This window comes from Streptomyces sp. NBC_00667 (genome assembly GCF_036226825.1).
Taxonomy (GTDB): domain Bacteria; phylum Actinomycetota; class Actinomycetes; order Streptomycetales; family Streptomycetaceae; genus Streptomyces.
Genome location: NZ_CP109022.1, coordinates 1575233 through 1682500, shown reverse-complemented (window position 1 = coordinate 1682500; position 107268 = coordinate 1575233). Strand labels below are relative to the sequence as shown.

At 73.0% G+C, this 107268-nt stretch carries 89 protein-coding genes, 2 rRNA genes and 2 pseudogenes (2 of these 93 only partly in view); 56 read left to right on the top strand and 37 right to left on the bottom strand.

Translation table 11 applies throughout. From position 1 onward, the window contains the following. The 4 genes and pseudogenes from OHA81_RS08040 to OHA81_RS08025 form a co-directional block, all read left to right on the top strand. Positions 1–992: ribosomal RNA gene (locus OHA81_RS08040) — 23S ribosomal RNA — on the top strand (it extends 2131 nt beyond the left edge of the window). A 106-nt stretch (positions 993–1098) separates the two neighbouring features. Then, positions 1099–1215: ribosomal RNA gene (gene rrf, locus OHA81_RS08035) — 5S ribosomal RNA — on the top strand. A gap of 168 nt (positions 1216–1383) precedes the next feature. Beyond that, positions 1384–2796: pseudogene (locus OHA81_RS34580) on the top strand (hypothetical protein); the annotation flags it as partial. 57 nt (positions 2797–2853) lie between these two features. After that, complete coding sequence (locus tag OHA81_RS08025) at positions 2854–3699, top strand: hypothetical protein (protein ID WP_329202089.1); 846 nt, start codon at positions 2854–2856, stop codon at positions 3697–3699. A gap of 123 nt (positions 3700–3822) precedes the next feature. Here the strand turns inward: OHA81_RS08025 and OHA81_RS08020 are convergent, their stop codons facing one another. Next, entirely contained in the window at positions 3823–5094 is a 1272-nt protein-coding gene (locus OHA81_RS08020; protein WP_329194099.1) for a DUF1015 domain-containing protein, read from the bottom strand. Positions 5095–5214: 120 nt separating this feature from the next. Here OHA81_RS08020 and OHA81_RS08015 point away from each other — a divergent pair, with 120 nt between their 5' ends. From OHA81_RS08015 to OHA81_RS08000, 4 genes are read left to right on the top strand one after another with little or no spacing between them, the layout of a single operon-like run. Beyond that, entirely contained in the window at positions 5215–6249 is a 1035-nt protein-coding gene (locus OHA81_RS08015; RefSeq protein ID WP_329194097.1) for an HAD-IIA family hydrolase, read from the top strand. 60 nt (positions 6250–6309) lie between these two features. Continuing rightward, positions 6310–7353, top strand: a complete 1044-nt coding sequence (locus OHA81_RS08010; RefSeq protein WP_443056469.1) for a FecCD family ABC transporter permease — start codon at positions 6310–6312, stop codon at positions 7351–7353. After that, complete coding sequence (locus OHA81_RS08005; RefSeq protein WP_329194095.1) at positions 7353–8426, top strand: FecCD family ABC transporter permease; 1074 nt, start codon at positions 7353–7355, stop codon at positions 8424–8426. The genes OHA81_RS08010 and OHA81_RS08005 overlap by 1 nt, the downstream gene beginning before the upstream one ends. Continuing rightward, entirely contained in the window at positions 8423–9253 is an 831-nt protein-coding gene (locus OHA81_RS08000) for an ABC transporter ATP-binding protein (protein ID WP_329194093.1), read from the top strand. Before OHA81_RS08005 ends, OHA81_RS08000 begins: the two co-directional genes overlap by 4 nt. A 79-nt stretch (positions 9254–9332) precedes the next feature. Here OHA81_RS08000 and OHA81_RS07995 read toward each other — a convergent pair whose 3' ends face one another. Then, positions 9333–9680, bottom strand: coding sequence for an SCP2 sterol-binding domain-containing protein (locus OHA81_RS07995; protein ID WP_329202084.1), 348 nt, complete (start codon positions 9678–9680; stop codon positions 9333–9335). A gap of 64 nt (positions 9681–9744) precedes the next feature. Here OHA81_RS07995 and OHA81_RS07990 point away from each other — a divergent pair, with 64 nt between their 5' ends. The 5 genes from OHA81_RS07990 (at position 9745) to OHA81_RS07970 (ending at position 14881) form a co-directional block, all read left to right on the top strand. Further along, on the top strand, positions 9745–10005 hold the full coding sequence (locus OHA81_RS07990) for a hypothetical protein (RefSeq protein ID WP_329194091.1): 261 nt from the start codon (positions 9745–9747) through the stop codon (positions 10003–10005). A 7-nt stretch (positions 10006–10012) separates the two neighbouring features. Then, positions 10013–10828, top strand: a complete 816-nt coding sequence (locus tag OHA81_RS07985) for a TlyA family RNA methyltransferase (protein ID WP_329194090.1) — start codon at positions 10013–10015, stop codon at positions 10826–10828. Next, positions 10825–11790, top strand: a complete 966-nt coding sequence (locus OHA81_RS07980) for an NAD kinase (RefSeq protein ID WP_329194089.1) — start codon at positions 10825–10827, stop codon at positions 11788–11790. Before OHA81_RS07985 ends, OHA81_RS07980 begins: the two co-directional genes overlap by 4 nt. Before the next feature lie 94 nt (positions 11791–11884). Continuing rightward, on the top strand, positions 11885–13603 hold the full coding sequence (recN, locus tag OHA81_RS07975) for a DNA repair protein RecN (protein ID WP_329202082.1): 1719 nt from the start codon (positions 11885–11887) through the stop codon (positions 13601–13603). Positions 13604–13750: 147 nt separating this feature from the next. Then, positions 13751–14881 (top strand): glycosyltransferase family 4 protein, encoded by a 1131-nt coding sequence (locus tag OHA81_RS07970; protein WP_329194088.1) that lies wholly within the window; start codon positions 13751–13753, stop codon positions 14879–14881. Between the two features lie 588 nt (positions 14882–15469). On the opposite strand, the gene OHA81_RS07965 is transcribed toward OHA81_RS07970, so the two are convergent. Beyond that, positions 15470–17101, bottom strand: a complete 1632-nt coding sequence (locus OHA81_RS07965; RefSeq protein WP_329194086.1) for a PucR family transcriptional regulator — start codon at positions 17099–17101, stop codon at positions 15470–15472. A gap of 183 nt (positions 17102–17284) precedes the next feature. Here OHA81_RS07965 and OHA81_RS07960 point away from each other — a divergent pair, with 183 nt between their 5' ends. Then, positions 17285–18823, top strand: coding sequence for an APC family permease (locus tag OHA81_RS07960; protein ID WP_329194084.1), 1539 nt, complete (start codon positions 17285–17287; stop codon positions 18821–18823). A 35-nt stretch (positions 18824–18858) separates the two neighbouring features. After that, positions 18859–20487: a flavin monoamine oxidase family protein gene (locus OHA81_RS07955; RefSeq protein ID WP_329194082.1), complete on the top strand. Its 1629-nt coding sequence runs from the start codon at positions 18859–18861 to the stop codon at positions 20485–20487. 3 nt (positions 20488–20490) lie between these two features. Here OHA81_RS07955 and OHA81_RS07950 read toward each other — a convergent pair whose 3' ends face one another. Further along, positions 20491–21873 (bottom strand): FAD-binding oxidoreductase, encoded by a 1383-nt coding sequence (locus OHA81_RS07950; protein ID WP_329194080.1) that lies wholly within the window; start codon positions 21871–21873, stop codon positions 20491–20493. Between the two features lie 91 nt (positions 21874–21964). Further along, positions 21965–23770 carry a glycoside hydrolase family 15 protein gene (locus OHA81_RS07945; protein WP_329194079.1) on the bottom strand — a complete coding sequence of 602 codons (1806 nt, stop codon included), beginning with the start codon at positions 23768–23770 and terminating at the stop codon, positions 21965–21967. A 473-nt stretch (positions 23771–24243) separates the two neighbouring features. Here OHA81_RS07945 and OHA81_RS07940 point away from each other — a divergent pair, with 473 nt between their 5' ends. The 13 genes from OHA81_RS07940 (at position 24244) to OHA81_RS07880 (ending at position 39764) form a co-directional block, all read left to right on the top strand. Then, on the top strand, positions 24244–25905 hold the full coding sequence (locus tag OHA81_RS07940) for a CTP synthase (protein ID WP_329194077.1): 1662 nt from the start codon (positions 24244–24246) through the stop codon (positions 25903–25905). A 78-nt stretch (positions 25906–25983) separates the two neighbouring features. Then, positions 25984–26655, top strand: coding sequence for an NUDIX hydrolase (locus OHA81_RS07935; protein WP_329194075.1), 672 nt, complete (start codon positions 25984–25986; stop codon positions 26653–26655). A gap of 150 nt (positions 26656–26805) precedes the next feature. Then, positions 26806–28770, top strand: coding sequence for an AAA family ATPase (locus tag OHA81_RS07930; RefSeq protein WP_329194074.1), 1965 nt, complete (start codon positions 26806–26808; stop codon positions 28768–28770). Positions 28771–28922: 152 nt separating this feature from the next. Continuing rightward, complete coding sequence (gene ald / locus OHA81_RS07925; RefSeq protein ID WP_329194073.1) at positions 28923–30038, top strand: alanine dehydrogenase; 1116 nt, start codon at positions 28923–28925, stop codon at positions 30036–30038. A gap of 326 nt (positions 30039–30364) precedes the next feature. Continuing rightward, positions 30365–31525, top strand: a complete 1161-nt coding sequence (locus tag OHA81_RS07920; protein WP_443056468.1) for a ParA family protein — start codon at positions 30365–30367, stop codon at positions 31523–31525. After that, the gene (locus OHA81_RS07915) at positions 31510–31974 is read left to right on the top strand and encodes a hypothetical protein (protein WP_329194071.1); all 465 of its coding nucleotides are present in this window, start codon (positions 31510–31512) and stop codon (positions 31972–31974) included. The genes OHA81_RS07920 and OHA81_RS07915 overlap by 16 nt, the downstream gene beginning before the upstream one ends. A gap of 1003 nt (positions 31975–32977) precedes the next feature. Next, the gene (locus tag OHA81_RS07910; RefSeq protein ID WP_329194069.1) at positions 32978–34093 is read left to right on the top strand and encodes a ScpA family protein; all 1116 of its coding nucleotides are present in this window, start codon (positions 32978–32980) and stop codon (positions 34091–34093) included. Then, positions 34090–34746 carry an SMC-Scp complex subunit ScpB gene (gene scpB / locus OHA81_RS07905; RefSeq protein ID WP_329194067.1) on the top strand — a complete coding sequence of 219 codons (657 nt, stop codon included), beginning with the start codon at positions 34090–34092 and terminating at the stop codon, positions 34744–34746. The genes OHA81_RS07910 and scpB overlap by 4 nt, the downstream gene beginning before the upstream one ends. Then, positions 34746–36086 (top strand): pseudouridine synthase, encoded by a 1341-nt coding sequence (locus OHA81_RS07900; RefSeq protein WP_329194065.1) that lies wholly within the window; start codon positions 34746–34748, stop codon positions 36084–36086. The genes scpB and OHA81_RS07900 overlap by 1 nt, the downstream gene beginning before the upstream one ends. Before the next feature lie 132 nt (positions 36087–36218). Further along, complete coding sequence (gene pnuC, locus OHA81_RS07895) at positions 36219–36827, top strand: nicotinamide riboside transporter PnuC (protein ID WP_329194063.1); 609 nt, start codon at positions 36219–36221, stop codon at positions 36825–36827. Between the two features lie 32 nt (positions 36828–36859). Then, on the top strand, positions 36860–37990 hold the full coding sequence (locus OHA81_RS07890; protein ID WP_329202080.1) for an AAA family ATPase: 1131 nt from the start codon (positions 36860–36862) through the stop codon (positions 37988–37990). Beyond that, a complete protein-coding gene (locus OHA81_RS07885) occupies positions 37987–38718 on the top strand; it encodes an NUDIX hydrolase (protein WP_329194061.1) in 732 nt (243 codons plus the stop codon). The genes OHA81_RS07890 and OHA81_RS07885 overlap by 4 nt, the downstream gene beginning before the upstream one ends. Next, on the top strand, positions 38715–39764 hold the full coding sequence (locus tag OHA81_RS07880; protein ID WP_329194059.1) for an ADP-ribosylglycohydrolase family protein: 1050 nt from the start codon (positions 38715–38717) through the stop codon (positions 39762–39764). Before OHA81_RS07885 ends, OHA81_RS07880 begins: the two co-directional genes overlap by 4 nt. A 45-nt stretch (positions 39765–39809) precedes the next feature. On the opposite strand, the gene OHA81_RS07875 is transcribed toward OHA81_RS07880, so the two are convergent. The 3 genes from OHA81_RS07875 to OHA81_RS07865 form a co-directional block, all read right to left on the bottom strand. Next, positions 39810–40514 carry a nucleotidyltransferase domain-containing protein gene (locus tag OHA81_RS07875; protein ID WP_329194057.1) on the bottom strand — a complete coding sequence of 235 codons (705 nt, stop codon included), beginning with the start codon at positions 40512–40514 and terminating at the stop codon, positions 39810–39812. A gap of 28 nt (positions 40515–40542) precedes the next feature. Beyond that, the gene (locus OHA81_RS07870; RefSeq protein ID WP_329194055.1) at positions 40543–41004 is read right to left on the bottom strand and encodes a Rieske (2Fe-2S) protein; all 462 of its coding nucleotides are present in this window, start codon (positions 41002–41004) and stop codon (positions 40543–40545) included. 96 nt (positions 41005–41100) lie between these two features. Then, the gene (locus tag OHA81_RS07865) at positions 41101–41442 is read right to left on the bottom strand and encodes a DUF952 domain-containing protein (RefSeq protein WP_329194053.1); all 342 of its coding nucleotides are present in this window, start codon (positions 41440–41442) and stop codon (positions 41101–41103) included. Positions 41443–41538: 96 nt separating this feature from the next. Between OHA81_RS07865 and OHA81_RS07860 the strand changes: the two genes are divergently transcribed. The 4 genes from OHA81_RS07860 to der all read left to right on the top strand — a co-directional run bounded on the left by OHA81_RS07860 (position 41539) and on the right by der (position 45668). Further along, the gene (locus OHA81_RS07860) at positions 41539–42627 is read left to right on the top strand and encodes a prephenate dehydrogenase (protein WP_329194051.1); all 1089 of its coding nucleotides are present in this window, start codon (positions 41539–41541) and stop codon (positions 42625–42627) included. Positions 42628–42777: 150 nt separating this feature from the next. After that, positions 42778–43485 (top strand): (d)CMP kinase, encoded by a 708-nt coding sequence (gene cmk, locus OHA81_RS07855; protein ID WP_329194049.1) that lies wholly within the window; start codon positions 42778–42780, stop codon positions 43483–43485. A 56-nt stretch (positions 43486–43541) separates the two neighbouring features. Continuing rightward, entirely contained in the window at positions 43542–44129 is a 588-nt protein-coding gene (locus OHA81_RS07850; protein WP_329202078.1) for a lysophospholipid acyltransferase family protein, read from the top strand. 75 nt (positions 44130–44204) lie between these two features. After that, positions 44205–45668 carry a ribosome biogenesis GTPase Der gene (gene der / locus OHA81_RS07845; protein ID WP_190185363.1) on the top strand — a complete coding sequence of 488 codons (1464 nt, stop codon included), beginning with the start codon at positions 44205–44207 and terminating at the stop codon, positions 45666–45668. Between the two features lie 26 nt (positions 45669–45694). Here the strand turns inward: der and OHA81_RS07840 are convergent, their stop codons facing one another. Both OHA81_RS07840 and OHA81_RS07835 read right to left on the bottom strand, forming a co-directional pair. Next, a complete protein-coding gene (locus tag OHA81_RS07840; protein WP_329194047.1) occupies positions 45695–46129 on the bottom strand; it encodes a hypothetical protein in 435 nt (144 codons plus the stop codon). Between the two features lie 202 nt (positions 46130–46331). Further along, positions 46332–47150 carry a hypothetical protein gene (locus OHA81_RS07835; RefSeq protein WP_329194045.1) on the bottom strand — a complete coding sequence of 273 codons (819 nt, stop codon included), beginning with the start codon at positions 47148–47150 and terminating at the stop codon, positions 46332–46334. 299 nt (positions 47151–47449) lie between these two features. Between OHA81_RS07835 and OHA81_RS07830 the strand changes: the two genes are divergently transcribed. Next, positions 47450–48121 (top strand): LysM peptidoglycan-binding domain-containing protein, encoded by a 672-nt coding sequence (locus OHA81_RS07830; RefSeq protein WP_329194043.1) that lies wholly within the window; start codon positions 47450–47452, stop codon positions 48119–48121. Between the two features lie 278 nt (positions 48122–48399). Beyond that, positions 48400–49365, top strand: coding sequence for a helix-turn-helix transcriptional regulator (locus OHA81_RS07825; RefSeq protein WP_329194042.1), 966 nt, complete (start codon positions 48400–48402; stop codon positions 49363–49365). A gap of 303 nt (positions 49366–49668) precedes the next feature. On the opposite strand, the gene OHA81_RS07820 is transcribed toward OHA81_RS07825, so the two are convergent. Continuing rightward, complete coding sequence (locus OHA81_RS07820) at positions 49669–50706, bottom strand: phosphatase PAP2 family protein (protein WP_329194040.1); 1038 nt, start codon at positions 50704–50706, stop codon at positions 49669–49671. A gap of 239 nt (positions 50707–50945) precedes the next feature. Beyond that, entirely contained in the window at positions 50946–52055 is a 1110-nt protein-coding gene (locus OHA81_RS07815; protein ID WP_329194037.1) for a hypothetical protein, read from the bottom strand. Between the two features lie 282 nt (positions 52056–52337). Between OHA81_RS07815 and OHA81_RS07810 the strand changes: the two genes are divergently transcribed. Together OHA81_RS07810 and OHA81_RS07805 are read left to right on the top strand one after the other, a co-directional pair. Then, on the top strand, positions 52338–54002 hold the full coding sequence (locus tag OHA81_RS07810) for an MFS transporter (protein WP_329194035.1): 1665 nt from the start codon (positions 52338–52340) through the stop codon (positions 54000–54002). A gap of 104 nt (positions 54003–54106) precedes the next feature. Continuing rightward, positions 54107–55276: an acyl-CoA dehydrogenase family protein gene (locus OHA81_RS07805; protein ID WP_329194033.1), complete on the top strand. Its 1170-nt coding sequence runs from the start codon at positions 54107–54109 to the stop codon at positions 55274–55276. Between the two features lie 9 nt (positions 55277–55285). Here OHA81_RS07805 and OHA81_RS07800 read toward each other — a convergent pair whose 3' ends face one another. Continuing rightward, positions 55286–55747, bottom strand: a complete 462-nt coding sequence (locus OHA81_RS07800; protein WP_136214944.1) for a cell division protein SepF — start codon at positions 55745–55747, stop codon at positions 55286–55288. A 284-nt stretch (positions 55748–56031) separates the two neighbouring features. Here OHA81_RS07800 and OHA81_RS07795 point away from each other — a divergent pair, with 284 nt between their 5' ends. The 4 genes from OHA81_RS07795 to OHA81_RS07780 all read left to right on the top strand — a co-directional run bounded on the left by OHA81_RS07795 (position 56032) and on the right by OHA81_RS07780 (position 59850). Next, positions 56032–57339, top strand: coding sequence for a DUF5685 family protein (locus tag OHA81_RS07795; RefSeq protein WP_329194030.1), 1308 nt, complete (start codon positions 56032–56034; stop codon positions 57337–57339). Between the two features lie 80 nt (positions 57340–57419). Further along, positions 57420–58253 (top strand): DUF1684 domain-containing protein, encoded by an 834-nt coding sequence (locus tag OHA81_RS07790; RefSeq protein WP_329194028.1) that lies wholly within the window; start codon positions 57420–57422, stop codon positions 58251–58253. A gap of 145 nt (positions 58254–58398) precedes the next feature. Continuing rightward, positions 58399–59280 (top strand): S1 family peptidase, encoded by an 882-nt coding sequence (locus OHA81_RS07785; protein ID WP_329194026.1) that lies wholly within the window; start codon positions 58399–58401, stop codon positions 59278–59280. Positions 59281–59370: 90 nt separating this feature from the next. Continuing rightward, positions 59371–59850, top strand: coding sequence for a hypothetical protein (locus OHA81_RS07780; RefSeq protein ID WP_329194024.1), 480 nt, complete (start codon positions 59371–59373; stop codon positions 59848–59850). Positions 59851–59874: 24 nt separating this feature from the next. On the opposite strand, the gene OHA81_RS07775 is transcribed toward OHA81_RS07780, so the two are convergent. The 6 genes from OHA81_RS07775 to fxsA form a co-directional block, all read right to left on the bottom strand. Continuing rightward, complete coding sequence (locus OHA81_RS07775; protein ID WP_329194023.1) at positions 59875–60771, bottom strand: DUF4231 domain-containing protein; 897 nt, start codon at positions 60769–60771, stop codon at positions 59875–59877. 76 nt (positions 60772–60847) lie between these two features. Continuing rightward, positions 60848–64825, bottom strand: coding sequence for an FxSxx-COOH system tetratricopeptide repeat protein (gene fxsT, locus OHA81_RS07770; RefSeq protein ID WP_329194021.1), 3978 nt, complete (start codon positions 64823–64825; stop codon positions 60848–60850). Further along, positions 64809–66221 (bottom strand): TIR-like protein FxsC, encoded by a 1413-nt coding sequence (locus OHA81_RS07765; RefSeq protein WP_329202075.1) that lies wholly within the window; start codon positions 66219–66221, stop codon positions 64809–64811. The genes fxsT and OHA81_RS07765 overlap by 17 nt, the downstream gene beginning before the upstream one ends. Positions 66222–66264: 43 nt before the next feature. Then, a complete protein-coding gene (locus tag OHA81_RS07760) occupies positions 66265–67062 on the bottom strand; it encodes an aminoglycoside N(3)-acetyltransferase (protein ID WP_329194020.1) in 798 nt (265 codons plus the stop codon). Continuing rightward, on the bottom strand, positions 67059–69335 hold the full coding sequence (fxsBH, locus tag OHA81_RS07755) for a radical SAM/SPASM protein FxsBH, inactivated beta-hydroxylase extension form (protein WP_329194019.1): 2277 nt from the start codon (positions 69333–69335) through the stop codon (positions 67059–67061). The genes OHA81_RS07760 and fxsBH overlap by 4 nt, the downstream gene beginning before the upstream one ends. A 29-nt stretch (positions 69336–69364) precedes the next feature. After that, entirely contained in the window at positions 69365–69529 is a 165-nt protein-coding gene (gene fxsA / locus OHA81_RS07750; protein ID WP_329194018.1) for an FxSxx-COOH cyclophane-containing RiPP peptide, read from the bottom strand. Positions 69530–69827: 298 nt separating this feature from the next. Between fxsA and OHA81_RS07745 the strand changes: the two genes are divergently transcribed. Further along, positions 69828–71012 (top strand): hypothetical protein, encoded by a 1185-nt coding sequence (locus OHA81_RS07745; protein WP_329194016.1) that lies wholly within the window; start codon positions 69828–69830, stop codon positions 71010–71012. A gap of 17 nt (positions 71013–71029) precedes the next feature. Here OHA81_RS07745 and OHA81_RS07740 read toward each other — a convergent pair whose 3' ends face one another. Then, positions 71030–71932, bottom strand: coding sequence for an alpha/beta fold hydrolase (locus OHA81_RS07740; protein WP_329194014.1), 903 nt, complete (start codon positions 71930–71932; stop codon positions 71030–71032). 164 nt (positions 71933–72096) lie between these two features. On the opposite strand from OHA81_RS07740, the gene OHA81_RS07735 reads away from it, so the two are divergent. Further along, positions 72097–72522, top strand: coding sequence for a VOC family protein (locus OHA81_RS07735; RefSeq protein WP_329194012.1), 426 nt, complete (start codon positions 72097–72099; stop codon positions 72520–72522). 18 nt (positions 72523–72540) lie between these two features. On the opposite strand, the gene OHA81_RS07730 is transcribed toward OHA81_RS07735, so the two are convergent. Next, positions 72541–73638 (bottom strand): DUF3533 domain-containing protein, encoded by a 1098-nt coding sequence (locus tag OHA81_RS07730; RefSeq protein WP_329194010.1) that lies wholly within the window; start codon positions 73636–73638, stop codon positions 72541–72543. Between the two features lie 177 nt (positions 73639–73815). On the opposite strand from OHA81_RS07730, the gene OHA81_RS07725 reads away from it, so the two are divergent. The 3 genes from OHA81_RS07725 to OHA81_RS07715 all read left to right on the top strand — a co-directional run bounded on the left by OHA81_RS07725 (position 73816) and on the right by OHA81_RS07715 (position 79366). After that, the gene (locus OHA81_RS07725; RefSeq protein ID WP_329194008.1) at positions 73816–77274 is read left to right on the top strand and encodes a DNA polymerase III subunit alpha; all 3459 of its coding nucleotides are present in this window, start codon (positions 73816–73818) and stop codon (positions 77272–77274) included. Beyond that, positions 77271–78254 (top strand): DNA polymerase Y family protein, encoded by a 984-nt coding sequence (locus OHA81_RS07720; protein ID WP_329194006.1) that lies wholly within the window; start codon positions 77271–77273, stop codon positions 78252–78254. Before OHA81_RS07725 ends, OHA81_RS07720 begins: the two co-directional genes overlap by 4 nt. A gap of 254 nt (positions 78255–78508) precedes the next feature. Further along, complete coding sequence (locus OHA81_RS07715) at positions 78509–79366, top strand: esterase/lipase family protein (RefSeq protein ID WP_329194005.1); 858 nt, start codon at positions 78509–78511, stop codon at positions 79364–79366. Positions 79367–79401: 35 nt separating this feature from the next. Here the strand turns inward: OHA81_RS07715 and OHA81_RS07710 are convergent, their stop codons facing one another. From OHA81_RS07710 to OHA81_RS07690, 5 genes are all read right to left on the bottom strand, one after another. Further along, a complete protein-coding gene (locus OHA81_RS07710; RefSeq protein WP_329194004.1) occupies positions 79402–80466 on the bottom strand; it encodes a lytic polysaccharide monooxygenase in 1065 nt (354 codons plus the stop codon). A 210-nt stretch (positions 80467–80676) separates the two neighbouring features. Further along, the gene (locus OHA81_RS07705; RefSeq protein ID WP_329202073.1) at positions 80677–82173 is read right to left on the bottom strand and encodes a M4 family metallopeptidase; all 1497 of its coding nucleotides are present in this window, start codon (positions 82171–82173) and stop codon (positions 80677–80679) included. 305 nt (positions 82174–82478) lie between these two features. Then, positions 82479–83531, bottom strand: coding sequence for a M4 family metallopeptidase (locus OHA81_RS07700; protein WP_329194003.1), 1053 nt, complete (start codon positions 83529–83531; stop codon positions 82479–82481). A 106-nt stretch (positions 83532–83637) separates the two neighbouring features. Continuing rightward, complete coding sequence (locus OHA81_RS07695) at positions 83638–84120, bottom strand: DUF402 domain-containing protein (RefSeq protein ID WP_329194002.1); 483 nt, start codon at positions 84118–84120, stop codon at positions 83638–83640. After that, positions 84117–85085 (bottom strand): GNAT family N-acetyltransferase, encoded by a 969-nt coding sequence (locus tag OHA81_RS07690; RefSeq protein WP_329194001.1) that lies wholly within the window; start codon positions 85083–85085, stop codon positions 84117–84119. Before OHA81_RS07690 ends, OHA81_RS07695 begins: the two co-directional genes overlap by 4 nt. Positions 85086–85155: 70 nt before the next feature. Between OHA81_RS07690 and OHA81_RS07685 the strand changes: the two genes are divergently transcribed. Next, positions 85156–85548, top strand: a complete 393-nt coding sequence (locus tag OHA81_RS07685; RefSeq protein ID WP_329194000.1) for a GntR family transcriptional regulator — start codon at positions 85156–85158, stop codon at positions 85546–85548. 76 nt (positions 85549–85624) lie between these two features. Here OHA81_RS07685 and OHA81_RS07680 read toward each other — a convergent pair whose 3' ends face one another. Together OHA81_RS07680 and OHA81_RS07675 are read right to left on the bottom strand one after the other, a co-directional pair. Beyond that, positions 85625–86170, bottom strand: a complete 546-nt coding sequence (locus OHA81_RS07680) for an FABP family protein (RefSeq protein WP_329193999.1) — start codon at positions 86168–86170, stop codon at positions 85625–85627. A gap of 95 nt (positions 86171–86265) precedes the next feature. Then, a complete protein-coding gene (locus tag OHA81_RS07675) occupies positions 86266–87375 on the bottom strand; it encodes a DUF5925 domain-containing protein (RefSeq protein ID WP_329193998.1) in 1110 nt (369 codons plus the stop codon). Between the two features lie 196 nt (positions 87376–87571). On the opposite strand from OHA81_RS07675, the gene OHA81_RS07670 reads away from it, so the two are divergent. Beyond that, entirely contained in the window at positions 87572–88378 is an 807-nt protein-coding gene (locus OHA81_RS07670; protein ID WP_329202071.1) for an SGNH/GDSL hydrolase family protein, read from the top strand. 14 nt (positions 88379–88392) lie between these two features. Here the strand turns inward: OHA81_RS07670 and OHA81_RS07665 are convergent, their stop codons facing one another. Continuing rightward, positions 88393–90036, bottom strand: a complete 1644-nt coding sequence (locus OHA81_RS07665; RefSeq protein WP_329193997.1) for a serine/threonine-protein kinase — start codon at positions 90034–90036, stop codon at positions 88393–88395. Between the two features lie 286 nt (positions 90037–90322). On the opposite strand from OHA81_RS07665, the gene OHA81_RS07660 reads away from it, so the two are divergent. After that, the gene (locus tag OHA81_RS07660) at positions 90323–90592 is read left to right on the top strand and encodes a hypothetical protein (protein ID WP_329193996.1); all 270 of its coding nucleotides are present in this window, start codon (positions 90323–90325) and stop codon (positions 90590–90592) included. Positions 90593–90765: 173 nt separating this feature from the next. On the opposite strand, the gene OHA81_RS07655 is transcribed toward OHA81_RS07660, so the two are convergent. The 3 genes from OHA81_RS07655 to OHA81_RS07645 form a co-directional block, all read right to left on the bottom strand. Continuing rightward, complete coding sequence (locus OHA81_RS07655; protein ID WP_329193994.1) at positions 90766–92025, bottom strand: CaiB/BaiF CoA transferase family protein; 1260 nt, start codon at positions 92023–92025, stop codon at positions 90766–90768. A gap of 161 nt (positions 92026–92186) precedes the next feature. Then, entirely contained in the window at positions 92187–92975 is a 789-nt protein-coding gene (locus tag OHA81_RS07650; RefSeq protein ID WP_329193993.1) for an ABC transporter permease, read from the bottom strand. Beyond that, the gene (locus tag OHA81_RS07645) at positions 92972–93955 is read right to left on the bottom strand and encodes an ATP-binding cassette domain-containing protein (RefSeq protein ID WP_329193991.1); all 984 of its coding nucleotides are present in this window, start codon (positions 93953–93955) and stop codon (positions 92972–92974) included. Before OHA81_RS07645 ends, OHA81_RS07650 begins: the two co-directional genes overlap by 4 nt. A gap of 78 nt (positions 93956–94033) precedes the next feature. Here OHA81_RS07645 and OHA81_RS07640 point away from each other — a divergent pair, with 78 nt between their 5' ends. Then, the gene (locus OHA81_RS07640) at positions 94034–94750 is read left to right on the top strand and encodes a TetR/AcrR family transcriptional regulator (protein WP_329193990.1); all 717 of its coding nucleotides are present in this window, start codon (positions 94034–94036) and stop codon (positions 94748–94750) included. A 19-nt stretch (positions 94751–94769) separates the two neighbouring features. Here OHA81_RS07640 and OHA81_RS07635 read toward each other — a convergent pair whose 3' ends face one another. Further along, positions 94770–95897 carry a type ISP restriction/modification enzyme gene (locus OHA81_RS07635; protein ID WP_329202068.1) on the bottom strand — a complete coding sequence of 376 codons (1128 nt, stop codon included), beginning with the start codon at positions 95895–95897 and terminating at the stop codon, positions 94770–94772. 148 nt (positions 95898–96045) lie between these two features. Between OHA81_RS07635 and OHA81_RS07630 the strand changes: the two genes are divergently transcribed. Next, complete coding sequence (locus OHA81_RS07630; RefSeq protein WP_329193988.1) at positions 96046–96213, top strand: hypothetical protein; 168 nt, start codon at positions 96046–96048, stop codon at positions 96211–96213. A 68-nt stretch (positions 96214–96281) separates the two neighbouring features. On the opposite strand, the gene OHA81_RS07625 is transcribed toward OHA81_RS07630, so the two are convergent. The 4 genes and pseudogenes from OHA81_RS07625 to OHA81_RS07615 all read right to left on the bottom strand — a co-directional run bounded on the left by OHA81_RS07625 (position 96282) and on the right by OHA81_RS07615 (position 98987). Then, on the bottom strand, positions 96282–97031 hold the full coding sequence (locus OHA81_RS07625; RefSeq protein ID WP_329193987.1) for a GntR family transcriptional regulator: 750 nt from the start codon (positions 97029–97031) through the stop codon (positions 96282–96284). A 128-nt stretch (positions 97032–97159) separates the two neighbouring features. Then, a complete protein-coding gene (gene hmgA / locus OHA81_RS07620; RefSeq protein ID WP_329193985.1) occupies positions 97160–98491 on the bottom strand; it encodes a homogentisate 1,2-dioxygenase in 1332 nt (443 codons plus the stop codon). Between the two features lie 220 nt (positions 98492–98711). Then, positions 98712–98816 (bottom strand): annotated as a pseudogene (locus tag OHA81_RS34575) (barstar family protein); the annotation flags it as partial. Then, a complete protein-coding gene (locus OHA81_RS07615) occupies positions 98817–98987 on the bottom strand; it encodes a hypothetical protein (RefSeq protein ID WP_329193983.1) in 171 nt (56 codons plus the stop codon). Between the two features lie 385 nt (positions 98988–99372). Between OHA81_RS07615 and OHA81_RS07610 the strand changes: the two genes are divergently transcribed. The 6 genes from OHA81_RS07610 to OHA81_RS07585 all read left to right on the top strand — a co-directional run. Continuing rightward, the gene (locus OHA81_RS07610; protein WP_329193982.1) at positions 99373–101517 is read left to right on the top strand and encodes a right-handed parallel beta-helix repeat-containing protein; all 2145 of its coding nucleotides are present in this window, start codon (positions 99373–99375) and stop codon (positions 101515–101517) included. A 107-nt stretch (positions 101518–101624) separates the two neighbouring features. Next, positions 101625–102464, top strand: a complete 840-nt coding sequence (locus tag OHA81_RS07605) for a hypothetical protein (RefSeq protein WP_329202066.1) — start codon at positions 101625–101627, stop codon at positions 102462–102464. Beyond that, a complete protein-coding gene (locus tag OHA81_RS07600) occupies positions 102461–103828 on the top strand; it encodes a hypothetical protein (protein WP_329193980.1) in 1368 nt (455 codons plus the stop codon). Before OHA81_RS07605 ends, OHA81_RS07600 begins: the two co-directional genes overlap by 4 nt. 36 nt (positions 103829–103864) lie before the next feature. Beyond that, on the top strand, positions 103865–104485 hold the full coding sequence (locus tag OHA81_RS07595; protein WP_329202064.1) for a TetR/AcrR family transcriptional regulator: 621 nt from the start codon (positions 103865–103867) through the stop codon (positions 104483–104485). Between the two features lie 153 nt (positions 104486–104638). Then, positions 104639–106930: a molybdopterin oxidoreductase family protein gene (locus OHA81_RS07590; protein ID WP_329193978.1), complete on the top strand. Its 2292-nt coding sequence runs from the start codon at positions 104639–104641 to the stop codon at positions 106928–106930. Positions 106931–107003: 73 nt separating this feature from the next. Then, positions 107004–107268: the 5' end (the start) of a CitMHS family transporter gene (locus tag OHA81_RS07585; RefSeq protein ID WP_329193977.1), read on the top strand. It continues 1220 nt past the right edge of the window; only the first 265 of its 1485 coding nucleotides appear in the window; it begins with the start codon at positions 107004–107006; its stop codon lies beyond the right edge, outside the window.

Here is a 107268-nt window from a genome sequence, read left to right as displayed (position 1 = left end):
TGGTAACTATAACCATCCTAAGGTAGCGAAATTCCTTGTCGGGTAAGTTCCGACCTGCACGAATGGCGTAACGACTTCTCGACTGTCTCAACCATAGGCCCGGTGAAATTGCACTACGAGTAAAGATGCTCGTTTCGCGCAGCAGGACGGAAAGACCCCGGGACCTTTACTACAGTTTGATATTGGTGTTCGGTTCGGCTTGTGTAGGATAGGTGGGAGACTTTGAAGCCGTGACGCCAGTCATGGTGGAGTCGCCGTTGAAATACCACTCTGGTCGTGCTGGATGTCTAACCTCGGTCCGTGATCCGGATCAGGGACAGTGTCTGATGGGTAGTTTAACTGGGGCGGTTGCCTCCCAAAGAGTAACGGAGGCGCCCAAAGGTTCCCTCAGCCTGGTTGGCAATCAGGTGTTGAGTGTAAGTGCACAAGGGAGCTTGACTGTGAGACCGACGGGTCGAGCAGGGACGAAAGTCGGGACTAGTGATCCGGCGGTGGCTTGTGGAAGCGCCGTCGCTCAACGGATAAAAGGTACCCCGGGGATAACAGGCTGATCTTCCCCAAGAGTCCATATCGACGGGATGGTTTGGCACCTCGATGTCGGCTCGTCGCATCCTGGGGCTGGAGTCGGTCCCAAGGGTTGGGCTGTTCGCCCATTAAAGCGGTACGCGAGCTGGGTTTAGAACGTCGTGAGACAGTTCGGTCCCTATCCGCTGTGCGCGTAGGAATATTGAGAAGGGCTGTCCCTAGTACGAGAGGACCGGGACGGACGAACCTCTGGTGTGCCAGTTGTCCTGCCAAGGGCATGGCTGGTTGGCTACGTTCGGGAGGGATAACCGCTGAAAGCATCTAAGCGGGAAGCCTGCTTCAAGATGAGTATTCCCACCTCCTTGAGAGGGTAAGGCTCCCAGTAGACGACTGGGTTGATAGGCCAGATGTGGAAGCCCGGTAACGGGTGGAGCTGACTGGTACTAATAGGCCGAGGGCTTGTCCTCAGTTGCTCGCGTCCACTGTGTTAGTTCTGAAGCAACGAACAGTTGCTGGTTTCTTGAGCTGGAACACAACTACAAAGTGTGCTTGTTCGCTCGAAACCGATAGGGTTTCGGTGGTCATAGCGTTAGGGAAACGCCCGGTTACATTCCGAACCCGGAAGCTAAGCCTTTCAGCGCCGATGGTACTGCAGGGGGGACCCTGTGGGAGAGTAGGACACCGCCGAACAATCTTTCAAAGGACCCTTGGTCCAGCGTTCAACGCTGGACCAAGGGTCTTTTTGTTTTTCTACCTCTTTACGCCGAAGCGCGGCCATGGGTTGGTTGCGCGAGAATGACTAGCGGTACCCCGAAGACAGGAGTCACACCCATGTCCAACTCTCCCGACGATCGTCCGGAGCGCGAGCCTCGTCGCAACGACGGCGGTGACAGGGGCGGCTACCGCGGGGGCCGTGACGACCGTGGCGGTGACCGTGGTGGTTTCCGTCGCGATGACCGCGGTGGCCGTCCGACCGGTGGTGGCGGCGGCTTCCGCCGCGACGACCGTGGCGGGCGTCCCGCCGCCGGCGGTGACCGGCCCAGCGGTGGTGGCTACCCGCGCCGCGATGACCGTGGTGGGGACCGTCCCTCGTTCCGTCGCGATGACCGTGGTGAGCGTCCGAGCTACCCGCGTCGTGATGACCGTGGTGACCGTCCGACCGGTGGTGGTTTCCAGCGCCGTGACGACCGCGGTGGCGACCGTCCCAGCTACCCGCGTCGTGACGACCGGGGTGACCGTCCCACCGGTGGTGGCTTCCAGCGTCGTGATGACCGTGGTGACCGTCCGACCGGTGGTGGTTTCCAGCGCCGCGATGACCGCGGCGGGGACCGTCCCAGCTACCCGCGTCGCGACGACCGTGGTGACCGTCCCACCGGTGGTGGCTTCCAGCGTCGTGATGACCGTGGTGACCGTCCGACCGGTGGTGGTTTCCAGCGCCGCGATGACCGCGGCGGGGACCGTCCCAGCTACCCCCGTCGTGACGACCGTGGTGACCGTCCCACCGGTGGTGGCTTCCAGCGTCGTGACGACGACCGTGGTGGGTTCCGCGGTGGTCGTGACGACCGCGGCGGGGACCGCCCGAGCTACCCGCGCCGCGATGACCGCGGTGGGGACCGTCCCTCGTTCCGTCGTGACGACCGTGGTGAGCGTCCCAGCTACCCGCGCCGTGACGACCGTGGTGACCGTCCGACCGGTGGTGGCTTCCAGCGCCGCGATGACCGCGGCGACCGCCCCAGCTACCCCCGTCGTGACGACCGTGGTGACCGTCCCACCGGTGGTGGCTTCCAGCGTCGTGACGACGACCGTGGTGGGTTCCGCGGTGGTCGTGACGACCGCGGCGGGGACCGCCCGAGCTACCCGCGCCGCGATGACCGCGGCGGGGACCGCCCCAGCTACCCCCGTCGTGACGACCGCGGCGACCGTCCCAGCTACCCGCGTCGTGATGACCGTGGTGACCGTCCGACCGGTGGTGGCTTCCAGCGTCGTGACGACCGCGGCGGGGACCGTCCCAGCTACCCCCGTCGTGATGACCGTGGTGAGCGTCCGAGCTACCCGCGTCGCGACGACCGTGGTGACCGCCCCACCGGTGGTGGCTTCCAGCGCCGTGACGACCGCGGTGGCGACCGCCCCAGCTACCCCCGTCGTGACGACCGCGGCGACCGCGGCGGCGACCGTGGTGGGTTCCGTGGTGGCCGCGATGACCGCGGTGGTTACCGTGGCCGCGACGACCGCGGCGGTGACCGCGACTTCCGCGCCGACCGCGACCGTGACCCGGTCAAGCGGCTTCCGATCGACGAGGACATCACCGGTCACGAGATCGACGCCGATGTGCGTCAGGAGCTCCTGAGCCTGCCCAAGGGCCTGGCCGAGGAGGTCTCGCGCAACCTGGTCATGGTGGCCCGGCTGATCGACGAGGACCCCGAGCAGGCGTACGCGTATGCCCGCATCGCCCTGCGGCTCGCCTCCCGCGTCGCCGCCGTCCGTGAGGCCGCCGGCTTCGCCGCGTACGCCACGCAGAAGTACAGCGAGGCGCTCGCGGAGTTCCGCGCCGCCAAGCGGATGACCGGTTCCGTCGAGCTGTGGCCCGTCATGGCCGACTGCGAGCGCGGCCTCGGCCGCCCGGAGCGGGCCCTCGCCATGGCCGGCGAGCCCGAGGTGCAGAAGCTGGACAAGGCCGGTCAGGTCGAGATGCGTCTCGTCGCCGCTGGTGCCCGCCGCGACATGGGCGAGCTGGACGCCGCGATCGTGACCCTGCAGAGCCCGGAGCTGGCGTCGAACTCCGTGCAGCCGTGGACCGCGCGTCTGCGGTACGCCTACGCCGACGCCCTGCTGGCGGCCGGCCGTGAGGACGAGGCCCGCGAGTGGTTCGCCAAGACCGCCGAGGCCGACAAGGACCAGGCGACCGACGCCTCCGACCGGCTCGCCGAGCTGGACGGGGTGGAGTTCGTGGACGCGTCCCTGCCGGACGACGAGGATGACGTCGAGGGCCTCGAAGCCGCCGACGACCTCGACCTCGACGAGGACGCGGACGAGGACGACGCCGAGGTGGCGGCCGCCGAGCGTGCCGCCGACCAGGCCGAGTACTACGACGAGGACGACGAGGAGTACGAACCCCTCGACGAAGCCGACGCCGCCGGCGACGGGGAGCGGACCGAGGGCCGCGACAAGGCCTGACGGCTGAACTGAAAGGGCGGTACCCCCTTCCCGGGTGTACCGCCCTTTCGCATGTCCGCAGCCTGTCGCAGCCGCTGTCCGCAGTCTGTCGCAGCCGCTCTTCCGCGGTGGCGCGGCGCGGGTTCAGTCCAGGCTGCGCAGTACCAGGCCGGTCGCCGGCTTGGGGCCGAAGGACGTGGACTTGCGGGGCATCGTGACGCCCTGGCGGGCCAGGTCCCGGACCACGTCCTCACGCACGGGGTGCAGCAGCACCGCCGTGCCGCCGTGGCGTTCGGCCATCTCCACGGTGGCGGCGGCGTCGTGGATGTAGGAGATGTGCTCCGGCTCGTCGGGGATCCGCCACAGGGTGTCGAGGAGGGCCGCGTGCAGGACCGTCGCGTCCAGTCGGCGCCAGGCCTCGGGGCGGTCGTGGCGGACGGTGCGCTCGATGAGGTCCGGGTCCGGGTCGGTGACCAGGTGGAAGGTGCCGTCGCCGGCGAGCAGGAAGGCGTTGCCGCGTTCCGACGCGTCGGTGAGGGCTTCCAGCGCGAGCGGGAGCGGGCCTTCCACCCCACGGATCCGGAACGATCCGCCGAGCGCGTCCAGCGCCTGCGCCTTCGGCAGCCGGCGCAGCATCCGGTGGATGGCACGGACCTGGAGCGGGTAGCGCGCGGTGTCCACGAGCAGGACCAGGCCGAAGTCCCAGGCGGTGGGCGAAGGGTGCTCCTGCTGGAGGCGCAGGTACGTCGCCCAGCGGTGGTGTCCGTCGGCGATCAGGGCCTGGCGGTGGCCGAGGTCGGCGGTGACGGCGGCCAGGTCGGCCGGGTCGGTGATGGCCCACAGGCTGTGCCGGAACCCGTCCTCGGTGACGGTGGAGAGCAGCGGCTCCCGCCGGGCGGTCCGTTCGATGACGGCGGCCGCGCCCGTGGCCGGGTCGCCGCCGCGGTACGTGAGGAGGAGGGGTTCGAGGTTGGCGGAGGTCGCGCGCATCAGGCCGGCGCGGTCGGTGACCACGTGCGGCATGACGTCCTCGTGCGGCAGGACGATCCCGTCGTCGGCGCTGGTCAGGGCCAGGGCGCCGATGACACCGCGCTGGAGGACCCCGGGCTTTCGCTGCTCGTAGACGTAAAGGGCGGGCTCGGGGTCGGCGCTGAGGACGCCTTCGGCGAGCCAGTGGCGCATGGTGCGCGCGGCCTGTTCGTTGCGGGCGGTGGGGGTGTCGGCCTGGGGCAGGATCAGGCGGACGATGTTGTGCGGGTCGGCGGATTCGAGGTAGTCGACTCCGTCGGGTCGTACGACCACGTCGTAGGGCGGTGAGGTGACGGCGGCCAGGCTGCCGACGCGCTCGGGGTCATAGCGCAGTCCGTGGAAGGGGATCAGGCGCAGCCCTCGGTCCGCGATACCAGGTGTGGTCATTGGTGCATGGTAAGACGCGTCTCACGGTGCGGGATGATCGGGGGAGCGACTGAGCAGGGCAGAGCAGGGCACGTAGGGACAGAACCGATCGAAGACCGAGCGGACGAGGGAGCGGACACGATGACCCGGCAGAGCAGGACCAGTCCCGCGGGCAGTGAGCGGAGTCTGCACCAGGCGTACGACACGGCCCTGCTGGACCTGGACGGGGTGGTGTACGCGGGCGGGAGGGCCATCGCGCACGCGGTGGAGTCGCTGGGGACCGCCCGGGCGCAGGGCATGCACCTCGCGTACGTCACCAACAACGCGCTGAGGACCCCGGACGCGGTGGCGGAGCACCTGTGCGAGCTGGGCATTCCGACGGAGGCGGGGGAAGTGATCACCTCGGCGCAGGCGGTGGCCCGGCTGATCGCCGATCAGGTGGCGCCGGGGTCGAAGGTGCTGGTGATCGGTGGCGAAGGACTGCGGGTCGCGCTGCGGGAGCGCGGGCTGGTGCCGGTGGAGTCGGCCGACGAGGAGGACCTGGCGGCGGTCGTGCAGGGGTACGGGGGCCCGGACCTGGCGTGGGGCCGGTTCGCGGAGGCTTCGTACGCCATCAACCGGGGGGTGCCCTGGTACGCGTCGAACACGGACCTGACGATCCCGGGGGCGCGCGGGATCGCGCCGGGCAACGGGGCCGCCGTGGAGGTGGTGCGGATCGCCACGGGCGCGGAGCCGCAGGTGGCGGGCAAGCCGCTGCCGCCGATGCACCGGGAGACGGTGCTGCGGACGGGGGCGGAGCGGCCGCTGGTGGTGGGGGACCGCCTGGACACCGACATCGAGGGCGCGTTCAACGGGGAGGTGGACTCGCTGCTGGTGCTCACCGGGGTGACGGACGCGGCGCAGCTGCTGCGGGCCGAGCCCAAGCACCGGCCGACGTACGTGGACCGGGACCTGCGCGGGCTGTTGACCGGGCAGCCGGAGGTCGTGGCGGCCGGCGACGGGTTCCGCTGCGGTGCGTGGACGGCGGTCGCGCTGGACGACGTACTCACTCTGCGGGGCGAGGACGGTGACCCGCTGGACGGGCTCCGGGCGCTGTGCGCGGCGGCCTGGACGGCGGCGGGGGACGGTTCTTCGGCACTGGACGCGCAGAAGGCGCTGGCGCGGCTGGGGTGGTAGACCGTTCCCGGGCCTGACCGCCGGGTTCCCGCTCGTGCAGGATAGGCTAACCTAACTTGCGTGTTGGTCGAGAGTCCCCCCGAAGTGAGCGCCGCGCCCGTCGCCACCCGCGCCCGCCAAGGCGCCCGTGCCGCCGGTCTGTTGGCCGCGCTCGTGGTGCTGGCCGTGGTCGCGGTGGCGAGCATCGCCGTAGGCGCCAAGCAGATGCCCCTCGACCAGGTCTGGCACGGCCTGTTCCACTACGCGGGCACCCCGGGCGATGTGGTGGTGCGCGACCTGAGGGTCCCGCGGACCCTGCTCGGTGTGCTCGTGGGCCTCGGTCTCGGGCTGTCGGGCGCGGTGATGCAGGCGCTGACCCGCAACCCGCTCGCCGAACCCGGCATCCTCGGCGTCAACGCGGGCGCCGCGGCCGCCGTCGTCTCGGCGATCAGCTTCTTCGGCGCCTCCTCGCTCGGCGAGTTCGTGTGGTGGGCCTTCCTCGGAGCGGCCGTCGTCTCGGTCGTGGTGTACGTGCTCGGCGGCAGCCGCAGCGCGACGCCGGTGCGCCTCGCGCTCGCCGGTACGGCGGCCAGCGCCGCCCTGGTCGGCTACATCAACGCCGTGCAGCTGATGGACAGCAAGGCCCTGGACAAGCTCCGCTTCTGGACGGTCGGTTCACTGGCGTCGGCCACCATGGACACCGTCCGGCAAGTCGCCCCCTTCCTGCTGGTCGGGGCGGTGATGGCGCTTACGCTCGGCCGGCCGCTCAACGCCATGGCCATGGGCGACGACACCGCTCGGGCGCTCGGCGCGAACCTGACGCGGACCCGGATCGCCGCGATGGCCGCCATCACCCTGCTGTGCGGGGCGGCGACCGCCGCATGCGGGCCGATCACCTTCATCGGGCTGATGATCCCGCACCTGGTGCGGCTCATCACCGGCCCGGACATGCGCTGGGTCCTCGCCTACTCCGCGGTGCTGTCCCCCGCACTGCTGCTGGGCGCCGACGTCATCGGACGGGTCGTCACCCGCCCCGCCGAGCTGCAGGTCGGCATCGTCACCGCGCTCGTCGGCGGCCCGGTCTTCATCTACCTCGTCCGGCGCAAGAGGATGGCCCAGCTGTGATGCGGACGGGCGACCCGAAGCCGCGCGAGGCCGCGAAGAGCCGGTCGCGGGTGCTGCGCGGACCCGGCAGGTCGGCGCTGCGGCTGGAGCCGCGCGCCCTGGCCGCCGGACTGCTGCTGGCGGCCGTCGCGCTGGTCATGGCGATCGTGCTGATCGGCACCGGCGACTTCGAGATCGCGCCCTGGGACGTGGTGCGGACCCTGCTGGGGGAGGGCAGCCCCGCAGACGACTTCATCGTCAACGACCTGCGGCTGCCGCGGGTTCTCGTCGCGGTGCTCGTCGGGGCGGCGCTCGGGACGGCCGGCGCCGTCTTCCAGTCCGTGTCCCGCAACCCGCTGGGTTCCCCGGACCTGCTGGGCTTCAGCTACGGGTCGGCGGTCGGCGCGCTCGCCGTCATCACCCTCTTCCAGGGCGGCTCCGCCGCGGTGGCGGCGGGGGCGGTGGCCGGCGGCCTGCTGACGGGCGCGGCCGTGTACCTGGTCGCCTACAAGCAGGGCGTCCACGGCTACCGGCTCGTGCTCGTCGGCATCGGGGCCAGCGCCATGCTCCTCGCCCTCATCCAGTACCTGCTGACCAAGGCGAAGCTCGTCGACGCCACCCGGGCGATGGTGTGGCTGACCGGCTCGCTGGCCGGCCGGGACTGGTCGCAGGTGTGGCCGCTGCTGGCGACCTGCGCGGTGGTGTTCCCGCTCGTCCTCGGGCAGGGCAGGGCGCTGCGGATGATGGAGATGGGCGACGACGCCGCGTACGCCCTCGGCGTCAGGGTCGAACGGACCCGCATGCTGCTGATGGCGGCGGCGATCGTCTTGACCACGGCGGCCTCCGCCGCGGCCGGCCCGATCAGCTTCGTCGCGCTGGCGGCGCCCCAACTGGCCCGGCGCCTGACCCGCTCCAGCGGGCCGAACCTGCTCGCCGGAGCGCTGATGGGCTCCGTGCTGCTGCTGGTGTCGGACTGGGCCTCGCAGCGGGCCTTCGGGGCGGACCAGCTGCCGGTGGGTGTGGTGACCGGTCTGGTCGGCGGGGTGTACCTGCTCTGGCTGCTCGTCAGCGAACGCAGAGCAGGACGTATATGAGCGACTCGAGGAGTGGGCAAGTGCAGCAGCGGCTGACCGCGCGGAACGTGACGCTCGGCTACGACCAGCGGGTCATCGCCGAGGACCTCTCGGTGGAGATCCCCGACAACTCCTTCACGGTGATCGTCGGACCCAACGCCTGCGGCAAGTCCACGCTGCTGCGCGCCCTGTCGCGGATGCTGAAACCGTCGGCCGGGCAGGTCCTGCTGGACGGCCAGGCCATCGCCTCGATGCCGGCGAAGAAGGTGGCCAAGACGCTGGGGCTGCTCCCGCAGTCCTCGATCGCGCCCGACGGGATCACCGTCGCCGACCTCGTCTCGCGCGGCCGCTACCCGCACCAGGGGCTGCTGCGGCAGTGGTCGCAGCAGGACGAGCAGGTCGTCGCCGAGTCGATGGCCGCGACCGGTGTCGCGGAGCTGGCCGGCCGGGCGGTGGACGAGCTGTCGGGCGGGCAGCGGCAGCGCGTGTGGATCGCGATGGCACTGGCCCAGCAGACCCCCCTGCTGTTGCTGGACGAGCCGACCACCTACCTGGACATCCAGCACCAGCTGGACGTCCTGGACCTGTGCGCCGAACTGCACGAGAACCAGGGGCGGACCCTGGTCGCGGTGCTGCACGACCTCAATCACGCCGCCCGCTACGCCACGCACCTGATCGCGCTGCGCGGAGGGGTCGTCGTGGCCGAGGGACCGCCCGCCGAGGTGGTCACCGCCGCGCTGGTGGAGGAGGTGTTCGGGCTGCGCTGCCAGATCATCGAAGACCCGCAGACCGGTACGCCGCTGGTGATCCCGGCGGCCCGGAAGGCCCGGGCGCGACTGGCAGCCTGAACCCGGCTCCCGGACCCCGGACCCGGCTCCGGGCCCCTGAACCGTGCTCCGGGCCTGCCCCTGAACCCTGCTCCGGGACTCAGAGCAGGCGCTTGAGGCGGATCAGGTCGCGGAAACCGGCCTCCAGCCTGACCCGGCCCGAGGCCCAGGCCCGGGCGAACCGCAGCTCGCCCGCGACCAGCGCGACCAGGTCGTCGCCCGTCATCGCGAGCCGGATCTCCGCCTTGGTGGCGGGCGGCCCGGGAGTGAGGGCGTCGACCCGGATCCGGCCCCCGTCGAGGCGACCGGTGAAGGTCTGGTCCAGGTCGGTGATGTGGCAGCTGAGGGAGCGGTCGAGCGCGACCGCGCCGCGCACGTCGCCCTCGGCGCCGGCCAGGTTGTCTGAGAGTCGGTCGAGTGCCTCGCGGCACTCCTCGGTGGTAGCCATCGTGACCACGACGCTACCGCAGAGCCGTACGTGGTCGCGGCGCGCTTCGCGGTAGCGTCGGAGCATGACCGACCAAGCACCGGAAGCCGCCGCGGAGGCACCCGAGGCCCCCGCCGAGCCCGCCGGTCCCGCGCCGCTGGGCGTCGTACGCACCCCCACCGGCCACTCGGGGGTGGACGGTCTGCTGGAGCGGCTGGCGGCCGTCGACCACCTCACGGCCGACGGACACGCCGGGGTGTACGAGGATGTGCACAGGGGGTTGCGCGACGCGCTGACCGCGCTGGACGCACCGCCCGTCCCCGGACCGTACGAAAACAGGAGCTGAACCGAACGTGGCAGGAGTGGCACGCCGCCGCCTGGACGCCGAACTGGTACGCCGCAGCATGGCCCGCTCGCGGGAGCACGCGGCCCAGCTGATCGCCGCGGGCCGGGTGACCGTGGGCGGCACCACCGCCACCAAGGCGGCCACCCAGGTCGAGACCAGCGCGGCCCTCGTCGTCCTCAAGGACGACAGCGACCCCGACTACGTCTCGCGGGGCGGCCACAAACTGGCCGGCGCCCTCGCGGCCTTCCAGCCGCGGGGCCTGGTGGTCGAGGGCCGCCGGGCGCTGGACGCCGGCGCCTCGACCGGCGGTTTCACCGACGTGCTGCTGCGCGCCGGAGTCGCCCACGTCATGGCGGTGGACGTCGGCTACGGGCAGCTCGCCTGGTCCCTGCAGAGCGACGACCGGGTCACCGTCAAGGACCGCACCAACGTCCGCGAGCTGACCGTCGAGCTGCTCGACGGGGTTCCGGTGGACCTGGTCGTCGGGGACCTGTCCTTCATCTCCATCGGCCTGGTGCTGCCCGCGCTCGTACGCTGCTGCGCGCCCGGCGCGGACCTGGTGCTGATGGTCAAGCCGCAGTTCGAGGTCGGCAAGGACCGGCTCGGCAGCGGCGGAGTGGTGCGCAGCCCCGAGCTGCGCGCGGAGGCCGTACGGGACGTCGCGGCGCAGGCCTGGAAGCTGGGGCTGGGGGTGCTCGGGGTGACCGCGAGCCCGCTGCCCGGGCCGTCGGGCAACGTCGAGTACTTTCTGTGGCTGCGGGCGGGCGCACCGGCACTCGACCCGGGGGATGTCGATCGTGCAGTGGCGGAGGGGCCGCAGTGACCGATGCAGCGGGAACATCAGGAGCGGGAACGTCAGGAGCGGACGGGGCGGAGGTCGCGGGTTCGACGGCGGGACGGACCGTTTTCCTCGTCGCGCACACCGGGCGGCCGGCGGCCATCCGCAGCGCCGAACTCGTCGTGCGGGGCCTGCTGAGGTCGGGGCTGGGCGTACGGGTCCTCGCCGACGAGGCGGTGGACCTGCCGCTGGCGCCCGGGGTGGAGCTGGTCGCCGAGGCCACGCCCGAGGCACTGGAGGGGTGCGAGCTGCTCATCGTGCTGGGCGGTGACGGGACCCTGCTGCGCGGCGCGGAGTTCGCCCGCGGCTCGGGGGTGCCGATGCTGGGGGTGAACCTGGGCCGGGTGGGCTTCCTCGCCGAGGCGGAGCGGGACGACCTGGACAAGGTCGTGGACCGGGTGGTGACGCGCGCGTACGAGGTCGAGGAGCGGATGACCCTCGACGTGCTCGTGCGGACCAACGGTGACGTGGTCCACCGCGACTGGGCGCTGAACGAGGCCGCCGTCCAGAAGGTGTCCCCGGAGCGGATGCTGGAGGTGGTCCTGGAGATCGACGGGCGCCCGGTGTCCGGCTTCGGCTGCGACGGGATCGTCTGCGCGACGCCGACGGGCTCGACCGCGTACGCCTTCTCGGCGGGCGGGCCGGTGGTCTGGCCGGAGGTGGAGGCGCTGCTGATGGTGCCGATCAGTGCGCACGCGCTGTTCGCGAAGCCGCTGGTGACCTCGCCGGACTCGGTGCTGGCGGTGGAGGTGCAGACCGGGACCCCGCACGGGGTCCTGTGGTGTGACGGACGGCGCACGCTGGAGCTGCCGTCCGGGGCGCGGGTGGAGGTCCGGCGCGGGACGGTGCCGGTGCGGCTCGCCCGGCTGCACCACGCGTCCTTCACCGACCGGCTCGTGGCGAAGTTCGCCCTGCCCGTTTCGGGCTGGCGCGGTGCGCCGCATTAGTGCCGCTATTAGCACATCCGTTCGGGAACCTCTCGAAGGGTGACGTCGCATGGCACCGCTGAAACCTCGGTATCGTCGTCCCGTGCTTGAGGAGATGCGGATACGGTCGCTCGGGGTTATCGACGACGCGGTGGTCGAGCTGTCGCCCGGTTTCACCGCGGTGACCGGCGAGACCGGCGCGGGCAAGACGATGGTCGTCACCAGCCTCGGGCTGCTGCTCGGCGGTCGCGCCGACCCGGCCCTGGTGCGGATCGGCTCCAAGGCCGCCGTGGTCGAGGGCCGCGTCGTGCTGCCGCCCGGCGCCTCCGCGGCCCTGCGCGCCGAGGAGGCCGGCGCCGAGCTCGACGACGGCGCCCTGCTGATCAGCCGGACCATCTCCGCCGAAGGGCGGTCCCGCGCCCACGTCGGCGGCCGCTCCGTACCCGTCGGGCTGCTCGCCGAACTCGCCGACGACCTCGTCGCCGTCCACGGACAGACCGACCAGCAAGGACTGCTGCGCCCGGCCCGCCAGCGGCAGGCGCTCGACCGGTACGCGGGGAACGCGGTCGCCGTCCCCCTGGAGAAGTACACCGGCGCCTACCGGCGGCTGCGCGCCGTCGCCGCCGAGCTGGAGGAGATCACCACCCGGGCCCGGGAACGCGCCCAGGAGGCGGACCTGCTGCGGTTCGGGCTGGACGAGATCGCGGCCGTCGAACCGCTGCCCGGCGAGGACACGGAACTGGCGGCCGAGGCCGAGCGGCTGGGCCACGCCGAATCCCTCGCCTCCGCCGCGCAGGCCGCGCACGCCGCCCTCGCGGGCAACCCGGAGGACCCGGAGGGCATCGACGCCAACACGCTCGTCGCGGGCGCGCACCGGGCGCTGGAGTCCGTACGGGCCCACGACCCGGCGCTGGGCGCGCTCGCGGAGCGCATCGGGGAGCTGGGCATCCTGCTGGCCGACGTGGCCGGGGAACTCGCCGGGTACGCCGACGACCTCGACGCCGACCCGCTGCGGCTGGCCGCGGTGGAGGAACGCCGGGCGGCCCTCACCCAGCTCACCCGCAAGTACGGGGACTCCATCGACTCCGTCCTCCAGTGGGCCCAGCAGGGATCCGCGCGACTGCTGGAACTGGACGGCGACGACGAGCGGATCGCGGAACTGACCGCCGAGCGGGACGGGCTGCGGTCCGAACTCTCGCAGCTGGCACAGGCGCTGACGGACGCCCGGGTGGAGGCGGCCTCGCGGTTCGCCTCCGACGTCACGGCCGAGCTGGCCTCGCTGGCGATGCCGCACGCCCGCGTCACCTTCGACATCCGCCAGACCGAGGACCCCGAGGGGGTGGAGGTCCACGGCAGGCCCGTCGCGTACGGTCCCGCGGGCGCGGACGAGGTGGAGCTGCTGCTGGCCCCGCACCCCGGCGCGCAGCCCAGGCCGATCGCCAAGGGTGCCTCGGGCGGTGAGCTGTCGCGGGTCATGCTGGCGGTGGAGGTCGTCTTCGCCGGGTCCGACCCGGTGCCGACGTACCTCTTCGACGAGGTCGACGCGGGCGTCGGCGGCAAGGCGGCCGTGGAGGTGGGGCGCCGGCTCGCGAAGCTGGCCCGCTCGGCGCAGGTCGTCGTCGTCACCCACCTGCCGCAGGTCGCGGCCTTCGCGGACCGGCAGCTGCTGGTGGAGAAGACGGTCGACGGATCGGTGACGCGCAGCGGGGTCACGGTGCTGGAGGGCGAGGACCGGGTCCGCGAACTGTCGCGGATGCTGGCCGGCCAGGAGGACTCCGAGACGGCGCGCGCGCACGCCGAGGAACTGCTGGCGGCGGCCCGCGCGGACGGCTGACGCCCGGCGCCGTAGCCCGTGTGGGTGAGGCCGGAGGGAGTTCGGCGCCATCTCCCGCGGGATACGCGCCCGTATGGGCCCGGAACGCGCGTGCGGACTGGCATCCTGGGCGACGTCTCTGACTCCCACACCCTGGAGCTTCGGCCCGTGAGCAGCTCCCCGGTCCCGCCGCCCGTGCCCGCGCAGCCGTACGGGCGCGAACCGCTGCGCACCGTCCAGGTCCTCGGCGGCGCCGGAGCGGGGAGCTGTGCGCACGTGCGCTCCCTCGCGACCGGGCTCGCCGCGCGGGGCGTACGGGTCACGGTGTGCGCCCCCGTCGAGGCGGAGGGCGCGTACGACTTCACCGGCGCCGGGGCCGAGTTCACCCCCGACGCGGCAGCCGCCCTGCGGGCCGCCTGCGCGGGGGCCGACCTGGTGCACGCCCACGGGGTACGGGCCGGGATGCGGGCCGCGCTGGCGCTGCGCGGGGACCGGCGCGGGCGGCGGGCGCCGCTGGTGGTGACCTGGCACGGCGGAGCCCCGGAAACGGCGGGCGCGCTCGGGCAGATGAGCCGGCTGCTGGAACGGCACGTGGCGCGGGCGGCGTCGGTGGTGCTGGGGGCCTCTTCCGACCAGGTCGACCTGGCACGGCTGCGCGGGGCGCGGGACGCCCGGCTGGCGGCGGTGGCCTTACCGGTGGCGGCGGGGCCGGAGCCGGCGGTGGAGCCGGAAAAGGTGCGGGCGGAACTGGGCGCGGTGGAACGGCCGTTGCTGATCACGGTGGGCAGTCTGGTGGCGCGGCGGGGGTACGGGCTGCTGCTGGAGGCGGCGCGGGAGTGGCGGGCGCTGGACCCCGTACCGCTGCTGGTGATCGCGGGGGAGGGGCCGCTACGGGCGGAGCTGACCCGGCGCATCGAGGCGGAGGGCCTGCCGGTACGGCTGCTGGGGCGGCGCCGGGACGCGTACCGGCTGTTGGCGGCGGCGGACGTGGCGGTGCTGCCGAGCCGCTGGGAGGGCCGGTCGCTGCTGGCGCAGGAGGCCCTGCGGGCCGGGGTGGCGCTGGTGGCCACGCGGGTGGGGGGCGTGCCGGAACTGGTGGGGGAGGCGGCGGTGCTGGTGCCGTACGGGGACGCGGGGGCGATGGCGGCCGCGGTGACTGCCCTGCTCGCGGACCCGGCCCGGCGGGCGGCGCTCGCCGCGGCGGGGCGCGCGCAGGCGGCGACGTGGCCGTCGGAGGACGACACGGTGGCGCAGGTCCTGTCGGTCTACGACGAACTGACGGCCCCCCGCCGCCTCTGAGCAACCGCCGCGCCCCGGGCTGCGCCCACCCTTACCCGAGCCGTCCCGGCCCCGGGCTCCTACCCGAGCCGTCCCGGCCCCCGGGAGCGGTGCCCGCCTCGCCGGCGGCTCGACGGCCCCCTGCGGGGCTGTTCCCCTACCCGCCCTTCCCCCGTTCCCCGGGCTCCGCCCGGACCCGCGCCTCAATCGCCGGGGCTGGAGGCACCCCGGGCTCCGCCCGGACCCGCGCCTCAATCGCCGGCGGGGCTGGAACAACCCTGGGCCTGCGCCGATCGTCGGCGGGGCGCTTTGGGGTGAGCCCCCGGGGGCTGGGGGGTCCGGGCCGGGGAAACTCAGCCCCGCCGGCGATTGAGGCGCGGGGTCTGGGGCGGAGCCCCAGGACGACGGCCCGTTCGTGTCCGTCGGCCGCACCCCGCCCCGGCTCCGCCGGACGGAGTCCGGCGCAGCGGCGCGAAGCCGACAAGGCCCGCCGGGGCCGGGCCGTGCGAGCGGCGCGTCGAGAAGGGCGTGGCCCGCCGGGGCCGAGCCGTGCGAGCGGTGCGTCGAGAAGGGCGTGCCCCGCCGGGGCCGGGCCGTGCGGGCGGCGCGTCAAGAAGGGGTAGGGCTCGGGACGTGGCGGCGGGCGCGCAGGGCGAGGCTGAGGGAGAGGACCGTTTCGGGGTCGTCCAGGTCCGTGCCCAGGAGCTCCGAGATGCGGGCCAGGCGGTTGTACAGCGTCTGGCGGTTCAGGTGGAGCTCACGGGCCGTCTCCGCCTTGCGGCCCGCGTGGGCCAGGTACGTCTCCAGCGTGGGCAGCAGAGGCGGACGGGACGCGGCGTCGTGTACGCGCAGCGCCCCGATCGCGCGGTCCACGAACGCCGCCAGGTCGGGGTGCTCACGCAGCCGCCACAGCAGCAGGTCGATGTCCAGGCGGCGCGCGTCGTACCAGGGCCGGGCCGGCAGACCATGGGCCGCCGTCGCCGTCTCCGCCGCGTGGCGCAGGCCCGCCGAGGCCGCCGCCCAGCTGCCGGAGACGCCGACGACCACCGCCGGCGGCGCCCCCGCCCGGTCCAGGCCCGCACGTTCCACCCCCGCCCGCAGCGCGGCCGCCACCCGGTCCGCCACCGTCGTGCGCTCCGATTCCGAGCGGAGGGAGACCAGGAGGGGGACCCTCCCCTCCACCGGGCGGACCCCCAGGAGGACCGGGACGCCCACCGCGCTCAGTTCCTCCAGCACCGCCCGGGCCAGCACCGCCCAGTTCCCCGACGGGCCCAGGTCGGAGGACAGCCGCATGACCACCGGCAGGAGCGGCCCCGCCCCGGGCTTGAAGCCGAGGACGCGCGCCTGCGCCGGGGCGTCCTCCGCCGAGATGCGCCCCTCGGCCAGGTCCGTGAGGAAGTCGCCCCGGCCGCGCGCGGCCAGCTCGTCCTCCTGGCGGGCCTGCATCAGCACCACCGCCAGCACGCCCGCCGTCCGCTCCGCCGCCATCCGGTGCACCGGCAGCAGCGGCGACGAGACGCCCAGCAGGACGACCCGCGCGCGGACCGAGCCCGTGCCGTGGCCGCCGCCCGGGACATCGATGACCACGGTGTTGGCGGACGGCTCGGCCTCCCGCTGGCCCCGCAGGCCCTCCCACACCTGGAGCGGGTCCGCCGCGGCGTCGCCGCCCGCGGGACCGGCCGCGTACAGCAGCTGCCCGTCGGGGGTCTCCAGGAAGACCGGGTTCGCCGCGAAGTCGGCCACGATGCGCAGCACCTGCGGGATCCCGCCACCGCCCAGCAGCGCCTCCGTGCACCGCCGGTGGACTTCCTCGGCGCGCTGGAGCAGCGCGTAGTGACCGTTGACGATCTCGGTGTGGACCTCCTCCGTGACCGTGACGAAGGGGACTTCACGGTGCAGCTGGACGAGCGGCAGCCCGGCGGCGCGGGCGGTCTCGACGATGGTCGCGGGCAGCCGGGTGAAGCGGGGCCCGAGCTCGACGACGAGCGCGGCGATCCCCCGGTCGGCGAGCCGCCGTACGAAGGCCCGCTGTTCGGCGGGGCGGGTGCCCAGACCCAGCCCGGTGGTCAGCAGCAGTTCCCCGCCCTTGAGCAGCGACGCGATGTTGGGCACCTCGCCCGCGTGCACCCAGCGCACCGTGCGGCCCAGGCGGTCGGCGCAGGCCACCACCTCCGGCAGCCCGCTGCGCAGTCCCGGCAGTTCCAGCGCCCGCTGAACCGTGATGCCGCCCTGATTGTCCATATCGCGGGACGGTACCGCCCGTCGTGTTCCCCACACGTCACCGGACGGTCGCGAAGCCCGAACTGTCCTCTTCCGGCCCGACAACTCGTATGACACGCAAGGAGATTATCGGACTGCCTGCCGATTGTGGTGTGCGTCACCCGCCGACAGAGTGGCGCCCCATCCGACAGGAACGAGGACGGCATGAGCACAGACGTCACCGGCACCCCGCCCACGGCGACCGGAGCACCCCAGGTCCAGCGACTCAAGGCCAATTCCGTCGGCCTGGTCGGGGTGGTCTTCATGGCGGTCGCCACCGCCGCGCCGATCACCGCGATGACCGGCAACCTCCCCATCGCGGTCGGTTTCGGCAACGGCGTCGGAGCCCCCGCCGGCTACCTCTTCGCGACCGCCGTGCTCACCGTCTTCGCCGTCGGCTACGTCGCCATGGCCAAGCGGATCACCGCCGCCGGCGCGTTCTACGGGTACATCTCGCACGGTCTCGGCCGGATCGCCGGCATGGCCTCCGGCATGCTCGCCGTCCTCGCCTACATCGTCTTCGAGGCCTCGATCGTCGGCGTGTTCTCCTACTTCGCCAAGACCACCGTCCACGACCAGCTCGGCGTCGACCTGCCCTGGGTCCTCTACGCCGCCGCGATGCTCGCCGTCACCGCCGTCCTCGCCCACTTCGACATCAACCTGACCGCCAAGGCCCTCGGGGTGATGCTCGTCGCCGAGATCGCCGTGCTCTTCGCCGTCGCCACCGCCGTCCTGATCGCGGGCGGCGGCCCCGACGGCATCCCCGTCGAGCCGGTCAACCCGAAGAACGCCTTCACCGGCGCCTCCGCGGGGCTCGGCCTCTTCTTCGCCTTCTGGTCCTGGGTGGGCTTCGAGTCCACCGCGATGTACGGGGAGGAGTCCCGCGACCCCAAGCGGGTGATCCCCAAGGCGACCCTGATCTCCGTCGTCGGCGTAGGCCTCTTCTACATCTACGTCTCCTGGATGACCATCGCCGGCAACGGCCTGGCCGAGTCGGTGGAACTCTCGGCCTCCGCGAACCCGCTCGACCTGTTCTTCGCGCCCACCGAGACCTTCATCGGCGGCTGGGCCGTGAACGCCTTCCAATGGCTGCTGCTCACCGGCTCCTTCGCCTGCGGCATGGCCTTCCACCAGTGCGCCGCCCGCTACCTGTACGCCATCGGCCGCGAGGGCTTCCTGCACCCCGCGCTCGGCCGCACCCACGTCAAGCACGGCTCGCCCTACGTCTCCTCGGTGGTGCAGACCGCCATCGCCACCGCCCTGGTCGCGCTGTTCTGGCTCACCGGCCAGGACCCGTACATCCACCTCTACACGCTGCTCGCGATCCTCGGCACGATGGCGATCCTCATCGTCCAGACCCTGTGCTCCTTCGCGGTGATCGGCTACTTCCGCAAGAACCACCCCGAGGACCGGCACTGGTTCAAGACGTTCACGGCCCCGCTGATCGGGGGGATCGCCATGGCCGCCGTGGTCGTCCTGCTGGTGGTCAACATGGAGACCGCAGCCGGTCTCGCCGCCGACTCCTTCTTCTTCACCCTCATCCCGTGGATCGTCGGCGTCGTCTTCTTCGGCGGCCTGGGCCTGGGCCTGTGGCTCAAGCTCAAGGCCCCCGAGCGCTACGAGATCATCGGCCGCGTCGTGCTGGAGGACGCCGCCGAACGCGCCGAGGAGCCCGTGCCGTCCGCCGCGTCCACCCTCCGCTGACCGACAGAGCCGCCCACCGACAAGGAGCCCCCGCCATGGCACGTACGCCCCAGATGCACGCGCTCCGCCGGCTCGCCGCCGAACACGCCGCGGCCCGCCGCCTCGGCCTGCCCGTCGACGAGGTCCGCGGCCTCGGCCGCCGCGAACTGCTCGGCCGCGCCGCCGCCCTCGGTCTCGGGACCGTCCTCGCCTCCTCCGCCGGCGCCTCCGCCGCCGAGTCCGCCCCCGCCCCCAAGCCGCCCGTCGCACCCGCCCGCGTCGCCGTCGTCGGAGCCGGGATATCGGGACTGACCGCCGCGCTCACCCTCAAGGACGCGGGCGTCGGCTGCACGCTCTACGAAGCCAACCCCAGCCGGGTCGGCGGCCGCATGTACAGCCAGCGCACGCACTGGGCGTACGGCCAGACCTCCGAGATCGGCGGCGAACTGATCGACACCAGCCACAAGAAGATCCTGGAGCTGTGCCGGCGCTTCAACCTCCCCGTCGAGGACTTCCTGGGCGGCGGACCGAACGGTGCCGAGGAAGTCCTCTGGTTCAACGGCGCCTACTACCCCCGCAGCCAGGCGGACGAGGACTTCAAGGCCGTCTACCAGGCGCTGCACCGCGATCTCCAGGACGCCGGCGAGGTCTCCTGGAACTCCACCACCCCCGCCGGCACCGCCCTCGACGAGATGACCCTGTACGAGTGGATCGAGACCCGCGTCCCCGGCGGCCACGGCTCGCGGCTCGGCAGCTTCATCGACGTCGCCTACAACGTCGAGTACGGGGCCGACACCGACCGGCAGTCCGCCCTCGCCCTGGTCCTGCTGATGGGCTACCAACCCAACCCCGGCAACTTCAACGTCTGGGGCCTGTCCAACGAGCGCTACCACGTCGTCGGCGGCAACGACCGGCTCCCCAACGCCATCGCCCAGGCCCTCCCGGCCGGTTCGCTGGTGATGGGCCGCGAGCTGACCGCCGTGCGCGTCTCCGCCGACGGCACCCAGACCCTGACCTTCAACGACTCGGGATCGGTGCGCACCGTCGTCGCCGACCACACCGTCCTGTGCCTGCCCCTGCCGATCCTCCAGCGGATCGACCTGTCGGGGGCCGGCTTCGACCCGCTGATGAAGAACCTGCTGCGCGACGCCCGCATGGGCTACTGCACCAAGCTCAACATGCAGTTCACCTCCCGGCCCTGGCGCGGCACCGGCCCCTGGCCGGGCGTCTCGGCCGGCGACTGCTTCACCGACTCGCCGGTCCAGCAGGTCTGGGACACCACCAAGGTCCAGCCGGGCACGGGCGGCATCCTGCTCCAGTACGGCGGCGGCAGCCTCGCCGGGGCGCTCACCCCCGGCTCGCCCTTCGCCACCGAGACCGACCCCTACGTGGGCGACCTCGCGCGCCGGGTCCTCACGGGCGTCGACGCCTTCTTCCCCGGCACCAAGGCCGCGTGGAACGGGCGGGCCCAGCTTTCGGCCTGGCACAAGAACCCGTACTCGCTGGGCGCGTACTCGTACTGGCCCACCGGCTACCTGCACCGGTACGCCAAGTACGAGGGCACCGCCCAGGGCCGGATCCACATCGGCGGCGAGCACTGCAGCTACGACTTCCAGGGGTTCATGGAAGGCGGCGCCACCGAGGGCGAGCGGGCGGCGCGGGAGGTGATCGCCGCCCTGACGTGACCCTCACAGCGGCTTGACGTTGTGGTTGAAGCGGAACACGTTGTCCGGGTCGTACCGGCGCTTGACCGTGCCCAGCCGCGCCAGGTTCTCGGCGCCGAGCCCCGCGGCCACCCGCTCGGCCCCCTCGTCGCCGGTGAAGTTCAGGTACACCGCGCCGGTGCTCCACGGCCGGGCGTCGGCGCGGACGTCCTTGACCCACTGCCGGCACCGCTCGTCGTCCGCCGGGTCCTCCCAGATGCCGAAGGGGTGCACCACCCAGGGCGCGTCGCGGTACGGCACCGGCCACTGCCGGGGACCGGCCGCGATCGCGCCGCCCTGGGGCATGACCAGGTGCTGGGTGCCCGTGGGTACCGGCATGGCCTCGCCCCGGGCGCAGAAGAGGTCCACGAACTCGTCCGGCAGCCCGGTCAGGTACTCGGCGGACCAGTAGTTCCGCATGTCGGGAGGGTCGTCGAGCATGCATTGGAGATCGGCGTAGGGGATGCCCGTCACCATCTCCACCTCGTGGGGGATCGCCAGGAGCGGCCCCGCGAGCTTGCGGACCTCGTCCTCGGGACCGGCGTAGGTCACCAGCGCGCCCGCCATCAGCTTCCCCACCAGGTGGGGCGGGACGAACTCCTCGGGCGGCCCGGTCAGGTAGAGCGAGGCGCCGCTCACCTCGGGCGGTCCGGCTTCCACGACCTCCCGGAACGCACGGATCACGTCGGGTCCGTGCTCGGGGAGGTAGAGCAGGAACGCGATGGACATGGCCGGCAGGTCGTGCAGGCGCAGGGTCAGCGAGGTGGCCACGCCGAAGTTGCCGCCGCCGCCGTGCAGGGCCCAGAACAGTTCCGGGTTCTCGTCGGCGGTGGCCTCCACCACGCTGCCGTCCGCGGTGACCAGTTCCGCGCCCAGCAGGTTGTCCACGGCCAGCCCGAACTTGCGGTCCAGCCAGCCGGTTCCGCCGCCGAGGACGAAGCCGCCCACACCCGTCGTGGAGGCCCGGCCGCCGGTGGTCGCCAAACCGTACGGCTGGCAGGCACGGTCCAGGTGGCTCATCGTGGCCCCGCCCTCGACCCGGACGGCCTTCGCCGCCGGATGGACGGTCACCTCGTGCATCCGGCGCAGGTCGATGACCAAGCCGCCGTCGTTGACGGACATCCCGGCGACGCTGTGGCCGCCGCCGCGCACCGCGACGTGCAGGTCCAGGTCCCGCGCGAAACGCACGGCGGTGACGACGTCGGAGACGCTCTCGCACCGGGCGATGACGGCCGGCCTGCGGTCGATCATCGCGTTGAAGACGGTGCGGGCCCCGTCGTAACCCGGGTCACCGGGTGCGAAGACCTCACCGGCCAGGTCCTCACGGAGCGCGGCGAGTGCGTCGGCCGCCTTGGAGAAGGGTGCCATGACCCACCCCTCCTTCCCTGGAGGGCGAAGAACCCCTCCAGCGTAGGCGGGGGCCACCTTCCCGGCGCGGCGGAGCGCGCCGGGAGCGGCGTCAGCCTCCGTAGGCCCCACTGGCCGTCAGCCGCAGCGCGGTGTCGATCAGCGGGACGTGGCTGAACGCCTGGGGGAAGTTGCCCACCTGCCGCTGGAGCTTGGGGTCCCACTCCTCGGCGAGCAGTCCCAGGTCGTTGCGCAGCGACAGCAGCTTCTCGAAGAGCCGGCGGGCCTCGTCGACGCGGCCGATCATCGCGAGGTCGTCGGCCATCCAGAACGAGCAGGCCAAGAAGGCCCCCTCGTCGCCCTCCAGGCCGTCGACACCGGCCTCCTCACCTGCCGTCGGGTAGCGCAGGATGAAGCCGTCGGGGGTGGACAGTTCGCGCTGGATCGCCTCGATGGTGCCGATGACCCGCTTGTCGTCCGGCGGCAGGAACCCCATCTGCGGGATCAGCAGCAGGGAGGCGTCCAGTTCCCTGGATCCGTAGGACTGGGTGAAGGTGTTGCGCTCCTTGTCGTAGCCCTTTTCGCAGACGTCGGCGTGGATCTCGTCGCGCAGCTCGCGCCAGCGCTCCAGCGGGCCGTCCACGTCCCCGCTCTCGATCAGCTTGACCGTGCGGTCCACCGCGACCCAGGCCATCACCTTCGAGTGCACGAAGTGGCGGCGCGGCCCGCGCACCTCCCAGATGCCCTCGTCGGGCTCGTTCCAGTGCGTCTCGAGGTAGCGGATCAGCTTGAGCTGGAGCACCGACGCGTAGTCGTTGCGGGCCAGGCCCGTCATGTGACCCAGGTGCAGGGCCTCGGTGACCTCGCCGTACACGTCGAGCTGGAGCTGGTGGGCGGCGCCGTTGCCGACGCGGACCGGGCGGGAGTTCTCGTAGCCCGGCAGCCAGTCCAGCTCGGTCTCGCCCAGCTCCCGTTCGCCCGCGATCCCGTACATGATCTGGAGGTTCTCCGGGTCGCCGGCGACCGCCCGCAGCAGCCAGTCCCGCCAGGCCGAGGCCTCGTCGCGGTAGCCGGTGCGCAGCAGCGACGACAGGGTGATCGCCGCGTCACGCAGCCAGGTGTAGCGGTAGTCCCAGTTCCGTACGCCGCCGATCTCCTCCGGCAGGGAGGTGGTCGGCGCGGCGACGATCCCGCCCGTGGGGCCGTACGTCAGCGCCTTGAGGGTGATCAGGGAGCGGACCACCGCCTCCCGGTAGGGGCCGTGGTACGTGCAGTGCTCGACCCAGTCCCGCCAGAAGTCGGTGGTGGCCTCCAGGGCCGCCTCGGCGTCCGGGTTGTCCGGGGCGCCCTTGTGGGAGGGCTGCCAGCTGATGGCGAAGGTCACGCGGTCGCCGGGCCCGACGGTGAAGTCGGAGTACGTCGTCAGGTCCTTGCCGTAGGTCTGCGCGTCGGTGTCCAGCCAGACCGAGTCCGGACCGGCGACGGCCACGGTGCGCCCGTCCACCTTGTGGACCCAGGGCACGATCCGCCCGTAGGAGAAGCGCATCCGCAGCGCGGAGCGCATGGGGACACGGCCGCTGACCCCCTCGACGATGCGGATCAGCTGCGGGGCGTGGTCCTCACGGGGAGGCATGAAGTCGATGACGCGCACGGTCCCCCGCGGCGTGTCCCACTCCGATTCCAGCACGAGCGAGTCACCGCGATAGCGCCGGCGGTCGGCCCGGGGGGCCGGGGTGCCGGACGGGACCGCGGGTGCCACCCGCCAGAACCCGTGTTCCTCGGTGCCGAGAATGCTCGCGAAGACAGCATGGGAGTCGAAGCGTGGAAGGCATGCCCAGTCCACGGCTCCGTCCCGGCAGACCAAAGCCGCGGTCTGCATGTCGCCGATCAGTGCGTAATCCTCGATGCGCCCGGACACGTTGCATCTCCAGTCGAACAGCCACGTCCGCCCCTGAGGGCGCTTGCAATGCGCGGATGCGCGGTCTCTTGTGTGTAGGGATCCCCGCGTCGAGCCTAGATTGCCGGACGTGGCGTGGTTACACCGTAGGCCGGGCTGCTCGGCGCGGTTGTGCAGCGATATTCGAGCAGGATATGACGGCACACTAGTGATCCCCTTAAGCCCCGGGACAATGTGACTCGTCCGAACGGGTGACCAGGACGGATACCCCGCGCGGACGGGCCCCAACCCGGTCCCGCGAGGTTCGGGGGAGCGTGGCCGGAGGCGGACGGGTCCGGGCGCTGATAGGCTGGTACCCCGTGGACCGGTGGTCTGCCTGTGCGAATCAGGAGCCCCGAAACCGCAGCTTCGGCGCCCCCAGAGACCCTTCCGGATCTCCGCGGAAGGGCGTCGGACGCACCTCACCTCGCGACCACGGGAGCCCCCTCTTGGCGATGCCGGCACGAAATTCGTCATCCTCGACGACCAAGCACATCTTCGTCACCGGGGGTGTCGCTTCGTCCCTCGGCAAGGGCCTGACGGCCTCCAGCCTGGGTGCGCTGCTCAAGGCGCGCGGTCTGCGGGTCACGATGCAGAAGCTCGACCCGTACCTGAACGTCGACCCGGGCACGATGAACCCCTTCCAGCACGGCGAGGTGTTCGTCACCAACGACGGCGCCGAGACCGACCTGGACATCGGTCACTACGAGCGTTTCCTCGACGTCGACCTCGACGGCTCGGCCAACGTCACCACCGGCCAGGTCTACTCGCAGGTCATCGCCAAGGAGCGGCGCGGCGAGTACCTCGGTGACACCGTGCAGGTCATCCCGCACATCACCAACGAGATCAAGCACCGCATCCGGCGGATGGCGACCGACGACGTCGACGTCGTCATCACCGAGGTCGGCGGCACCGTCGGCGACATCGAGTCGCTGCCGTTCCTGGAGACCGTGCGCCAGGTCCGCCACGAGGTCGGCCGCGACAACGTCTTCGTCGTGCACATCTCGCTGCTCCCCTACATCGGCCCGTCCGGTGAGCTCAAGACCAAGCCGACCCAGCACTCGGTCGCGGCGCTGCGCAACATCGGCATCCAGCCCGACGCGATCGTGCTGCGCGCCGACCGCGAGGTGCCGACCTCCATCAAGCGCAAGATCTCGCTGATGTGCGACGTCGACGAGGCCGCGGTCGTCGCCGCGATCGACGCCAAGTCGATCTACGACATCCCCAAGGTGCTGCACACCGAGGGCCTGGACGCCTACGTCGTCCGCAAGCTCGACCTGCCCTTCCGCGACGTCGACTGGACGGTGTGGGAGGACCTGCTGGACCGGGTCCACAACCCCGACCACGAGGTCAAGGTCGCGCTCGTCGGCAAGTACATCGACCTGCCCGACGCCTACCTGTCGGTGACCGAGGCGCTGCGCGCCGGCGGCTTCGCCAACAGGGCCCGGGTCCAGATCAAGTGGGTCACCTCCGACGACTGCAAGACGCCGGAGGACGCCGCCGCGCAGCTGGGCGACGTCGACGCGATCTGCGTGCCCGGCGGCTTCGGTGACCGCGGCGTCAACGGCAAGGTCGGCGCGATCACCTACGCCCGCGAGAACAAGATCCCGCTGCTGGGCCTGTGCCTGGGTCTGCAGTGCGTGGTCATCGAGGCCGCGCGCAACCTGGCGGGCATCGAGGAGGCGAACTCCACCGAGTTCGACGCCTCCACCCCGCACCCGGTCATCTCGACGATGGAGGAGCAGCTGGCCTTCGTCGAGGGCGCGGGCGACCTGGGCGGCACCATGCGCCTGGGCATGTACCCGGCGAAGCTCGCCGAGGGCTCCATCGTGCGCGAGGTCTACGGCGACCAGGCGTACGTGGACGAGCGCCACCGCCACCGCTACGAGGTGAACAACGCCTACCGCGGCGAGCTGGAGAAGAAGGCCGGCCTGGTCTTCTCGGGCACCTCCCCGGACAACAAGCTCGTCGAGTACGTCGAGTACCCGCGCGAGGTCCACCCCTACCTGGTGGCCACCCAGGCCCACCCGGAGCTCCGCTCCCGCCCGACCCGGCCGCACCCGCTCTTCGCGGGCCTGGTCAAGGCCGCCGTGGAGCGCCAGCAGTCGGCGAAGTGATCGCGTAAGCGCATAACGTAGGCAGCCGGGGCACGGATCGTGCCCCGGCTGCCTACGTTTCTCGGGAAGGTATTGGGCATGGGCAAGGACGAGGCCACCGACATCGCCACCGACATCGCCGCAGACATCGCGGACACCCCGGAGACCTGGGAGGTCGTCGCCTCCCGCACCCCGTTCCAGGGCGCGAAGACGGCGGTCCGCTCGGAGCAGGTACGGATGCCCGACCGGGCCGTGGTGCGCCGCGACTACCAGGTGCACCCCGGTTCCGTGTGCGTGCTCGCGCTCGACGGGGAACAGCGCGTCCTGGTCATCAACCAGTACCGGCACCCCGTGCGGCACAAGCTGTGGGAACTGCCCGCCGGCCTGCTGGACGTGCCCGGGGAGAACCCGCTGCACGCCGCGCAGCGGGAGCTGTACGAGGAGGCGCACGTCGAGGCCCGCGACTGGCGGGTGCTGGCCGACTTCTTCTCCACCCCCGGCGGCTCGGACGAAGCGGTCCGGATCTTCCTCGCGCGGGACCTCGCACCCGCGCCGGGGGAGCGCTTCGCGGTGTCCGAGGAGGAGGCCGACATGCTGCTGGCCCGGGTCCCGCTCCAGGAGCTGGTGCGCGGCGTACTCGCGGGTGAACTCGGCAACCCCGGCCTGGTGACCGGGGTCCTCGCACTGTCCGCGGCGCTCGCCCGCGAAGGCGGCGTGGACTGCCTGCGCCCGGCCCTCGCTCCCTGGCCGGCCCGCCCGTTCGAGGCGTAGCAGCCGCAGGAAGCGGCTGTGGGGCCGGATGGGCTGCTGATGTGACGATCGGCTGATCCGATCGGGCGACGCACCAGCCGCGCTCCACATGGACCGTCGCTCTGCGTGAACTACGCTCGGCAACCCTAAGGCAGGGAGAGGAGCGGATCCGTGACGGATTTCGTCGGGCGGCGGCGTGAGCTCAAGGAGCTGCGCGAGGACATCGCGCGGACCGGACTCGACACCCTCTCGGGCCGCAAGGCCAAGGCCCCCCGCGCGCGGGTGCTCCTCATCGCCGGACGTCCGGGATCGGGACGCACGGCGCTGGCCGAGGAACTCGTACGGGAAGTCCGCGAGGACTACCCCGACGCGCTTCTCCGCGTACGGCTCACCCACCCCGGCGGAGGGACAGTCGCCACCGAGCGGGCGGTGCGGACCCTGCTGGAGGGGCTGGGGCGGCCCACCCCTCCCGGCGCCGGCGAGGACGACCTCAGTTCGGCCCTGCGCGCCGCCCTCAAGGGCAAGCGCGCCGTCCTGCTCGTGGACGACGCCGCCGATCCGCACCAGGTCGACGCGCTGCTGCCCGACACCCCCGAATGCCTGGTCGTCGTCACCGCCGAGGGACCCCTCACCGGGATTCCGGATGTGCGTCCCTGCACCCTCGGCGGGCTCGACACCCCCTCGGCGGTCAAGATGCTCGCCGGGGGCATCCGGGACACCCGGATCACGGTCGACCCGCTCGCCGCCGAAGCCCTCGCGCAGGAGTGCGGGGGGCAGCCCGCCGCGCTCTGCCTGGCCGGAGGCTGGCTCGCCGCCCACCCCCAGGCTTCCGTCGCCGACCTGGCCAAGCAGCTCCACGACATGCCGCCCGGCACCGACGGACCGCTCGGGCGCGCCTTCCGGCTCGTCTACGAGTCCCTGCCGCAGCCCGCCCAGCGCACCCTGCGGCTGCTTCCGCTCGCGCCCGCCGGGATCGTCGACTCGCACACCGCGTCCGCCCTCGCCGGCTGCTCCGTCGCCGCCGCCCAGTCCGTCCTGGAGGACTTCGCCGGGCTCGGCCTCGTACGGCACGCGCAGGACGGGCTGTTCCTGTTGCCCGGCTGCCTCGCGCCACTGCTGCGGGCGCTGCTGGAGACCAAGGAACGGCCGGCCGAGGTGCAGCTGGCCCGGGCCCGGATGCTGGAGCGGACCGTACGGCTGCTGGGCTCCTGCCGCGCCATGGCCGCGGACGACGAGGAACACGTGCGGGAGCGGCTGGACGGGCTGCCGCGGGCGCTGCGCTTCCCCGACCGGCGCGCGGCGGCCACCTGGCTCGACACCCGGCTGCCCGCCCTGACCGCCTCGGCCTCCCTCGCGGTGGCGGACGGCGAGCTGGACACCCTCGCCCGCCGCCTGGTCGCCGCCCTCGTACGGGCCCTGGCCGAGCACCGCGGTACCAGCGCCGCCGCGCCCGAGCTGTACGGGCTGCACCGCCTGGTCCTCGACGTCGCCGAGCGCCGCGGCCTGCACCGGGAGCGGGCCGCGGCGCTGCTGAACCTGGCCGACCTGGACGCCGAGACGGGCCGTACGCACGAGGCACTGGAGCGCTACCGGGCCGCGCTGGACGCCGGAAAGGCGGCGAACGACCCGTACGCGACGGGCCGCGCGATGGAATCCGTAGGCGGTGCGTACCAGGAGCTGGCCGACTGGCACCGGGCCTGCGACTGGTTCGGCCGGGCCCTGTCCCAGGCACTCGCCCGGGGGGAGCGCGCGGACGAGGCGCGGCTGTACGGACGGCTGGGCAACGTGCACACGTACGCGGGCCGGTACGGGGACGCGCTGCGCAGCTGGCGCGCGGCCGCCGCGGGGTACCGGAAGCTGGCCGATGTCCCGGGTCAGGCAAAGGCGTTGAGCGAGATGGCGCGCATTCAGGAGTACGCCGGCAGGCCCGCGGAATCCCTGCACACCTGCCGCCAGGCCGTCGAGCTCGCGCGCAGGGCCGGGGACCTGCGACTTCAAGCCGCCCTCCAGGTGCGGCTGGCCGACACGCTCGACAGGCTGGGCGACCCGGCGGCGGCCCGACTGCACAGGTCGGCGGCCGACAGATTGCTGGGAGACGACCCCGCAGCCTGCGAAATCCGCAGTGATTCCGACTGAGATTATTTGTTTGCAAGGCTAGACAGCGCCTCATCCTTCATTAGACTGGCTTCACCACGTCATCTCGTGGTGCATCCCGTTGCGCGTTCTTGTGGGCGGGTATGTATGGAAGTGCCCCGTAATATCCCCTGAGCCAAGGACCGTGATCGACGATGAAGGTCGGCATCCCCCGCGAGGTCAAGAACAACGAGTTCCGGGTCGCCATCACGCCCGCCGGCGTGCATGAGCTGGTCCGTAACGGCCACCAGGTCTTCATCGAGCAGAACGCCGGTGTCGGCTCCTCGATCACGGACGCCGAGTACGTCGCCGCGGGCGGCGAGATCCTCGGTACGGCCGACGAGGTCTGGCAGACCGCCGACCTGCTGCTGAAGGTCAAGGAGCCGATCGCGGAGGAGTACCACCGTCTCCGCAAGGACCAGACCCTCTTCACCTACCTGCACCTGGCGGCCTCCCGCGAGTGCACGGACGCCCTGCTGGAGTCCGGCACCACCGCCATCGCGTACGAGACGGTCGAGCTCGCGGGCCGCGCGCTCCCGTTGCTCGCCCCGATGTCCGAGGTCGCGGGCCGTCTGGCCCCGCAGGTCGGCGCCTACCACCTGATGCGCTCGGCCGGCGGCCGCGGCGTGCTCCCCGGCGGCGTCCCCGGTACCCACGCCGGCGAGTGCGTGGTCATCGGCGGCGGCGTGTCCGGCTGGAACGCCGCGCAGATCGCCATCGGCATGGGCTTCCACGTGACCCTGCTCGACAAGGACATCAACAAGCTCCGCGAGGCCGACAAGGTCTTCGGCACGAAGATCAAGACGATCGTCTCCAACGCCTTCGAGCTGGAGAAGGCCGTCATCGAGGCCGACCTGGTCATCGGCGCGGTCCTCATCCCGGGTGCGAAGGCCCCCAAGCTGGTCACCAACGAGCTCGTCGCGAAGATGAAGCCCGGAAGTGTCCTTGTCGACATTGCGATCGACCAGGGCGGCTGCTTCGAGGACTCCCGTCCGACCACCCACGCCGAGCCGACCTTCCAGGTCCACAACTCGGTCTTCTACTGCGTCGCCAACATGCCGGGCGCCGTGCCGAACACCTCCACCTACGCCCTCACGAACGCGACCCTGCCGTACATCGTGCAGCTCGCGAACCTCGGCTGGGCCGAGGCGCTGCGCCGTGACCCGGCGCTCGCGCTGGGCCTCAACACCCATGACGGCAAGGTCGTTTACGGTCCGGTCGCCGAGGCCCACGGCCTCGAGGTCCTGCCGCTGAACACGCTGCTCGGCTGACCCGTCAACGACTGACGTCAATCTCACGTCTCCGGCCGGACCTTGCCCGCAAGGTCCGGCCGGACGTGTTTGCGCGGTGCGCCGGGAGCCCGCTCAACTCGCCTCGAACGTAACCCTTTAACCCTTTCGCACACCCGCGAAACTTCGTAGTGACAGCTCGTACGCCCTTGACAGAGTGGTGTTCGCTTGCCGACACAACGCGGCGGGTCCGGTGGATTGTGTTGCCGCTGAGTGGTGACACGCCATAGAGTCGCCAACCGTCGGCATGGTGCCACGCTGACCTATCGATAAGTGTCCTGGTCACGTCCGAGGAGGTAAGACGACTTGTGAATGAGTCGACATTTGCTCCTGGGGGTGGTCGAGCAGGAACGCCAGAGCGGGGCCGAGGTCCCGCCGGGGCCGAGGCTGTCGGCTCCGTCGCAGTCCGCACCTTCGCAAACCACCAGCACATGACGACGCCCCGAAAGAGCATGGACGGCCTAGACGTGAACTCCAGGGCCGGCGACCCGAGCGGCGAACAGCCCGTGGGATTCGCCGACTACGACCAGGTGCCCGAAGGGCACTTCTACGACCCCGACGCGGAGTACGAGCCCGACCCCGAGTACGCGGCCACTCTCGCCCCCGACGCTGCCCGGCAGCGCCGCGAGCGGATCGGCCCGACCGGACGGCCGCTGCCGTACTTCCCGATCCCGGGCCCGCTGACCGACCACGGTCCCGCGACGATCATCGCGATGTGCAACCAGAAGGGCGGCGTCGGCAAGACCACGTCGACCATCAACCTGGGCGCCGCGCTCGCCGAGTACGGGCGGCGCGTGCTGCTCGTGGACTTCGACCCGCAGGGCGCGCTGTCCGTGGGCCTCGGCGTCAACCCGATGGAACTCGACCTGACGGTCTACAACCTGCTCATGGAGCGGGGCATGTCGGCCGACGAGGTGCTGCTCAAGACGGCCGTCCCCAACATGGACCTGCTGCCGAGCAACATCGACCTGTCCGCCGCCGAAGTGCAGTTGGTCAGCGAGGTCGCGCGCGAGTCCACGCTCCAGCGGGCGCTCAAGCCGCTGATGCAGGACTACGACTACATCGTGATCGACTGTCAGCCCTCGCTCGGCCTGCTGACGGTGAACGCCCTGACGGCGGCTCACAAGGTCATCGTCCCGCTGGAGTGCGAGTTCTTCGCGCTGCGCGGGGTGGCGCTGCTGACCGAGACGATCGAGAAGGTGCAGGAGCGGCTCAACCCGGAGCTGGAGCTCGACGGCATCCTCGCGACGATGTACGACTCCCGTACCGTGCACAGCCGTGAGGTGCTGGCGCGCGTCGTCGAGGCGTTCGACGACCACGTGTACCACACGGTCATCGGCCGTACGGTGCGCTTCCCGGAGACCACGGTCGCCGGTGAGCCGATCACCACGTACGCCTCCAACTCCGTCGGCGCCGCCGCCTACCGCCAGTTGGCCAGGGAGGTGCTCGCCCGGTGTCCCGCCGAGTGAGTCTGCCCGGAGCCGACGAACTGTTCCGTACGACCGGGGGGATGGCGCTGCAGTCGTCCTCGCCGAGGCGGGGCGCGGAGGAGCCGCCTCCCGGCTCGGCTCCGGCCGTGCCCTCCTCCTCGCAGGAGCCCGCGGTGGGCGCGCAGCGGCGGCCGCAGGAAGGTTCTGCCTCCGCCGCCGGGGCGTCCTCGCCCCGGTCCGGCAAGGGGCAGGGCCGGGGCGCGAACCGGCGCCCCAGCGGGCGTGAGCGGCACGACGAGAAGATCACGGTCTACGTCTCCGCGGAGGAGCTCATGGACCTGGAGCACGCGCGGCTGGTGCTGCGCGGGGAGCACGGCCTGGCGGTCGACCGCGGCCGCATCGTCCGCGAGGCGGTGGCGGTGGTCCTGGCCGACCTGGAATCTCGCGGCGACGCCAGCATCCTGGTCCGCCGCCTCCGCGGTCGCTGACCCCGCGGGCCCTCGTACGGGGCCCCTTCCGTGCAGGCCCTTCCGCGCAGGCGCTTCCCGCGGACCCGGCCCCCGAGGGGCGCTCGGCGCGAGCCGCTCCGCGGCGCCGGCCCGGGCGGGCCCTTCCCCGACTCGGCCGGAACAGGGTTTCGCGGCCCGCCGCGCCGTCGGCCCCGCCCACCGCACCCCACCCCTCTCCGGCCCGCCCTGCCCTGCTGCGACACGCACCGTGCCCTCGGTGGCGTCCGGTCCGGCGATCCCTCTCGAGTGCCTGACCGGCGTGGCCGCGGGGGTGGGCAGCGGCCCGGCACGTGGCCGGTGCCGCCTGTGGACCTGGCGGCCGTCCGCCGGCCCCGTCTCCCGGACGCCCCTGCCGCCGGGCCGGTGGTGTCACCGGGGGGCGGACGTCGGCGCCGCGGAACGCGCCGTCGGCCACCCCGACGAGGGGCAGCGGGCCCTGTTCGGGCCCGCCCGGTTACCACCGGCCCGGCCGGCAGCGAGCCGCCTGGCCAGTGGCGCGCCCGGTGGGCTCGCAGTCGATCGCGGCGCCGTGGAAGGCGCCGTCGGCCACCCCGACGAGGGGTAGCGGGCCCTGTTCGGGCCATCCGGCTACCGGGCCGCCCGGCAGTGGCCCGGCCGCCTGAACGGCGTGCCGTCGCCGCATCGCGCGCGGGCCACCGGCCCACCACGTGGGCGGTGCTGTCGACGGACCCCGCTCCGGGGCAGGCGGTGTGCGCCACCGCTGCCCCGGGGTCTTGGTGCCCGAGCGTCTGTTGCCGGGCCGTCAGGCGGGTCCGAAGAGGTGGGCTCCCGGCAGCGAGCCGGCCGTCCGGACGGCGAGCGAGCGCCCCGCCCGGCGCCGGGGTGGGCGGGGCGCAGGGCCGGGCGGTAGACCGGCCACGCGGTCGCCGCTGTGTCGGTGGGGCGTGGTCGGCGGGAGTGGGCGGGGCGGTGGTTAGGCTGCTGGACGGTCGCCTCCGTACCACCACGAACCTGGATCCCGATGCCCTCTCCCGCCGAATCCGGCCGCCCGCCCCGTCGCCACCTGGGACGCGGCCCGGGCTCCGCTGCCCCGGCGACGCCGCAGGCGGGTAGCGCAGACGCGGCTGAGCCGGTGGTGGGTGGTCCGGGTTCCGGGGCCCCGCAGGCGGGCGGTCCGCAGGGCTCGGGAGCGGGCCCGTGGCCTGGGGCGCCGGAGGCGGGGGGCGGGGCTTCGGGGGCGGGTTCCTCGGGCTCGCAGGTACCGGTGGTGGTTTCCCCGGGCGGCTCCGCTGTCCCGGCGGCCCCGCAGGCGGCCGGCGATCCTCGTGGCGGCCAGCCCGGCGGCGGCCGGTTCACCTTGAGGCTGGCGAACTTCGAGGGGCCCTTCGATCTGCTGCTCCAGCTGATCTCCCGGCACCGGCTGGACGTCACGGAGGTCGCCCTCTCCCAGGTGACCGACGAGTTCATGACGTACATCCGGGCCATGGGCCCCGACTGGGACCTCGACCAGACCAGCGAGTTCCTCGTCGTCGCCGCGACCCTCCTCGACCTCAAGGCCGCCCGCCTGCTCCCCGCCGCCGAGGTCGAGGACGAGGCGGACCTCGCCCTCCTCGAAGCCCGTGACCTGCTCTTCGCACGGCTGCTCCAGTACCGGGCGTACAAGCAGGTCGCCGCGCTCTTCCAGGACTGGGCCCGCGACGAGGGCCGGCGGTACCCCCGTACCGTGGGACTGGAGCCCCACCATGCCGAGCTGCTGCCCGAGGTCGTCATCAGCATCGGCGCCGAGGGGTTCGCCCGGCTCGCCGTGCAGGCCATGCGCCCCCGCGCCGAGCCGCAGGTGTACGTCGACCACATCCACGCCCCGCTCGTCAGCGTGCGCGAGCAGGCAGGGCTGCTGGTCGCCCTGCTCAAGGCCCGCGGCGAGGCGACCTTCCAGGAGCTCACCGAGGACGCCCCAGACACCCTCACCGTCGTCGCGCGCTTCCTGGCCCTCCTGGAGCTCTACCGGGAGAAGGCGGTGGCCCTCGACCAGGAGCTCGCCCTCGGGGCGCTCACGGTGCGCTGGAGCGGCGGGGACGGCGACGGCATGCCTACGGTGACCGACGAGTTCGACCAGATCGTGGAGGCGAAGCAATGACCGAGGTGGCCGAGGTGGCCGAGGTGGCCGACCGGCCCGGGACGGCCGGGCTCGCGCTCAAGGGCGCCCTGGAGGCCGTCCTGATGGTCGTGGACGAGCCCGCGACCGAGGAGCACCTCGCGAAGGTGCTGGAGCGCAGCCCGCGGGAGGTGGCGGACGCCCTGCGCGAGCTCGCCGACGAGTACACCGTCCAGCGGCGCGGGTTCGAGCTGCGACCCGTCGCCGGCGGCTGGCGGTTCTACAGCCGCGCCGAGTACGCCCCGGCGGTCGAGGCCTTCGTACTGGACGGCCAGCAGGCCCGTCTCACCCAGGCGGCCCTGGAGACGCTGGCGATCGTCGCGTACCGCCAGCCGGTGAGCCGGTCGAGGGTCTCGGCGGTCCGCGGAGTCAACTGCGACGGGGTCATGCGGACCCTCCTCCAGCGCGGTCTGGTGGCCGAGGCGGGCACGGAACCCGAAACAGGTGCGATCCTGTACAGGACGACGAACTACTTTCTGGAGCGGATGGGCCTGCGCGGCCTGGACGAGCTCCCGGAGCTCGCGCCCTTCCTCCCCGAGGCGGACGCGATCGAAGCCGAGACGCAAGAGGGTGTTCCGTCGTTCGATCCGGATGCACCGGATACCGATGAAGACGACAAGACGACGGAACTTTGATGCGAAGCAGCGGTAACGGCAACGGCGGCGGCAACAGGAACAGCGGCGGCGGTGGTGGCGGGCGCGGGAACTCCCGCGGCGGCAGCTCCGGCGCGGGCGGTGGCTACCGCGGTAGCGGCTCCGGAGGCTCCGGCGGCGGTGGCTACCGTGGCGGCGGCTCCGGCGGCAGCGGCTCCGGCGGCAGCGGTGGCTACCGCGGCGGCGGCTCGGGATCGGGCGGGGGCGGCTTCCGTGACCGGGACCGCGACCGCGACCAGGCGCCCCAGCGTCCGCGCAACCCCCGCCCCGAGGAGCGGCGCTACGACGTCGGCCCCGAGGGCGAGCGGTCGGGCCGCAGCGGCCCCAAGGCGGGCGGCGGCGGTGCCCGTGGTGCCTCCGACGCCGGCCGGGGCGGTGCGGGCGGTGCGCGTGGCGCGGCCGCGCGCGGTGGCGCCAAGGGCGGACCGAAGACCTCCAAGACGCCCGGCATCGGCGGGGCCGGCGGCCCGCGCCGCGGTCCCGGCAGCCGCAGCGGCCAGTCGCGCCCCCGCGAGCTGGACGCGCGGATCGAGGAGCGCGTGCGCGACCGGTACGCCGACAAGCCCGTGATCAAGACCCCGAAGACCTTCCCGGGTGCCGAGGAGGAGGGGGAGCGCTTGCAGAAGGTGCTCGCCCGCGCCGGCATGGGCTCGCGCCGCGCCTGCGAGGAGCTGATCGAGCAGGCCCGCGTCGAGGTCAACGGCGAGATCGTGCTGGAGCAGGGCAAGCGCGTCCAGCCGAAGGACGAGATCAAGGTGGACGGCCTGACCGTCGCCACCCAGTCGTACCTGTTCTTCGCGCTGAACAAGCCCGCCGGTGTCGTCTCCACCATGGAGGACCCGGACGGCCGCCAGTGCCTCGGTGACTACGTCACCAACCGCGAGACGCGGCTGTTCCACGTCGGCCGGCTCGACACCGAGACCGAGGGCATCATCCTGCTCACCAACCACGGTGAGCTGGCCCACCGCCTCACGCACCCCAAGTACGGCGTGCAGAAGACGTACGTCGCGTCCATCACGGGCTCGCTGCCCCGGGACATCGGCAAGCGCCTCAAGGACGGCATCGAGCTGGAGGACGGCTACGCCCGCGCCGACAACTTCCGCGTGCTGGACCAGGTCGGCAAGAACTACCTCGTCGAGGTGACCCTGCACGAGGGCCGCAAGCACATCGTCCGCCGCATGCTGGCGGAGGCCGGGTTCCCGGTCGACAAGCTCGTGCGCACGTCCTTCGGGCCGATCGAGCTGGGCGACCAGAAGTCGGGCTGGCTGCGCCGCCTGACCAACACCGAGGTCGGCATGCTGATGCGCGAGGTCGGTCTGTAGTCCGCCCCGTTCTGCGGATCCTCGCGAGAGGGTCACGGGAAGAACCCGCGGTGCCTTCGGGCGCCGCGGGTTCTTCCGTTCCCGGCCTCCGTTGTTTATAGTCAGCATGACTATAAAAGGGGTGGGGCCGTCATGGGCTGGAACACGAGCTGGACCGAGGTCCTCGGATCCGCCACGGGCGCCTGGTGCGTGTGGCTGGTGGCCCGGCAGCACATCGCCAACTGGCCGATCGGCATCGCCAACAACATCTTCTTCATCGTGCTGTTCGCGCAGTCCGGCCTCTACGCGGACGCCGGACTGCAGATCGTCTTCATCGCCCTCGCCGCGTACGGCTGGTGGTCCTGGACCCACGGGGGTGGACCAGGAACCGCCACGGCCCTGCCGGTGCGCCGCACCACGCGCGCCGAATGGGCCGCGCTCGCCGCGGCGGGGGCGGTGGGGGTGCTCGGACTGACGCTGCTGCTCGGCAGGGTCACCGACTCCACCGTCCCGTTCTGGGACGCGCTGACCACCGCGCTGTCCCTCACGGCCACGTACGGGCAGTGCCGCAAGCTCCTGGAGTCCTGGTGGCTGTGGATCGCCGCCGACCTCGTCTACATCCCGCTGTACGTCTACAAGGGGCTGTACCTGACCTCGGTCCTCTACGGCGGCTTCCTCCTGCTGTGCGTGGCCGGGCTCGCGGGCTGGCGCCGGGAGCTGCCGGGCAGGGGCGCCCGTACGGCCGTGGAGGCGACGGCATGAGCGGCGCACGCGGCACGAGCGGCGCACGCGGCATGAGCGGCCCGCGCGGTGCGAGCGGCGGGAAGCGGTACGGGCACGGGCTGGTGCTGGGGAAGTTCTACCCGCCGCACGCCGGCCACCACCACCTGGTGCGCACCGCCCAGGACCAGTGCGAGCGGCTGACCGTCCTGGTCTGCGCGGCTTCCGTCGAGTCGGTCCCGCTGGCGGACCGGGTCGCCTGGATGCGCGAGGAGCACCCCGGGGCACACGTGGTCGGCGCGGTGGACGACATCCCGGTGGACCTGCACGACCCGGCGGTCTGGGAGGCCCACATGGCGATCTTCCGGGCCGCGGTGCCCCGGCGCGTGGACGCCGTCTTCACCTCGGAGGCCTACGGGGGCGAACTCGCGCGGCGGTTCGGCGCGCACGAGGTCCTCGTGGACCGGGAGCGGACCCTGTTCCCGGTGTCGGGTACGGCGGTACGCGCCGACCCGGCCGCCTGCTGGGAGTTCCTCGGCCCGGGCGTACGGGCCTCCCTGACCCGGCGGGTCGTCGTCCTGGGCGCCGAGTCCACGGGCACGACGACCCTGTCCCGCGACCTCGCGGCCCACTACCGGCGGCGCGGCGGGGTCTGGTCGAAGACGGGCTGGGTCGCCGAGTACGGGCGCCGGTACAGCGAGGAGAAGCTCGCGGTGGCGCGGGCCGCCGACCCGGACGCCTCCTGGGCGGACGTGTCCTTCGCCTCCCGGGAGTTCCCGGTGATCGCCCGGCGTCAGGACGCGGAGGAGGAACGCGCCGCCCGGCTGGGCTCGCCGGTGCTGTTCTGCGACACCGACTCCTTCGCCACCGGGATCTGGCACGAGCGGTACGTGGGGACCCGCAGCGCGGAGACCGAGAAGGTCGCCTCCCTGACGCGGCGCGACCTCTACCTGCTGACGGACGACGCGGACGTGCCGTTCGAGGACGACGGCCTGCGCGACGGCGAGCACCTGCGGCCCTGGATGACCGGCCGGTTCCGGGAGGAACTGGAGCGGACCGGCAGGCGTTTCCTCGTCATGCGCGGCGACCGCGGGACACGCCTGGCGGCGGCCGTGACGGCGGTGGACGAACTGCTGCAAGAGGGCTGGTACTTCGCGGACCCGCTGCCCGAGAACGTCCGGCAGCCCGGCACGGGGGACGTGTGAACACGGCCTACGATCCCCGCGCCTTCGAGCCGTTCGCCGTGACCGTCGACCTCGCCGTGTTCACCGTACGGGGCGGCGCCCTGCACGTGCTGCTGATCCGGCGCGGCCAGGAACCGTACGCCGGTGCCTGGGCGCTCCCCGGCGGCTTCATACTGCCCCGGGAGTCGGCGGAGGCGGCCGCACGCCGGGAACTCGCCGAGGAGACGGGCCTGGCGCCCGGCCTGGTGGCGGCCCTGCACCTCGAACAGCTGCGCACCTACAGCGAACCCGACCGGGACCCCCGGATGCGGGTGGTGTCGGTGGCGTTCACCGCGCTGGTCCCCGACATGCCCGAGCCCGCGGCGGAAGGCGGCGGTGACGCGGACCGGGCCCGGTGGGTGCCCGTGGACCGGGCGGCCGGCCTGGCGTTCGACCACGCGGTGATCCTTGCGGACGCCCGCTCCCGGGTCGGCTCGAAGCTGGAGTACACCTGCCTGGCCACCGCGTTCTGCCCGCCCGAGTTCACCCTCGGCGAGCTCCAGGCCGTCTACGAGACCGTCTGGGACACCGCCCTGGACCGCCCCAACTTCCGCCGCAAGGTCCTCGCCACGCCGGGCTTCGTCGAGGCCGTTCCCGGAGCCGCCCGGCTGACCGGCGGCCGCGGCAAACCGGCCGCGCTCTACCGTCCCGGGCCGGCGACGGTCCTGCACCCGCCCTTGCTCCGCCCCACGGAAGGACACCCGCGATGACGCAGACGACGACCACGACGCCGGCCAAGGCCCCCGCGACGAAGCGCGCCGCGACCGGCGCCATGATCGGCCTGGCCCTGGGCGACGCCCTGGGCTTCCCGACGGAGTTCAACGACGTGCCGTCGATCCTCGCGAAGACCGGACCCTGGCGGGAGATGGGGCTGCCCAGCCCGGCCCTCATCACGGACGACACCCAGATGACGCTGGCGCTGGCGCGCGGCATCCGGACGGCGACGGACCGCGGCCGGATCGGCCCGCTGCGGCTGACCCGTCCGGTCCGGGAGGAGTTCGTGGACTGGTACCACTCCCCGGAGAACGACCGGGCCCCCGGCAACACCTGTCTGCGCGCCTGCCGGCTGCTGAACGAGCCGCAGCGGGACTGGCGCGCGGCCAGCCAGACGGGCTCGAAGGGCTGCGGGGCGAACATGCGGGTGGCCCCGGTGGGCCTGGTCCCCGGCTGGACGCAGGAGGAGCGGGCGGGTGCGGCCCAGCTCCAGTCGGCCCTCACGCACGGCCACCCGACGGCGCTCGCCGCCGGCGACCTCACGGCGCACGCCGTCCACCTGCTGGCGCAGGGCACCGAGCCCACGGGACTGGTCGGCCTGCTCCGCTCCTACGCCCTGGACAACCGCACCCGCTACCACGAGCGCTGGCTCGGCGACCTGTGGATGCGCACGGGGGAGGACGCCACCGCGCAGTCCTTCATCGCGCGGGGCTGGGACGAATGCCTCGAGGTCCTGAACCGCCTCGCCGCCGCCCTGCGCGACCCGTCCCCGGAGACGGACCCCTGCCTCACCACGGGCGACGGCTGGATCGCGGAGGAGGCCCTCGCCACCGCCCTCCAGTGCTTCCTCCTCTTCCCCGAGGCCCCCCTGACGGCCCTGCGCCGCGCGGCCTGCACCCGGGGCGACTCCGACTCGATCGCCTGCCTCACCGGAGCCTTCGCCGGCGCCCACCTCGGCGCCTGCGCCTGGCCCGCCGACTGGCAGGAGCGGATCGAACACCGGGACGAGCTGCTGGAGTTCGGCGCGCTCTGGGACGCCTGAGCCCCGGCCGCTTGGGACCCGGCGCCCGGGCCCCGGCCGCCCCGGCTATCCGGCCGACGCGCGGCGGGCGCGGTGCAGGAAGTCCGCCACGCGGGCGGTGTCCGGAGCGGCCGGAAGCGGGCTGGCGGCGAGGGCGGAGTCGCAGTCCCGGGTGAGGCGGGACATCCAGGTGTCCGTTTCGGCCCAGGTCAGTTCGCCGCGCTTGACCGCGAGGAGGCGGTCGCGGTGCGGGGTCACGTCGATCGTCAGGCGGCCCGTGCGCAGCAGGTCGCGGCAGGACAGGAGCAGGCGCAGCAGGTGCATGGCGTGCTTCCAGCGCGGGGCGCCGTGGATGCGGACGTCCGCGAGGAGTTTGCGGTGCTGGCTGACGGCGTAGCGGGTGAAGCTGGTGTGGGCCTGGCGGGAGAGGAAGGCCGGGCGCAGGGAGAGGAGTTCCTCGCCCACCGGGGTGAGCCGCTCCACCAGCGGGGAGTGCAGGCACTCCAGGACGTTCGGATTGGCGCGCAGGGCGAGTTCGCAGAAACGTTCCAGCTCCCAGGAGAACTCCTCCTCCCGGGGCCCCTCCACATGGGTGGGCGGCTTCTCGAAGCGCCAGAACAGCGGCGTCGGGGCGAGGTAGACACCGCGCCGGTCGGTGTCGCTCGCCTCCGTCGCCAGGCCGAACGCCCGGGAGCCCATCACGCACGCGTAGACGGTGTGGTCGCGTACGAGGGCGAGAGGGGTCTCCTCGGGTGTGGTCCGTTCGTTCATCCCCGGAGCGTAGGCGGGGGCGCGCCGCTCACGCGAGCGAGATATTGCCGTCCGGGGCGACGGTGATCTGCTGCTCCGGCAGCGGCCGGGTCGCCGGGCCGTGGGCCACCGCCCCGTCGGCGACCTTGAACTTGCTGCCGTGGCAGGGGCAGTCGATGGTGCCGTTCGCCACGGTCCCCACCAGGCAGCCCTGGTGCGTGCACACCGCGGAGAAGCAGCGGAAGGAGCCCGCCGTGGGCTGGGTGACCACCAGCTTCTCGGCCTTGAGGATCTTCCCGCCGCCGACGGGGACGTCCGAGGACTTGAGCAGTGGCTTGGCGCCGCCCGGGGCAGAGGGCGTGACGGCGGCGGCGCCGTCCGTGGCCGGGGCACTGGGGGTCCCCTTCGCGGGCTCGTCGTCGCTGCCGCAGGCGGCCAGCGCGCCGCCGGCCAGGGCCACCGCCCCGGCCGCCAGTACGGTGCGCCGGGCGGTGGGATTGGGGTCGCTCATGAACGTTCTCCTCGCTTCGTGGCCGCTGGCGAGCAGCATCCTGGCGGGCAACGGGCCCCGGGGAAAGCCCGCCGCGCCATGCTGCCCCGCCCTGCCTCAGGTTCCCGGCCGCCATGGGGCCAGTGAGGCGGGACGGCCTGGTGTGCGTACGACCTCCCACACGTGGCTCACGGCGTCCCGGTTCAGCGGGCCGTGGACGTGCGGGTACCGGCCGCCGGATTCACCCGCACGGCGGACCTCCGGGAGCAGCGCGCCCTCGTCGAGTTCCACCGCCAGCAGGGTGCCGGGAGCCTCCCGGTAGTGGGACTCGACGATCGCCAGCGCGGTCTCACGGTCGGCGGAGCAGTGCACGAAGCCCTCCGACGCGAGCGAGGGAGGCGCGTACGGCAGATCGGGGTCGGCGGTCCAGTCGGCGAGCGGGACGATGTGGAAGATCATGCGCCCGTTCTACCGCAGCGGGCGAGGGGCTCCGGCCCGCCGGGGCTGGCTACCCTGAGTCAGGCCCACAGTCACGCGATCACCCTGGAGCGCCCCGTGAGAACCGCCGTCGTCATCGGAACCGGACTGATCGGCACCTCCGCGGCGCTCGCCCTGACCGCCCGGGGGATCACCGTCCACCTCGTCGACCACGACCCGGTCCAGGCCCGTACGGCCGCCGCCCTCGGCGCGGGCACCGACGAGCCCCTCGAAGGCACGGTCGACCTCGCGATCGTGGCCGTGCCCCCCGCCCACGTGGCGGCGGCGCTGGCCGACGCGATCGGGCGCGGCCTCGCCCGGGCCTACGTGGACGTCGCGAGCGTCAAGGGCGGCCCCCGGCGGGAGCTGGCGGCACTCGGCGCGGACGTGTCGGCGTACATCGGCACGCACCCGATGGCCGGCAAGGAGCGCTCGGGTCCCCTCGCGGCGACGGCGGACCTGTTCGAGGGCCGGCCGTGGGTGCTCACGCCCGCCCGGGACACCGACCACGAGGTGCTGAACCTGGCCCTGGAACTGGTGGCCCTGTGCCGGGCCGTCCCGGTGGTGATGGACGCGGACGCCCACGACCGGGCGGTGGCGCTGGTCTCGCACACCCCGCAGCTGGTGTCGAGCATGGTGGCGGCCCGGCTGGAGGAGGCGGACGAGACGGCGGTCCGGCTGTGCGGGCAGGGGATCCGGGACGTGACGCGCATCGCGGCCTCCGACCCGCGGATGTGGGTGGAGATCCTGTCCGCCAACCCCGGGCCGGTGGCCGACGTACTGGCCGGGATCGCCGCCGACCTGGAGGAGACGGTGGAGGCCCTGCGCGGACTCCAGTCCGGCGACGAGGCCAAGCGGCGGGGCGGGGCGGCCGGCATCGAGGACGTGCTGAGGAGGGGCAACGCCGGCCGGGTCCGGGTCCCGGGCAAGCACGGCGCGGCGCCCATGGCGTACGAGACGGTCGGGGTGTTCATCAGCGACCGCCCCGGCGAGCTGGCACGGATCTTCGCGGACGCCGGCCGGGCCGGGGTCAACATCGAGGACGTCCGGATCGAGCACGCGACCGGCCAGCAGGCGGGCCTCGTACAGCTCATGGTGGAGCCGCGGGCGGTGGCCGCGCTGGAGGCCGAGCTGCGCGAGCGCGGCTGGGCGCTGCGCCAGCAGTAGCGCACGGGCCGCCCGGGGGCCCTGGGGCGCCGCCGGGGAGGCCCGGGCTCCGCCGGGGCGGTGGGGGCGCGGGAAATGCCCGGTAACCTGGGGGAGGGGCGCTCTTGGCGCGCCCGGACACGTACGCGCAACCAGGAAGGTGCCCGCACCGTGGAAACCGCAGCTCCGGCCGCCGTGATCGTCGCCATCGACGGTCCCTCCGGCACGGGCAAGTCCAGCACGTCCAAGGCCGTGGCCGCGAAGCTCGGGCTGCGCTACCTGGACACCGGTGCCCAGTACCGGGCCATCACCTGGTGGATGATCACCAACGGTGTCGACACCGACGACCCGCAGGCGATCGCACTCGCGGCCGGCAAGCCCGCCATCGTGTCCGGCACGGACCCGGGCGCGCCCACCATCACCGTCGACGGCCTCGACGCCTCCGGACCGATCCGCACCCAGGAGGTCACCTCCAAGGTCAGCGCGGTCAGCGCCGTCCCCGAGGTGCGCGCCCTGATCACCGACCTCCAGCGCTCCATAGCGGCGGAGGCCGCCCAGGAGGCCGAGGGCATCGTCGTCGAGGGCCGGGACATCGGGACCACCGTCCTGCCCGACGCCGACCTCAAGGTGTTCCTCACCGCCTCCGCCGAGGCCCGCGCCGCCCGCCGCAACGGCGAGCTGCGGGGCAAGGAGGCCACGGACCTCGCGGCGACCAGGGAAGCCCTGATCAAGCGGGACGCGGCCGACTCCGGGCGCAAGACCTCCCCGCTGGCCAAGGCCGGCGACGCCGTCGAGGTGGACACCACCGAGCTGACGCTGGAGCAGGTCATCGAGTGCGTGGTCACCCTGGTGGAAGAGAAGCGGGCGGTACGCAGGTGAGCGATACGCCCTCCCTCAAGGGTGCGGCGGTCGGGCGGCGGATCGGCATCGGCCTGATGTACGGGCTGTGGAAGCCGCGCGTACTGGGCGCCTGGCGGGTCCCCGCCACGGGCCCCGTGATCCTCGCCGTGAATCACTCCCACAACATAGACGGGCCCATGGTCATGGGCACCGCGCCGCGGCCGCTCCACTTCCTGATCAAGAAGGAAGCCTACGTGGGCCCCCTCGGCCCCTTCCTGGAAGGGATCGGGCAGGTGAAGGTGGACCGGAGCGGAACGGACCGGACCGCCGTCGGCCGCGCCCTCGGGGTCCTGGAGAACGGCGGCGCCCTCGGGATCTTCCCCGAGGGCACCCGCGGCAACGGCGACTTCGCCTCGCTGCGCGCCGGCCTCGCGTACTTCGCCGTGCGCAGCGGCGCGCCCATCGTGCCCGTCGCCGTCCTCGGCAGCACCGAGAGCCGCGGCAGGCTGGTGAAGGGGCTGCCGGCGTTCAAGAGCCGGGTGGACGTCGTCTTCGGCTCCGCCTTCGACGCCGGGGACGGCACCGGCCGCCGCACGCGCACCGCGCTGGACGGGGCCACCGTACGCATCCAGGACCGGCTGACCGCCCACCTGGCCGACGCCAAGCGCCTCACCGGGCGCTGAGCGAGACTTGACCTAGTAGTGGAACCGCGCTGCGCGGTTGCCACCGATCACCACGGACGACGAGGAACGGACTTCATGAACGACCAGCACGACCACGGAGCACTTGGCGACGCCGAGTACGCGGAGTTCATGGAGCTCGCCGCGGAGGAAGGCTTCGACCTCGAAGACGTCGAAGGCGCGATCGAGGAGGCCGGCCACGGCCCGCTCCCCGTCCTCGCCGTCGTCGGCCGTCCCAACGTCGGCAAGTCGACCCTGGTGAACCGCATCATCGGCCGCCGGGAGGCGGTCGTCGAGGACAAGCCCGGCGTCACCCGCGACCGCGTCACCTACGAGGCCGAGTGGGCCGGCCGCCGGTTCAAGGTCGTCGACACCGGCGGCTGGGAGCAGGACGTCCTCGGCATCGACGCGGCCGTCGCCGCCCAGGCCGAGTACGCCATCGAGACCGCCGACGCGGTCGTCTTCGTCGTGGACGCCAAGGTCGGCGCCACCGACAGCGACGAGGCCGTCGTCAAGCTGCTGCGCCGGGCCGGCAAGCCCGTCGTGCTGTGCGCCAACAAGGTCGACGGCCTCAGCGGCGAATCCGACGCCGCCTCCCTGTGGTCCCTCGGCCTCGGCCTGCCGCACCCGGTGTCCTCCCTCCACGGCCGCGGCACCGGCGACATGCTCGACGCGGTGCTCGACGCGCTGCCCGAGGCGCCCGCCCAGACCTTCGGCAACGCGCCCCTCGGCGGGCCGCGACGCATCGCGCTGATCGGCCGCCCCAACGTCGGCAAGTCCTCGCTGCTGAACAAGGTCGCGAAGGAGGACCGCGTCGTCGTCAACGAGCTGGCCGGCACCACCCGCGACCCGGTCGACGAGCTGATCCAGCTCGGCGGCGTCACCTGGAAGTTCGTCGACACCGCGGGCATCCGCAAGAAGGTCCACCTCCAGCAGGGCGCCGACTACTACGCCTCCCTGCGCACGGCCGCCGCCGTCGAGAAGGCGGAGGTCGCGGTCATCCTGATCGACTCGACCGAGACCATCAGCGTCCAGGACCAGCGCATCATCACGATGGCCGTCGAGGCGGGCCGTGCCATCGTGATCGCGTACAACAAGTGGGACGAGCTCGACGAGGAGCGCCGCTACTACCTCGAGCGCGAGATCGAGACCGAGATGCAGCAGGTCTCCTGGGCGCCCCGGGTGAACGTCTCCGCGCTCACCGGCCGCCACATGGAGAAGCTGGTCCCGGCGATCGAGACCGCCCTCGCCGGCTGGGAGACCCGCGTCCCCACGGGCCGGCTGAACGCCTTCCTCGGCGAGGTCGTCGCCGCGCACCCGCACCCGATCCGGGGTGGAAAGCAGCCCCGCATCCTGTTCGGTACCCAGGCGGGGAGCAAGCCGCCGCGGTTCGTCCTCTTCGCCTCCGGCTTCCTGGAGCACGGCTACCGGCGCTTCATCGAGCGCCGCCTGCGCGAGGAGTTCGGCTTCGAGGGCACCCCGATCCACATCTCGGTGCGGGTCCGCGAGAAGCGCGGCGCGCAGTACAAGAAGAAGAAGTAGGCGTACGCGGTGACGTGCCGCCGGGGTCAGTAGCCCCGGCGCGGAGCGGGCGGCAGGGCCGCCGGGATGTGGTGCATCCCGGTCTGGTGCTGCCGCCCGCTGCCGTTGGCCTCGTAGCCGCCACCGCCCGCGCTCCCCGCGTACGCGAACGCGTGCTGCGGCAGCTGCTGGGGGGCCGGGGCGTACGCGGGCTGCCAGCCGTCCGACGGCTGCCAGGAGGAACGGGCCCAGCCGCTGCCGTACGAGCTGCCGGTGCCGGCGACGCCGGTGGACGAGAGGCCGGAAGCGGCGACGCCGGCGGAGGTGGCGCCGTAGGAGAACGAGGTGAAGCCCAGGTGCTCCTCGCCGGTACGGTCGCCGGGGAGCGCCCGGAACGCGCGCAGGTACTCGGTGTACAGCAGGTCGTAGATCGGGGTGTGCGAGGCGGCCGGAGCGGTGTCCCGGTCCCGGGAGGTGCGCATCGGGGGGACGCTGCTCGGGTAGGACGGGGCGCGGGAGGGGTCGTATGAATGCACGTATCAGCCAACGAACCCGAAGCCCTGCGGATGCGGCCTGACCGGGGCGAAAACGCAGCTCGCCGGTGGGGCACCGGCACGACGCACGGCTGCCCGGCCCCTCTCCGGAGGGGCCGGGCAGCCGTCGCGACCGGGAGGGACGCGGGCGTCAGGCGCCCGGCGTACCGGCCAGGGGCATCGACGCGGCGACCAGCTGACCGTCGGCCGCCGCCTTGTCGAGGGCGTCGCGGAGCAGGTCCTCGCGGGGCTGCTGGCCGATGGAACCGACCGGGGCGGCGTAGACGAGGACGCGCTGGGTCTTGTTGACGGCGGCCCTCCAGCCGTCGGTGACGGAGAGCGCCTGGTGCGCCTGCCACCAGTGGATGGGGCTGCCGCCCTGCGGGCCGGGCTGGAGCACCGCGTGCAGCTGACCGGCGGCGAGCAGCACCGACCAGCCGTGCAGCGGGGAGGGCAGCTCACTGGTGTCGGTGACGGGGATGAAGCCCTGCTCGATGAGGAGCGGCAGGAAGTCGTCGCCGGGGCCGGTCGAGCCGGGACGGGCGATCGGCGCGGTCGGCTCGACCACCAGCGCGGGGTGCAGCTCGCCGCCGATCAGGACCAGACCGCTGGTGATGCCGAGGACTGCCTGGCCGCCGGGCGCGGTCTGCGGCGCCCCACCGGGTGCGGGCACGGAGGGGGACGGCGCCGGGCTGTCGCCCGTGATGGAGCGGACGGCGCCCTGGAGCTGCTCCTCGGAGACCGAAACCACCTGCGAGGGGATGCAGTTGGCGTGCGCGAAGGCGAGTACGGCGGTCTCCTCGCCGACGAACAGCACCGTACTGGTGGGTTCGCGCTCGGGGTCCCCGGGGGTGCGGCAGGAGGTGCAGTCGTAACTGCCCGGCGCGTCGTCGCCGACGAGCAGCCTGTCGGCTTCTTCGTCACCGATCTCGGCACGTACCTCATCACTGACGTCGAGCATGCGCGGCACGGGGTGGCTCCTCGGACTAGGCGAGCGGGCGCCGGGTGGTTCCCGGCTCGCCGGGCACAACGCCGGAGCGGTGTGCGGGGTCACGCCGTTTGAGGGAACGGAATCGAACCGGCCACCCGGGAGGGTGAACGACCTCGTGCGTGCTTCTGCTTTGTGGCAACTGTGGGTCGGTTGCGTCCAGTTGATGGTCGAAGCTGCCCGTTTCGCGGGGTGGGAGGTGGTCGGCCGTCCGGGTGGGGTGCGCAGGTGCGCCGCGTGGCGGTGCGGGGCGGTGGAGGGGGCGTGCGTAGCGTGACCCGATGCCCAACCTCCGGACCTGGTGGGCCGCGTCGGCGGCCGTGACCGCTGCCGCGCTGGTGTTCGTACTCCCCTCCGGCGCGGCCGCGGTCCCGCCGCCGGCGCCGGGAGCCGCGGGGGCGGCGGCGCGTCCCGGAGCGTCCGGGGTGATCGGGCGGGGACCGGCGGACTGCGGGCCGGGCGGCACGTGGCCCTGGGACTGCGTGGCCGACTGCGAGAGCAGCGGGCGGTGGTCGGTCAACACGGGCAACGGGTTCTACGGGGGGCTGCAGTTCCGGCAGTCGACCTGGGAGGCGTACGGGGGGCTCGTCTTCGCGCCGCGGGCCGATCTGGCGCGGCGGGAGCAGCAGATCAGGGTGGGGGAGGAGGTGCTGGCCACACAGGGGTGGGAGGCGTGGCCGGTGTGCGCGAAGCGGTACGGGCTGGCGGGGCGGATGCACGTGGTGCGGGAGGGGGAGTCGCTGGACTCGATCGCGCGGCGGCGGGGGGTGGCGGGGGGCTGGAGGGCGTTGTACGAGGCGAACCGGGGGGTGATCGGGGAGAGACCGGAGGTGGTGGGGGTGGGGGTGATGCTGGTGTTGCCGGTTGCTCCGCCGGGTGCTCCGCCGGTGCCGGTGCCGGTGCCGGGGGCTTCGGCGAGCGGGGCGGCTTCGGCGGGGCCGGCTCCGCGCTGACGCACCCACCCGGGCCCGGGCCCGGACCCACGCCTCAATCGCCGGCGGGGCTGGGAGTGCGGGGCTCCGCCCCGGGCCCCGCGCCTCAAACGCCGGCGGGGCTGGAGAGGGGCGGCGGGGCTGGAAGGGAATGCGGGGCGGGAGGGACAGCGGCGCTGGACTGGAGGGGCGGGGGGCTGGAGGAGGGTGGCGGGGCTGGAGGGGGGCGGCGGGGCGGGAAGGGGCCGCGGGGCGGGAGGGGGCGTGTGAGGGGGTGGGGGTGGCGGGAGAATGTGGGGATGCTGGATACCTCCGCGCGGTTGTTGCGTTTGTTGTCGCTGTTGCAGGCCCATCGGGAGTGGACCGGGGCCGCGTTGGGTGAGCGGCTCGGGGTGACGCCGAGGACCGTGCGGCGGGACGTGGAGCGGTTGCGGGAGCTCGGCTACCCCGTCAACGCGAGCCCCGGCACCGGTGGCGGGTACCAGCTCGGGGCAGGGGCGGAGTTGCCGCCCCTGTTGCTCGAGGACGACGAGGCAGTCGCGGTGGCCGTCGGCCTGCGCACCGCCGCCGGGAACGGCGTCGAGGGGATCGGGGAGGCCTCCGTACGGGCCCTCGCCAAGCTGGAGCAGGTGCTGCCGTCCCGGCTGCGCCGAAGGGTCTGCGCGCTCAACGAGTTCACCGTGCCCATGCTGCGGGGGCCCCAGGGCCCCACCATCGACCCCGCCGTACTGACCGGGCTCGCCGCGGTCTGCCGGGACAGCGAGCGGCTGCGCTTCGGCTACCGCGACCACGACGGCACCGCCACCCGCCGCACGGTGGAGCCGCACCGGCTGGTCTGCACCGAGCGGCGCTGGTACCTCGTCGCCTGGGACCTCGACCGGGAGGACTGGCGGACCTTCCGGGCCGACCGGATCGACCCCCGGCCGCCGCACGGCCCCCGCTTCACCCCCCGCCCGCCCCCGGCCGAGGACCTCGCCGCGTACGTCTCCCGTGGCGTGTCCCAGCGCGCGTACGCCGCCCGGGCGCTGGTACGGCTCAAGGTGTCGGCGGAGGAAGCCGCCCTGACCGTCGGGCCGAGCGACGGAACCCTGGAGCCGGTCGATGCGGGGAGCTGCCTGCTGCGCACCGGGGCGGTGAACCTCGACGCCGTGGTGGTGCACCTCATGATGCTCGGCTGTGAGTTCGAGGTGATCGAGCCCGTGGAGCTGACCGAACGGATCCGGGGACTGCGGGACCTCCTCGACCGGTCGGTGAAGGAGAAGTGAGGGGAAGCGAGGAGAAGTGAGGAAACTGAGGGGGGTTCAGTTCAGTGGCCGGTCCGGGCGCGAGGTGGAATTGCCGCGGTAATTCCGAAGGCCCCGGGCGGGCATGAGGGAATCGCCTATTTCTCCGGGGGAACTGTCGACAATCCGTGACACAAGCGTGACCCGGTACGGAGGAACGTCCTGGCGTCGGGGTGACGGGCTGGGCATATCAACGACAACGGCGGGCCGGTTCGGTGAACCGGCCCGCCGTCGCGGCGTCGTGGTGCGGGGTGGTCGTGCGTACCGTCCGCGGGGTGGAGCGGCTCAGCCGCCCGTGACCGGGCGGGCCGCCGTGCCCCGGGCTCCCGCCCGTTCCGTGTGCGCCGGGCGGCGGCTGCCGACCGGGGTGACCGGCGTGCGCTCGGACCGGATGACGTGCGGCCGGGCGGCGCCGTGCGGGACCGTCCGCGGCGCGGGGGCGTGGCCGCCGGACGCACCGGTCGCGGCGGGCGTGTCGGCGGTGCGCCGCAGCCGCCACTTGCCGCCCGCGGAGACCAGCGGGACGAGCGCGGCGGCGACCGGCTCGGAGACCTGCCCCTCCTCCAGGCGGCTGCGCAGCCGCTCCCGCACCTCGAAGACGTAGGCCTCGGACCGGGCGATCAGCGGCTCGAACCAGGGCAGGGCGAGCAGCACCAGCAGGCCCGCGGACCAGCCGAGCAGTACGTCGCTGACCCAGTGGGTGCCGAGGTAGACGGTGGTGGCGCCGACGCTCAGCGAGACGATCGCCGACACCAGTGACAGCACCCGCCGGGTCACCACGGTGGAGGCCAGGTAGGCCAGGATCCCCCAGGTGACGACGGCGTTGGCGGTGTGGCCCGAAGGGAATATATCGCCGCCCGCGAAGAGCTCGGCGGAGCCGATCTGGGTGGCGTAGTGCGGACCCAGCCGCCCGAGGCCGAGCTTCACGGAGCCCACGGTGATGTTCAGCAGCAGCAGCGCCACGCCCAGCGTGATCAGCGGGCGGAGCGTGTGCTGGCGCCAGGAGCGCCAGCCCAGCCAGGCCGCGACCATGACGGCGGTGGGTCCGCGCTGGCCCAGGACCACGAGGTAGTCCAGGAAGGCGTGCAGCTGCGGCCACTGCTCGTAGGGCCGGAAGAACATGATCTGCCAGTCCAGCCGGACCAGCCAGGACGTGGTGAGTACCGCCACCACGATCGCGATGTAGAAGGCGAGGGTCGATGCCAGGAGCACGACGCGGTGCCGGCTCATCCGCGGGGTTTGCAGATGGGCCGGTCGCTCTGGTTCCCGGTCCAGCCGGGCGAAGACCCGCTCCAGACGGGTCAGGATTTGGTCGGTACGCACTCAATCGACGTTACCGCGCGGCGAAGCGCGGCCCGGGCGAATCGCGGGCTTTGTGATGACCATGTGATGTGGAGTTGGTCTCACGCGGGACTTAATTCCCGTTATTCCGACACGGGTTGGAACTTCCGCGCGGCAATTATCCGCACACTTACTCGCCGTTTATTGGCGCCGCCCAATCACTTTGCTCAAACATGGATCGGAATGATCCATTCCGTGATCACCCCTTCGTCCGGCGGTTCTTACGGGGGCCCCGACCCGTTCAGCCAGAAGGCCCCGTACACCGCCGACACCACGGCCAGCGCCCCCAGCGCGGCGGCCGCCCGGCCCGTCCGCCACTTCGCCAGCGCCGCCGCGACCGGCAGCAGCAGGGGGAAGGCGGGCAGCAGCAACCGGGGCTTGGAGCCGAAGTACCCGGACGCGCACAGTGCCAGCGCCACCACGATCCCGCAGTACACCAGCAGGGCCGCGGGCTGGCGCTGCCGGACGCACAGCCCGTACAGCCACAGCACCAGGAGCACCCCGGCGATCAGCCCCACCCCGGCGGCGAACGCCGGCGAGGCCAGACGGGCCCCGATGAACCGGGCGAAGGCCCAGCCGCCGTCGAAGCCGTTGCCCCAGCCGGCCTGCACGTCGAGGTAGCCGAGCAGCCCGGTCCCCGTGCGCGCGCCGACCCACAGGACGTACGCCGCCGCGCCCATCGGCGCCAGCAGCACCCCGGCCCCCATCCGCCAGGACCGCTCGCCGCGCCGCCAGGCCAGTACGGCAGCCACCCACACCGCCGCGACCACCGCGGCTCCGACCGGGCGGGTCAGTCCCGCCCCGGCGGCGAGCAGGCCCGCCGGCGGCCACCGGCCGCGCAGCACCGCGTACAGCGCCCAGGCGGCCAGCGCCGTGAACAGCGACTCGCTGTACGCCATGGACTGCACCACGGCGACGGGCAGCGCCGCCCAGAGCGCCACCGCCGCCACCCCGGCCCGGCGGCCGTAGAGGAGGGAGGTGACGGCGAAGATTCCCCAGGCGGCGGCGAAGCCCGCCACCGCCGACACCACCAGGCCCGCGGAGCCGTACGACAGCCCGGTGGGCGCGGCGACGAGCCGCTCCAGCCAGGGCAGCAGCGGGAAGAACGCGAGGTTGGAATGCACCCCGCCGTTCGGCAGGACCACCTCGTACCCGTAGCCCTCGGCGGCGATGCGCGCGTACCAGAGCGAATCCCAGCGCGCCGAGAGCAAGGTGTGCGGGCTGCTGCCGGCCGCCGCGCACCACACGGCGAGCACGGCCAGCCCGAGCAGCCGTATCGCCGCGAACGCGGTCAGCGCGGGTGCGGCCCGACGCAGTACGAGATCTTTCACGGGGACGATTATCGACGCCGCCGGTCGGGGGCTGCGGACCGCAACCGCCGACGGCGGCCGTGCGTGCAAGGAAAGGGGAGAAGCGGAGTGGCACACACCACACGGAGGCCGTCAGGGCGATGAGAGCTTGACCACGTGTCGGGCGGACGAACTCGCGTACGCTGACCCTTCACTCGCGCGAGTCGATGCCGGACCCCGCAGGACGCCGCACACGCACCACCCCCCGCGGCTCCACAAGACGCTGGTCCGCCGAGTGCGAGGGATCATCTGGGAGGTACATGCATGTCGGGGACGAACACGACCGGCGACGGTGAGCGCCCTGCGGTGTCCCCCGCGTCTTCCTGGCAGCGGATCAGCGCCGTCTCCGGCGGGACCAACCGCTGGCTGGTGCTCGGCGTGCTGTGCGTGAGCCTCGTGCTGGTCGCGCTCGACGCGACGATCCTGCACGTCGCCGTCCCCTCCGTCACCGAGGACCTGCGCCCCGGCGCCATGGAACTCCTGTGGATCGTCGACGCCTACCCGCTGGTGTGCGCGGCGCTGCTGATCCTCTTCGGCACCCTCGGCGACCGGGTCGGGCGCCGGCGCATACTCCTGTTCGGCTACGGGCTCTTCGGCGTCGCCTCCGCGATCGCCGCCCTCGCCGAGACCGCGCAGGTCCTGATCGCCGCGCGCGCCCTGCTCGGTGTCGGCGGCGCGATGATCATGCCGGCCACCCTGTCGATCCTGCGCCAGGTCTTCCCCGACCGGCGCGAGCGGGCGCTCGCCATCGGTATATGGACCGGCGTCGCCGCGATCGGGGCGGCGAGCGGACCGGTGCTCGGCGGGTTCCTCGTCCAGCACTTCTGGTGGGGTTCGGTCTTCCTGATCAACATCCCGCTGATGGCGCTGATCCTCCCGGTGGGCCGCTGGCTGCTGCCCGAGTCGAAGGGCTCCTGCGACGGGCCCTGGGACGTGCTCGGCGCGCTGATGGCGGCGGCGGGCGTGCTCGGCGCGGTGCTCGGGGTCAAGCGGCTCGGCGCGGAGCGCGAGCTCGCCGACCCGCAGGCGCTGCTGCCGCTGGCGCTGGGCGTGGCGCTGCTCGTGCTGTTCGTCCGGCGCCAGAGGCGGCGGCCGCACCCGCTGATCGACATGCGGATGTTCTCCCGCGCGGCCTTCTCCACCTCCGTCGGCTGCATCGTGCTGGCCATGCTGGCGCTGGTGGGCCTGGAGCTGATCGCCGTCCAGTACCTCCAGCTGGTGCTGCACCTGAGCCCGCTCCGGACGGGCCTGCGGCTGCTGCCGCTGACCTTCGCCGCCATGGCCGCGGGCGCGACCGGCTCGTACACCCTTCAGCGGATCGGGCCGCGCACGATGGTCTCGCTGGGCTTCGTGCTGACCGCCTGTTCGGTGCTGCTGCTGACGCTCATGGGTCAGCAGGACCGGCCGGTGCTGTTGACCGTCGGGTTCGTGCTGCTCGGCTTCGGACTCCAGACGACGTTGTTCGCGGCGTACGAGTCCATGCTGAGCGAGGTGCCGGCGGCCAAGGCGGGCGGTGCGGCCTCGATAGGCGAGACCTCGTACCAGCTCGGCGCGGGCATGGGCATCGCGCTGCTGGGGAGCGTGATGAACGCGGCGTACGCGCCGGGGCTGGCGCACGTACCCGGCGTGCCGGCCGCCGACTCGGGCAAGGCCGCACACTCGCTGGGCGAGGCCTACCAGATCGCGGCGCGGCTGGGCGGCGCGGCGGGGGAGTCGCTGTACGGTGCGGCGCGGCACTCGTTCGTGCACGGGCTGCACGTGACGCTGGTGGTGAGCGCGGGACTGCTGTTCGCGGGGGCGGTGATGGCGTTGAAGCTGCCGAGGGTGATGGAGTGCGGGGAGCCGTCGGGCGAGGCGGCGCGGGTGCCGGCGCAGGGCCGGCCGGCCGGAGCGCAGGCCGAGTGCGACGCGGCGGGGCGCCGGGCCTGACCGCGGCCGGCGCGACGCTGCGGGGAGGAGGGGCTGGACCGGCGGGTCGCGCGGGGAGAAACTTGCGGCGCTAGGTTTCCGTCCCACGGCCGCCGGGAGGCCACGTGTCCTTCGTACCCACCGATCCGCTCGGGCTCGACGAGTTGCTGAGCCCCGAGGACCTCGCCATCCGCGACACCGTGCGCGGCTGGGCGGCCGACCGGGTGCTGCCGCAGATTGCCGACTGGTACGAGCGCGGGGAACTGCCCGGGATCCGGGAGCTGGCCCGGGAGCTCGGCGGCATCGGGGCGCTCGGGATGTCCCTCCAGGGCTACGGGTGCGCCGGGGCCAGCGCCGTGCAGTACGGGCTGGCCTGTCTGGAGCTGGAGGCCGCCGACTCCGGGATCCGCTCCCTGGTCTCCGTGCAGGGCTCGCTCGCGATGTACGCCATCCACCGCTACGGCTCCGAGGAGCAGAAGCAGCGCTGGCTCCCCGGCATGGCGGTCGGCGAGCTGATCGGCTGCTTCGGGCTGACCGAGCCCGACGTGGGCTCCGACCCGGCCGCGATGCGCACCTACGCCAAGCGCGACGGCACCGACTGGGTGCTGAACGGCCGCAAGATGTGGATCACCAACGGCAGCGTCGCGGCCGTCGCCGTGGTGTGGGCGCAGACCGACGAGGGGATCCGCGGCTTCGCCGTCCCCACCGACAGCGCCGGCTTCGCCGCGCCGGAGATCAAGCACAAGTGGTCGCTGCGCGCGTCGGTGACCAGCGAACTGGTGATGGACGACGTACGGCTGCCCGCGGACGCGGTGCTTCCCGGCGTCACCGGGCTCAAGGGACCGCTGGGCTGCCTCAGCCACGCGCGGTACGGGATCATCTGGGGTTCCATGGGCGCCGCGCGCGCCAGTTTCGAGGCCGCGCTCGACTACGCGAAGACGCGCGAGCAGTTCGGCAAGCCGATCGGGGGCTTCCAGCTCACCCAGGCCAAGCTCGCGGACATGGCACTGGAACTGCACAAGGGCATCCTGCTCGCCCACCACCTGGGCCGCCGCATGGACGCGGGCACCCTGCGCCCGGAGCAGATCAGTTTCGGAAAGCTCAACAACGTCCGCGAGGCCATCGACATCTGCCGCACCGCGCGGACCATCCTGGGTGCCAACGGGATCTCGCTCGAATACCCCGTCATGCGGCACGCCACCAACCTCGAATCGGTCCTCACCTACGAGGGCACCGTGGAGATGCACCAGTTGGTGCTGGGCAAGGCGCTCACCGGGCTCGACGCCTTCCGGTAAGGGCCCTGCTCAGCTCTGGTTGAAGAAGTCGCGGGCGCGGCCGCCCGCTTCGCCGCTGACGATCTGGGTGTCGGCCGGGGTCAGCAGGAAGACCCTGGTCGCCACCCGCTCGATGGAGCCGCGGAGCCCGAAGGTCAGACCGGCGGCGAAGTCGACCACGCGCTTCGCGTCGGCCGGTTCCATGGACGACAGGTTCACGATCACCGGGACGCCCTCGCGGAACAGCTCGCCGATTCCACGCGCGTCACGGAAGCCGTCGGGGGTCACGGTCGCGATCCGCCGGCCCTGCTCGACCGCGGACTCCGACGCCACCTTGACGCGCGGGTCGGTGACCCACTGGTCCCCGGGGCCGGACACCGAACCGCCGTGCTGACGCTCCACGGCCTCCGCGTAGTCGTCGTCGTAGTACCGCTCGTCGTCGTTGTCCTCCACGAGACCCAACCAGGCACTCGCCTTGCGCACCGAACCCATGGACGCCTCCTTTCACCGCGGTCAGTTGTCTTCTCTTCCGCTGCCCCTATGGTCGTCCATGATGCTGACAACGCGCCAAGTGGATAGTCGGCGCGCACGGGTTTCGTGACGGTACTGGTGCAGAACATCCGTTGCACCGTCAAGGTCCCGAGCGCCTGCCGCTGCTGACTGAGTGAAAATACGACTGCGGACGCCGTCCGGGTGAGGCCTGCGGGCGTACGGGTGAACGGCCGGGCTCGGTACCATGCCCCCCGGCACGCGTATGACACACGGGGGAAGCGCAATTGTTCGGCATAGTCAGACCTTGCACGCACCGGCTGGGCGAGCGGTTCAAAGCCGAGTGGATGGCCCATCTCTGCGGACTGTGCCTGGCACTTCGCGGGGACCACGGCCAGTTCGCGCGGGTCGTCACCAACTACGACGGGCTGCTGGTCTCCGTTCTGACGGAGGCTCAGTCGGCTCCCGCCGCCGGCTCCCGGCGCACCGCCGGGCCGTGTCCGCTGCGCGGGATGCGCAGGGCTCCGGTGGCCGACGGGCAGGGCGCCCGGCTCGCCGCCGCCGTCTCCCTGGTGCTGGCCTCCGCGAAGGTACGGGACCACGTGGCCGACCGGGACGGGCTGTTGGCGAGGGCCCCGATCGCGGCCGCCGCCCGCAAGGTAGCCCGGGGCTGGGACCGGGCCGGCGCCCGTACCGGGGCCTTGCTCGGCTTCGACACGGCGGTGCTCGTCGACGCCGTCGACCGGCAGGGCGGCATCGAGACCCTGGCCGGGCCCGGGACGCCGGTCCTGGTGGTCACCGAGCCGACGGAGACGGCCACCGCGGCCGCCTTCGCGCATACCGCGGTCCTCGCCGGGCGTCCAGGCAACACGGCCGCGCTCGCCGAGGCGGGCCGCTACTTCGGGCGGCTCGCGCACCTGCTGGACGCCGTGGAGGACCAGGCCGCCGACGCCGCGGCGGGCGCCTGGAACCCCCTCACGGCCACCGGGACCTCCCGTGCCGAGGCCCGGCGGCTGTGCGACGACGCCCTGCACGGCATCCGGCTCGCCCTGCGCGAGGCGGAGTTCACCGACGCGGGCCTCGCCCACCGGCTGCTGGTGCACGAACTGCGCACCTCCGTGGACCGTGCCTTCGGCACCGGCCGCTGCGCCCACACCGGCGTGAACGCCGCGGGGCAGGGCTTCGGGGCCCCGCCGCAGGGGTACGGACCGCCGCAGGGGTACGGGGGCCAGGGGTACGGGGCTCAGGGCGGGGCGCCGTACGGGAGCGGCGGGCCGTACGCCCCGTACCCGCCGGCCGGGCCCGGAACGCCCCCGCCGCCGAGCGGCCCAGGCGGCCCCGGCTGGGGCGGGAGCGGTGGGGGCGGGCTGCCGCCGCAGAAGCCGCGCCGCGGGCTGCTCGCGGGCTGCGCGGTCGCCGTGGGGCTGTTCTGCACGTGCCGGCTGTGCTGCACCGAACACGAGGGCCCCTGGTCGCGCAAGAAGCGGGACGCGTGGTGCGACGACTGCGACTGCGGCAACTGCGACTGCGGCGGCTGTGACGGCTGCGGCTGTGACGGGTGCGAGTGCTGCTGCTGTCCCTGCGACGGCTGCTGACCGCCTGTCAGGTGACCCGCAGGCCCCGGACGGAGTACCGGGCGGTTCCCCTCCCGGCCCGTGTGGAAGGGCTGAGGGCCATGAGCGATCACGAAGCGGGCGGTCCGGCGGAGGACGACCCGGACACCGCCTGGAAGCAGTGGCACGAACGTCGTCTGGCTGCCGTCTCCGCCCCTTACGGACCACTCGCCCTCACCGGTACGCACTGGCTCGCCGACTACCCGGAGGGTCGAATTCCGGCCGTTCCGGGGCGCTGGCGCGCCACCGCGGGCGGGGTGGCCCTGAGTGCCGGCCCCGGGGACGGCCTCAGCCTCGACGGTGAGCCCTTCACGGGGGACGCCGTGCTCGCCGCCGACGACGGCCCGGCCTCCGGGGCGCGGGTCTCGGCCGGGGACGTACGGCTCGTGGTGCTCCTGCGTGAGGGGGAGTGGGCGGTGCGCGTCTACGACCCGGCCGCCGGGGCCCGGCACACCTTCGGGGGCATCGAGGCGGGCCCCTACGATCCCGGCTTCGTGCTCGCGGGCCACTTCCGGCCATACGGCGAGGACCAGACCGTCCAGGTCGAGAACGTCGACGGACGGACCCGGGGGCTCGGCCTCGGCGGCGAGCTGAGCTTCGTGCACGGGGGCGTGGAACACACCCTCCAGGTCGCGGTGGGCCACGGGGACGGCAGTCTCTGGGCGGTGTTCGCCGACGCCACGAGCGGCACGTCCAGTTACCGCTTCCGTTTCCTGAGGCCCGGCGTCCCCGCGGCGGACCGCTCGATCACCGTCGACTTCAACCGGGCGCTGCTGCCTCCCTGCGCCTTCGCCGACCACTTCATCTGCCCCTTCCCGCCGCCGGGCAACACCTTGCCGTTCGCGGTCGAGGCGGGGGAGCGGAGGCTGAAACGCGCCCTTGCCGCCGCAATCTGACGCCAGGACACTCCCGTCAGCGTCTCTCAAGGGACTTGTCAGGGGCACGGCGAACGCGAAGGCGTTTCCCGTGCCCCCGGCCGTCCCTCACAGGCACCGGCACCCCCACAGCGGCCGGGCCCCGATCCCTTACCGGGAGGACGAAGTGAGGACCAAGATCACCCGTACCAGGCTGCTCGCGGCCGCCGTCGGCGCGGCTGCCGTCGCCGCGCTCGCGCTGCCCACCGCCGCCAGCGCGGACACCAAGGACAGCGGCTTCAGCGCCGCCCGGCTGGCCTCGGCCGAAGCCTCGGTCCTGCGTGCCGACGTCGCCGGCACCGCCTGGAACACCGACCCCGCCACCGGGACCCTGGTGGTCACCGCCGACTCCACCGTCACGGCCGCCGACATCGCCAGGATCCGACGCGAGGCCGGGGCCGACGCGGCGGCCCTGAGGATCGAGCGCACCTCCGGCAAACTGCGCAAGCTGCTCTCCGGCGGCGACGCCATCTACGCGTCGAGCTGGCGCTGCTCGCTCGGCTTCAACGTCAGGAGCGGGAGCAACTACTACATCCTCACCGCCGGGCACTGCACCGACGGCGCCGGCACCTGGTGGACCAGCACCTCCCACACCACCACCATCGGAACCACCGTCGGTTCGAGTTTCCCCACCAATGACTACGGCCTGATCAAATACGCCAGCAACTCGCCGGTGCCGCCCGGCACCGTCGGCAGCCAGGACATCACCAGCGCCGTCAACGCCACCACCGGCATGTCCGTCACCCGCCGCGGCTCCACCACCGGCATCCACGGCGGCACGGTGACCGGCCTCAACGCCACCGTCAACTACGGCAACGGCGACATCGTCTACGGCATGATCAAGACCAACGTCTGCGCGGAGCCCGGCGACAGCGGCGGCCCGCTGTACTCCGGAACCCGCGCGGTCGGCCTCACCTCCGGCGGCAGCGGCAACTGCTCCTCGGGCGGGACCACCTTCTTCCAGCCCGTCGTCGAAGCCCTCAACGCCTACGGCGTCAGCGTGTACTGAGCCACCCGCCCCGGTACCCCTGGACGTCCTCCCGCCTTCTGGGAGGATGTCCAGGGCGTCCGTGTCCCCGGGGGGAGGCAGGTCTTTCGTATGAAACGCATCGGGGTGACCGGACACCGGTCGATTCCCGTCGAGGCGCTCGCCCACGTCAGGCAGAGCCTGCGGGGCGTACTGTGCGGCGGACAGGGGCCGTTGGAGGTGCTCTCCAGCCTCGCGGAGGGCGCGGACCAGCTCTTCGCCGGCATCGCCCTGGAATGCGGCGCCGACCTCACCGTGGTGATCCCCAGCGAGGACTACGAGGGCGACTTCGCGGACGCCCGAGCCCTGGCCCGCTACCGGCAGCTCAGGCACCGGGCCGCCCAGGAAGTACGGATGGGCTTCGCCCGCTCCACCGACGAGGCGTACTACGCCGCCGGAACCTACATCGCCGAATCCTGCGACCGCCTGGTCGCCGTCTGGGACGGTCTGCCGGCCCGCGGGCACGGCGGCACCGCCGAGATCGTGGCCTACGCGCGGGCGCTCGGCAAACCCGTCACCGTCATCTGGCGCGAGGGCGTGACCCGCCAGTGAGCCACGCCCCGCCCGCGACCGGGATCAACTGCTGTGCCGCGCCAGCCAGTCCGTGTGCTGAGGAGAGACGTACCGCTCCGTCTCGTACACGGCGGACGGCCACTGCGACTCGGTGATCGTCGTCTGCATCACCACCATCATCGCCGACAGGTCCTGCTCGATCAGTGTGTGCGCCTCGATCAGCGGATGGTGGCGCCGGACCTCGTTCCAGGCGATCGCCGCCGCCGCGGCCGCACTCAGCAGCGCCGTCAGCGACGGGCCCGGCCCCGAACCGAACGCGCCGAACAGTGCGAACAGCAGCGCCAGGCACGTCAGCAGCACGATCGTCCACGACCACAGCGCCGTCGCCCGCCGGGACACCTCCGTCTTGCGCTGGTACCAGTTGCGCTGCTCGATCAGCCGGTCCCGTACGTAGGTCTCCCTGCGCACCTGGTACCCCAGCCCGCGCAGCCGCTGCATCGCCCCGGTGATCTCCCCGCCCTCCGGCAGCAGGCCCGCGGCCCGGGGATCCTCCCAGCCCATCTTGCGCAGCTCGTCCAGCCCGGCCTCCAGCCGGGTCCGGTACGTCGCCTCCGGGGCGCCGACGTCACTGCCGAACGGCGCCCCGTGCACCGCGTACCGCCAGGCCAGGGACTTGATGAACTCCGCGGCGCTCCGGTTGAGCTGCCACTGCGGCCGGGCCCGGCGCCGGGTCGCCCGTACGCCCACCGCCAGCACCCCGGCGTAGGCCAGCGCGCTCAGCGCGCCGAACAGGTGCAGCGAGCCCGCGGCGGGCCCGGACGGCAGCGCGGCGGCCGCCGCGGCCGTGACCAGCAGCACCAGCTGCCTGCGCGTGGCCCGGGTGGACTCCCGCTGCCGGGAGATCGCCGCCTGATCGGTGTGGTGGAAGAGGGCCGGCAGGTCCTCGTTCCGGAAAGTCATGCTGTCGCTCACGGCGACCCCCCAGGTCTGCTGTAGGGGCGGGAGGCGGCCCGTGCGGGGGCCGCCCTCCGTCCGATCACACGGCGAGCGGCTCCAGGTCGCGGTGGACCCGGCGCTCGTCGCGGGCGTAACGGGTCAGACCGTGGTCCTCGCCGAGCAGGCGCGTCAGCTCGGCCACCGTCTCCGTCCGTACCCGGGCCGCTTCCTCCTTGCGGCCCATCATGTCCAGGCTCACCGCCATGTTCGACGCGGCCGCCAGGGTCTCCGGGTGGTGCGTCCCGAGCGCCTCGCGCAGCCGCAGCACCACCAGCCGCTCCAGCTCCAACGCGCCCTCCGGGTCCCCGAGGTCGGCGAGGGCGTTGGCCAGGTTCAGGTTGCCGAAGATGGTGTGCGGGTGGTTGTCGCCCAGCACCTCGCGCATGTGCCGGATCGTCTGGCGCAGCATCGGCTCCGCCGTGTCCGCGGAGCCCGTGCCCCAGTGGAAGACCGCCAGGTTGTTGACGGCGGCCAGGGTGTACGGGTGCCGCTCGCCCGGCACCTTCACGTACTCGTCCACCACCTCCTGCGCCAGGTCCCGCGCCGCGCCCGCGTCCCCCGTCGCGAACAGGTCGGCCGCCAGGTTCAGTTCACAGGCCAGCAGGTCCGGGTTGACCGAGGTGTACTTGGCGCGGTAGCGGTTGCGGGTCGCCGTCGTCAGCCGCAGCGCGTCCTCCAGGTCGCCCGCCCTGCGCAGCGACACCGCCAGGTTCTTCGCCGCGGACAGGGTGCCCGGGAAGGCCCGGCCGAGCGTCCGCTTGTAGATGTCGTACGTCCGGCCCAGCAACTGCACCGAATCGTCGTACCGGCCCACCTCGCGCAGGTCCCGGGCCAGGTTCTGCGCCGAGGACAGGGTGTACGGGTGGTCCGGGCCCAGTACCTCGGTGCGCCGGTCGAACACCTCCTGGTCGATCTCCCGGGCCCGGGAGTACTGCCCGACCATGCGCAGGTTCAGCGCCAGGTTGTTCGCGGCGGCCAGGGTGCGCGGGTGCGCCTCGTGGAATATCTGCCCGAAGCCCTCGTGCGCGGCCGTCGCCAGCTCCATCGCCTCGCCGTAGCGGCCGAGCGCCCCCAGGTCCATCGCCAGGCCGCTGGTGGTCATGTACGTGTGCGGATGCGAGGGACCGAGCGCGGTCCGCTGCCGTTCCAGGGTGACTTCGTCCAGCTCCTTCGCCTCCACGAACCGGCCCTGGGAGCGCAGGATGTTCGACAGGTGGAACCGCAGGTAGAGGTACTGCAGGTCGCTGTCGCCCAGCATCTCCTTCCACACCTCGCGCAGCTCCTCGCCGAGCTGGTACGCGGCCTTGAAGTCGCCGCGCTTCCACAGGTAGCGCACCCGGTCGATCAGCAGCCGGCGGGTCTCCGGCTCCTTGCAGAACCGGGCCTCGGAGGGCGTCAGGTGCGGCCAGATGGTGTTGAAGCGGGGCCAGGTGGCCGGGTTGTCTATGGGCTCGTCGTCATCGGGCCGGGCACCCGCCAGGATCCGGTGCACGGCGTGCCGGGCCTCGCGCTGCTCCTCTTCCGACAACTGCGCGCGGATCACGGCCTGGACGAGGCGGTGCACCTGGATGCTGTTGCCGACCTGGTCGACCTTGGCCATCGCGAACCGGCCGATCTCCCTGATCACCCGGCCCAGCATCAGCTTCTCCTGGAGCGAGGAGTCGTACGGCTTGAGGGCGTTGATCATCTCCTTGCTGTAGAGGAGGTTCGCGGATATCGGCTCCGGCGCGAAGAAGGCGCACAGCTGCAACAGCCGCACGGCGGCCGGGGAGCGGGACTGGAGCCGCTCGATGGACACGTTCCAGGTCGCGGCGACGGGCTCCGGATAGCCGGCCGGCTGGTTCAGCCCCAGTACGCTGGCGGCCTGCTGCGCCAGCTGTTCCAGGTACGCGGACACGGGCGTGGCGGTCTCCGCGATCCAGGCACCCGCCTGCTCGACGGCCAGCGGCAGGTCGCCCACCGCCACGGCCACCTGCTCGGCGTCCTCGTGCGAGAGGCCGGGAGCCCGCCGCTGGAGGTGCTCGATGGACTCCTCGCGCAGGAACACGTCCACCGGCAGCGCGTCGCCGTACTGCGACCAGGACTGGTTGCGGGAGGTGACCAGGACGTGCCCCGGTCCGCCCGGCGGGAAGAACCGCTTGAGCGTCTCGGGGTCGTCCGCGTTGTCGAAGACCAGCAGCCAGCGCGAGGTGGGCACGCCCCGCCGCAGCAGGTCGATCGCCTCCTGGGACGCGGCGGCCATGTCCTCGCCGGCCTGGGCGCCCAGCCGTACGGCCAGCTCCGCGAGGGCCGCGACCACGTCGTCGGTCTGCTCCGAGGAGATCCACCAGACCAGGTCGTAGTCCGCCATGAACCGGTGGACGTACTCCAGGGCCACCTGCGTCTTGCCGACACCGCCGAGCCCGTACAGGGTCTGCGGCTGCGGGAGCACCACCGCCATGCCGCCGCCGAGCTGGTTGCGCATCCGCTCCAGCACGATGCTGCGCCCGGTGAAACCGGTGTTGCGGGGCGGCGCGTTCCAGATCTTGGGCACGGTCCCCGGGAAGCGGGGGCCCGGCTGGGAGGCACTGTTGACCGTGTCGTTCAGGGCCATGGGCCGCTCCACCGCACGCAGCAGGGCCGTGGTGGCGTGCACCTCGTCCAGGCGGAAGAGGTCCACCGGATTGCGGTCGATGTAGGGGGTCGCGAGCCGTACGTCGCCCACCCGCAGCGGCACCAGCTGGCGCCGGCCCCCCGTCGGGTCCTCGGCGGCGGCCCGGTTCCACACGTCGACGGCGCGGCCGGACTTGAGGAAGGCGGTGGAGAGCAGCACGACCGTACGGGCGGCGCCGTCGACGCTGATGCCCGATCCGCCGAGGGTGTCCCCGGGCGACGGGGCGGGGGCCACTTCCGCCGAGACGTCCTTGGGCACCACGCGGAAGCCGGCCCGGGTGAGCACCGACTCGATCCAGTCGGCCCACATCCGGTTCTCCGCGACGTAGCAGAGGAACAGGTCGGCCGGAAGGGCCGGGCGGCGCCGGGTGAAGGCGTCCCGGATCCGCATCCGGACGTCCTCGGCGATGGCCGGCATGGAGGTGATCTCGCCCTCGGTGACCACGGCGGTGAGCCGCTCGAACGCCGAGAGCAGGGAGTTGGTGAGCCCGGCCTCGTCGCCGAAGGTGGCCAGGGTCTCCTCGTAGGCGTAGTAGGGCCGGTACGGGATCTCCACCGCGCCCCAGTACGACGTCAGGTCGTCCCCGACGAGGCCGCCCGGGAAACGGTCGAACTTGATCCGGGCCAGTGCCCGCCCGGCGTCGGCCTTCTCCTTCTCGCCCTCGTCGATGCGCATCGGCACGGGGTAGATCTTGATGCCGCGGTCGTTGAACCGCTCGTCGATCTGCCGGGCCACGGAGGCGGCGCCGTCGATGGACTGGTCGGACAGGGTGAAGCAGTCGACCAGGACGTCCGGCAGGTGCACGGTACAGATGTCGGCGATGTCGGACAGGCCGGTGCGGCTGTCGATCAGCACGTAGTCGTAGTTCTTCTTCATGTCGGCGCGCAGCGCGTCGAAGAAGAGGCCGCCGCCGAGGCGGTCGTAGAAGTTGTCCCAGTCGAAGGTGGACACCGTCGCCGAGTACTCGCGGTTCTGCCGGCCCGCCGAGACGAAGTCGAGCGTGCCCCCGTCGGGGAACTCCCAGCCCAGCGTCTCCGGGGTGAGGGAGACCGCGTGCGGCTGTATCCGCGCGTAGTCCTTGTGCCAGTCGTCGGCGCGCTGCACCGGGCTGGTCGCGGCCCAGGCGTACTCGCTGATCAGGTCGATGACCCCGGTGGTGGCCCCGAGGGTGGAGGGGTCCAGGAAGGGGTGGAAGAAGCGGTGCAGACCCGGCGCCTCCAGGTCCCAGTCCACGGCCAGCACCCGCTTGCCGTTGGCCGCCAGGATCCAGGCGGTGTTCGCGAGCGCCATGGTGCGGCCCGTACCGCCCTTGTAGGAATAGAAGGTGACGATGCGTCCGCCATGGCTGTCACGACCGGCTGTCATCCGTGTCCCCCCGCTCTGTGTCGCTGACGTCGTTGGTGTCGGTCCCGCGCGGCGGACCACCGCCCGCTTCGGTGTCGGGTGGGAAGGGGGCGCGCGGCGGCAGTGGCGGGGGCGGCTCATCCATCCCCATCGGCCCGACCAGCCGCGGCCGTTCGGTGTGCGTGCCGCCTGCCGGCGGGTACACCTGGGCGTGTCTGAGGAACTGCTGGGCGGCGGCTTCGACCACCTGGGGCAGGATCTGCCCGAGCATCTCCATGTTGGCCACGCCGTTCGCGGCGGCCCGGCAGGCGGCCCGGCCCTGGCTCATCTTGACGGGCATCGTCCCCTCCAGCCGGTCCGCGAGCTCGCTCTCCTTGGCCCGGCCCTGGTGGTCGTACCGGTTCCAGGGCACGACCACGTTGATCCACGGCCGGTGTTCCTGGTCGAAGGCGGCCAGCCGCTGGCGGCGCTGCTCGTCCTCCACCGCCCAGCGGTCGACGATCAGGATCTCCGGACGCGTCGGCGGCTGCTTGCTGTCGAAGTGCCCCGCCTCGTCGTCGAACGAGCCGAGGCTGGTCTGGTAGTTGAGGTTGCGGATCACGTCCTCGGCCACGTACGCGATGGGCCGCTGCGCCACCGGGTGGTAAGGGTTCCATTCCAGGGCGTTGTCCCCGTAGTACTCGGGACTGCGGCCCTCCGGGAGGTCGTGCCGGGAGGCGGCCGCCACCGTGATGTGCAGGGTGCGGGCGGGGTTGCCGCCGTTGCTGCCGAAGGCGCTCGGCACCACCCGGTAGTCCAGCGGCTTGATCGGGTCGATGCGTACGGTCTCGGCGACGTGCACGATCCGTTTGGCGAGTTCGTACACGGCCGCCTCGTACTGCTCGGCGTAGCTGCGGAGTTTGATCAGCCCGTACAGGCCGTCGGTGACGTAGCGCTCGCCGAAGGTGTTGTGGTTGAACTGCAACCGGGAGGCGGGGCCCGGCATGTGGGTGGCCGGCACCGGGACCCACAGGGCCGGCACGATGGCCTCGGGCGGCGGCTCGTTGTGGCGCGCGCCGTGCTGGATGGCGCGCTGCGCGAAGGCGAACCACTCCTTCCCGCACATCTCACTGGCGAAGTAGCGCGGCGAGAACAGGGGGACGAAGACCCGGCAGGTGGCGAGCGCCGCCGCGAGCCGTTCCGACCAGCCCTCGCCGCTGCGTATCTCGCGGTCCATGAAGCCGGCCTCCGAACCGGCGGGCAGGTCCGTCAGCGCCATGACGTGGTTGCAGAGATCACGGAAGAGCCGCTCGACCCACATGTCGGGGTCGGGCCCCCCGGCCCCGAATCTCGGCGTATGCGCATAACTGAGAAAGAAGTACGGCTGCACTGATGCGGGCACACGACCCCCGTCCCGAAGATGCGAGCGAAGAAACATCATTCCGGAGCTGCTTCGCCACATCCCCTCATCGTTCAGTCAATCAGCGTCTGTTTTCGGTCATCCAGTCGAGTGCGTGACCAACGGCATCGGGAATCGAGAAGAGCACGGCCCCAGCCCCGCCCAGCCGGCCCCTGCGCAACCGCGAATCCGGGAACGCGTCGCCGATCTGTGCGAAATCACTGTCGTCCAGCGCGACGTCCTCGTACGTCGTCCACCCCTCCCCCCGCCGTCCCCCCGGAAGGTTCACCTTCACCACACAGTCGTACATGCGCAAGGGGGGCTCGGGAATTCGGTACTCCGCCAGATGGAAAGCGGTGCAGGAGGAAAAGCCCACATTGATCATGAGTACCTGGCCGCCCTCCCCGCACATTCTCCCCAGGGGTGACTCCTCGCCCAGGTGGCATTCGAGGCGGTGACCGGCGCAGAGCCGCCGGGCGTCCTTTCCCAGCGCCGCGAAGGAGGTCTGCGGATGGGTGCTGCGCGCGGCGCCCGGGGAGGTACGGACGGTCTCGGCGAAACGCCCCACGCCCTGGCTCGGGGTCAGCCGCGGGTCGAACGCGGGCATCCGCGCCCGGAACCTGCGCACCTGCGGCTCCGAGAGGCCCGCGATCCGCTCCAGGTGCGCCGCGGAGGTGCGGGAGTTCTCCGAGGTGAACGCGGGGACCACCAAGGTGCCGTGCGGCCCCAGCACGTCCGTCAGGGCATCGCGCAGCGGCTCGGCCCGCAGACCGGTGCCGCGGAGCGCGGCGTGCACCAGCAGCCGGGTCCCCGGGCGCACCCCGATCCGGCGTAACTCCCCGGCCAGGGCGAGCGCACCCGGAGCCCGGGGGGACGTCACGCGTCGACCGCCTTCGACTCCCAGCGCAGCTCCTCCACCAGCCGCTTGCCGGTGCTGGTCAGCTCGGCCGCACCCGCCAGCCGGTCCAGGGCCCGCTGGATCCGGTCCGCCGCCCCCGGTTCGGGGGCCGCCGTCGCCCGCCGGTACGCCTCCACCGCCACCCGCTCGTGCACGTCGGCCAGCAGCCGGGACACCGGGACCGGGCGCTCGCGCCACGGCGAGGGGTGCTGCCACTGCCCGTCGAGCGCGTACAGGTCGGCCACCTCGGTCAGTGCCCGCAGCCGGGCCCGGCGCCGCCCGGTCAGCAGTGCGAGGGCCGTCTCGCGGACCCCGGCGCCGTACGGGACGCCGAGCGCCCCGGGGCCGTGCCGCCCCGCCTCGCCCCAGCCGTGCGCCCGCGGACCGCCCGCGAGCGGGGTCAGCGTCGTCAGCCCGGCCGCGGCCGCCCGGGCGAACTCCGGGACGGCGGTGTGCAGCAGCGTCCAGGCCGCGTCGAGGCGGACCCGCCACTGCCCGGCCTCCCCGGCCCCCAGCCGGAGCCTCGGCGGGCGGGCGAAGCAGTTGCGGTGCGGGTCGAGGTCCTCCAGCGCCACCGGGGCGGTGTCCTGCCCGGGCGGCGACCAGCTCCGTACGGGCAGCCAGCGCGCGTCCCCCGCCGCCGGACCGAAGCGGTGCTCGGCGCGGCCGTCGCGGACCGCGTACCCCGTACCGGTGGACCGCAGTGCGGCCCGGCCCCGCGTGCCCGGCCGGCCCAGGCGCAGCAGCCCCAGGGTCGGGAGGTACACCTCACCGTCCCGGTAGGGGACCTCGGCCGGCAGGTCGAGCCCGCCGCGCAGCACGGCGGCGGCGGCCAGCGCGGCCAGCCTGCGCGCCGTCTCGGGGGCGCCGGGGCCGGAGGGGCGCCCGTCCCGCCCGGCGTCCAGGGCCTCCAGGACCCAGGTGCGGGTGAACGGGTGGTCCAGTACGGCCTCCAGGGCGTGCGCGCCGGCGTCCCCGGCCCGCTCCACGCGGGCCAGCAGCTCCCAGGCCCGCGCCCATTCGGGATCACCCGTACGGTCGGCGTTCAGCCGGGCGAGCAGGACCCGGGTCAGCTGCTCCTGGGAGCGGGCCAGTTCGGCCGGGTCGGTGAGCTCCGGCGCCGTCTGCCGGGACGCGGTGCGGCCCTCGACCCCGTCCACCAGCTCGCGCAGGTCCGTGCAGTACACCGAAGGGTGGTCGAAGCCGCCCCCGCCGTCCGGGTCTGCCCGGTAGCGGTGGGTGTAGAGACCGCCGCCGCACGAACGTACGACGGGGCAGCGGCGGCACGTGTCACTGACACCGTCCAGACCCAGCTGCCGGGCCCGCACCCCGGGGTGGGCCGCCACCTCGTCGAAGGAGTGGGCGAAGACGTCGAAACCGGTGGCTGCGGCGCCCTCGTAGGCGCTCTTGAGGGAGTCGACCTGCTCCAGGGTCCCGTCCGTCTCCACGACGACGAGGTCGGTCGGCGCGAGCCCCAGGGACTCGGTCAGGCTCGGCCCTCCGCGCAGGGTGGACAGCAGGGACTCGAAGAGCCGTACGGAGACGGGCCGCCCGAGCCGCTCCCAGTGGTCGAAGACCCGCAGCAGCCAGCGCGCGTACGCGTCGGGGGCGCCGTCGGGGCGGACCGGCGGGGCCTCCCAGGTGGCGTGGGGGAGCAGGAAGTCCACCCGGGGCGGGCGCAGCTCGACGAGGGCGTCCAGCACGGCGACGGGGTCGTTGGCGACGTCCACGGTGCAGAGCAGGCCCTGGTAGAGGTGGCGGTAGGGCGCCGAACGGAGCAGTGCGACGGCGGCCAGGACCAGGGGGTGGCTGGTGCGCCCGTCGGCGAAGCGGCGGTGGCGGTCGTTCGCGGCCCGGTCCCCGTCGAGCGAGATGCCCACGCGGACGCCGAACTCGGCGAAGAGGTCGAGGTAACGGCGGCTGAGCTGGAGCCCGTTGGTGTGGATCCGCAGGTCGAGGTCGGCGGTCCCGGCGAGTGCGCGGGTGAACTCCTCGCACACGAGGCGTAGTCGGGCGGTGCCCGCCAACAGGGGTTCCCCTCCGTGGAGAATCACCGTGACGGAGGGGAGTGCATGGTCACGGGCATGTTCGGCGAGCCGCGACGCGGTGTGCGAAATGACCTCGGGGGAGATCACTTTCGGCCGGGCTCGCCAGCTCTGATCAGCGTGTTCATAGACATAGCAATGATCACAAGCGAGATCGCATCTGCTGTGAACCTTGAGGACGATCTCGCGAAAAGCGATCAGGCCGGTCATTCCACCAGTCTAGAGCGCGGGCTCCGGTGTCAGAGTGCGGAGTTGAAGATCGGTGCCTGAACGTGACGGCCGTTCTCCGAAGGCAGGACGCGTCCGAGCGCCTCGGCCGCCGAGGTGCTGTGGACGTCGATCCGGTCGAGCGGGACCAGGGGGGTCTTGACCGTGCTGGTCGCGGGGGTTGCGGAAGTGTTCACGACACCGTCCTCGGGGAGGCCATGCGAAATGGGCAGGGGAGCGACACCAGCGGTCCCGCTGGTGTCAAGCGTGGACTTTACTCGTCCACACCTTATTGGCAACCGAGACATGACGCCTGGTCAAGCGTTCTATGGAAAGGCTCCGGCAATTCTCCGGGTGCGGTAATCGGCCGTTTGCCGTACAGCAAGATCCTTTATCCCTGATGCCGGGTCACCACGGGTGCCGAGCGCCCGACGGGCGGGGTTTAGCATGTTCACGCCACCCCCCTGACCTGCCGTTCGGCCGAAAGCACCCCTCATGCGCCTCCAGCGGACCCTCGCTGCTACCGCCGTCCTCACCGCCCTCCCCGCACTCGCCGCCTGCCAGGGCGACCCTGCGCCGCCAGCCGGCCGTGCGGGCGCGAGCCCCTCCCCGTCCGCCGCGCGGCCGTCCGCCGGCGGCTCGCTCCTCGATGCACAGCAGTACGTACGGCAGTTCACCTCCTGCGAGGACATCAGCGGCGAACCGGACGACCCCCGGCTGCCGTTGACCGAGTTCACCCGCGTCGGACAGTGGTCCGTGACCCAGCGGGGGGTGTGCAGCGACCGGCCCGTGCACGGCGAGATCGTCTTCTACGTCGCCTCCGACATGAAGGAGTTCCAGGAGCGCTACAAGCAGAAGGTGATGGACGCGATCAAGGGCGGTGACGGGGCCTACGGCCTGAACAGCCGGGTCTTCATCGGCAAGGGCTACGCGGTCACACCGACGCAGACGAAGTCGGCCCTCGCACTCGCCCGGTCCAGCCTGCGGATCTTGACCTGCAATCCGACCTTCGCCGTACCCAAGGGCTACAAGAAGGAGAAGGCGCTGGTCGAGGGCTGCGTCCTCAGCGACTTCGTCAACAGCTCGGACGGCTCCGGCAGTCCGAACCTGGAGACCCCGCAGGACCCGGGCGGCGAGAAGCCGGGCCAGCCGGCCCAGGGCAGTCTCGGGCTCGCGCACGCCGGGAGCATCTCCGAGCTGAGGAAGCTGGTGCAGTACAGCGTGGACTGCTCGCACTTCTCCACCGACCCCGCCACCGTGGCGATCCGATCGATCGACTACGCGCCCGTCGTCGACGGCAACCCCCTCGACTGGGGCGTGGACGGCCGGGCCCTGTGCGGGGAGCCGGGGGGAGCCCAGCGCGCCCACAACCTCAACTGGCTCGACACCGTCGGCGACATGAAGAGGCTGCAGACCAAGGCCAAGGCCGCCCAGCTCGCCGACCTCAAGGACGACGGCGAGCTCAAGCACACCGCCAGTCTGCTGCTCGTCGGTGACGGCATCGCGGTCGAGAGCAACGACCCGAGCGTCCGGTTCGGCCTGTACCAGTCGCAGTTCCTCTACCTGAACTGCACGCCCGGCTTCTCCGCCCCGACCGGGTACCGGCTGGAACGGGCCCAGGTGGAGGGGTGCGTCCTGACCAACTACGAGCCCGAGCACCCGGTCGAGGGCGGTCGCTGAACGGTGTCCGGCCCCGCTCAGGCGGGCAGCTGCTCGCCCAGCGGGGGCACCGGCAGGTCGCGCAGCAGCCAGGTCAGTACGCCGGGCAGCGCGCGCAGGGCCGCGAAGTGGGCGGCCGCCGGATCGAAGGTGGCGGCGGCGCCCGGAATGCGGCGGGCCAGCCAGCGGGAGTGGCCCACGGGCGAGAACACGTCCAACTCGCCGTGCCAGATCAGCACCGGGCAGCGGATGTCGGCGGGGTCGAAGCCCCACGGACCGCTGAACGCGATCGCGTCGTCGATCCACCCGTAAGCCGAAATGCGCACCCCTTCCCGGTAGTTGCGCAGCAGCATCGCCCGCAGGCCCGCGTCGGCGACGATCATCCGGTCGTTCTCCGTCAGTTCCTTGCGCAGCTCCTCCAGCAGCCGGCGGGGGTCCTTGCGGATCCCCTCGGCGCGCGGGATCAGCCGGGCGGCGAACTCCTCGGGGTCGTCGTAGGCCCTGGTGTACTCCTCGACGTTCGAGGCGGCCATGCCGTCGAACCAGTCGAGGTCCTGCGCGTCCCGGGGGGCGAGCGGGACCAGCGCCGCCGTGCGGGTGACCCGGTCCGGCAGCAGGGCGGCGCACGCCAGCGCACCGGGCCCGCCGCCGGAACGGCCGGCGACGGCGAAGCTGTCCAGGCCCAGGGCGTCGGCGATCGTGGCCACCTCCTGGGCCACATCGGCGACGGTGCGGCCCGGGTGGCGGTCGGAGCCGCCGTAGCCGGGACGGTCGTAGGCGATGAGCTGTACCCGCCGCTGGTAGAGGACCATGCCGCGCGGGGCCGGCCCCAGGCGGCTGCCCGGGGTGCCGTGGAGCAGGAAGACGGGCTTGCCGTCCGGATCCCCCCAGCGCTCCACCATCAGAGCGCGGCCGTCGGCGGTGCGCACCTGATCGCGCACGCGCTCCCCCCTCACGTTCGACGCGGGCAGTCAGGGTGATTGTGCGCTTCGGCGCAGGGGTGCGGTAGAGCGCACCCGGTGGCAATTTCCCGGCGCGCCCGGGGCGCCGTCCCCGACCCTGGCGCCTGCGCCCCTGCGGGCGGCGCTCACGGCACAGTGGGCACATGAACGCAGACGACGAGAACGTGCTGGCCCGGGGACGCGTGGCGACCAGGCTGCCGGCCGCGGACCTGGACCGTGCGCGGCGCTTCTACTCCGAGCGGCTCGGCCTCGAGCCCGTGGACGAACGGCCCGGTGGGCTGCTGTACCGGTGCGGCAGTACGGAGTTCGCGGTGTTCCGGTCGACGGGGTCCTCGCCCGGCACCTTCACCCAGATGGGGTGGGAGGTCGACGACCTGGAGACGGCCGTGGCGCAGCTCAAGGGGCGCGGAGTGGTGTTCGAAGAGGTCGACGTGCCGGGGCTCCGCACGAGGGACGGGATCGCCGAGATCGAGGGCAACTACCCGAGCAAGGGCGCCCGGGGCGAACGCGGCGCCTGGTTCCGCGACAGCGAGGGGAACCTGCTGGGCATCGGCGAGCCGGTCGCCTGAGGCCCGGCGGCGCCCCGGTCACGGCCCCGGCGTCCGGGCGGCGGCGGGGTCCGGGGTGCCGCTGCCCACCGCAGGGCCGCCCCGGCCGCGGTGGAAGACCGCGCAGACCACGGTGACGGCCGCGCCGAGGACCGCCCAGGCCGCCAGCACCAGCATCGCCGGGCCCGCGTCGTTGCCCCGGAAGTACGTGATCGAGCGGGCGGCGTACGTACCGGCGCCCGGCGGCAGGGCCGGCCCGATGGCCCTCCAGAACGGCGGGAGCAGCGGATACGGGTAGGCGCCGCCCGCGCTCGGGTTGCCGAGGACCACCACCAGCAGGATCGCCAGCCCGATGCCGACCACCCCCGCCACGCCCTGGAACGCCAGCGTGATCGCGCCGACGGCGAAGACGACCAGCGTGCCCAGCCCCCACAGGGCCATGACGTTGCCGGGCAGCGCGCCCAGGACCGGCCCCGCGATGACCGTGCCGAGCAGCCCGGCGGCGATCGCGTACAGCAGCAGCGCGCCGAGCCGGATGACGGCGCGGGCGGAGTTCGCGGGCCGTGCGCCGGCGCTGATCGCGAGGATCGCGGCGCACAGGTAGCCGCCGACGCACCAGCCGACGACCAGGTAGAAGGAGCTCAGGCCGCGGGCGTCCCCGGCGGCGGCCGGGGCCACGTCGACGATCCGCACGCTGCGCCCCTGCGCCGTCTCGGCGCGGGTCACGATCGCTTCGAGCGCCTGGGAGAGCGAGGCCCCGGCGCCGCTCGCGACCAGCAGCCGGTCGGTCTTGCCGGCCGGCTCGATGAGCAGTGCCCCGGCCACGCTCCGGTCCTGGATCCGTGCTCGCGCCGCCGCCTCGTCGGGGACGGTGCGGGTGTCGAGCGGGTCGCCGGGCAGGGCGCCGAGGCTCTGGGCGGAGCGCGTGGCGACGGCTTCGGCGGGTGCGGTCACCACGAGGGGGATCCGGCTCGGTTGGGGGTGGTGGAAGGCCCCGATGTAGGAGGTGATGAAGGCGAGCTGGAGCGCCAGTACCCCGAGGACCAGCAGGAAGGCCCGGGTGCTGACGGCGTCCTTGATCTCGGCGAGGAAACCGCCGGAGGAACCCGCGGGTGCGGCGGTGGTGGGCTGGGTCATGTCTCACACGCTCGGCGGAGCGGGGGCCGGGCGCAGCAGGGGTGGGCCGAACGGAGGGCGGAACCGGCGGGCGGACCGCGAAATGGATGATCGAACAAGTGTTTCGCACGGGTATTCGAATTGCTCTATGGTGGAGACGGGGGAGGTGTTCAGTCGAGGGAAAGCAGGAGGCCGCGGGTGCCCGGTTTTACGCATCTGCACACCGTTTCGGGGTTCTCCATGCGCTACGGAGGCTCCCACCCGGAACGGCTGGCGGAACGCGCCGCCGAGCGGGGCATGGACGCCCTCGCCCTCACCGACCGCGACACCCTCGCCGGCGCGGTGCGCTTCGCCCGGGCGGCGGCGGAAGCCGGGATCCGGCCCCTGTTCGGGGTCGACCTCGCAGTGGCCGGGAGCCCCGCGGCCACCACCATCCGTACCGACTCCGCCGAAGCCTCCTCCCGGCGGCGCAACCCCGTCAGGGGCGGCGCCTTCGTCGACGAGTCCGCGGCCCGGGCCGTCTTCCTCGCCCGCGACGGCGCCACCGGCTGGGCCGAGCTGTGCCGCATGGTCACCGCCGCCCACGCCGGCGCACCCGGCGTCCCGCTCCTGCCCTGGGAGGAGCTGCGCGGCGCGAGCGGCGTGTACGTCCTGCTCGGCCCCGGCTCCGAAGTGGGCCGGGCCCTCGCCGCGGGCCGCCCGGACCGGGCCGCGCGCCTGCTCGCGCCCTGGCGGGAGGTCTACGGGGACGACCTGCGCCTGGAGGCCGTCCACCACGGCCGCACCGGCACCGGGCCCGGCTCGCTGCGCCTGGCCGCCCGGACGGTCGGCTTCGCCGCCGAGCAGGGCGTCCCGGCCGTGCTGACCAACGCCGTCCGGTACGCCGACCCCGGCCAGGGGCCCGTCGCCGACGTCCTCGACGCGGCCCGCCGTCTGGTCCCCATCGACCCCCGCAAACCCCTCGACAGCGGCGAACGCTGGATCAAGGACCCCGCCGCCATGGCCGAGAACGCCGACCTGATCGCCCGGGCGGCCGGGCTGCGCCCCGCCGACGCGCGCCGGCTGCTCGCCGAGACCCGGCGGACAGCCGAGGCCTGTGCGGTGGACCCCGAGGACGACCTGGGGATCGGGTCCGTCCACTTCCCCGAGGCCCGGCTCGTCGGCGCCGCCCACCGCACCGCCCAGCGGGTCCTCGCCTCCCGGGCGGCCGCGGGCATGGTGCTGCGCGGCTACGCCGGCGAGCGCCGGTACTGGGAGCGGATGCACGAGGAACTCGACGTCATCGCCTACCACGGCTTCGCCTCGTACTTCCTGACGGTCGCCCAAGTGGTGGACGACGTACGGGAGATGGGCATCCGGGTGGCGGCCCGCGGCTCCGGCGCGGGTTCCCTCGTCAACCACCTCCTCGGCATCGCGCACGCCGACCCCCTCGCCCACGGGCTGCTGATGGAGCGCTTCCTGTCCAAGCGCCGCCGGGTGCTGCCCGACATCGACATCGACGTGGAGTCCGCCCGCCGGCTGGAGGTCTACCGGCGGATCATCGACCGGTTCGGCGCCGAACGCGTCGCCACCGTCTCCATGCCCGAGACCTACCGGGTCCGGCACGCCATCCGTGACGTGGGCGCCGCCCTGTCCATGGATCCGGCCACCGTCGACCGGCTCGCCAAGGCCTTCCCGCACATCCGGGCCCGCGACGCCCGCGCGGCCCTCGCCGAACTCCCCGAACTCCGGGGCGTGCGGGGAGAGTCGCACGGGCGGCTGTGGGAGCTGGTCGAAGCGCTGGACGGCCTGCCGCGGGGCATCGCCATGCACCCGTGCGGGGTGCTGCTCTCGGACGCCTCGCTCCTCGCCCGCACCCCGGTCGTACCGAGCAGCGGCGAGGGCTTGCCCATGTCCCAGTTCGACAAGGACGACGTGGAGGAACTCGGCCTGCTCAAACTCGACGTGCTGGGCGTACGGATGCAGTCCGCGATGGCGCACGCCGTCGCCGAGCTGCGCCGCGCCACGGGGCAGGAGCTCGACCTGGACGACCCGGCGCAGGTGCCGCCGGGCGACGGGGCCACGTACGAGCTGATCCGTTCGGCCGAGACGCTGGGCTGCTTCCAGATCGAGTCCCCGGGCCAGCGCGACCTGGTGGGGCGGCTCCAGCCCGCCACCTTCCACGACCTGGTCGTGGACATCTCGCTGTTCCGGCCCGGCCCGGTGGCCGCCGACATGGTGCGCCCGTTCATCGAGGCCCGGCACGGGCGGGCCCCGGCCCGTTTCCCGCACCCGGACCTGGCGGACGCGCTGGCGGAGACCTACGGGGTGGTGGTCTTCCACGAGCAGATCATCGAGATCGTGCACGTCATGACCGGCTGCGGCCGCGACGAGGCGGACCGGGTGCGGCGCGGGCTGTCCGACCCCGACTCGCAGGGCCGGATCAAGGTCTGGTTCGCGGCGACGGCGCGGGACCGCGGCTATTCGCCCGAAGTGATCGCCCGGACCTGGGAGATCGTGGAGGCCTTCGGCTCGTACGGGTTCTGCAAGGCGCACGCGGTGGCCTTCGCCGTCCCCACGTACCAGTCCGCCTGGCTCAAGGCCCACCACCCGGCCGCCTTCTACGCCGGGCTGCTCACCCACGACCCCGGCATGTACCCCAAGCGGCTGCTGCTGGCGGACGCGCGGCGCCGGGGCGTCCCCGTGCTGCCGCTGGACGTGAACCGGTCCTCGGTCCACCACCGCATCGAACTGGTGTCCGAGGTGCCGCCGCTGTGGGGGCTCCGGCTCGCGCTGGCCGACGTCCACGGCATCAGCGAGACCGAGGCCGCCAGGATCGAGGCCGGCCGGCCCTACGCCTCCCTGCGCGACTTCTGGGACCGGGCCCACCCCGGCCGGCCCGTGGCCGAACGGCTTGCCCAGGTAGGGGCGCTGGACGCGTTCGGCGCCAACCGGCGCGACCTGCTGCTGCACCTGAGCGAACTGCACGGCGCCCAGCGCGCGGCCGACGCCCGGGGCAGCGCCCAGCTCCCCCTCGGCGGCGGCCGGTCCACCGCCGCCGTCGGGCTGCCCGACCTCAGTGAGGCCGAGCGGCTCAGCGCCGAACTCGGCGTCCTCGGCATGGACACCTCACGCCACCTGATGGCGGACCACCACGCCTTCCTGGCCGAACTGGGCGTGGTCCCGGCCCGGCGGCTGCGCGACACCGAACACGGCCGGACCGTGCTGGTCGCCGGCGCCAAGGCGGCCACCCAGACCCCGCCCATCCGCTCCGGCCGCCGGGTCATCTTCACCACCCTCGACGACGGGACCGGCCTGGTCGACCTGGCATTCTTCGACGACAGCCACGAGGCCTGCGCCCACACCGTCTTCCACTCCTTCCTGCTGCTGGTGCGCGGAGTGGTGCAGCGGCGCGGACCGCAGAGCCTGAGCATCGTCGGAGCGGCGGCCTGGAACCTCGCCGAACTGGTCGAACTGCGGGAGCAGAGCGGCCTGGAGGCGGTCACCGCCCGGCTGTCCGAACCGGTGCGCGAAGGCTCCGGGCCCTCCGCCCCCGGCCGCCGGATCCACCTGCCGACCGGCTACGAGATGAACCCGTGGGCCGACCTCCAGCCGCCCGGGACGGGCCCGGCGACCGGACGCAAGCTGTGGCACTCCAGCCCGGGGAGCGCGGGATGAACAGCGCGATCCTGCACGTGAGGTGCGCCCCGGCGCTGACCGGCGAGGGCTACCGGGAGGTCCTGGAGCTGCTGCGGGAGTTCTCCCCGGTGGTGCAGGCCCTGCCGCCGCGCGCCGCGCTGGTCCAAGTCGGCGGCGCGCAGCGCTACTTCGGCGCGGACGCCGCCCGTATCGCCGAGGTGGTACGGCTGCGCGCGGTGGCCCGGCTGGGCACCGACGTCCGGATCGGGGTCGCCGCCACCTGGGCCGTGGCCGCGACGGCCTCCGCACGGGTCCCCGGACCCGGCGGGATCCTGGCCGTCCCCGAGGAGGCGGTGCCCGGATTCCTCGGGCCGCTGCCGGTGGAGGCGCTGTACGGGCTCGGCTCCCGCCAGGCCGAGGCGCTGCGCGGCTACGGACTGCATACGATCGGGGCGCTCACCGAGGTGTCACCCGGGGTCGTCGAGCGGATCCTCGGCAAGCGGGCGGGACGCCTGGTCGTGGAGCGCGCCCACGGCGCCGACCCGCGGCCGGTCACCCCGAGGGACCTGCCGTCCTCGGCCGCCGTCCGCGCCGGGTTCCCGCGGGAGGAGCTGGACGGCCCGCACGCCCGGGCCGCGCTGCTCGCCCTGGTCGTCCGACTCGGCGCCACCCTGCGCGGGCGCCGCCAGGCCGCGCGGGCGCTGACCTTGACCCTCCAGTTCGCCGGCGGGACCCGGTGGGAGAAGACGCGGCGGCTGACGGAGCCCTCCGCCCACGACGAAGACATGCGGGCCATGGCGTACCGCCTGATGGACGCGGCCGGCCTGCAACGGGCCCGGCTGACCGGCATGGTGCTCCGGGCCGAGGACCTCACCGGCGCCGCGGGCGTGGCGCGCCAGCTCACCCTGGACCCCGTCCGCGAGTCCCGGCTGACGGTCGAGGCGGCCATCGACCGTGCCAACGCCCGCTTCGGCCCGGGCACGGTCCGCCCGGCGGCCACTTTCGGCAAGGCCTCGTAGGCCGTCTCTTTCGTACGTCCGCCGCCGGCGTCTCTTTCGTACGTTCGCCGTCGGCCTCGCGCCGGTCCGTCGGCCTCGCGCCGGTCCGTCGGCCTCGCGCAGGACCGGAGAGCAGCTCGACACCCGAGTTTTTACCGACGCGTAACTTCCAAGTCCTGCTACTCGCCCGTAATTTAGCGGCAGCAGCTCCCCTTGTGATCCGGATCACGGGACAAACCCCCCGCACCATCCCCATGACGCAAGGAGATCACTCGATGCTGCCCTGGCGCCGCCTGCTCCGCCCGCTGGCCGTCCTGACCCTCGCAGCCGCCGCGCTCGTCGCCCCCACCGGCACCGCGCAAGCCGCCTCCGCCCCCAGCAGCGGCTGGAACGACTGGACCTGCAAGCCGTCCGCCGCGCACCCGCGCCCCGTCGTGCTCGTACACGGCACCCTCGGGAACTCCGTCGACAACTGGCTCGGCTTCGCGCCCTACCTCGTCCACCGCGGCTACTGCGTCTACTCCCTCGACTACGGCCAGATCCCCGGCCAGTCCTTCTTCAACGGCCTCGGGCCCATCGACAAGTCCGCCGTGCAGCTCGGCACCTTCGTCGACCGGGTGCTGGCCTCCACCGGCGCCGCCAAGACCGACATCGTCGGCCACTCCCAGGGCGGTATGATGCCCCGCCAGTACCTCAAGTCCGGCGGCGCGGCCAAGGTGAACGCCCTCGTCGGACTCGCCCCCGACAACCACGGAACCACCCTGTCCGGCCTGACCCAGCTGCTGCCGTACTTCCCCGGAGCCGAAGACCTGATCAGCTCCGCGACCCCGGGCCTGGCCGACCAGATCGTCGGATCCTCCTTCGTCACCCACCTCAACGCGGGCGGGGACACCGTCCCGGGAGTCGCCTACACGGTGATCACCACCAAGTACGACGAGGTGGTGACCCCGTACACCAGCGGCTTCCTCAGCGGGCCGAACGTACGCAACGTCGTGGTCCAGGACCTGTGCGCCCTCGACTTCTCCGAGCACGTGGCCATCGGCCTGACCGACCGCATCGCCTGGCACGAGGCGGCCAACGCCCTCGACCCGGCCCACGCCGAACGGACCACCTGCGCCTCGGTCTTCCAGTGACGGGCCTTGAGCGGCGCCGGCGGCCCTAGCGCGTCCTAGCGGCCGTGGCGGCCCGTCGTGGCGCGGCGGCGGGCCACGGCGAAGAGCACGGCCGAGCCGACGGCAAGGGTGCCCGCCCCGGCGATCGCGATCATCGGGGCGGAGCCGTCGCCGCCGGTCTGGGCGAGGTCACCCGTCTTGGCCGCAGCCGCGGACGGCGCGGCGAGGGGGGATTCGGCGCTCGTGCCGTTCGTCTTCGGGTCGTCGTCGCCGTGGCCGCCGTGCTCCACGGTCGACTTGGCCGCGCCCTCGGAGATCTGCTCGTCCGTCGGCGGCTTGGCGACGGGTCCGTCCGACGGCTTGGCGCCGGGGGCGGCGCTGCCGGCGCTGCTCGGCTTCGATCCGGGCTTGCCGTCGGCGGTCCCGGTGCCGGTGCCGGACCCCGTGCCGGTCCCGGTCCCGGTGCCCGCCCCGCTGCCGGTGTCCTTGCCGAAGACCACGTCCGAGCAGCTGTAGAAGGCCTCCGGGCTGTCCGAGCGCTGCCAGATGCCGTAGATCAGGTGCCGGCCGCTCTTCTTCGGGACCGTGCCGGAGAAGACGTAGTCACCGCCGCGCATCGCCGGGTCGGTGACCTTCACGAACGGCTCCGGCTCCAGGTCGGACCACCTCAGCGGCTTCGCCGGGTCGTAGCCGTCCTTCGTCACGTACAGCTCGAACGTGCCCTTGTGCGGGGCGGTGCCCTTGTAGCGGAAGGTGTGCGTGCCGGAGGTCATCGCGCCGGCCGGCCAGTCCGCGCGGGCCAGGTCCAGGCCCCGGTACTTGTCGTTCCCCGCGGAGCACAGCTGCCCGTTCGGGATCAGGGCCCGGTGGTTGCCCGCCGCGTTGGCGATGTTCACCGCGTTCCAGTCGTAGAACGGCTGCGTGCCGCCCGCCGCGACCGCCGCCTTGCAGGCCGCCGACCGCGGGGACTCGGGACCCTCCGCGTAGCAGGCGGCCACCCGGCTGACCGGGTCCGTCATCGAACCGTGCGCGGCCGCGGGGGCGGCGGCGTACGCGGCCACCGCGAGCGGGGCGAGGCCGGCGGCGAGGATGCGGCCGGCGGTGCGGGTGACGGTGCGCATGGTGGATCTCCTCCGGGCGGTGGCGTCGTGGTGCGCCAGGGGGGCCGGGCGGCGCGTCCCCGGACACGAGGTGTCTCCGACGCCGTCCCGGCCCTCCCTGGCCACGCCAACCTAACCGCCCCGACCTGCGCTTCCGCGCGGATCGGGGCGGTCGGGGCGATCCTTAGGCCCCGCTTAAGGCGGAGGTAAGCAGCCCCTGAGGAAGGGGGCTCACTTCACGTTGACCGCGGTCCAGGCGGCGGCGACCGCCTGGTACTCGGTGCCACCCGTTCCGTACAGGTCCGCGGCGGCCTTGAGGGTCGCCACCCGCGCCCCCGCGTAGTCCGTCGAGGAGGTCATGTACACGGACAGCGCCTTGTACCAGATCTTGTACGCCTTGGTCCGGCCGATGCCGGCCACGGTGGAGCCGTTGGCGGTCGGGGAGTCGTAGCTGACGCCGTTGACCGTCTTGGCGCCGCTCCCCTCGGACAGCAGGTAGAAGAAGTGGTTGGCGACGCCGGAGGAGTTGTGGACGTCGAGGCGGCCGACGTTCTTGTCCCAGTAGTCGGCGGAGGCGCCGTCGCGGCTCGGCTTGTCCATGTACCGCAGCGGCGTGCCGTTGCCGCGGATGTCGATCTTCTCGCCGATCAGGTAGTCGCCGGGGTCGGAGGCGTTCGCGGCGTAGAACTCCACCGACGTGCCGAAGATGTCGGAGGTGGCCTCGTTGAGGCCGCCGGACTCCCGGGTGTAGCGCAGCCCCGCCGTCGAGGCGGTCAGACCGTGCGACATCTCGTGGCCGGCCACGTCCAGCGCGGTCAGCGGCTTGGTGTTGTTCGTGCCGTCGCCGTAGGTCATGCAGAAGCAGCTGTCGTCCCAGAAGGCGTTGACGTAGGCGTTGCCGTAGTGGACGCGGGAGTACGCCGCGCCGCCGTCACCGCGGATGCCCAGCCGGCCCAGTTCGTTCTTGTAGAAGTCCCACGTCACGGCGGCGCCGTAGTGGGCGTCGACGGCGGCGGTCTGCCGGTTGGCGGGGGTGCCGTCACCCCAGGTGTCGTCGGCGTCGGTGAACAGGGAACCGGTCCCGTTGGTGCCGCCGGCCAGGTCGTAGGTCTTGTGGCCGCCGCGCGCGGCGTCGTTCAGCTCGAACTGCGAGCCGTTGGCCTTCGTGCCGAGGGTGACCGAGCCGCTGTACTCGCTGGCGCCGATGCCGGTCTCGATGGCGTCGTAGGAGTAGAGCACCTTGCCGCTGCGGGCGTCGGTGATGGTGTGCACCTTGCTCGGCGTGCCGTCGTCGCCGACGCCTTCGGTGACGCTCTCCCAGGCCAGCACCGGCGCTCCGCCGACGGCCCAGACGACCTTGCGGGCGCCCTTGGGGGCCGCGAGGGAAGCGGACTTGGTGTCCACCGATATCCGGGCGCCGTAAGCCTTGGTGGTGGAGCGCGCGCCGTTCTTGGCGTGCACGACCAGGTCGCCGCCGAGAACCGGGAGCCCGGCGTAGGTGCGCTCGTAACGGGTGTGGACGGTGCCGTCCGCGTCCTTGACGACGTCCCGGGCCACGAGCCCTTCCTGGTCACCGAGGCCGATGGCCTTGGCGGTGGACGGGGCGTCGGACTGCGCCTGGGCGATGGCGGAGGCGCGCGCCGTCCCGGTCAGCGAGACGGCCGTGGCGCCGGCCTCGCGCTCCGCGGCGGCGTTGGCGGGTCCGCTCTGCACGGCGAGGGCGACCATCGCGGCCGAGGCGACGAGCGCGGCGGCGCGGAGGACGTGAACACGGCTGCGGGAGGTGGGGGTTGAGGACGACGTGGGGTGAGTCACTCGTTGCTCCTTGTTGCCAGTGGGGGGCAGTGGTGGAAACAGTGCCAGGAAGTCACCCCGGATTGGCAGGTGCGCAACAAGAATTTGACCTTCCCGTTGTCCGGAGAACGCATTCCGCTGTCCGCTCGGCGGTGAATGCGCCCGGTTTCGGAAGGAGTTCGTCCGCTACTGCCCCGGGCCCAGGCCCGGGGCGGCAGCGGTGGGACACGAGCCGCAGATCACCCGATCCCGGGGATCTGCCGCGCCGCGAACGCGGCGCGCACGGCATCCGCCGCGGACTTGCCGTACATGCGCTGCGCCGTCGCCATCGTCGTGCGCGCCGCGTCGGCGAAGTCGGTGTCGGCGCGGAAGCCGAACTGGGCGTTGACGATGATCCGGTCGGCCGTCCGCGCCCCCAGCGCGCCCCGGATGTCGAAGAGCGCGCGCGACCAGATCTCCCCGTCCGCGTGCACCTCCCCGACCCGGTCGGCGTACACCTTCGAGCCGTCGGTCCGCCGCAGGCAGTGCGGGGCCGCGCTGTAGCCGGTCGAGTCCCAGTCGCCGACGCACGCCAGGTCCGTCTTGCGCGGCCACCCGTACGCCTCGTCCGCGTGCGCGCCGACCTCGACCGCGAGGTAGTCGCCGAAGGCCTCGCCGATCGCACCCGCCTCCGGGGAGGTGCCGAAGCCCGGGACCTGCGCGTTGTGTACGGCGTGGCCGTACTCGTGCACGATCACCTCGGCGTCCTCGGCGTCGTCCACGCCGCCCTTGCCGAAGCGGATCTCGGCCTTCTTGTCGGAGAAGAAGGAGTTGTCCGCGCCCCACTGGTTGATCCGCACCGGCTGGGCGCGGTCGTTGGCCCCCGGCAGCTCGCTGCCGAAACCGAGGCCCTGGAGGTACTCCTGTGCCTCGTTCACCCAGAAGTACGCCATGACCTGCTCGAACCGGTCGTCGTCACGGCTGTAGCCGACGGCGTCCGAGGTCTTCGCGGAGGCGCCGGTGTCCGAACGGACGTAAGCCCACTTCCCGGACAGTGATCCGCTGCCGTCCAGATTGCGCAGCGCGGCGACGGCGTAGGCGGAGGCGGGCACGGCGTCGGCGCCGTCCTTGCCGTCGGTCAGCGTCTGATCGCCCGAGGACTGGACGGGGTTGACCATGAAGACACGGGCCGGGGGGAGCTGCGTCGCTGCGGGGCCTGCCGAGGGCAGGGCCGAGACCGGACCGGGCTGGGCGAACAGCGCCGCGGTGGCGGCGGCAGCGCAGAGGAGACCGCGGGATGTGCGGCGGGTCATGGACGTCCTCCTGCAAGGAAGTGGTGGCGGTGGGTGAGGCCGTGATCCTCGCCCACGCCGACTCCCTTGCGCCAGAGGCGGGACGGACGTGAGGGGGCGGTGTGGACTACGCGAGCAGTGCGGGCAGCCCGGCAGGGGTCCTGGCCTGCGCTTCGAGGGCGTCCAGGGCCGATGCGGCCCGGGCGGCGGCCTCCGGGTCGTGCGCGGCGAGGCCGCTCGCCGCGAACTCGTCCTCGTCCAGGCGCAGGACGCTCGACCCGTCCCCCGAGACCCACAGGTCGAGGTCCAGGTCCTCCACCACGACCTCGCCGTCGCGGACCACGGCCGGCCGGGTCACGTCGCAGTACCAGCCCTTGAGGCGGCCGTCACCCGTCCGCACCTCCTTGACCGCGTACCAGCGGCTGCGCCAGAAGTGCTCGGTGAACACGTCACCCGGCTCGAAGCGCACGAAGCCGAAGTCCCGTACGTCCTCCGCCGCCCAGGGAGCGCGCACGGAGAGGCGGTCGCCCGTGTCGGCGAGCAGCTCGGCCGGATAGCGGATCTTGGTCCGGCCGGCCTTGACGAGGACGATGGTGAGCAGGCCGGTCACGCTGTCACTTCCTTCGGGTCCGTACTGGAGGGGGCGAGCCGCTTCGCGAAGCGGGTCTCGGTGGCGCGGATCTCGTACCCGAACCACTCGTTGACGGCGAGCATCGGCGCGTTGCCCGCGTCGTTGCCGGTCAGCGCCTCGGTGCAGCCGGCCGCGAGGGCCCGGTGCAGGGAGACGGTCTTGGCGAGCCTGGCCAGCCCGTGGCCGCGGTGGGCGCGGCGGGTGCCGGTCATCGCCGAGCCGTAGCGGCCCGCCCCGTCGGTCCGTGCGGCGCAGAAGGCGGCCACCGTGCCGTCGACGAGGACGACCGTCGTCAGGTCGTGGTCGAACGAGGGCTCGTGCCACACCTCGGCGAGCCAGTTGTCGAAGTCGTCCAGTTCCACCGGTACGTCGCCCGGCTCGTCGGACGAGACCTCGGCGTCGGCCTCGTACAGCGGGCGCGGATCGTCCGCGAACGCGGAGGCGGGGCGCAGTTCGACGCCGGGGGGCAGCACGGACGGGTACGGGGGCAGGGTCCGCTCCGACAGTTCCAGGCGCAGGAAGTGGGCCGAGCGGCCGGGGCGGTAGCCGTGCCGGGCGGCGAAGGCGTGGTCGGACGGCCCGTCCAGAGCCCAGGCGTACGAGTCCACGGCCCCGGCGGCGAGCAGGTGCTCCTCGGCCGCCCGCAGCAGGGTGCTTCCCACGCCGAGGCCGCGGTGGGCGGGGTCCACCTGGAGGTTGACGAAGCCGACGCCCGGTTCGGGGCTCTCGTGCGCGATGCCGACCTGGGCGGTGGCGACGGCCAGGCCGTCCGCGCGCTCGGCGAGGAGGATCCGGTACCGCTTGTCAGGGTGGGCGGAGGCGATCTCGTGGGCCACACCGGCCGCGGTGGTGATCATGAACGGGAGGACGGTCCGGCGCAGGTGTACGACGGCTTCCACGTCCCCCGGGTCGCCGGGGCGCAGGTCGCGGATCGAAACGGTCATGGGGGCGACGTTAGGCGCCGGCCGTCGTCGGCGCCTGCGAATTACCGGGCGGTGGGGGACAATCGGCGCCGTGACCTCGACTTCGCCCCACCTCAAGATCAAGATCGACGGCTCGGCCGGTTCCGCCGCCCCCTACGAGCAGCTGCGCGCGCAGATCGCGGACGCGGCCCGGTCCGGGCGCCTGCCGGTGGGGTTCAAACTGCCGACCGTGCGGGGGCTGGCGGAGGAGCTGGGGCTCGCGGCGAACACGGTCGCCAAGGCCTACCGCGCCCTTGAGGGCGACGGCGTGATCGAGACGCGGGGGCGGGCCGGGACGTTCGTCGCCGCCGCCGGGGACTCCGCCGCGCGGGAGGCGGCCGCCGCGGCGCAGGCGTTCGCCGAGCGCGCCCACCGGCTGGGCCTGTCCCGGGAGGAGGCCACGGCCGCGGCGGGGGAGGCCCTGCGGGCGCGGTACGGCAAGTGACGTTCAGCTTCCGCCCGGGTCGGTGCGGGAGCTGAGCCGGGCCATCAGGTGGTGCTCCTTCGGCTGAGCCGGGCCATCAGGTGGTGCTGCACTTTCCGAGCCGGGCCATCAGGTGGTGCTGCATCGGCTGGCCCACGGCCTCCATCTCCTGCACCACGACCAGCTCCCCGCCCTCCAGGGTGTACCGGCGGCGCATCGCGGTCACCTCCTTCGCCCGGGGCGTCACCGACACGCTCCGGGTGGCCATCTCGATCGTGGTGCCGGACACCTGGCCGACGTACGTCTCGACGATCCCGGTCGGGTGGGCCAGCACCACCTCCAGCGAGGCGTCCGGCATCACCCGCCACCAGCCGACCTCCCGCCCCGACGGGCGCAGGGCCGCACCGGACGCGTCGATCAGCCAGGCGCGGGACTCGTAGCGCAGGAAGGGCCGGCCGTCATGGCTGAAGGTGACTTCCTGCTCGTAGCGGAACCCGTGCTCCAGGGTCGGGTACTCGCCGCTGCCCCGGCCGTGCCAGCGCCCGATGAGCGACAGCACGGGCCCAAGCTGCGGGTGCGGTTCCGGGCCCTCGCCGAGGACGAGGCTGTCGGGGTAGGGGTTCTCCTGCGCCGGTTCGGGCACCTGGACTCCTGTTCGGTGTGCCCGGGGGACGCCGGGCACGACGGGGCGTGGCCTTCGGGGCCATTGTGGTCGCACCCGGCCCGCCGGGCCGGGACCTACAGGTAGAGCCCCGGCTCCGCGCCGTGCCCCTGCGGCGGGAGGAGGGCCGACGTCGGACCCGCGCCGCGCCGCAGGGCGAAGAGCTCGGCCAGGGTGGCCCCCTCCCGGGTGACGCCCTCGTCGCTACCGAGCCAGTCCGTCGCCTCACGGTGCGTCAGCCGGCCGACTTCGATCCGGGCCAGGCAGCGGCCCGGCCGGACCACCGCCGGGTGCAGGCGCTCCAGGTCCTCGTTGGTCGTCACCCCGACCAGGACGTTGCGGCCCTGGCCCAGCAGTCCGTCCGTCAGGTTCAGCAGCCGCGACAGCGCCTGCCCGGCCTGGTGGCGGGCCTCGCCGCGGATCAGCTCGTCGCAGTCCTCCAGCAGCAGCAGTCGCCAGCGGCCCTTGGCGCTGCCCTCGTCCTCCCCGATCGCGATGTCCATCAGGTAGCCCACGTCGTTGAACAGCCGCTCCGGGTCCAGGACGCAGTCCACCTGGCACCATTCCCGCCACGACCGGGCCAGCGTCCGCAGCGCGGAGGTCTTCCCCGTCCCGGGCGGCCCGTGCAGCAGGAGCAGCCGGCCCGCGATGTCGTCCGGGGTCACCTTCATCAGCCGGTCCATCGCCTCGGCCACCGGTGCGGTGTAGTTGGGCCGCACCTCCGCCCAGGTGCCCGCCGCGATCTGCCGGGTCGTGCGGTAGGGGCCGCGGCGCGGGGAGACGTACCAGAACCCCATCGTGACGCTCGAAGGCTGCGGTTCGGGCTCGTCCCGCGCCCCTTCCGTGGCCTTGCCCAACACCCCGGCGGCGAGTTCGTCGCTGACGGCCGTCACCGTCACGTCCGCGCCCCGGCTCCAGCGCGAGACGAGCATCGTCCAGCCGTCGCCCTCGGCGAGCGTGGCGCTGCGGTCGGTGTCGCGCGCCGAGCGCAGCACGGTCGCGCCCGGCGGCAGCAAGGTGGCCTCGGCCTTGACCCGTTCGATGGAGACGCTGTGCGAGTACGGCTGCTCGCCGGACGCGAACCGGCCGAGGAACAGGGCGTCGACGACATCCGACGGCGAGTCGCTGTCGTCGAGGGTGAGCCGGATCGGCAGCGCGTCGTGCGGGTTGGCTGACATGGCGCCCATGATCCGGCACGAACTGCCCTCCCGCACCCGTGTTTCGCCGGATCGGGTGTCCGGGTTCCTCCTTCAAACCCCTCGCTCGTGAAGATTCGGAGCCGGTTCCGCTCCGAACATTCTTGGCATGAACACTTCCAGCCAGGCCGTGCTCCCTGTACCAACGACTCAGGAGTAACCCCCACTAGGAGCCGCACACATGAGCATGAGACTGTCGCGCTTCGCCACCCTCACCTCCGCCCTCTTACTCGCCGCGGGCACCGCCCTGTTCGGCGCCGGCCAGGCGGCCGCCTCCGCCCAGGCCGACTTCGGCTACGTAGCCCTCGGAGACTCGTACTCCTCCGGCGTGGGCTCCGGCAACTACGACAGCGCGAGCGGGAACTGCAAGCGCACCTCCCGGGCCTATCCGGCCCTGTGGGCCGCCGCCCACTCCCCCCAGACCTTCTCGTTCACCGCCTGCTCGGGCGCCCGGACGGGTGACGTCCTCTCCGGCCAGCTCGGCCCGCTGAACTCCGGCACGGACCTCGTCAGCATCACCATCGGCGGCAACGACGCCGGTTTCTCCGACGTCATGACGACCTGTGTGCTCCAGTCGGAGTCCACCTGCGTCAACCGCGTCAACCAGGCCAAGGCGTACGTGGACTCCACCCTCCCCGGTCAGCTCGACAAGGTCTACGACGCCATCTCCGCCCGCGCCTCGGCCGCCCACGTGGTGGTCCTCGGCTATCCCCGCTTCTACCAGCTGAACGGTTCCTGCATCGCGGGACTGTCCGAGGGTGAACGCAGCGCCATCAACGGCGCCGCCGACTACCTCAACGCCGCCATCGCCAAACGCGCCGCCGACCACGGCTTCACCTTCGCCTCGGTGACCGGCGCCTTCACCGGCCACGAGATCTGCTCCGGCAGCGCGTGGCTGCACAGCCTCAACTGGGCCGACATCGGCGAGTCATACCACCCGACCGCCACCGGGCAGTCGAGCGGCTACCTGCCCGTCTTCGCCGGCAAGGCATAGGTCCGGACCGGCCCCTACGGCGTTTCCCCCGGGTCCGGCGTCGGGCCCGGGGAGCCGGAAGGAGCCGGTGGAGCGGAGGAGGAGGCCCCGGCCGTCGGGGTCTCCTCCTCGCACGTCACGGAGAAGTCCATCCACGCCGAGACCGCCCGGGCGGGCATGCGCACCTCCAGCCGGACCGCGTCGTCGAAGCTGCCGCCGGTGCCGGGCTCCGTGTGGTGGAACTGCCGGGTCTTCGCGCCGCCCGCCTCGTACGTGACGCTCTGCCAGCCCGCGTCGGGGGCCGCCGTCCCGCCGCGCGTCACCCAGCGGTACTCCACCACGGCGGGAACGGCGTCCACCGCGATCGTCCCGGTGAAGGCGGGCGCGCCGGCCGGGGGCGGCGGGCAGGTGCCGCGGTAGGAGCCGTACAGGGTGTGGACGTACAGCGTCACCTGCCGCCCGGGCGTCGGGCTGCCGCTCGCCGGCGGGGAGTCGGAGGGGGCCGGCGGCGGGCTCGCGGAGGCGGGCGCCGACCCCGTCGGGCCGCTCCCGCCGCTCCCGCCGCTCCCGGTGCTGCCGTTGCTGCCGTCCGGCCGGCCGCGCTCGTCGAACAGCAGCCAGCCCAGCGCCACCACCGCCAGGAGCAGCACCACGACCCCGGCGGCCAGCACCAGCCCGGCCCGCCTGCGCCCGGACTCCGCGGCGGCAACGCGCGTGGCGAGTGGCGTGGCGAGGGGGGTGGTGGGCGCCTGGCCGGAGGGGTTGCGCTCGGGCAGCGGGGTCGTCGGCGCCTGCGGCCCCGACGCCGGACCGGCTGGGGCCCGTACGGTTCCTCCCGCGCCCTGTGGGGCCCGTACGGTTCCTCCCGCGCCGATGACGCGCAGCATCCGGGCCGCCTCCGCCGCGGGCAGCCGCTCGTCCGGGTCCTTGCGCAGCAGCCCCTCCAGCACGGGCGCCAGCGGCCCGGCCCGGCGCGGCGGCGGCGGTTCCCCCTCCACCACCGCCCGCAGCGTGGCCAGCGGGGTGTCCCGGCGGAACGGCGAAGCCCCCTCGACGGCCGCGTACAGCAGCACCCCGAGCGACCACAGGTCCGACGCGGGCCCCGGCTCACGGCCCAGCGCCCGCTCCGGCGCGAGGAACTCGGGGGACCCGACCACCTCTCCCGTCCTCGTGATCGCGGAGGAGCCCTCCAGGCTCGCGATCCCGAAGTCCCCGAGGAGGACCCGGCCGTCATTGGCGATCAGTACGTTGGCGGGCTTGACGTCGCGGTGCACCACCCCCGACTCGTGCGCGGAGCGCAGCGCGGCCAGCACCTGTTCGCCGATGTGCGCGGCCCGTTGCGGGGTCATCGGCCCCTCGCCCTCCAGCACGTCCGCCAGCGAGAGCCCGCGCACCAGCTCCATCACGATCCAGGGGCGGCCGCCCTCGGTGGCCACGTCGTAGACGGTCACCACCCCGCGGTGCGAGACCCGCGCCGCCGCCCAGGCCTCCCGCTCCAGCCGCCGGTACATCCGCTCCACCTCGGCCGGGTCCAGTCCGGCGGGCGCCCGGACCTCCTTCACCGCGACCTCGCGGCCGAGCACCTCGTCACGGGCCCGCCACACGATGCCCATGCCGCCGCGGCCCAGCGGACCCAGCAGCCGGTAGCGGCCGGCGATGACACGCCCGTCCTCATCCATGTTCCCGCTCACACGAGCCCCCCACGGCCGTCACCGGATGATCACTCCAAGTTAGCGCAGCGGGGGTGTCCTGACCCCTGTCGTGACGGGACTGCCGCAAAGGAGCCCCCGATGCGGTCCGGAAGGCGGCCGACCTGTGCGGAGAGTGATCGCCGACTGCACTGAGTAACCGTCAACTCCCCGTAGGTATAGGGGTAATTCACACCACCGGGATACCCGGGGGCGACGCCGGGGCGATAGGGTTAACCTGCCCGGGCCGGGTGCCCTCGTACGGGTGGGGAGAGACATGGAACAGATAGCAATGCGCAGCAGGCCGCCTCGCGTGCCTGCCATCACTTGCGGCAGCAGTGCGACCAGCTCGCGCCTCGACCGCCACCTCGCCGTGCTGGGCGGTCCCGCCGTCCCGCACCACGAGACCGCGGAGGCGACGCTGCTGATGCGCGAACTCACCTCCCGCGACCACACGCACTTCCAGCGGAGCCGGAGCGCGCGCGTCGCGCTGTTCGCGCCGCTGCGTCGGCTGCGGCGCACGCTCTTCGGCAGCCGCCGCTCGTAACTGCCCCTGCGAGGCGGCCGGTTGGCCCGGCCGCACCCCGGCCCCGTCTTGTCCACGGCGTACTCCGGCAGTGCCCCGGCCTGCCCCGGTGTGCTCCGCCCCCTCCCGGCGGTCCTCGGTGTCCCGGCAACCCGGCGCGCTCGCGCCGGGCGGCCGGGCCCCGCCGTCACTCCTCAGGCGATCACACCGTCCCGGCGCAGCGCCGTGATCCGCTCGTCCGTCATCCCCAGGCCTCGCAGCAGCGCCTCGGTGTGCTCCCCGAGCGCGGGCACCGCCCCCATCAGCGGCGGCGGGCCGTCGGGCAGCCCGATCGGCGGCAGCAGCGCCCGCAGCGGACCCACCGGTGACCCCACCTCCCGCCAGCGGTCACGCGCCGCCAGCTGGGGGTGCGCCGCCAGTCGCGCCACCGGGTTCAGCCGCGCACAGGCGATGCCCGCCGCCTCCAGGCGGCCGATCGCCTCCTCGGCGTCCAGCGCCGCCAGGGCCTTGGCCACCACCGCGTCGGTCGCCTCCCGGCCGCGGGTGCGGGCGGCGTTCGTCGCGTACGCCGGATCGTCCGCCAGCTCCGGTCGCTCGAGGACCTGTTCCGCCAGGCGGCGCCACTCGCGGTCGTTCTGAACGGACAGCAGTACGCGGTCCCCGTCGGCCGTCGGATAGGCGTCATAAGGGGCGATGACGGCGTGGGCGAGGCCGGTCCGTACCGGCTGCCGCCCACCGTGCATCGTGTGGTGCAGGGGGTGGCCCATCCACTCGGCGAGGGCGTCCAGCATCGACACCTCCACCCTGCCCCCGCGCCCGGTGGTCCCGCGGCGCAGGAGGGCGGCGAGCACTCCCGAGAAGGCGTACATGGCGGCCGCGATGTCGGCCGCGGGGATCCCCGCCTTGACGGGCTGCTCCGGGGTGCCGGTCACCGACACCAGCCCCGCCTCGCACTGGACGAGCATGTCGTAGGCGCGCTTGTGGGCGTACGGGCCCTCGGGGCCGTATCCGGAGATGTCCACGGCGACCAGCCGCGGGTAACGGGCGCACAGCGCCGCCGAGTCGAGGCCGAGCCGGGCGGCGGCGCCGTGGGCGAGGTTCTGGACGAAGACGTCGGCGCCGTCCAGCAGGCCGTGCAGGACCTCCCTCCCGCGCGGATCCTTGAGGTCCAGCGCGATCGACTCCTTGCCGCGGTTGGCCCAGACGAAGTGCGAGGCGAGGCCCTGGGCGGTGGTGTCGTAGGCGCGCGCGAAGTCGCCGCCGTCGGGTCGCTCGACCTTGATCACCCGCGCTCCCAGATCGGCGAGCTGGCGGGTGGCGAAGGGGGCCGAGACGGCCTGTTCGACGGCGACGACGGTGAGGCCTTCGAGGGGCAGCGGATCGGTGGCGGGCGCAGCGGGGTGCGGCGCGGGTCGTGGTGCGGATCGCGGCGCGGGGTGCGTGTCAGGAGCCATGACAACCTGCCTACCTGCTCGGACCCGGGGCTGTCATCCCGCACGGCGCCGAGAACCGCGCGGTTTCCCGCGCGGTGTGCCGGGGGTCCGGCACTTTCCTGGGCGGTGCGCTTCGAGCCCGGCTCGCCTTCGGCGCGGTGTGCCGGGGCCCCGGTCCGCTGTCAGCCCGGGCCGCGGGTGAAGCGGCGCGCGGCCGCCGGGGCGAACAGCGCCAGCAGGACCAGGGACCAGAGCACCGCCCCCGCCACCGGATGCGCCGCCGGCCAGGCGGCTCCCGGCGCGGCCCCGCCGCCCGCGTTGCCGCACAGTGCGCGCACCGCGCTCGCGACCGCGCTGATCGGGTTCCACTCGGCCACCGTCCGCAGCCACCCCGGCAGTCCTGCGGTCGGCAGGTACGCACTGGAGAGCATCGGCAGCACGAAGGTGGCGCTGCCCAGTTGGCCCGCCGCCTCCTCGCTCTTGCTCAGCAGCCCGAGGTACGTGCCCGTCCAGGCCGTGGCGAAGCGGAACAGCAGCAGCACCCCCAGAGCGCCGAGCGCGCCCGGCAGGCCGTGCTCGATCCGCCAGCCCATCGCCAGTCCCACCAGCATCAGCGGCACCATCGACACCGCCGTCGTCAGGAGGTCGGCGGCGGTCTGCCCGAGCGGTACGGCGGCCCGGCTCATCGGCAGCGTACGGAAGCGGTCCATCACCCCGCGGTGGGCGTCCTGCGCGGCCGTGAACATGCCGGTCATCAGGCCGTTCGCGGCGGTGGCGGCGAGCAGCCCCGGCACCAGGAACTCCCGGTACTCGGACCCCGGCATGGCGAGCGCGCTGCCGAAGACGTAGCCGAAGAAGAGCAGCAGGGTGATCGGCATCGTCTGGGTGAGGATCAGCAGCGCGGGCGCGTGGCGCGCCTTCTGCAACTGCCGGGTGAGGACGGCGCCTCCGTCGGACAGCAGGGTGCTCATGCCGCGGCCCCCTCGATCCGGTCGATGTGGCCGGTGGTGGCGCGGCGGACCCGGGTGAGGCGCAGGAACACCTCGTCGAGGGTGGGTGGCCGCAGTGTGGCGTCGGTGACCGGGATCCCGGCCGCGTCCAGGGCGCGGATGATCCGCGGCAGGGTCAGGGCGCCGTCCAGGACCGTCGCGCCGGTCGTGAGGCGCTCCTCGTCCAGGACGGGCGCGCCGCCGGTGAGCTGGTCCAGGACCACCGCCGCTCCCGCGAGGGCCGAGCGGTCGGCGACGGTGACCTCGGCGTGGGCGCCGATGCGGGCCTTGAGTTCTGCGGGCGTGCCGCCGGCCACGACCCGGCCGCCGTCGACCACCACGATGTCGTCGGCGAGCCGGTCGGCCTCCTCCAGGTACTGGGTCGTGAGCAGCACGCCCGCGCCCTCGTCGGCGAGTTCCCGTACGGCCGCCCAGATGTGCTCGCGCGCCGCCGGGTCCAGGCCGGTCGTCGGTTCGTCCAGGAACAGCACCCGGGGGCGGTTGATCAGCCCGGCGGCCAGGTCCAGGCGCCGTTTCATGCCGCCCGACCAGGTGGAGGCGACCCGGTCGGCCGCCCCGCCCAGGCCGAAGCGGTCCAGCAGCTCGTCGGCGCGGGCCCGGGCGGCGGCACCGCGCAGCCCGGCCAGACGGGCGAAGAGCCGCAGGTTCTCGCGGCCCGTCAGGTCCCCGTCCACCGAGGCGTACTGGCCCGTGACCCCGATGGAGCGGCGGACGGCGGCGGGGGCGCGGGTGACGTCGTGACCGGCGACCAGGGCGCGGCCGCCGGTGGGCGCGGTGAGGGTGGTGAAGGTGCGCACGGCGGTGGTCTTGCCCGCACCGTTGGGGCCGAGGAGGCCGCAAATCGAGCCGTACGGCACTGCCAGGTCCAGTCCGCTCAGGGCGTGGACCTCTCCGTAGCTCTTCTCCAGACCTTCACTAAGTACAGCGTACGTAGTTGTCATGTCCGGCACCCTACCGCACTACGTACGGTGTACGTAACTACGATGGGGCGATGGAAGAAGTGACGAGGTGATGGGCTGATGACGCCCGGCGGCCGCACTGCCGGACCCGAAGTGATCTGGGCCCGCCCGCAGCGGGCGGGCCGGGGCCCCCGCCCCGCGCACAGCCGTGACTCGATCGCTGCCGAGGCGGTACGGATCGCCGACGCGGAGGGGATCGACGCCGTCTCCATGCGCCGGGTGGCGGCCGGGATCGGCGCCGGGACGATGTCCCTGTACAACTACGTGCCGCGCAAGGAGGACCTGTACGAGCTGATGGTCGACGCGGTGAGCGGGGAGTACTCCTACGCCCCGCCGACCGGTGACTGGCACGCCGACCTGCTGGCCCTGGCCCGCCAGACGCGGGCGCTCATGCACCGCCACCCCTGGCTGCCCCGGCTGCTGAGCCCGGCCCACGGGTTCAGCCCCAACGCCCTGCGGTACCTGGAGCACGGCCTGGCCTGCCTGGAGCCGCTGGAGGTGCCGGACGGCCAGAAGCTGGAGCTGCTCGCCGCCGTCAACGGGACGGTGGCCACGTACGTGGCGAGCGAACTGGCCCTGGCCGAGCGGGCGCGCACGCTGCCCTGGAGCGAGGCCGAGGAGCAGAGCGCGCGGACGGCGTGGCTGGGCTCCCGGATGGCGACGGGGGAGTACCCGAGACTTGCCGCCGCCCTCGCGGGATGGACGGGCATCCCCGCCGACCTGGGCGAGGCGTTCGACCGCTCGGTGTCGCGGCTGCTGGGGGCGTGGGGGACGTAGGACGGCCGGAGCGGCGGCGCTACAGCAGGGCGAACTGGCCGCCCGGGCCCTCCTCCTGGTGGTCCAGGACGGAGGCCGGTCGCCGGGCCCAGCGCGGCGCGGGCAGTACCCCCGCGGCTTGGAGACCGGAGACCGGAAGCGAAGGCCCCGGCGCGAACGCCGCCCGCGGCGGAGCCAGACCGGCGAGCAGCGCCAGGGTCGTCACCAGGGACAGCAGCTCCGAGGTCCAGGCCCGCGGCCACTCGGCGGGGCCCAGCGCCTCCAGCCCCTCCCCCTCCGCCGCCCGGTGCGCGGTGCGGGCGGCGAACCAGGCCTCCAGCACCCGCACGCCCTGCGCCTCGTACTGCCAGGCCCCCTCGGGGACGGGGGAGATGCTGCCGTCGCCCAGGGTCAGCGTCTCGGTCTCCGGGTCGTACGCGAGCCCGCCCGGCCAGGCCGTGACCGCCGAGCGGACGTACGGCCGGCGCCCGCCCGGCAGCCGGGGCGCCTCCCCGCCCGGTGCGCCGCGCAGCTGCACCGCGAGCAGCCGGTGGCCCAGCTCCAGCCCGGCACGCCAGCGCTCCGGGTCGGCGGTGAGCGGGACCTCGTAGGCTCCCCGCGGCCCGGGGCGGGCCGCCGCCAGGACCCAGCACAGGACGTCCTGCGCGGTGACCGGGCCGCCGTACCGCTCGCTCAGCAGGGCCGCCAGCCCCGGCGCGAGGTTGGGCTCCGCGCCGCCCGGGCGCCGGTACAGGGGGCGCACGCGGCCGACGCGCCCGACCGGCAGGTGCGCGGTGACCAACGGCTGCTCCGGGCTCTCCACGAGGAACAGCTGGTGACCGTCGAGGACCCGCCACAGCTCGGGGCGGGCCGCGTCGATGAGGCGCTGGTCCGGCAGGAGCCACTGTTCGTCGAAGGGGGCGCGCAGGACGCGTACGGGCTGCGGGCAGGGGCCGGGTGCGGCGGCGAAGGGGGCGGTGGCGGAGCGCTGCCCGGGCAGGGCGGCCGCCCCGGTGGCGGGCGTACGGCCCCGCGCGGGGCGGAACAGCCGCTCCTGCTCCGCGCCTTCGGCGGCGGCGAGGGCCGTCCAGCGGGCCCGCAGGGTGGCGGGGTCGGGGGCCGCGACCCAGTCCCGTCCCAGGCGCGGGGGGCGTGCGGCCCAGGGCATCAGATCGTCCAGCAGCGGGGTCTGCGGCGGTACGTCAGTGCTCACGCGGCCGATGGTATCGACGGGGAGCGGTGGCCGGGCCCGGCCCCGGCCCAAGCGTTACGCTCCTTGTGTAGGCCTATGTGTGCATTTCCGGCAGGAGGCGGTCATGAGTCAGTACGACGAATACTCGACCCCGTCGCAGGCCGAGGGCGAGCGCCTCGACGAAGACATGGACGAGAAGGAGAAGAGGCAGCGGCACCCGCAGACCATGCGCAGCACGCCGTCCCAGGCGGAGGGCGAGCGGAGCACGGAGGACGAGGAGAAGAAGGGCTGACCTGTCCCTACCTGTCCTGACCTGTCCCGACCTGTTTCTCCGGGGGCTCTTTCCCGGGTGGCCTTTTCTCAGGTGGCGTCGACGGTCACGGTGAAGGAGAACCGGTCGCCGCGGTAGCGGATTCGTGCGACGTCCACCACCCGGCCGTCCTCGTCGTACGTCACGCCCGTGTAGTGCAGGATCGGACTGAGCAGCGGGACGCGCAGCAGTTCTGCGGTCTCCGGATCGGCCAGGCGCGCCTCGACCGTGTCCGTGATCCGGCTGATCCGCACGCCCACGATGTCCCGGATCACCTTCGTCATCGGCCAGCGCTCCAGATCCGCCGGGTCGATCGCCGAGGCCAGCTCGGGGAGGACCGCGTTCTCCGCCCAGTTGCTCGGCTCCCCGGTCTGGCTGTCGTGGCGCAGTCGGCGGTACGTGACCACCTCCGCCGTGCCCGGGAAGTGCTCCAGCAGGTCCCCGGCCACCACCTCGCGGGAGTGGCCGAGAACCGTCGTACGCTCGCCCGACTGCTGGGCCACGATCGCGTCCACCGAACCGAGCAGCCGGACGGGCGCCCCGCGCCGGGCGCCCGGTTCGATGAAGGTGCCGCGCCGCCGGTGCCGGCTGATCAGACCCTCGCCCTCCAGTTCCTTGAGCGCCTGGCGCATCGTCAGCACGCTCACCCCGTAGTGCTCGGCCAGCTGCTCCTCGGTGGGCAGCCGCAGCGAGGCGTCCGGGGTGCGCCCCAGTATCGAGGCGCGCAACGACTGGGAGACCTGGTACCAGAGCGGAAGCTTGCGGTTCAGTACCAGCGAGTCGGGGGCGAAGGCGGTCACGGTGCTTCTCCGTACGGGCGGGGCATGGGGGACTTCGACAACCGGCCGGCAGACCCGTTCAGGTCCGTTCGGACCCGTTCGGGCTCGCTCGGACCCGTTCAGGCCCTGTCAGGCCCATTCAGGCCCGTTCAGGCTCGGAAGTGGCGCTCCAGACCCTGCCACACGTCGTCGTATCCGCGCTGGAGGTGCTCGGCGCCGGCCGCCTGGGCGGTGGCCGTGACGGGCCAGCGGGTCTCGAACATGAAGGCCAGGCCGTCGTCGATCTTCTGCGGCTTGAGCTCCGCGGCGCTCGCGCGGTCGAAGGTCTCGCGGTCCGGTCCGTGCGCGGACATCATGTTGTGCAGCGAGCCGCCGCCCGGCACGAAGCCCTCGGCCTTGGCGTCGTAGGCGCCCTCGATCAGGCCCATGTACTCGCTCATCACGTTCCGGTGGAAGTACGGCGGGCGGAAGGTGTCCTCCCCGACCAGCCAGCGGGGCGCGAAGACGACGAAGTCCACCCCCGCGAGGCCCGGGGTGTCGGAGGGCGACGTCAGGACGGTGAAGATCGACGGGTCCGGGTGGTCGAAGCTGATGGAGCCGATGACGTTGAAGCGGCGCATGTCGTACACGTACGGGGTGTGCGTGCCGTGCCAGGCGACCACGTCGAGCGGGGAGTGGTCGTAGGTGGCGGACCACAGGTTGCCGCAGAACTTGTTGACCACCTCCGTCGGACGCTCGACGTCCTCGTACGCGGCCACGGGGGCCCGGAAGTCCCGCGCGGCGGCGAGACCGTTGGCACCGATCGGGCCGAGGTGCGGGAGCTCGAAGGGCTGCCCGTAGTTCTCGCAGACGTAGCCGCGGGCGTCCTCGTCCAGCAGCTCGACGCGGAAGCGGACGCCGCGGGGGATCAGCGCCATCTCGCCCGGGCGGGCGCTGAGCAGGCCGAGTTCGGTGCGCAGCAGCAGGCCGCCCCGCTCGGGCACGATGAGCAGCTCGCCGTCGGAGTCGCTGAACACGCGGTCCGTCATCGGGGCGTTGGCGGCGTAGAGGTGGATGGCCATGCCGGTGCGCTGGGTGGCGTCGCCGTTGCCGCCGAGGGTCCAGAGGCCGGCCAGGAAGTCGGTGCCGGGGGCGGGGGCGGGGAGCGGGTTCCAGCGCAGGCGGTTGGGGTCGGGGACGGTCTCGGTGAAGGGCGCGGTGCGCAGGGCACCGTTGTCGACCCGGGTGAAGGGCGGGTGCGCGGCCGAGGGGCGGATCCGGTAGAGCCAGGAGCGGCGGTTGTGGGTGCGGGGCTCGGTGAACGCGCTGCCGCTGAGCTGCTCGGCGTAGAGGCCGAGGGGTGAGCGCTGCGGCGAGTTCCGGCCATGGGGGAGCGCCCCGGGAACGGCCTCGGAGCTGTGCTCGTTCCCGAAGCCGGTGAGGTACGCCAGCCCCTCCGCGATCTTCCTGGCCTGCTCGCTGCTGCTACCGCCGTCACTCATGCAACGCTCCCGGGTCTGCCGTAGTAATCCTATGCCTGACAGTAGGATTCCCGGGGTCCCCCCGTCAACGCCCCGCCACCCCGCCGGGCGCCGCCACCCCGCCGGGCGCCGCCACCCGGCGCCGGGTGGCGGCAGCACGCCGGTGGAGACGGACGGGCGCGGGTAGGGCCGCCGACGCCCCGTCGGCTGCGGAAGCCCTCCACAAGGTGACCCCTACCCTCTATGGGCAGGGCCTCTTTTCCTTGCAGAGCCGCAGCTGCTCCTTCAGGAATAGCCACCTCAGGTCACACAGGCATGCGGAGAGGGCATCCCAGTTCCACCCGAACTAGTCCGGTGGCTCCAGTCCGTCGTAGAACTGCCGGAAGACGGAGTCCGTGTCGCCCGTCTCCCGGCCGTCGAGGCGCGCTACGTACGTCCTGCCGGCCACGGGAAGCAGCAAACCGACGGGCAGGGCGCCTTGCTCCGGAACCACGTGCAGCCAAGGCAGGGTGTGCACCGCCCGCCTCCTCCCGTGATTCAGCCGTCGACCGCCGTCGGCGGGCGGCAGCGGAGCTGCGAAGTCTGGATCCGAACGAGAGGTCCCAGGCGGCCGCCGCAGGTGAGGTCCCCCGTGTGCGGCGCCGGGTCGGCCCGACCGGCCTGATCCCTTTTTGTGCGGGACGCCGTCGTGGCGTTCTCCCCCTGGGAACGCCCGGCGGGGCGCGCGGTGCCCGGGCCCGAGGGCGCCGGCTCCGGCGGGGGCCGTGGCCGCGAGGTGTCGGCCTCACTGCGGCCGGGCGGGGCCGCGTCCGGCGAGGGGGGCGCGGCTCGTGGGGGCGGAGTTCGGGCTATTGATGCCCGAGGGGATCCTAAAAGATGAACATTGCTCTACTCTCTCGCGCATGCCGTGGACCCGCAGGATTCCTGCCGTGCCGGCGGTGCTCCTCGCCGCCCTCCTCGCTCTCCTGTCCCTCCTCGCCGCAGCGCCCACCGCCGCTGCGCACGAGGAGCGCCCCGTCACCCTCCCCGACGGAACCGGATCCGTCCCCGAGTACCGCAGCGCGGAGCCGGACCTGCTGGTCTGCAAGACGGACCGCCCCGACTTCGAGCGGCGGATATCCGCCTTCCCCGAAGACCTCAAGCAGCGCAACCTCGCCCTCTACGCCCGCTGCGAGAAGACCGGCTACCGCCACCTCCAGGACGCCGTCGACGCCGTCGACCGGGCCGGGATGAACATCGCGATCCTCCCCGGCCTCTACGAGGAAGAGCCCTCGCTCCCCAAGCCGACCGGAGCATGCGCCCAGCTCAAGGCCCCGAACTCGGCGCTCGGCTACCAGATCCTGTCGTACGAACAGCAGGAGCAGTGCCGGCACAACCAGAACCTCGTCGCCATCCTGGGCAAGACGAACCTGCAGATCGAGGGCACCGGCGCCTCCCGACTCGACGTGGTCCTCGACGCCAAGTACCAGAAGCTCAACGCCATCCGCGCCGACAAGTCCAACGGCATCTACTTCCGCAACTTCACCGCCCAGCGCACCACCTTCAACTCGCTCTACGTCCTCGCGGGCGACGGCTTCGTCATCGACGACGTCCTCACCCGCTGGAACGACGAGTACGGGTTCCTGACCTTCGCCAGCGACCACGGCCTGTACAAGAACTGCGAGTCGTACGGGAACGGCGACTCCGGCATCTACCCCGGCAGCGCCTCCAACATCAACGACGGCCGCGGCTACGACGTCCCGCGCTACTCCATCGAGATCACCGGCTGCCACAGCCACCACAACATGGTCGGCTACTCCGGCACCGCCGGAGACTCGGTCTGGGTGCACGACAACGAGTTCGACCGGAACATGGGCGGCGCCTCGATGGACAGCGCCTTCCCCGGACACCCCGGACTCCCGCAGAATCACGCCAAGTTCGAGCGGAACGTGATCCACGACAACAACGCGGACTACTACCCCAACGTCGCCGACGGCACCTGCGCCAAGCCGCCGATCGAGCGCGGCTACGAACAGGGCGTGGTCTGCCCCCAGATCTCCATGCCGCCGGGCACCGGCATCATCACCGCGGGCGGCAACTGGAACCTGTACGAGAACAACTGGGTGTACGGGCACCGGCGCGCGGGCTTCTTCCTCAGCGCCGTGCCCGCTTTCATCCGCGGTGAGGAGGCCTGGTCGAAGCAGACGGACACCTCCCACCACAACCGCTACGCCGGCAACGTCCTCGGCAAGGACACGTCGGGCGCCTCCCGCCCCAACGGCATGGACGTGTGGTGGGACGGCCAGGGCAGCGGCAACTGCTGGCAGGCGGGGCCGGACGGCTCGACGCCCGGCACCCTGCCCGAGTGCGGCGACCGCCGCGGGTCGGTCTCCGGCGGCTCCGCGCGGCTGGCCGGCGAACCGGTCAAGCTGGTACAGCTGCTCGTCTGCGCGGACTACAACGTCCAGGCACGCAAGCTGCCCGCCGGCTGCGACTGGTACGGCGCCCGCGGCCTTGAGCGGGTCGAGACCCAGCTCGCGCTCGCCGTGGCCGCCGTACTGCTGCTGGTCGGCGGGGTGCTGTGGTGGCGCCGGCTACGGCAGTCGCGGCTCGGGACGACCGCTTCATTGCTGGGCCTGGCCGGGCTGGTGCTGGACGTCGCCGGCTCCACCATGACGCTCAACCCGACCTTCGTCCCCGCGCTCGCCCTGCTGCTGCTGGGCCTGTGGTGGACGGGAGTGGGCGTGGCCCTGCGTCCGCACCGGCCCTGGCTGGCCCGGCTGACCCTGCTGCTGGGCGCCCTCACCCTGCTCGACGCCTTCGACAAGGCCGTCCTGATGGTCCCCTGGATTCCGTTGAGCCCCGCCTGGATACGAGGCGTCGTGGCGGTGCTCTGGACCCTGTGGGCGGTCGTCGCCTCCGCCCGCCCGGGCGGCACCCCGGCCCGCCCCGCCGGACCCGGCACGGACCCGGACAGCGACCGCGCTCCGGCCCCGGCGGGCCCGGCCCCCGCCATGAGCGCGGCGGCCACCCCGGACTCGCCGGACACCGCCGGAGGCACCCCGTGACCGACCGCCCCACCGACCGGCCGGACGCCCGCGTCACGTGCGACGCCTGCGCCCCGCTGCCCGGCCCCCTGTCCGGCACGCCCCGTCGCACCACCCGCACCGCAGCCCTGGTCGTCCTCCTCCTCCTCCTCCTGCTCGCGGGTGGCGCGGCGACCGGCTGCGGGGGCCGGGCCACCACCCACCACAAGCCCGGCACCAGCCACGAGCAGGCGTCCGGCAACGTCGGCACACTGCTTCCCGCGCAGGACGGCGCCGGACACCACCTGCGCGAGGTCCCGGCCCGGGGCGCGCCACAGGTGGGCCTCACCGCGCACCCCGACTCCGAGGACGGCTGGAACCTCCAACTGACCGTGGCCGGCTTCCGCTTCACCCCGGACAGCACGGGCGGCGCCGCTCTCCCCGGCACGGGCCACGCCCACCTGGAGCTCGACGGTCGCAAGCTGGCCCGGGTGTACGGTCCCTGGTTCCACCTGCCCGCGGCGCAGGTGCCCGAGGGCGCGCACACCCTGACCGTCCGCCTGTACGCCGACGACCACACCGCCTGGGCCGTCGGAGGCAAGGCGGTGGAGGCCTCCATCCCGCTGACCGGCGCAACCCCCGGCGGAGCGGGCCACACCCACGCCGCCCCCTCCCCACCATCGGCGACCCCCCAGTCGGCGACAACACCGTCGGCGGCCCCGCAAGCCGACCGGACGATCACCCTCACCGTCCGGGCCGGCAAGGTCACTCCCGCCCCCGGCCGGATCGAGGTGACGCGCGGTGAACGCGTGGCCCTGCGGGTCACCAGCGACCGCGCGGACACCCTGCACGTCCACGGATACGACAAGGAACTCGCCCTGCCCGCAGGCCAGGAGGCCACCCTGGTCCTGACGGCCGACCGCACCGGTCTGTTCGAGGTCGAGACCCACGAGTCCGACCTGGTCCTGACCCAGCTCCTCGTCCGATGACCCTGCGACCGCTCCTGGTCCCCGCCCTGTGCGCGGGGGGTGACTGCGGTGGCCGGGACGTGGTCCCGCACCCGGCCGATCCGGCCGTCACCTTCCTCGCGCACGGGATCGGATCCCAGCACGATCTGCCCATATCTCCCTTCTACGCGTTCGCCGGTGCCTTCGCCGCGCTGTTCGTCTCCTTCCTGGCCCTCAGCCTGCTCTGGTCCACCTCCCGCTTCCGCGGCGACCGTTCCGGCCTGGGGCTGCCCGCCGGGCTCCAGCGGGTGGCCGACGCGCCGGTCACCCGCACCACCCTGCGCGGACTCGGCCTCGCCGGAGCCCTCGCCGTACTCCTCCACCTCCTCCTCGGTCCTGACGACCCGGCCCGCAACCCCGCTCCTGGCGCCGTCTACGTCCTCTTCTGGGTCGGACTCGTGCCCGCCTCCCTCCTCCTCGGCCCCGTCTGGCGCCTCCTGAACCCCCTGCGCACCCTGCACCGGCTGCTCGCCCGGGCCCTGCCCCGCCAGGGCCCCGGCCGACCGCTGCCCACCAGGCTCGGCCAATGGCCCGCGGCGGCCGGACTGTTCGGCTTCACCTGGCTCGAGCTCGTCTCCCCGGATCCCGCATCAACCACCACCCTTCTGATCGCCCTCGGCGGCTACACCGCCCTCCAACTCGCCCTCGCCGCCCGCTTCGGCGAGAACTGGTTCGCCGACGGGGACGCCTTCGAGGCCTACTCCACCCTCCTGGCCCGCCTCTCCCCCCTCGGCCGCCGTGACGACGGCCGCCTGGTCCTGCGCAACCCCTTCCACGGACTCGACGCGACGCCCGAGCGGCCCGGACTCGTCGCCACCGTCTGCGTCCTGCTCGGCTCCACCGCCTACGACGGCTTCTCCGACAACCCCTCCTGGATCAACGCGATACAGACCTCCCCCCTCGGCCGCACCCCCACGGCCACACTCGGACTCCTCGGTTCCATCGCCCTCGTCGCCACCCTGTACTGCCTCTGCGCGGCGGCCACCCGCCTCGTCTGCGGCCCGCACCCCGGCCCGCTGACCGCCTTCGCGCACTCACTCGTGCCGATCTCCCTCGGCTATCTCACCGCCCACTACTCCTCCCTCCTCGTCACCGAAGGACCACGCACAGTAATCATGGCACTGGGTACTGACAACGCCCCAGAACCCTTGTCGCCACCGGGTCCCGGCGCCCTCGCGGCCCTCCAGGTCATCGCCGTCGTCACCGGCCACGTCCTCGGAGTCGTCGCCGCCCACGACCGCTCCGTACGCCTCTTCCCGCCGGCGAAGGCCGTCGCCGGCCAACTGCCGCTGCTCGCGCTGATGATCACGTACACCCTCGGCGGGCTCAGCCTCCTGCTCAACTGACACCGCCCGACCCGAGCGCCCGCCAGGGGCGGCATGATGGACCCCGTGCCCCCCGCCCAGCCCATGCGCCGGACCCCGATCCAGCAGCGCAGCGCCGACCGCCTCGCCCGCATCCTCGACGCCTGCGCCGAACTGCTCGACGAGACCGGGTACGAGAACCTCAGTACCCGCGCCGTGGCCCAGCGTGCCGGAGTGCCCATCGGGTCCGTCTACCGCTTCTTCGGGAACAAGCGCGCCATGGCCATCGCCCTCGCGCACCGCAACCTCGACCGTTACGCCGAGGGCATCCAAGAACGGCTCGCCACTCTTCCGCGCACCCACTGGCGGCCCGTCGTGGACGCGGTGCTGGACGAGTACCTGGCCATGAAGCGCAGCGTCCCCGGCTTCGCCCTCGTGGACTTCGGAGTGCCCGCGCCGCCCCCGGAGGGCCCCGCGGCCGACCCGAACCACCTGGTCGCCGCCCGGCTCACCGAGCTGCTCTCGCGCCACCTCGGGCTCACTTCCGACGCCGTCCTCGAACGGGCGGTCCTGGTCGCCGTCGAAGCCACCGACGCACTCATCCAACTCGCCTTCCGGACCGACCCGGCGGGGGACCCCGGCATCGTCGCCGAAACCCGCGCCATGATGCAGGCGTACCTCGCGCGGGTCCTGGACTGACCCGCCCGCGTCGCGCGCGACCGGGTTCTCGCGACGCTCGTCTCCCGCGCGACCGGCCGAATTCCCGCCCGGCGCCCTCCCCAACCTCCCTACCGGTCGGTATGCTCGGTGCGCCGTCGGCCCGCGCCGCAGCCTGCCGCCCCAGGAGGGCCCATGTCCCGCACCGCCCTGCGCATCTGCCCCCTCTGTGAAGCCACTTGCGGACTCACCCTCACCATCGAGGGCACCACCGTCACCGGCGCCCGGGGCGACCGCGACGACGTGTTCAGCCGCGGCTTCATCTGCCCCAAGGGCGCCTCCTTCGGCGCTCTCGACGCCGACCCCGACCGGCTGCGCACCCCGCTGGTCCGCCGCGAAGGGCGCCTGCGGGAAGCCACCTGGGAAGAGGCGTACGACGCCATCGCCGAAGCCGTGCCCGCCCTGGTGCGGCAGCACGGAGCCCAGTCGGTCGGCGTGGTGCTCGGCAATCCCAACGTCCACACCATGGCCGGCGCCCTCTACCCGCCGCTCCTCCTCAAGGCCCTCGGCACCCGCAACCTCTTCACCGCCAGCACCCTGGACCAGATGCCCAAGCACGTCTCCAGCGGCCTGCTCTTCGGCGACCCCTTCGCCATCCCGGTGCCCGACCTGGACCGCACCGACTTCCTGCTGCTGCTCGGTGCCAACCCCGTCGAGTCGAACGGCTCCCTCTGCACGGCTCCCGACTTCCCCGGACTGCTCAAAGCCCTGCGCGCACGCGGGGGCAAGCTGGTCGTCGTCGATCCGCGCCGCACGCGCACCGCCCGGCTCGCCGACCGGCACCTCGCCCCGCGCCCCGGCAGCGACGCCCTGCTGCTGGCCGCACTCGCGCAGACCCTCCTCGCCGAGGGGCTGACGGCTCCCGGAGCACTCGCGGAACACACCGACGGCCTCGGGGAACTCGGCGCCGCGCTCGCGAGTTTCACTCCTGAGGCCGTTGCCCCCGCCTGCGACCTCCCGGCCGCCGAGATCCGCGCCCTCGCCCGCGAGCTCGCTGCCGCGCCCACCGCCGCCGTGTACGGGCGGATCGGTAGCTGCACCGTGGAGTACGGCACCCTCGCCAGTTGGCTCGTCGACGTACTGAACATCCTCACCGGCAACCTCGACCGGCCGGGCGGAGCCCTGTTCCCGCTCCCGGCGGCGGGCCCGCGGCCCCGTCCCGCAGGCGCCGGCAAGGGGTTCACCACGGGCCGGTGGCACAGCCGGGTCAGCGGCCACCCGGAGGTCAAGAGCGAACTGCCCACCGCCGCCCTGGCCGAGGAGATCGAGACGCCGGGGGAGGGGCGCATACGGGCACTGATCGCCATCGCGGCCAACCCCGTGCTGTCCGCACCCGACGGCCGCCGGCTCGACGCGGCACTGGCCGGACTCGACTTCATGGTCAGCGTGGACCCGTACCTCAACGAGACCTCACGTCACGCCCATGTCATCCTGCCCCCGCCGCCGCCCGCCCAGAGCGCGCACCACGACTTCGCCTTCAACGGCTTCGCCATCCGCAACCAGGTGCGCTACACCCGGCCGGCCGTGCCCCTCGAAGCAGACCGGCTCGACGAGTGCGAGATCCACGCCCGTCTCGTCCTCGCCGTGTCCGGCATGCACGGAGCCGCCCCCTCCGACGTCGACGAGTCCGTCATCCGGGCCACCCTCGCCAAGGAGACCGCCGACCCGAGCTCCCCGCTGTCCGGCGAGGAACCGGCGCGCCTGGCCGGCCTGCTCCGCGGTGAGAGCGGCCCCGAGCGCCGCCTCGACCTGATGCTCCGACTCGGCCCGTACGGAGACCGGTTCGGCACCGACCCGCGCGCGGACGCCGACGCGGGTGGGGGTACGGGCGCGCCCGCGGCCGGGTCCGGCGGCGCGCCCGGGACCGGCCTCAGCCTGGACCGGCTGCTCGCGCACCCGCACGGCATCGACCTGGGGCCGCTGCGCCCCCGGCTCCCGGGCGTGCTGAGGACCCGCAGCGGCAGGATCGAGCTGCTGCCCGACCCGATCGCGGCCGAGCTCCCCAGGCTGCGCGCGGCGCTCGCCGAACGCCCCGCCGCGCTGGTGCTCGTGGGCCGCCGCCATCTCCGGTCCAACAACAGCTGGCTGCACAACGTCCCGGCCCTGGTCGGAGGTTCCAACCGCTGCACCCTCCAGGTGCACCCGCACGACGCGGAGCGTCTCGGGCTCACCGACGGCGGCCGTGCCCGGATCACCGCCGACGGCGGCGCCCTCGACGTTCCGGTCGAGGTCACCGACACCGTACGGACCGGAGTCGTCAGCCTCCCGCACGGCTGGGGTCACGACCGGGCCGGCTCCCGGCTGTCGGTGGCCGCCACCGATCCGGGAGTCAACGTGAACCAGCTGCTGGACGGCACCCGGCTGGACCCGCTGTCCGGCACGGCCGTGCTCAACGGGTTCCCCGTCGAGTTGGCACCCCTGCCCTGAGCTGGGGTTTTGCTCGTATTGCTCACGCTCGGACGTCTTGTTGGCCCCAGGAGGAGGCGCCTACGTTCCCTGCATGCTGACTCTCCTCGGTTTCGCCATGATCGGGACGTTCCTCGTCCTGATCATGATGAAGAAAATGTCGCCCATCGCGGCCCTCGTCCTCATCCCCGCGCTCTTCTGCGTGTTCGCGGGGAAGGGCGCCCACCTCGGCGACTACGTCATCGACGGCGTCGGCAAACTGGCGCCGACCGCCGCCATGCTGATGTTCGCCATCGTCTACTTCGGCGTGATGATCGACGTCGGCCTCTTCGACCCGGTCGTGCGGGCGATCCTGCGGT

Bases quoted from the DNA above. Each gene is read 5' to 3' on its own strand.
- OHA81_RS08020 (WP_329194099.1), bottom strand. From the start codon at position 5,094: ATGACCACACCTGGTATCGCGGACCGAGGGCTGCGCCTGATCCCCTTC.
- OHA81_RS08015 (WP_329194097.1), top strand. From the start codon at position 5,215: ATGACCCGGCAGAGCAGGACCAGTCCCGCGGGCAGTGAGCGGAGTCTG.
- OHA81_RS08005 (WP_329194095.1), top strand. From the start codon at position 7,353: ATGCGGACGGGCGACCCGAAGCCGCGCGAGGCCGCGAAGAGCCGGTCG.
- OHA81_RS08000 (WP_329194093.1), top strand. From the start codon at position 8,423: ATGAGCGACTCGAGGAGTGGGCAAGTGCAGCAGCGGCTGACCGCGCGG.
- OHA81_RS07995 (WP_329202084.1), bottom strand. From the start codon at position 9,680: ATGGCTACCACCGAGGAGTGCCGCGAGGCACTCGACCGACTCTCAGAC.
- OHA81_RS07990 (WP_329194091.1), top strand. From the start codon at position 9,745: ATGACCGACCAAGCACCGGAAGCCGCCGCGGAGGCACCCGAGGCCCCC.
- recN (WP_329202082.1), top strand. From the start codon at position 11,885: ATGCGGATACGGTCGCTCGGGGTTATCGACGACGCGGTGGTCGAGCTG.
- OHA81_RS07965 (WP_329194086.1), bottom strand. From the start codon at position 17,101: ATGGACAATCAGGGCGGCATCACGGTTCAGCGGGCGCTGGAACTGCCG.
- OHA81_RS07960 (WP_329194084.1), top strand. From the start codon at position 17,285: ATGAGCACAGACGTCACCGGCACCCCGCCCACGGCGACCGGAGCACCC.
- OHA81_RS07955 (WP_329194082.1), top strand. From the start codon at position 18,859: ATGGCACGTACGCCCCAGATGCACGCGCTCCGCCGGCTCGCCGCCGAA.
- OHA81_RS07950 (WP_329194080.1), bottom strand. From the start codon at position 21,873: ATGGCACCCTTCTCCAAGGCGGCCGACGCACTCGCCGCGCTCCGTGAG.
- OHA81_RS07940 (WP_329194077.1), top strand. From the start codon at position 24,244: ATGCCGGCACGAAATTCGTCATCCTCGACGACCAAGCACATCTTCGTC.
- OHA81_RS07935 (WP_329194075.1), top strand. From the start codon at position 25,984: ATGGGCAAGGACGAGGCCACCGACATCGCCACCGACATCGCCGCAGAC.
- ald (WP_329194073.1), top strand. From the start codon at position 28,923: ATGAAGGTCGGCATCCCCCGCGAGGTCAAGAACAACGAGTTCCGGGTC.
- OHA81_RS07910 (WP_329194069.1), top strand. From the start codon at position 32,978: ATGCCCTCTCCCGCCGAATCCGGCCGCCCGCCCCGTCGCCACCTGGGA.
- scpB (WP_329194067.1), top strand. From the start codon at position 34,090: ATGACCGAGGTGGCCGAGGTGGCCGAGGTGGCCGACCGGCCCGGGACG.
- OHA81_RS07900 (WP_329194065.1), top strand. From the start codon at position 34,746: ATGCGAAGCAGCGGTAACGGCAACGGCGGCGGCAACAGGAACAGCGGC.
- pnuC (WP_329194063.1), top strand. From the start codon at position 36,219: ATGGGCTGGAACACGAGCTGGACCGAGGTCCTCGGATCCGCCACGGGC.
- OHA81_RS07890 (WP_329202080.1), top strand. From the start codon at position 36,860: ATGAGCGGCCCGCGCGGTGCGAGCGGCGGGAAGCGGTACGGGCACGGG.
- OHA81_RS07880 (WP_329194059.1), top strand. From the start codon at position 38,715: ATGACGCAGACGACGACCACGACGCCGGCCAAGGCCCCCGCGACGAAG.
- OHA81_RS07875 (WP_329194057.1), bottom strand. From the start codon at position 40,514: ATGAACGAACGGACCACACCCGAGGAGACCCCTCTCGCCCTCGTACGC.
- OHA81_RS07870 (WP_329194055.1), bottom strand. From the start codon at position 41,004: ATGAGCGACCCCAATCCCACCGCCCGGCGCACCGTACTGGCGGCCGGG.
- OHA81_RS07865 (WP_329194053.1), bottom strand. From the start codon at position 41,442: ATGATCTTCCACATCGTCCCGCTCGCCGACTGGACCGCCGACCCCGAT.
- OHA81_RS07850 (WP_329202078.1), top strand. From the start codon at position 43,542: ATGTACGGGCTGTGGAAGCCGCGCGTACTGGGCGCCTGGCGGGTCCCC.
- der (WP_190185363.1), top strand. From the start codon at position 44,205: ATGAACGACCAGCACGACCACGGAGCACTTGGCGACGCCGAGTACGCG.
- OHA81_RS07840 (WP_329194047.1), bottom strand. From the start codon at position 46,129: ATGCGCACCTCCCGGGACCGGGACACCGCTCCGGCCGCCTCGCACACC.
- OHA81_RS07830 (WP_329194043.1), top strand. From the start codon at position 47,450: ATGCCCAACCTCCGGACCTGGTGGGCCGCGTCGGCGGCCGTGACCGCT.
- OHA81_RS07825 (WP_329194042.1), top strand. From the start codon at position 48,400: ATGCTGGATACCTCCGCGCGGTTGTTGCGTTTGTTGTCGCTGTTGCAG.
- OHA81_RS07810 (WP_329194035.1), top strand. From the start codon at position 52,338: ATGTCGGGGACGAACACGACCGGCGACGGTGAGCGCCCTGCGGTGTCC.
- OHA81_RS07800 (WP_136214944.1), bottom strand. From the start codon at position 55,747: ATGGGTTCGGTGCGCAAGGCGAGTGCCTGGTTGGGTCTCGTGGAGGAC.
- OHA81_RS07790 (WP_329194028.1), top strand. From the start codon at position 57,420: ATGAGCGATCACGAAGCGGGCGGTCCGGCGGAGGACGACCCGGACACC.
- OHA81_RS07780 (WP_329194024.1), top strand. From the start codon at position 59,371: ATGAAACGCATCGGGGTGACCGGACACCGGTCGATTCCCGTCGAGGCG.
- OHA81_RS07775 (WP_329194023.1), bottom strand. From the start codon at position 60,771: ATGACTTTCCGGAACGAGGACCTGCCGGCCCTCTTCCACCACACCGAT.
- fxsT (WP_329194021.1), bottom strand. From the start codon at position 64,825: ATGACAGCCGGTCGTGACAGCCATGGCGGACGCATCGTCACCTTCTAT.
- OHA81_RS07765 (WP_329202075.1), bottom strand. From the start codon at position 66,221: ATGTTTCTTCGCTCGCATCTTCGGGACGGGGGTCGTGTGCCCGCATCA.
- fxsBH (WP_329194019.1), bottom strand. From the start codon at position 69,335: ATGACCGGCCTGATCGCTTTTCGCGAGATCGTCCTCAAGGTTCACAGC.
- OHA81_RS07745 (WP_329194016.1), top strand. From the start codon at position 69,828: ATGCGCCTCCAGCGGACCCTCGCTGCTACCGCCGTCCTCACCGCCCTC.
- OHA81_RS07735 (WP_329194012.1), top strand. From the start codon at position 72,097: ATGAACGCAGACGACGAGAACGTGCTGGCCCGGGGACGCGTGGCGACC.
- OHA81_RS07730 (WP_329194010.1), bottom strand. From the start codon at position 73,638: ATGACCCAGCCCACCACCGCCGCACCCGCGGGTTCCTCCGGCGGTTTC.
- OHA81_RS07720 (WP_329194006.1), top strand. From the start codon at position 77,271: ATGAACAGCGCGATCCTGCACGTGAGGTGCGCCCCGGCGCTGACCGGC.
- OHA81_RS07715 (WP_329194005.1), top strand. From the start codon at position 78,509: ATGCTGCCCTGGCGCCGCCTGCTCCGCCCGCTGGCCGTCCTGACCCTC.
- OHA81_RS07710 (WP_329194004.1), bottom strand. From the start codon at position 80,466: ATGCGCACCGTCACCCGCACCGCCGGCCGCATCCTCGCCGCCGGCCTC.
- OHA81_RS07705 (WP_329202073.1), bottom strand. From the start codon at position 82,173: ATGGTCGCCCTCGCCGTGCAGAGCGGACCCGCCAACGCCGCCGCGGAG.
- OHA81_RS07700 (WP_329194003.1), bottom strand. From the start codon at position 83,531: ATGACCCGCCGCACATCCCGCGGTCTCCTCTGCGCTGCCGCCGCCACC.
- OHA81_RS07690 (WP_329194001.1), bottom strand. From the start codon at position 85,085: ATGACCGTTTCGATCCGCGACCTGCGCCCCGGCGACCCGGGGGACGTG.
- OHA81_RS07675 (WP_329193998.1), bottom strand. From the start codon at position 87,375: ATGGGCGCCATGTCAGCCAACCCGCACGACGCGCTGCCGATCCGGCTC.
- OHA81_RS07670 (WP_329202071.1), top strand. From the start codon at position 87,572: ATGAGACTGTCGCGCTTCGCCACCCTCACCTCCGCCCTCTTACTCGCC.
- OHA81_RS07665 (WP_329193997.1), bottom strand. From the start codon at position 90,036: ATGGATGAGGACGGGCGTGTCATCGCCGGCCGCTACCGGCTGCTGGGT.
- OHA81_RS07660 (WP_329193996.1), top strand. From the start codon at position 90,323: ATGGAACAGATAGCAATGCGCAGCAGGCCGCCTCGCGTGCCTGCCATC.
- OHA81_RS07655 (WP_329193994.1), bottom strand. From the start codon at position 92,025: ATGGCTCCTGACACGCACCCCGCGCCGCGATCCGCACCACGACCCGCG.
- OHA81_RS07650 (WP_329193993.1), bottom strand. From the start codon at position 92,975: ATGAGCACCCTGCTGTCCGACGGAGGCGCCGTCCTCACCCGGCAGTTG.
- OHA81_RS07645 (WP_329193991.1), bottom strand. From the start codon at position 93,955: ATGACAACTACGTACGCTGTACTTAGTGAAGGTCTGGAGAAGAGCTAC.
- OHA81_RS07640 (WP_329193990.1), top strand. From the start codon at position 94,034: ATGACGCCCGGCGGCCGCACTGCCGGACCCGAAGTGATCTGGGCCCGC.
- OHA81_RS07635 (WP_329202068.1), bottom strand. From the start codon at position 95,897: ATGCCCTGGGCCGCACGCCCCCCGCGCCTGGGACGGGACTGGGTCGCG.
- OHA81_RS07630 (WP_329193988.1), top strand. From the start codon at position 96,046: ATGAGTCAGTACGACGAATACTCGACCCCGTCGCAGGCCGAGGGCGAG.
- hmgA (WP_329193985.1), bottom strand. From the start codon at position 98,491: ATGAGTGACGGCGGTAGCAGCAGCGAGCAGGCCAGGAAGATCGCGGAG.
- OHA81_RS07610 (WP_329193982.1), top strand. From the start codon at position 99,373: ATGCCGTGGACCCGCAGGATTCCTGCCGTGCCGGCGGTGCTCCTCGCC.
- OHA81_RS07600 (WP_329193980.1), top strand. From the start codon at position 102,461: ATGACCCTGCGACCGCTCCTGGTCCCCGCCCTGTGCGCGGGGGGTGAC.
- OHA81_RS07595 (WP_329202064.1), top strand. From the start codon at position 103,865: ATGGACCCCGTGCCCCCCGCCCAGCCCATGCGCCGGACCCCGATCCAG.
- OHA81_RS07590 (WP_329193978.1), top strand. From the start codon at position 104,639: ATGTCCCGCACCGCCCTGCGCATCTGCCCCCTCTGTGAAGCCACTTGC.